This window comes from Saccharicrinis fermentans DSM 9555 = JCM 21142 (assembly GCF_000517085.1).
Lineage (GTDB): Bacteria > Bacteroidota > Bacteroidia > Bacteroidales > Marinilabiliaceae > Saccharicrinis > Saccharicrinis fermentans.
Genome location: NZ_KI912107.1, coordinates 1,219,524 through 1,334,866, shown reverse-complemented (window position 1 = coordinate 1,334,866; position 115,343 = coordinate 1,219,524). Strand labels below are relative to the sequence as shown.

92 protein-coding genes, 3 tRNA genes and 6 pseudogenes (1 of these 101 only partly in view) are annotated in these 115,343 nt (G+C 35.5%); 30 read left to right on the top strand and 71 right to left on the bottom strand.

Annotated elements, in window-relative coordinates:
- Positions 1-461, top strand: partial view of a tetratricopeptide repeat protein gene (locus tag CYTFE_RS0105460; protein ID WP_027470989.1) — the end only. 1,138 nt of this gene lie to the left of the window's left edge; only the last 461 of its 1,599 coding nucleotides appear in the window; its start codon lies off the left edge, out of view; the stop codon is at positions 459-461.
- A gap of 244 nt (positions 462-705) precedes the next feature.
- On the opposite strand, the pseudogene CYTFE_RS30475 reads toward CYTFE_RS0105460, so the two are convergent.
- A pseudogene (locus CYTFE_RS30475) lies at positions 706-1,692 on the bottom strand (ISAon1 family transposase).
- Entirely contained in the window at positions 1,682-2,065 is a 384-nt protein-coding gene (locus CYTFE_RS0105450) for an ISAon1 family transposase N-terminal region protein (protein ID WP_052343433.1), read from the bottom strand. The pseudogene CYTFE_RS30475 and the gene CYTFE_RS0105450 overlap by 11 nt, the downstream one beginning before the upstream one ends.
- Before the next feature lie 940 nt (positions 2,066-3,005).
- Here CYTFE_RS0105450 and CYTFE_RS31400 point away from each other — a divergent pair.
- The 7 genes and pseudogenes from CYTFE_RS31400 to CYTFE_RS28410 all read left to right on the top strand — a co-directional run.
- Positions 3,006-3,227, top strand: a pseudogene (locus tag CYTFE_RS31400) (phage integrase N-terminal SAM-like domain-containing protein); the annotation flags it as partial.
- On the top strand, positions 3,216-3,827 hold the full coding sequence (locus CYTFE_RS25110) for a tyrosine-type recombinase/integrase (RefSeq protein ID WP_262505569.1): 612 nt from the start codon (positions 3,216-3,218) through the stop codon (positions 3,825-3,827). The pseudogene CYTFE_RS31400 and the gene CYTFE_RS25110, both read left to right, overlap by 12 nt.
- On the top strand, positions 3,824-4,987 hold the full coding sequence (locus CYTFE_RS0105440) for an IS91 family transposase (protein WP_027470237.1): 1,164 nt from the start codon (positions 3,824-3,826) through the stop codon (positions 4,985-4,987). The genes CYTFE_RS25110 and CYTFE_RS0105440 overlap by 4 nt, the downstream gene beginning before the upstream one ends.
- A gap of 372 nt (positions 4,988-5,359) precedes the next feature.
- Positions 5,360-6,523, top strand: a complete 1,164-nt coding sequence (locus CYTFE_RS28415; RefSeq protein WP_052522297.1) for a restriction endonuclease — start codon at positions 5,360-5,362, stop codon at positions 6,521-6,523.
- Positions 6,524-6,728: 205 nt separating this feature from the next.
- Complete coding sequence (locus tag CYTFE_RS0105430) at positions 6,729-8,312, top strand: hypothetical protein (protein WP_027470987.1); 1,584 nt, start codon at positions 6,729-6,731, stop codon at positions 8,310-8,312.
- An 848-nt stretch (positions 8,313-9,160) separates the two neighbouring features.
- Positions 9,161-9,643 (top strand): T9SS type A sorting domain-containing protein, encoded by a 483-nt coding sequence (locus CYTFE_RS0105425; RefSeq protein WP_027470986.1) that lies wholly within the window; start codon positions 9,161-9,163, stop codon positions 9,641-9,643.
- Between the two features lie 3 nt (positions 9,644-9,646).
- Complete coding sequence (locus CYTFE_RS28410; protein WP_052343011.1) at positions 9,647-10,582, top strand: Lcl domain-containing protein; 936 nt, start codon at positions 9,647-9,649, stop codon at positions 10,580-10,582.
- Positions 10,583-11,259: 677 nt separating this feature from the next.
- Here CYTFE_RS28410 and brxL read toward each other — a convergent pair.
- The 18 genes from brxL to CYTFE_RS0105320 form a co-directional block, all read right to left on the bottom strand.
- Positions 11,260-13,275, bottom strand: a complete 2,016-nt coding sequence (gene brxL, locus CYTFE_RS0105405) for a BREX system Lon protease-like protein BrxL (protein WP_027470983.1) — start codon at positions 13,273-13,275, stop codon at positions 11,260-11,262.
- A 68-nt stretch (positions 13,276-13,343) separates the two neighbouring features.
- A complete protein-coding gene (pglZ, locus tag CYTFE_RS0105400) occupies positions 13,344-15,839 on the bottom strand; it encodes a BREX-1 system phosphatase PglZ type A (RefSeq protein WP_027470982.1) in 2,496 nt (831 codons plus the stop codon).
- A 23-nt stretch (positions 15,840-15,862) separates the two neighbouring features.
- Positions 15,863-16,987: a hypothetical protein gene (locus tag CYTFE_RS0105395; RefSeq protein WP_027470981.1), complete on the bottom strand. Its 1,125-nt coding sequence runs from the start codon at positions 16,985-16,987 to the stop codon at positions 15,863-15,865.
- A complete protein-coding gene (locus CYTFE_RS25095) occupies positions 16,987-21,582 on the bottom strand; it encodes a DEAD/DEAH box helicase (RefSeq protein ID WP_052343010.1) in 4,596 nt (1,531 codons plus the stop codon). Before CYTFE_RS25095 ends, CYTFE_RS0105395 begins: the two co-directional genes overlap by 1 nt.
- A 2-nt stretch (positions 21,583-21,584) precedes the next feature.
- Positions 21,585-22,604: a DUF1848 domain-containing protein gene (locus CYTFE_RS0105385; RefSeq protein ID WP_027470980.1), complete on the bottom strand. Its 1,020-nt coding sequence runs from the start codon at positions 22,602-22,604 to the stop codon at positions 21,585-21,587.
- Positions 22,601-23,212: an alpha-ketoglutarate-dependent dioxygenase AlkB family protein gene (locus tag CYTFE_RS0105380; RefSeq protein ID WP_044213869.1), complete on the bottom strand. Its 612-nt coding sequence runs from the start codon at positions 23,210-23,212 to the stop codon at positions 22,601-22,603. Before CYTFE_RS0105380 ends, CYTFE_RS0105385 begins: the two co-directional genes overlap by 4 nt.
- Positions 23,213-23,263: 51 nt before the next feature.
- A complete protein-coding gene (gene pglX / locus CYTFE_RS31035; RefSeq protein ID WP_052343009.1) occupies positions 23,264-27,274 on the bottom strand; it encodes a BREX-1 system adenine-specific DNA-methyltransferase PglX in 4,011 nt (1,336 codons plus the stop codon).
- A gap of 12 nt (positions 27,275-27,286) precedes the next feature.
- Complete coding sequence (locus tag CYTFE_RS0105370) at positions 27,287-28,306, bottom strand: hypothetical protein (RefSeq protein WP_027470978.1); 1,020 nt, start codon at positions 28,304-28,306, stop codon at positions 27,287-27,289.
- Positions 28,306-30,414, bottom strand: a complete 2,109-nt coding sequence (locus CYTFE_RS0105365) for an AAA family ATPase (protein ID WP_027470977.1) — start codon at positions 30,412-30,414, stop codon at positions 28,306-28,308. Before CYTFE_RS0105365 ends, CYTFE_RS0105370 begins: the two co-directional genes overlap by 1 nt.
- Before the next feature lie 18 nt (positions 30,415-30,432).
- Positions 30,433-31,479 (bottom strand): hypothetical protein, encoded by a 1,047-nt coding sequence (locus CYTFE_RS0105360; RefSeq protein ID WP_027470976.1) that lies wholly within the window; start codon positions 31,477-31,479, stop codon positions 30,433-30,435.
- Between the two features lie 2 nt (positions 31,480-31,481).
- Entirely contained in the window at positions 31,482-33,524 is a 2,043-nt protein-coding gene (locus CYTFE_RS0105355) for a DUF3696 domain-containing protein (RefSeq protein WP_027470975.1), read from the bottom strand.
- 174 nt (positions 33,525-33,698) lie between these two features.
- Positions 33,699-33,971, bottom strand: coding sequence for a hypothetical protein (locus tag CYTFE_RS0105350; protein WP_027470974.1), 273 nt, complete (start codon positions 33,969-33,971; stop codon positions 33,699-33,701).
- Between the two features lie 8 nt (positions 33,972-33,979).
- Positions 33,980-37,498, bottom strand: a complete 3,519-nt coding sequence (gene brxC / locus CYTFE_RS0105345) for a BREX system P-loop protein BrxC (RefSeq protein WP_027470973.1) — start codon at positions 37,496-37,498, stop codon at positions 33,980-33,982.
- A 2-nt stretch (positions 37,499-37,500) separates the two neighbouring features.
- Complete coding sequence (locus CYTFE_RS0105340) at positions 37,501-38,079, bottom strand: DUF1788 domain-containing protein (RefSeq protein ID WP_044213866.1); 579 nt, start codon at positions 38,077-38,079, stop codon at positions 37,501-37,503.
- Positions 38,079-38,684: a BrxA family protein gene (locus CYTFE_RS0105335; RefSeq protein ID WP_027470971.1), complete on the bottom strand. Its 606-nt coding sequence runs from the start codon at positions 38,682-38,684 to the stop codon at positions 38,079-38,081. The genes CYTFE_RS0105340 and CYTFE_RS0105335 overlap by 1 nt, the downstream gene beginning before the upstream one ends.
- Before the next feature lie 3 nt (positions 38,685-38,687).
- On the bottom strand, positions 38,688-38,861 hold the full coding sequence (locus tag CYTFE_RS29310; protein WP_081735914.1) for a helix-turn-helix transcriptional regulator: 174 nt from the start codon (positions 38,859-38,861) through the stop codon (positions 38,688-38,690).
- Between the two features lie 313 nt (positions 38,862-39,174).
- Positions 39,175-40,182 (bottom strand): helix-turn-helix transcriptional regulator, encoded by a 1,008-nt coding sequence (locus CYTFE_RS0105325; protein ID WP_027470970.1) that lies wholly within the window; start codon positions 40,180-40,182, stop codon positions 39,175-39,177.
- Between the two features lie 369 nt (positions 40,183-40,551).
- Positions 40,552-40,794: a hypothetical protein gene (locus tag CYTFE_RS0105320; protein WP_027470969.1), complete on the bottom strand. Its 243-nt coding sequence runs from the start codon at positions 40,792-40,794 to the stop codon at positions 40,552-40,554.
- Between the two features lie 1,337 nt (positions 40,795-42,131).
- Between CYTFE_RS0105320 and tnpA the strand changes: the two genes are divergently transcribed.
- From tnpA to CYTFE_RS0105280, 6 genes are all read left to right on the top strand, one after another.
- A complete protein-coding gene (gene tnpA, locus CYTFE_RS0105310; RefSeq protein WP_027470968.1) occupies positions 42,132-42,476 on the top strand; it encodes an IS66 family insertion sequence element accessory protein TnpA in 345 nt (114 codons plus the stop codon).
- A gap of 3 nt (positions 42,477-42,479) precedes the next feature.
- Positions 42,480-42,830 carry an IS66 family insertion sequence element accessory protein TnpB gene (gene tnpB, locus CYTFE_RS0105305; protein WP_027470967.1) on the top strand — a complete coding sequence of 117 codons (351 nt, stop codon included), beginning with the start codon at positions 42,480-42,482 and terminating at the stop codon, positions 42,828-42,830.
- Between the two features lie 73 nt (positions 42,831-42,903).
- Positions 42,904-44,478 carry an IS66 family transposase gene (tnpC, locus tag CYTFE_RS0105300; RefSeq protein WP_044262597.1) on the top strand — a complete coding sequence of 525 codons (1,575 nt, stop codon included), beginning with the start codon at positions 42,904-42,906 and terminating at the stop codon, positions 44,476-44,478.
- Between the two features lie 44 nt (positions 44,479-44,522).
- Complete coding sequence (locus tag CYTFE_RS0105295; RefSeq protein ID WP_027470965.1) at positions 44,523-46,616, top strand: ATP-dependent nuclease; 2,094 nt, start codon at positions 44,523-44,525, stop codon at positions 46,614-46,616.
- A complete protein-coding gene (locus CYTFE_RS0105290) occupies positions 46,609-48,381 on the top strand; it encodes a UvrD-helicase domain-containing protein (RefSeq protein ID WP_027470964.1) in 1,773 nt (590 codons plus the stop codon). The genes CYTFE_RS0105295 and CYTFE_RS0105290 overlap by 8 nt, the downstream gene beginning before the upstream one ends.
- 269 nt (positions 48,382-48,650) lie before the next feature.
- Positions 48,651-48,965 (top strand): hypothetical protein, encoded by a 315-nt coding sequence (locus CYTFE_RS0105280; RefSeq protein WP_027470962.1) that lies wholly within the window; start codon positions 48,651-48,653, stop codon positions 48,963-48,965.
- A gap of 226 nt (positions 48,966-49,191) precedes the next feature.
- Here CYTFE_RS0105280 and CYTFE_RS25085 read toward each other — a convergent pair.
- From CYTFE_RS25085 to CYTFE_RS0105250, 4 genes and pseudogenes are all read right to left on the bottom strand, one after another.
- A pseudogene (locus CYTFE_RS25085) lies at positions 49,192-50,393 on the bottom strand (IS256 family transposase).
- 116 nt (positions 50,394-50,509) lie between these two features.
- On the bottom strand, positions 50,510-51,778 hold the full coding sequence (locus CYTFE_RS0105260; RefSeq protein ID WP_027470958.1) for a hypothetical protein: 1,269 nt from the start codon (positions 51,776-51,778) through the stop codon (positions 50,510-50,512).
- 423 nt (positions 51,779-52,201) lie between these two features.
- Positions 52,202-52,372: a hypothetical protein gene (locus CYTFE_RS29840; RefSeq protein WP_154665621.1), complete on the bottom strand. Its 171-nt coding sequence runs from the start codon at positions 52,370-52,372 to the stop codon at positions 52,202-52,204.
- Between the two features lie 51 nt (positions 52,373-52,423).
- The gene (locus CYTFE_RS0105250) at positions 52,424-53,182 is read right to left on the bottom strand and encodes a hypothetical protein (protein WP_027470957.1); all 759 of its coding nucleotides are present in this window, start codon (positions 53,180-53,182) and stop codon (positions 52,424-52,426) included.
- Positions 53,183-53,360: 178 nt separating this feature from the next.
- Here CYTFE_RS0105250 and CYTFE_RS0105245 point away from each other — a divergent pair, with 178 nt between their 5' ends.
- Positions 53,361-53,564 (top strand): hypothetical protein, encoded by a 204-nt coding sequence (locus CYTFE_RS0105245; protein ID WP_235208373.1) that lies wholly within the window; start codon positions 53,361-53,363, stop codon positions 53,562-53,564.
- Between the two features lie 65 nt (positions 53,565-53,629).
- On the opposite strand, the gene CYTFE_RS0105240 is transcribed toward CYTFE_RS0105245, so the two are convergent.
- The 7 genes from CYTFE_RS0105240 to CYTFE_RS25080 form a co-directional block, all read right to left on the bottom strand.
- Positions 53,630-54,091 carry a DUF5675 family protein gene (locus tag CYTFE_RS0105240; RefSeq protein ID WP_027470955.1) on the bottom strand — a complete coding sequence of 154 codons (462 nt, stop codon included), beginning with the start codon at positions 54,089-54,091 and terminating at the stop codon, positions 53,630-53,632.
- 7 nt (positions 54,092-54,098) lie between these two features.
- Positions 54,099-54,659 (bottom strand): hypothetical protein, encoded by a 561-nt coding sequence (locus tag CYTFE_RS0105235; RefSeq protein WP_027470954.1) that lies wholly within the window; start codon positions 54,657-54,659, stop codon positions 54,099-54,101.
- A gap of 12 nt (positions 54,660-54,671) precedes the next feature.
- Complete coding sequence (locus tag CYTFE_RS0105230; RefSeq protein ID WP_027470953.1) at positions 54,672-55,319, bottom strand: P-loop NTPase family protein; 648 nt, start codon at positions 55,317-55,319, stop codon at positions 54,672-54,674.
- A 33-nt stretch (positions 55,320-55,352) separates the two neighbouring features.
- Entirely contained in the window at positions 55,353-56,060 is a 708-nt protein-coding gene (locus CYTFE_RS0105225; protein ID WP_027470952.1) for a hypothetical protein, read from the bottom strand.
- 21 nt (positions 56,061-56,081) lie between these two features.
- Positions 56,082-56,351: a helix-turn-helix domain-containing protein gene (locus CYTFE_RS0105220; protein ID WP_027470951.1), complete on the bottom strand. Its 270-nt coding sequence runs from the start codon at positions 56,349-56,351 to the stop codon at positions 56,082-56,084.
- A gap of 178 nt (positions 56,352-56,529) precedes the next feature.
- Positions 56,530-57,690, bottom strand: coding sequence for a hypothetical protein (locus CYTFE_RS0105215; protein ID WP_044262592.1), 1,161 nt, complete (start codon positions 57,688-57,690; stop codon positions 56,530-56,532).
- A 100-nt stretch (positions 57,691-57,790) separates the two neighbouring features.
- Complete coding sequence (locus CYTFE_RS25080) at positions 57,791-59,059, bottom strand: site-specific integrase (protein WP_044214408.1); 1,269 nt, start codon at positions 59,057-59,059, stop codon at positions 57,791-57,793.
- Between the two features lie 1,464 nt (positions 59,060-60,523).
- On the opposite strand from CYTFE_RS25080, the pseudogene CYTFE_RS31395 reads away from it, so the two are divergent.
- From CYTFE_RS31395 to CYTFE_RS25070, 8 genes and pseudogenes are all read left to right on the top strand, one after another.
- Positions 60,524-60,745: pseudogene (locus tag CYTFE_RS31395) on the top strand (phage integrase N-terminal SAM-like domain-containing protein); the annotation flags it as partial.
- Positions 60,734-61,345, top strand: a complete 612-nt coding sequence (locus tag CYTFE_RS25075; RefSeq protein ID WP_262505569.1) for a tyrosine-type recombinase/integrase — start codon at positions 60,734-60,736, stop codon at positions 61,343-61,345. The pseudogene CYTFE_RS31395 and the gene CYTFE_RS25075, both read left to right, overlap by 12 nt.
- Positions 61,342-62,505, top strand: a complete 1,164-nt coding sequence (locus tag CYTFE_RS0105200) for an IS91 family transposase (protein ID WP_027470237.1) — start codon at positions 61,342-61,344, stop codon at positions 62,503-62,505. Before CYTFE_RS25075 ends, CYTFE_RS0105200 begins: the two co-directional genes overlap by 4 nt.
- 346 nt (positions 62,506-62,851) lie before the next feature.
- Entirely contained in the window at positions 62,852-63,508 is a 657-nt protein-coding gene (locus tag CYTFE_RS0105195) for a Shedu anti-phage system protein SduA domain-containing protein (protein ID WP_027470949.1), read from the top strand.
- On the top strand, positions 63,505-64,185 hold the full coding sequence (locus CYTFE_RS0105190; RefSeq protein ID WP_027470948.1) for a hypothetical protein: 681 nt from the start codon (positions 63,505-63,507) through the stop codon (positions 64,183-64,185). Before CYTFE_RS0105195 ends, CYTFE_RS0105190 begins: the two co-directional genes overlap by 4 nt.
- A gap of 319 nt (positions 64,186-64,504) precedes the next feature.
- Positions 64,505-64,960 carry an Arm DNA-binding domain-containing protein gene (locus CYTFE_RS28405; RefSeq protein ID WP_052343007.1) on the top strand — a complete coding sequence of 152 codons (456 nt, stop codon included), beginning with the start codon at positions 64,505-64,507 and terminating at the stop codon, positions 64,958-64,960.
- Positions 64,845-65,156 carry a phage integrase SAM-like domain-containing protein gene (locus tag CYTFE_RS31800; protein WP_407689925.1) on the top strand — a complete coding sequence of 104 codons (312 nt, stop codon included), beginning with the start codon at positions 64,845-64,847 and terminating at the stop codon, positions 65,154-65,156. The genes CYTFE_RS28405 and CYTFE_RS31800 overlap by 116 nt, the downstream gene beginning before the upstream one ends.
- 128 nt (positions 65,157-65,284) lie before the next feature.
- Positions 65,285-65,746, top strand: coding sequence for a site-specific integrase (locus tag CYTFE_RS25070; RefSeq protein WP_154665620.1), 462 nt, complete (start codon positions 65,285-65,287; stop codon positions 65,744-65,746).
- 139 nt (positions 65,747-65,885) lie between these two features.
- On the opposite strand, the gene CYTFE_RS0105175 is transcribed toward CYTFE_RS25070, so the two are convergent.
- From CYTFE_RS0105175 to CYTFE_RS29825, 13 genes and pseudogenes are all read right to left on the bottom strand, one after another.
- Positions 65,886-66,251 carry a heavy-metal-associated domain-containing protein gene (locus CYTFE_RS0105175; protein WP_027470946.1) on the bottom strand — a complete coding sequence of 122 codons (366 nt, stop codon included), beginning with the start codon at positions 66,249-66,251 and terminating at the stop codon, positions 65,886-65,888.
- A gap of 18 nt (positions 66,252-66,269) precedes the next feature.
- Complete coding sequence (locus CYTFE_RS0105170) at positions 66,270-66,782, bottom strand: hypothetical protein (protein ID WP_027470945.1); 513 nt, start codon at positions 66,780-66,782, stop codon at positions 66,270-66,272.
- Between the two features lie 29 nt (positions 66,783-66,811).
- Entirely contained in the window at positions 66,812-67,342 is a 531-nt protein-coding gene (locus CYTFE_RS0105165; RefSeq protein WP_044262589.1) for a hypothetical protein, read from the bottom strand.
- Between the two features lie 30 nt (positions 67,343-67,372).
- Positions 67,373-69,850, bottom strand: a pseudogene (locus CYTFE_RS25065) (heavy metal translocating P-type ATPase).
- Between the two features lie 84 nt (positions 69,851-69,934).
- On the bottom strand, positions 69,935-71,587 hold the full coding sequence (locus CYTFE_RS0105155; protein ID WP_027470943.1) for an efflux RND transporter periplasmic adaptor subunit: 1,653 nt from the start codon (positions 71,585-71,587) through the stop codon (positions 69,935-69,937).
- Positions 71,588-71,605: 18 nt separating this feature from the next.
- The gene (locus CYTFE_RS0105150; RefSeq protein WP_027470942.1) at positions 71,606-72,856 is read right to left on the bottom strand and encodes a TolC family protein; all 1,251 of its coding nucleotides are present in this window, start codon (positions 72,854-72,856) and stop codon (positions 71,606-71,608) included.
- Positions 72,843-76,667, bottom strand: a complete 3,825-nt coding sequence (locus tag CYTFE_RS0105145) for an efflux RND transporter permease subunit (RefSeq protein WP_027470941.1) — start codon at positions 76,665-76,667, stop codon at positions 72,843-72,845. Before CYTFE_RS0105145 ends, CYTFE_RS0105150 begins: the two co-directional genes overlap by 14 nt.
- Positions 76,668-76,774: 107 nt before the next feature.
- Positions 76,775-77,152 (bottom strand): HYC_CC_PP family protein, encoded by a 378-nt coding sequence (locus CYTFE_RS28400; protein WP_052343005.1) that lies wholly within the window; start codon positions 77,150-77,152, stop codon positions 76,775-76,777.
- Between the two features lie 117 nt (positions 77,153-77,269).
- Entirely contained in the window at positions 77,270-78,067 is a 798-nt protein-coding gene (locus CYTFE_RS0105135) for a cation transporter (protein ID WP_027470940.1), read from the bottom strand.
- 10 nt (positions 78,068-78,077) lie between these two features.
- Positions 78,078-78,679 (bottom strand): annotated as a pseudogene (locus tag CYTFE_RS31030) (cation diffusion facilitator family transporter).
- A 141-nt stretch (positions 78,680-78,820) separates the two neighbouring features.
- Positions 78,821-79,381 (bottom strand): glycoside hydrolase family 108 protein, encoded by a 561-nt coding sequence (locus CYTFE_RS0105125; RefSeq protein WP_027470939.1) that lies wholly within the window; start codon positions 79,379-79,381, stop codon positions 78,821-78,823.
- Positions 79,378-79,788, bottom strand: coding sequence for a hypothetical protein (locus CYTFE_RS0105120; RefSeq protein ID WP_027470938.1), 411 nt, complete (start codon positions 79,786-79,788; stop codon positions 79,378-79,380). Before CYTFE_RS0105120 ends, CYTFE_RS0105125 begins: the two co-directional genes overlap by 4 nt.
- A 1,224-nt stretch (positions 79,789-81,012) precedes the next feature.
- A complete protein-coding gene (locus tag CYTFE_RS29825) occupies positions 81,013-81,204 on the bottom strand; it encodes a hypothetical protein (protein WP_152541868.1) in 192 nt (63 codons plus the stop codon).
- A 432-nt stretch (positions 81,205-81,636) separates the two neighbouring features.
- Between CYTFE_RS29825 and istA the strand changes: the two genes are divergently transcribed.
- Positions 81,637-83,169 (top strand): IS21 family transposase, encoded by a 1,533-nt coding sequence (istA, locus tag CYTFE_RS0105115; protein WP_244880310.1) that lies wholly within the window; start codon positions 81,637-81,639, stop codon positions 83,167-83,169.
- 25 nt (positions 83,170-83,194) lie between these two features.
- Positions 83,195-83,920, top strand: a complete 726-nt coding sequence (gene istB / locus CYTFE_RS0105110) for an IS21-like element helper ATPase IstB (protein ID WP_027470936.1) — start codon at positions 83,195-83,197, stop codon at positions 83,918-83,920.
- On the opposite strand, the gene CYTFE_RS30670 is transcribed toward istB, so the two are convergent.
- The 13 genes from CYTFE_RS30670 to CYTFE_RS0105035 all read right to left on the bottom strand — a co-directional run bounded on the left by CYTFE_RS30670 (position 83,917) and on the right by CYTFE_RS0105035 (position 100,676).
- Positions 83,917-84,084 (bottom strand): hypothetical protein, encoded by a 168-nt coding sequence (locus CYTFE_RS30670; protein WP_211238151.1) that lies wholly within the window; start codon positions 84,082-84,084, stop codon positions 83,917-83,919. The genes istB and CYTFE_RS30670 overlap by 4 nt on opposite strands.
- A gap of 35 nt (positions 84,085-84,119) precedes the next feature.
- Positions 84,120-84,329, bottom strand: a complete 210-nt coding sequence (locus tag CYTFE_RS0105100; RefSeq protein ID WP_027470935.1) for a hypothetical protein — start codon at positions 84,327-84,329, stop codon at positions 84,120-84,122.
- Between the two features lie 57 nt (positions 84,330-84,386).
- A complete protein-coding gene (locus CYTFE_RS29820; protein WP_162150068.1) occupies positions 84,387-84,545 on the bottom strand; it encodes a hypothetical protein in 159 nt (52 codons plus the stop codon).
- A 160-nt stretch (positions 84,546-84,705) separates the two neighbouring features.
- The gene (locus CYTFE_RS0105090; RefSeq protein ID WP_027470934.1) at positions 84,706-87,198 is read right to left on the bottom strand and encodes a KAP family P-loop NTPase fold protein; all 2,493 of its coding nucleotides are present in this window, start codon (positions 87,196-87,198) and stop codon (positions 84,706-84,708) included.
- Positions 87,199-87,271: 73 nt separating this feature from the next.
- The gene (locus CYTFE_RS0105085) at positions 87,272-90,493 is read right to left on the bottom strand and encodes a type I restriction endonuclease subunit R (RefSeq protein WP_027470933.1); all 3,222 of its coding nucleotides are present in this window, start codon (positions 90,491-90,493) and stop codon (positions 87,272-87,274) included.
- 11 nt (positions 90,494-90,504) lie between these two features.
- A complete protein-coding gene (locus tag CYTFE_RS0105080) occupies positions 90,505-93,006 on the bottom strand; it encodes a S8 family peptidase (protein WP_027470932.1) in 2,502 nt (833 codons plus the stop codon).
- A gap of 7 nt (positions 93,007-93,013) precedes the next feature.
- Complete coding sequence (locus CYTFE_RS0105075; RefSeq protein ID WP_027470931.1) at positions 93,014-93,967, bottom strand: AAA family ATPase; 954 nt, start codon at positions 93,965-93,967, stop codon at positions 93,014-93,016.
- Between the two features lie 16 nt (positions 93,968-93,983).
- Positions 93,984-95,573 carry a restriction endonuclease subunit S gene (locus CYTFE_RS30665; protein WP_052343002.1) on the bottom strand — a complete coding sequence of 530 codons (1,590 nt, stop codon included), beginning with the start codon at positions 95,571-95,573 and terminating at the stop codon, positions 93,984-93,986.
- A 269-nt stretch (positions 95,574-95,842) separates the two neighbouring features.
- Positions 95,843-97,408, bottom strand: a complete 1,566-nt coding sequence (locus CYTFE_RS25040; protein ID WP_081735913.1) for an RNA-binding domain-containing protein — start codon at positions 97,406-97,408, stop codon at positions 95,843-95,845.
- Positions 97,409-97,527: 119 nt separating this feature from the next.
- On the bottom strand, positions 97,528-99,072 hold the full coding sequence (locus CYTFE_RS0105050; protein ID WP_027470930.1) for a class I SAM-dependent DNA methyltransferase: 1,545 nt from the start codon (positions 99,070-99,072) through the stop codon (positions 97,528-97,530).
- The gene (locus CYTFE_RS0105045; RefSeq protein ID WP_027470929.1) at positions 99,073-99,360 is read right to left on the bottom strand and encodes a helix-turn-helix domain-containing protein; all 288 of its coding nucleotides are present in this window, start codon (positions 99,358-99,360) and stop codon (positions 99,073-99,075) included.
- Between the two features lie 335 nt (positions 99,361-99,695).
- Positions 99,696-99,866, bottom strand: coding sequence for a hypothetical protein (locus CYTFE_RS29815; protein ID WP_154665618.1), 171 nt, complete (start codon positions 99,864-99,866; stop codon positions 99,696-99,698).
- 51 nt (positions 99,867-99,917) lie between these two features.
- A complete protein-coding gene (locus CYTFE_RS0105035) occupies positions 99,918-100,676 on the bottom strand; it encodes a hypothetical protein (RefSeq protein ID WP_027470928.1) in 759 nt (252 codons plus the stop codon).
- Positions 100,677-100,853: 177 nt separating this feature from the next.
- On the opposite strand from CYTFE_RS0105035, the gene CYTFE_RS0105030 reads away from it, so the two are divergent.
- Positions 100,854-101,057: a hypothetical protein gene (locus CYTFE_RS0105030; RefSeq protein ID WP_235208338.1), complete on the top strand. Its 204-nt coding sequence runs from the start codon at positions 100,854-100,856 to the stop codon at positions 101,055-101,057.
- Positions 101,058-101,123: 66 nt separating this feature from the next.
- Here the strand turns inward: CYTFE_RS0105030 and CYTFE_RS0105025 are convergent, their stop codons facing one another.
- The 14 genes from CYTFE_RS0105025 to CYTFE_RS0104960 all read right to left on the bottom strand — a co-directional run bounded on the left by CYTFE_RS0105025 (position 101,124) and on the right by CYTFE_RS0104960 (position 111,664).
- Positions 101,124-101,585, bottom strand: coding sequence for a DUF5675 family protein (locus CYTFE_RS0105025; protein WP_027470926.1), 462 nt, complete (start codon positions 101,583-101,585; stop codon positions 101,124-101,126).
- 7 nt (positions 101,586-101,592) lie between these two features.
- Positions 101,593-102,153: a hypothetical protein gene (locus CYTFE_RS0105020; protein WP_027470925.1), complete on the bottom strand. Its 561-nt coding sequence runs from the start codon at positions 102,151-102,153 to the stop codon at positions 101,593-101,595.
- A 12-nt stretch (positions 102,154-102,165) separates the two neighbouring features.
- Positions 102,166-102,813: a P-loop NTPase family protein gene (locus tag CYTFE_RS0105015; protein WP_027470924.1), complete on the bottom strand. Its 648-nt coding sequence runs from the start codon at positions 102,811-102,813 to the stop codon at positions 102,166-102,168.
- A gap of 33 nt (positions 102,814-102,846) precedes the next feature.
- A complete protein-coding gene (locus CYTFE_RS0105010; RefSeq protein ID WP_027470923.1) occupies positions 102,847-103,554 on the bottom strand; it encodes a hypothetical protein in 708 nt (235 codons plus the stop codon).
- A gap of 21 nt (positions 103,555-103,575) precedes the next feature.
- Positions 103,576-103,845 (bottom strand): helix-turn-helix domain-containing protein, encoded by a 270-nt coding sequence (locus CYTFE_RS0105005; protein ID WP_027470922.1) that lies wholly within the window; start codon positions 103,843-103,845, stop codon positions 103,576-103,578.
- A 177-nt stretch (positions 103,846-104,022) separates the two neighbouring features.
- A complete protein-coding gene (locus CYTFE_RS0105000) occupies positions 104,023-105,183 on the bottom strand; it encodes a hypothetical protein (protein WP_027470921.1) in 1,161 nt (386 codons plus the stop codon).
- Between the two features lie 97 nt (positions 105,184-105,280).
- Entirely contained in the window at positions 105,281-106,543 is a 1,263-nt protein-coding gene (locus CYTFE_RS25035) for a site-specific integrase (protein ID WP_044213848.1), read from the bottom strand.
- A gap of 297 nt (positions 106,544-106,840) precedes the next feature.
- A tRNA-Pro gene (locus tag CYTFE_RS0104990) sits at positions 106,841-106,915 on the bottom strand.
- A gap of 32 nt (positions 106,916-106,947) precedes the next feature.
- Positions 106,948-107,022: transfer RNA gene (locus CYTFE_RS0104985), tRNA-Pro, on the bottom strand.
- Between the two features lie 31 nt (positions 107,023-107,053).
- Positions 107,054-107,142 (bottom strand) — tRNA-Ser (locus CYTFE_RS0104980).
- A gap of 201 nt (positions 107,143-107,343) precedes the next feature.
- On the bottom strand, positions 107,344-108,330 hold the full coding sequence (gene floA, locus CYTFE_RS0104975) for a flotillin-like protein FloA (protein WP_304611197.1): 987 nt from the start codon (positions 108,328-108,330) through the stop codon (positions 107,344-107,346).
- 4 nt (positions 108,331-108,334) lie between these two features.
- Positions 108,335-108,802 (bottom strand): NfeD family protein, encoded by a 468-nt coding sequence (locus CYTFE_RS0104970; RefSeq protein ID WP_044213847.1) that lies wholly within the window; start codon positions 108,800-108,802, stop codon positions 108,335-108,337.
- A gap of 6 nt (positions 108,803-108,808) precedes the next feature.
- Positions 108,809-109,084 carry an ATP-dependent Clp protease adaptor ClpS gene (locus CYTFE_RS0104965; RefSeq protein ID WP_027470918.1) on the bottom strand — a complete coding sequence of 92 codons (276 nt, stop codon included), beginning with the start codon at positions 109,082-109,084 and terminating at the stop codon, positions 108,809-108,811.
- A 72-nt stretch (positions 109,085-109,156) separates the two neighbouring features.
- Complete coding sequence (locus CYTFE_RS0104960; protein WP_162150067.1) at positions 109,157-111,664, bottom strand: PD40 domain-containing protein; 2,508 nt, start codon at positions 111,662-111,664, stop codon at positions 109,157-109,159.
- A gap of 278 nt (positions 111,665-111,942) precedes the next feature.
- Between CYTFE_RS0104960 and bcp the strand changes: the two genes are divergently transcribed.
- From bcp to CYTFE_RS25030, 4 genes are all read left to right on the top strand, one after another.
- Entirely contained in the window at positions 111,943-112,410 is a 468-nt protein-coding gene (bcp, locus tag CYTFE_RS0104955) for a thioredoxin-dependent thiol peroxidase (protein ID WP_027470916.1), read from the top strand.
- 9 nt (positions 112,411-112,419) lie between these two features.
- Positions 112,420-113,427, top strand: a complete 1,008-nt coding sequence (gene recA, locus CYTFE_RS0104950; protein WP_027470915.1) for a recombinase RecA — start codon at positions 112,420-112,422, stop codon at positions 113,425-113,427.
- 282 nt (positions 113,428-113,709) lie between these two features.
- Entirely contained in the window at positions 113,710-114,606 is an 897-nt protein-coding gene (rarD, locus tag CYTFE_RS0104940) for an EamA family transporter RarD (RefSeq protein ID WP_027470913.1), read from the top strand.
- A 153-nt stretch (positions 114,607-114,759) separates the two neighbouring features.
- Entirely contained in the window at positions 114,760-115,152 is a 393-nt protein-coding gene (locus tag CYTFE_RS25030; RefSeq protein WP_044213842.1) for a VOC family protein, read from the top strand.
- The last annotated feature ends 191 nt before the right edge of the window (positions 115,153-115,343 follow it).

Sequence of the window (115,343 nt, the reverse complement as noted above, 5' to 3'; positions counted from 1 at the left end):
TGAAGCGTATTGCTTACGCGAAAAAAGTGAATGAAGAAAAAAGTGAAGCCATACTTGATATTAAAAATAAAGAACTAACAGCCAATGCACTACAAATTATAGAAAAAGAACAAGCAGTGAAAGAATTACTAGAAACTGTTATGGTAAAATCGCCCGATACTTATAAAAAACTTCAACGCAAGTATAAACAAAGTAATAAGAAAATATGGGACGATTTTCATTTAAGATTTACGCAAACCAACGATAAGTTTTACCAACGCTTGCTGGAGCAATACCCCGATTTAACCCCAACAGATTTAAAACATTGTGCATTAGTTAAACTAAACTTCGACAGTAAAGAAATGTCGCATCTGCTAGGCATTTCAGTTAACAGTGTACATATGGCTCGTTCGCGTATTCGTAAAAAAATGGGGCTAAAACGAGAGGATAGTTTGAGTAATCATTTACGTTTAAAGATATAAATACATACCATTTATATAGGATTTTAAGATTGTAATCTAAAACCATTAAGTCCTAATTTAAATAAATACAATAATCCAAATTTATTAAATTTTAAAATAACCTTGCTCCCTCACTCCCAGCAACTCCAAAGCTGCCATCGAGCCTTTTCCCTACCCGCGTGCAGTATTTGTTTTAACACTAACCTCAAAAGCATTTCATGGATCAGCTTTAAAAGTTGGGTCTGAAGAAATAGTATGTTAAGTATTAAGCATAAATTTTAGTAAGTCTAAAAAGGAAGAACTTAATGTCTGCGACGCCTCTAAACTGTCTTCTAAAATCCTTTATTTTAGCATTGAATGATTCTGCAGCAGCGTTTGTGCTTCAGTTATTAAAAAAGTTAGATATATTATCGTAGTAATTATAAAAGGTGTCAGCAATTGTATTAAATGATTTAAACCCACTTAGCCTGACCTTTTCTACCCAATGTGCCAACTTTAACCACCCTACTTGTTTTGAGCAATCGTGATTGTATGCGTATTTCAACCCAATAGCCAGATAATATGCTTTGTGTATTTCAGGATACCTTTCGAACAATAGTTCCGCTCGTTGCTTTTGAGAAGCAGTCCATTTTTCAGGAGATTTGAATAGAAGATATCTACTACGTGCTAATAATTGTTTGATGGAATCTCCATTGGGAAGTATTTCAGGGGAGTAATCAGTACCATTCTCTCTGGCTGTTTTTATTTCCCAGTTGTCTTGATCTATAGCTTCCCACCTATATTTGATTCGTTCCTGTTGTACCGCATCATAAGCCAACCTTTGTACATGAAACCTGTCTGCAACCCGACTGGCCTTTCTAAAGCAAGACTTTGCTATGGCATTCATTGTTGGCGAAAGGTCTAAGGTTATCTCTTCTACTTGATTTCGTAATTTCTCATTTATATGTTCTTTTATTAGGCTGATGATATTGAAACGTTCTACACCTTTAAAAATCCCAACTATTGAACCTTTTTGCCCCGAAGCAGCCTTGTTGGTAAGTAATGTGTAGAGTTCTCCATTGGACAATGCTGTTTCGTCTATCGATAAAAAACGCCCCATGTTATCGGGAAATATTAAATAATCTTCGGCATGTTCCTTTTGGTCCCATGTGCTGTAGTCACTAAGTTTATGCTTGTATTGTTGTTGAAATGTACTTGCGTTGATACCAAAGAAAATCTTTAAACTTTCTGTGCTAATTGCATTACAGTCCACCAATACCTTTTAAAAAAGAGGCATACTCCGGATCTAACCGTGTGCCCTTTGCTACACTCTCCCAATTTCTACTCCTTTTTTGATATCGACCATCTAATAAAACATCCCATCTTCGACACTTGACACTCAGCGTAACCAAATTACGACGTATGGGACAGTCTTTTATTAACTTGGGCGGCATAAAACCACTTGCCTTATATTCTTTGTCTGAGTATTCTTCCGGAATTTCTTTTTTCTCCTCCAGATATATAGTCAGTTTCTTAGTATAGGCTTGCTGACCACTGGATTCTTGATGTAGGTCAGTTATCACAAAATGGTCTAGAATCCCTTCGGGTAATATCAGTTCTAATAATTGAGTATTGATGTCGTGCACGGTAATCTTTTTTGTTATATTATTCAATGCAAATCTAACATAACAATTTATGAAAACCCAAAATTATGGGGTGATCCATTATTTCCGTTTATATTGAAATAACAAAAAACAAAAAAGCCTGTAAATCATGAAATTTACAGGCCTTTGATACAATCTAACATTTGTTTCGTCGGGGTGGAGAGATTCGAACTCACACCCATAAACTTCTCTCTTACAATACTTTTATTATTTTATCACTTCAACTATTCCCTAATCACTCACCATTCATTTGATATTCATTAGCTGGCTTTGCTGTCCTTTGACAATTATAAAAATACGAAAAAACATTCACTTAGCACATTAAAATAGAGCAAAATAAATGATTACGATACAGTCAATATTAAACGCATAAAAGCTATCCTACCACAGCATTAACTTCATCATTAATTCTGATAAGAAACCGCCTTTTTTGCCATTTCTATTTAACTCAATAAATAGATTAGGTTTATTTCCAACATTAACAGTACCAGTATTTCATAAAACACTTAATATCACATATGTAAGCAACGGTGTTTTTTACCGTTATATTATTTAGTTTAATGGAGTAAATAAAAATAAATTCATAAACTGAATATTATTTGGTCAAATAATTTCTAATTTTAAGCTTCTATTATTGAACCTAAAACTAATTAAATGAATCTTATACATTCCCCATAGATATACTTCCATAAAACTATCTTTTAGCAATAAACTCAAATAACAGAATAGTTAAAAATCCTATATGTATTCGTTAAATAACGATAGTTACAGCAATTAAAGAACTAATATATAACAGGCATAACCGTAATGCGCTTATGCATACGTTGAACGAAAGCTCCTTCGTCGCTAATTAGAAAAGTGGTAACTTAAAGTATTATTCATTAATACTTTATAAGATGAAAAAAAAACATTACGCGCGCAGGTCATTCAAGAAATGCGCTTACGCGGTTACAGTGAGAGAACTGTAGATACTTATGTATCTATGCTCTCGATTTTGGCAAAGTATTACAGGAGGTCTCCGTCAACACTTAGTCATCAGGAAGTAAAAGATTTCTGCTATTATCTTCTTCAAGAAAAAAAGCTTTCGAACAGTACCATCAACCAAATGATTAGTGCCTGGAAAATATTTTGGGTGGATATACTTGGGAACAAGTGGGATGGCATTAAGATAAAGCGTCCAAGAGTAGCGAAGAAACTACCCACGGTTTTGTCTCAGTCAGATGCCTATCGTTTGGTGACAAGTTCATATAATGTCAAACATCGTACATTAATGATGTTGACTTATGCAACGGGCATGCGGTGCGAAGAAGCTCTAAGTTTGTTGCCTGAGCAAATAGATTCGGCACGTTTGGTTGTACGCATAAAAGGCAAGGGTAATAAAAGCCGAGAAGTACCACTTCCAGAGGATATATTAGAACAACTCAGAATTTATTTTAAACAGTATCGTCCTTCGAAGTATCTTTTTGAGGGCTTTAAAAAAGGGAAGAAATATTCCGCAACAAGTTTTCGTAAGATAGTATCACGTGCTGCCTTATCAGTAGGTATAAATAAAGGCGTATCGCCTCATGTGTTACGACATTGTTTTGCTACTCATATGCTTGAAAGAGGTATCAATTTGAAACGGTTGCAGTTACTGATGGGACACAGTTCACTAAAAACAACCTCAGGTTATCTTCATTTGGCTCACCCTTACCTTGGCGAAGTTCCCAATTTGTTAATTCCAATAAAACAGGCACAGCCATGAGTCACACCGAAAATAGTAAACAGAAAATAGAAGTGGCCGATGTTGTGAGGAGCTGTCAAGATGATATTGCTACCAAGTTAAGGTTGAACAAAGAACAACAAAAAGCTATTGAAGCTATAACAAGGTGCCGTACATCAGAAGCAGGCGGTCATATTGCGTATTGTAATAACAGCAGCTGTAGTTACAGTCAACAGTCCTATAACTCTTGTCGCAATAGACATTGCCCCAAGTGTCAGTATTTAAAGCAGCAGCAATGGGTCAATAAGCTCACTAGTCGATTAATGCCCGGACGCTACTTTCATATTGTATTTACCATACCAAGGGAGCTACATCCATTGTTTTACATCAACCAACAAGCATGTTATGACTTACTGTTTCGTTCTGCCTCCCAAGCTTTACAAAATGCAGGACGCAATCCTTCATTTTTAGGTGCTGATGTTGGAGCACTATGTGTACTGCATACCTGGGGGCAAACATTAATGTATCATCCCCATATTCATATGCTGGTTCCCGCTGGCGGCCTGTCTACGGATGGTATGGAATGGGTTGCTTCGCCCAAGAAGTTCTTTGTGCCCGTAAAGGCATTGTCTGGCATGTTTAGAGGTATACTAGTTAAGCAACTCGAAAAACTACTGATCAAGGAAAAACTGAGGTTACCTAAGGAGTTTGAAGGAGCTCAAATGTTGAAATCAGAACTGTACAGTAAACGATGGAATGTATACTGTAAAAAGGCGTTTGGGGGTATCAACAGTGTATTACAATACTTGGGCAGATACACCCATCGGGTAGCTATATCTAATAATAGGCTAACATCTTTATCGGACAAGCAAGTGAGCTTTACCTATAAAGATTACAGACAAAATAGCAAGCAAAAACAAATGACCTTAAATCAACTTGAATTTGTGAGGCGTTTTATACATCACGTCTTACCTAGCGGATTCTTTAAAATCAGATATGTTGGCATACTTGCAACGGTACATATACATGGTAAACGAGAACAGGTAATTGCACTAGTGGGTGAAAATATGTGGTTGTCAAACCTCGAAGGCCTTACCTCATATGAAGTGTTAAGAGCATTAATAGGAAAGGATCCTTGCATATGCCCCAAATGCAATAAAGGCATAATGGTTCGCACAAGGATATTGCACCAACTAGAATGACATTAAGCAGATAAAACGTTCTTTGTTTCATGGATGCAAATAAAACAACCGTTCATGTGGGTGTAACGGGATTGTTATGCCTTAAACCAAACGAAATTAACATGCTGATGAAAGAATGTTGTATAAATAACAGAGAAATATTAGGATCAGAGCGTTTACAAAGAAAAAGAACTAGATGAAATGTGCATAGGTTAGGCCGCCTTCGTTCAACGTAATTTTATCCTTCATGACTAATAAATATTAGCAATCATAATTTTGGATATTTATCAATGTTCAACTTTTTACTTATCTTGGTCGAACAAAGGATAAAATCCTTATAAGTTAGGTGCAAGTGAAATTCAGCCCAGTGCTCTTATACTAATTTAACCAAAAATGATGATTGATTTCAGAGAAATACCACAAGCAAATAAAAGTAATGGAGGACAAGACCGATTTGAACAGTTTGCCTGTGATTTCCTAGAAACTATTGGTTTCAAAATTATTAGACGACCAGATAGAGGTCCTGATGGTAAAAAGGATTTAATTGTTTCTGACACCAGAACTGGTGTTAGTGGAGAAACGACAATAAAATGGCTTGTAAGTTGCAAACATTTTGCTCATTCTGATAATTCAGTAAAAGATACTGATGAGCCAGACATTTATGACAGAGTGTTAAAACATAATTGTCAAGGTTTTTTAGGATTCTACTCAACTTTACCTTCTTCAACACTTTCAGACAAGCTTTATGCACTAAGGGATAGAATCGAAGGTACAACTTATGACTCAACAAGAATTGAGCGAGAATTATTATCATGTAATCAAAAAGAGAGATTACTTGCAAGTTACTTTCCAGATTCAAATGATAAATATCGTCAGAGTATATACATTGATAAGTCAAATCAAAAAGATGAAAATAACAAACTGACTCTCACAATGACAGAAGAGGATGTTTTTCAAATTACAAAAACGGCAATAATTATTTTAGAGATTGAAAAAATAAGAGAGGAGTATTTTGAGGCATCTTGGGATGACAAGAAAAATGTACTAAATAAACTTTATAGATTTCCAGACCATTCAAATGAAAGAATTGCTAGTGCAATATTCGATTTTTTAGAAGATGTCGCACACTTAACATCAGTAAAAATCCCTTCGGATATTGCTGGTTCAATTCATTCATTAGTTCTTACTTTGTTTCCTTCATCCTATAATAATGACACGAAAAAGAGGATTGAAAATGGTAAAAAATGTGTTTACATTGGATATATCTTAGCATATGATGCTTTTATCCACTTAAATAATTTAAAGATTGCAGAATATGGTCTATCAATATTAAAGTTTGTTTATCGTGAAGGTAAAAGAAAAAACATGCAAGAATTAAATGATTATGTTTTAGAACAATACCAAGAATTAGAGCAAACTCTTGACAGACCAGAACGAAATGACTTAGTAAATGCAAAAGAATTAGTTCGTATTTTTAAAGATGATTTAGAAACTAAGGACTTAATTTTTCCTGAGCTACCAAATCATTTATTGCAACTGACTATAAAAAACGACTAGAATTGAAATACAAACAAAATATAAAATTGAAAAATAAAAAAGGTAACACCAGCACCTAACATTTTATAAATGTAACAGTGGGTTCAGTGCTATGCCAGCGGCGGCTTTCCGCTCATTCTCTCGTCCGTATACGGACAGAGAATCACACGCAAATCCACTGCTCCACTTATAATTTACCGTTAGCTCTCATTAAAAAAAACACCCGATGATTATAGAGAATCCTATAACAAGAGAACTTCATAAGAATTGGTTTACTAAAGTTAAAAACAGCTTTAGTATTGATGGAGATGCTGAGTGCTTGTCGCTAATTAGATATCTTGAAGTTTCTCCCAACAAATACTATTCTAAAAAAGCAGAAATAGAATATACTCGTTTTCTATCAAAACTATCGGCATCAGAATCAAAAAAGATACTCGGCGAGAACCGAGGAATTATTGACCAATCAATAAGAGTTATTGAAGAAATCAACAGTCTAAACATTCACAATATTGCAATACCAAAAGACGAGCTAGATATACTAGAGTTTATCGATAAAAATATTCATTACAATTACTTAAGGCTTTTAGAAAATGGATTCTACACCTTAATTCTCTTACCATCGATTTACTCAAGAACTTCGAGAAGCAAATCTATTTCAGGCTTAGACATATTTAATTGTGTAGAAGAATTAGCAAATACTGATTTTGGTTTTATCTCAGAATTTTATAATAATAACATAAGAAACGGTATCGCTCACGGGAAAATTGAAATTATCAATAATGAATTCAAGTATATTGATAAAAAAGGAAATGCGACTTCTATTCCTTTTAAGCAAATTATTAAAATGTTCGATAGATTACTCGATTGCTTAAATGGGTTTGTATTGTCACTAGGGCTTTATTTTCTTTCATCGTCAAAGCCAAACTTATCGTTAAATGATTATATCCCACAAAGTCTTTTATTTGAAGAACTAAAATACCAAATTAACGGACCAGCTTGGGAAGCAATAACATCTTTTGATAGTCGTAATATAAATAACAAAAGACAGCTTAATCTATATATCAAGAATGACTTTCTAGATTATAACAAAGTTCAGTTTAACATATTCAGAACTGCAGTATTAACAGAGAAATTCACCACAGGTTATAATAGAATTTTTATCGGCTTAAAATCGAAAAATTCTAAATCTAAAATTGATGGATTTGCGGGGTTTAATACAGACAAGCTTTGCCAATTACGAAAACACGAAAGCAGTCAGATAGAGGACTACAAAGGAGTTATGGAGGATAATCTACTGTTTTTTATCCCCAAATGGAAACTACCTAAACTATTCTATAAAATAGGAACATATAGAATGATATTAAAAAGTTCATTGGGTAGTTATTTAGAGAGCATACAAAGCCACAAACTATCTAACCGATACAGATATAAGGAAAGTAGTTCTCACTCAAAAGGCAGGTATCTTATTAGTCCTAGAGTTAGTTATTATATAAATGGGAAAGTTGACAACGAAGATATTAAGTCAAATGCACAAAATATAATAAGGTTAGCGAAGAAACACTCAAAATCATCATATAAGAAATTCAGTTTTAAAAGATTCTTAAGAGTACGATATACAAGAGTATTTATTTATACAACAGATGCACGAGTAAGAGAATTTATTAATAGAGGTTTACCACCATCACTTGTTTGTGTAATCAATATGAATCAGACTAAAACGATAAAAGCTCCACTTACTTATGGCAAAGTCGAAAGTTGTAAAAACTATGAGATAATTTGGAATGAAAATTACAATAATAACGAGAGCTAATCGAGTAGATGGCCAGTGAGCTAACAGCCCACTGGTGCACCTCTCACACCACCGTACGTAAGGGTCTCGTATACGGCGGTTCATCTGGTTTACTATAGTTGCTCTTTTCACCATCTATAGCTTTTCAATACTTTAAGAAAGGGCTAGTAAGGCTCGAATCCTTATACCTCCCAGTCAAATTTTTTATCTCCCAAATGCTCGGCCCTTCCTTGCGTTGTGAGACCTCTACATTCCTCTATGTAGCTCGTTACTTGCAAGTACTATGGCGTCTGCTGACTGCTCCGCTCTACCAACCCGTGGTTACGGAGCTCTCCCCTGGTAATTGCTGTATCCTTCCTCCAATGCCTGCCGCATCTACTTTATAAACACTCACCTCCTTGGTGTTTGGACGTCACAATGATATGCTTGCTCATCCGGTTTACAAAGCCTCATATACGGTTTCTGTCCGTCAGTACCAGAGTTTGCCGTTTGGCTTCCTTCACTGCATGGGTCACCCCAAGCCAGCTTGCCACTTGCTAACGGTTCGAAGCGTTACCTCCGCCCGTGATGGGACTTTCACCCTATGGATAAAAATAATGCACCCTAATCCGAGGTTTATTGAAGATAATTTGTATTTTCAAACTTTTTCAACAACTTCGGGTGTGGGTGTACTGCAGCACATGCAGGGCACACACACAAAATATAGGTCATTTGGCGGATAGTGCTAAATTTGAAATAAGTACAATTAATAGAATATATAGCGATTTGATACGATGGTGTCTTGAAATGCCAAACGCCCCATATTCGAAACGACGTTGCCGCTAAAAGACCTCTAGAAGAATCAATAATAATACGAAACCAGTAAAAAAATGAAACATCAAAGCTTAATTTTATGTTTGTTTTTCTTGTTATTTATGAAGTTGACAGGAATGCGAGCTCAGGAAAGTGTAAATGCGGGATGCAACAATATTTCAAGCAGTGATGGTACTATTAGTTATAGTATCGGTCAATTTGCAAACTCGATTCATACAGGTGCTGATGGTGAATTATCAGAAGGAGTGCAACACCCCTATGAAATTACAATAACAACAGAAGTTAAAGAATTTCTTAATATAAAAACTAAGGTATATCCAAACCCTACAAGTGATATTTTAACACTGCAAATTGAAACTAATGATATGGAAAATTACTCCTATAAAATTTTCGATATTAATGGCAGGCAATTACAAAAAAGTAAAATAACTGATGTTCAAACACAAATTAATATGAGCGGATTAGTCTCTGCAACATATTTTATTACAATTTTGCAAAACAATGAAAAAATTAATTCATTTCAAATCATTAAAAAATAAATAATGAAAATACTATTTACAATCGTTATCGCATTATCTATTGCAAGTCATTGCTTTGCTCAAGTTCCGGAAAAATTGAGTTACCAAGCAGTAATTAGGAATTCAAACGATGACTTGGTGGCAAATCAAGAAATAGGAATACAAATTAGCATACTTCAAAGTTCAGCTGACGGCACATCTGTATATGTAGAAACTCAAACTACTACAACTAATTATAATGGTTTACTCTCTATTATAATTGGTGAAGGCAGTGTTGAAAGTGGAGAATTTGAAAGTATTGACTGGTCTAGCGATACATTTTTTCTAAAAACAGAGATTGATATCACAGGAGGAACATCATATACAATAACTGGTTCAAGTCAATTACTTAGTGTACCTTATGCTTTGCATGCAAAAACTGCTGAATCGGTGACATCCTCCTACAATATTGGAGATTTATATGGTGGTGGGGTTATATTTTTAGTTGATAGTACTGGTGAACATGGTCTAATTGTTAGTATGGTAGATTTAAGTACTTCTTATCAATGGAGTAATATTACTGATACAAACATAGGAACAACTAATTCATGGGATGGAGATAGCAATACAACAGCTATAATTAATCAAGAAGGACATTCAAATAGTGCATCTCAACTTTGTAATGACTACACTAATAATGACTATGATACAGGGATATATAGTGACTGGTATTTACCTGGTATCACAGAATTATCTCTTATTGACTACCATCTATATGAAATAAATAAAGCTATCTCAAATGACGGTAATTCTTTGACAACAGAAATTGAGATTGGGCATTATGAAGAAAATAGGAGTATTTATTGGTCATCTACAGAATATGATTCAGGTAAAGCTTACTGTTATATTTTAAGTTCAAAATACAGAGCTCCTTATGGCAAATCAGGTAGTTATAAAGTTAGAGCCATAAGAGCTTTCTAATAGCAAAGTGTTCACTAGTATAAATTACAAGCGGCAACTCGTGCTAATAAGGCATGGCGGTTTGTGCAAAATCGACAGTCGAATCTCGTGCTAACTTTTGCAGCAGTCGGATAAATTGACTCTCGTCAATCTGCCACTACTCATACATTTTACCATTATTGCGATAAGCCAGCGCAAAGCTGAATTTGTTCCAGTTTTGTTGAGTGGTGCAACAATCAGCAAGGCTAAAATTACAAAAGAGCTTTTCTGTTTGCCAGGGCAAGAGCAAGCGGAGATGAAGTTTGGATAAGTAGCTTAGTCTACAATTCATATTGTAAATTGACCCCTCGAAATAATGAATTTACTATGCACAATGACTGCACTAGTCACGCTTAACATTGTAGTATTAATTTATTCATTAACCTTTTAAACACGATTCATTATGCCACATTATTATGTGAACAAAAATGCTCAAGACAATGGAGACCATGAAGTACACAAAGAAGGATGTATTTTCATGCCAGAAAATCACAACAAAATTGACTTAGGTGTTTTCTCTAATTGTAAACCTGCTATTAATGCAGCAAAAAGCCATTATAACCAAGTCGACGGTTGTTTTCATTGTTGTCTTCCATGTCACAAAAGCTAGTTAGTTAAAACTATCCAAGATAAAGGTAGCGGTATAAAAAACGCTACCTTTATTTTTTTACGTATGTTATTTCACATGCTTTGCACAATCGTTGTTCTTGCACATATTCGTTAATATCGTACCAGCCTCCTGTTTTCTGCCAGATATCAAGTCCTCTGCCAAGAATGATTTTCCAATCATTGTTCATTATAATAGAACGATCGTGGATGTTTTCATCAAACTCATAAGAGAACAGTATGCCTAAAGCCTCTAAAGAATAAGCCATCTGTTCAAATGCTTCTTTAGCATTCTCTACATAATCTTCATTATTATTAGTCACCAAATGCAATTTGACTTCAACACCTGGTTCTTTCTTTTCTGTGACAAGTTTAGCAAACTCCATGAAGTTACGTAGCTGATAAGGCAAACGTACGTATGGATCAATGATTTTAATATCTGTTGCACCTATTAGATAAGCACCCAATAGCATATCATAAGAAATACCTTTTTGGTTATCACGTATAATCTTTTGACCACCTTCAAGTTCAAAAGGTACATCCTCAGCCACGTTCTTACCTTCCGATTTTACACTACTTTCATCGCTGATTAACGTTTTTTTAGTCGCAGGCACACCATACTCCAATACTTCTAACGTTTCTATCACCGTTCTTTTTCCATCGCTAATTCTCTCATAGCTAAAATCTACTTCTTCAAAGGTTTCATCCATTTTTTGAAGCTGCTGTTTTACTCTTTTTCTGTTCTCTATCGAAAAATCCAGCAGCTCCTTAGCTTCCTGTTCATTTAATTCTCCATGAGGATAGATGACTTTAAGCAAGCCGGCAAATGTTTTAGCTATAGATGTTTTATCGCGCGTAGTGATAGAATCGGATAGTTTAAAATATTTAGCATACTCATTTGTTTTGTCATCCTTTCTTAATCCCTTTAATATTTCAGCCAGATAATCCACAATAAATCCATAATCCGAGCTAAACATTTCATTACGTAATTTTTGAACCTCCCAACCAGGTACATAAGCATGCATTCTATCTAAAAAAGCAGTATCGTAATAATCTTTAGGTAACGCATCAAACAGGTTACTATGTTTAATCATATGTGGTACAGAATGATCCGTATTACCCACAAATACCATCGAGGCAGAAGCTCCATACACTTGCGTTCCCCTTGAAAAAGATTTATTGGCCATATAATTTTTCATGATATCGACCAGCCCACGATCCGATTTTTTAGTCTTTCCCGCAAATTCATCGTAGGCCACCACATCCCAGTAGCCAACTAAGCCTATTTCTCCGCTACTATTATTAACAAATAATTTAGCTTTGGATACTTCGCCTCCTGAGATAAGGATACCATGTGGTGACATTTCCGAATAGATATGTGATTTCCCGGTTCCTTTTGGCCCTAACTCAATTAAATTATAATTATTCTCTACAAAAGGTACCAAACGGGTGAGTTGTAGTAACTTTGAACGTAAGGTAAATTCTTTAGGGTTCAGTCCTATAGACTGCATAAGCAGATCTATCCATTCTTCTTTACTAAATTTCTTTCGGATATCCTTATATTCATCAATGTCTACATTAGACACTTGTATTGGTTTAATATTTTCAATAATCCAGGGTGACGCATCTTTCTCATCAGACGGATAATAAGCCAAGCTTAGAATACACCACACACCGCTCGACAACAACTTTTTATGCTCTTTAATCACAGAATCTCCAATAGGTATCTTATTTAACCCTAAGTTGGCAAAAGAAGCTTCATACTGATCTTTTCGATCATTTAATTTTACTGCAATTTTATCAATAATTCGATGTGTTCCTTTTTCACGTACCGTTGATTTAATCATTTGCGCCTCATCGCGATGTACAAAATGCTTAGATATGATATTCTTAACAGTCTCAACACCTTGGTAAATAGTTTCTTCATCATCTGTCGCACAATATTGCCCTAATAAATACTCCAATACATAAGTTGGTACTATCGCATTACCCTTTACCAATTTAGTCAGATCTTTTCTTACTACTTTACCACCAAAGTGTTGATTTATTTTTTTATCTAATTCTGTCATTTTGTTAACTATTCTTTTTATGGATGTGCTATTGAGGCCCTATCGGCCACTTATGCAAAAACATACTTTTAAAAACCATCAAAATCATTCGTAAATGAAATATTCAATGTATAAAAATAATTTTTGTATTCTTTCCATTTAGAAGTGCCTTCTACTGGTTCCTCTAAAATCAGTTTCACCCTTTGATTCTTATATTTCCCACTTGCCTTAGTACTTATCTGAAAGTGGTATTTCACCTCACGCATCCGTTCACTACCTTCATCAATATCAAAATTGTATTTAAACTGGTCGCTCAATAACTCCCCATCTTCAGCATAGATAGCTGCACGTAGGCTTCGTGGCAATACTTGTTCTGTCACCAAATCCGATTGAATGAACGATACTGATAATATATTGGTAGTAATCCGATCTGTTGATTTTATAATATCAATATTCACTTTTGAGGTTGTATTTTTCTTTCTTTTAATCACTTTCACTAAGGGAACTACTATCTCCTGCAAAGATATCCCTCCATGTATAAAACGAGAACCTGCTCCTTTAACCCTTAATCGGTTTATAGATTTTGGAAATAGTATATCCACATCCGATGCAATATTCAACTCGGAACCCTTAAACGCTTTTGTTGATGCATCTCCTGATAACGCTTTACCTATTACAAACCTTCTATTTTCCTTCCACACTTCGCCTTTGTGCTTAGATACTGAAAAATCACTCTCTTCCAGTTCACTATGCTGATAAAGAAATCCATGATCTGAGGTAACCATCATGTTGGAGCCATTCATGTTGGCTATTTTCTTCATCATATCCATCAAAAACTGCACCTCATCTTCTACCGCCTCAAAAACCTTTTCTTCACTTGTTTTATCATCACCTACTTTATCAATTCTATTATGATAAATATAAATCAGATCGTATTCCTTTACAAATTCCCGGCCTTCTTTAGCTGAATTCATATTCATAAAATCTTCCGCTTTAACGGCCGTTGCTTTTACCCCCGAATTAGTATTCAACACCTTTGATCTACCTTGAATACCGGTACTACTCATATTATCTACCAATACAACATCTGATTTTTCTTGTAAGGCCAGTTTTTTATGTGGCAACAAAGAAGCCATTCCTAACTGCGTATACGAAGGTAGCGAACTCACCATATAATCTATGGATGATTCATAACGATTTTCAGATTGCAATCGTCTGCTTAACTCAACACCACACTCATATCTAAAAGCATCTGATATAATAACAAAAAGGCGCTTTTTCTTTTTTATAAATGGCTTAACATGAACATCAAAAAACTGCTGTTGACTATGGCTTACTTCGGTAGGCCAGCTCGTTAAGTTGTCCACTATCTTTTGCCAATTATTCGTAAACTGCAATAACCAGTCATTGGCATATACCTTATCAATCTTCTCAAATAACTCTACCAGTATTTTGTTCTGATTTGTTTTCCGATAGTTCCATATAAACTTACGGTAAACAGCATCTATTTTATACAATAATTTTGTATAATGCACAATACCTTCCGATAACGATTCATACTCTGTATCAGCATACTTTCTAATAAGCGCTATTAAAGTAGACGCCTCCGCTAAACATTCATATAAAGCATTGAATTCATGAAACCAAAATTTATTTTCCCGCTGTTTAATTAACTTTGTAACTTTATCATTTGAAATCTCTTCTGCACTAATCAGGCTCACCAATTCATGTATTACCTTAAGATCAGATAAACGGAATAGCTCATCACTGATTACCTCTTCCAAACTAGCTTGATTAAGTTTATTTTCAACATCTATATCAACTTCAATCTTAGCTGACAGCTTACTAAAGCTCTCCCTATATTGAATGGTGTCTCGCCATAGCGACAATAACAAACGTGACTCCTTAGCCAAACCTGATTTTGTCCCCAGGCAAAAGTTATTATTAAAAACTTCTAATAGAAAATCGTAAAGTGAAGGTGTCTCGTTTTGATAATTATATTTAAGCGCTATCTCATGCCAATAAAATCCAGACAGATTAAAACAATCCAGATCTTTATCAAACTTTTCATTGCCATCGGCAAAGGCAGATGCATGCGCATGAATAAAAGTAAGCAGATTAATATGCTCAGTACCAAAAAGAACCGCAAGCAGTTTATACCTAATCTCCTGATGACCATCATCATTACCCAACAATTCCTTGAGTTTTAAGCGACGTTTCTTCGCCTTAAAAAACTCTATATGCTCAGCTACTAATTCCTTAAGATGATATCCTAACCCTATTTCCTGAAGAAACATAGCCTCCTGATCCGTGTGAAACACTTGGTGTGCCAATTCAATATCCAACAGCCAATTTTCCTCATTTAAGGGCTTAGCCCCTGTAAAGTAGAGTAGAAACTTCTTTTCGGGGCATTGTTTTACTACCAGATACTTGACTTCAAATTCATTGCCTTTAACTTGAACTTTTTCAATACCCTCCAAAGCCATCGCATTGAATTGTTCCGTCATATCTTCCTTTTCGTCATACCAAAATACGATACGATGATTCTCAAATTGCTTATATAATGCTTGTTGTATATTGGACATATTAGAATAAACTAATGAAAAACCTATAAATTACTTATTACGGCAATAGCACCTGCTGATAAAAGAATCAAACTCCATGTGATAAAAGAATTTATTCGCTGCTTTTTAAACAAAACCTTATGCAACTGATCCGACTTACTTAACCTATCTGCTATATCTTTTTCTAGGTTCTCTATATTTTTTTGAATAGTAAGGTTATCTGTATGTGTTTCTGCAACTGCCTTATTAAATTCTTCTAATTCATTGGATAAGCTTGTTGTTGATAACTGATCAGCTAGAGTTTGAATTTTTGTACTATAACCACTTATAACTTCAACAATTTGAGACACCTCAACACTTTGTTTTTTAAGCGTTTCAATGGATAGAGAAGTCACTTCATTGATTATAATATTACTTGTATTCGTTATTTCAGCTACTGATTTACTGAATTTTCCCAGTTGTTCAGAAATGCTATTCTCACTCTTTTCTGTTGTAACTCCAACCCTTTCTTCAAATTGGTCTAATTTACTTGTAAAATCACTGACTATGGTATCCATAGTCTTTGCCATTTCAGCCTCTTGATTCTTTATCGTTTCAACAGATAGTAACTGGGTTTCGTTTATAGCATTATTACTTGCTGTTTTTAACGCTGATACTTCCTTTATAAAGCTTTCCAGTTGTTCTGTAAAACTATTTTCACTCTTTTCTATTGTAACTCCAGCCTTATCTTCAAAGTGAACTAGTTTGCTAGTAAAATCATCGACTATAGTATTCATAGTCTTTACTATATCCGCTTCTTGTTTCTTTATTACTCCTGATGATAATGACCGTATTTCAGCTATAGCGGATTCTGTATGACTTTGCAATTTCTGTGTGGCATCTTTAAAATAAACTACCTCCTGAGTAATACTTTTTTCACTTTTATGAATTGATTCATCTATCTTATTTTCAAACTCCTCAAACCCTACTGAAAAATCAGTAATAACCGATGATGTTTCATTCTTTATCACATCAGCAATATTTTTTACATCTTTGGCCAATAGATGGGTAGCCTTTGCTAATTCACTTCCATTCTTAGTAACCTTCTCTACCTGTACTCTTGCTGAATCAATCTTTGTTAAACTCTGCTGTATTTCAACTAATAACTTATTAATATTTTCCTTGCTCATTATTCGGTATAGTTTATTTCAAAGTTTATTAATTTCTCTTTATGTATTTTAAGAGTGAGTTCTATTTTGTGCTCTTCAAACAGAGACAGATTAGTACATACGCCCTCTATAAATCCGTTATATGTATCATAAAATTCCCAAAATGTTTTAATAGAAAGACGTTTCTCAAACTCTATCATCCCATTGAAATAGCTTTCTTTCAATTCTTCATCAAGTAACTTATTGTCATTTGTACCCAAAAAATATAGGCAAAATGCATTTAACAAAGATAGCGATGGATTACTGTCAGTTAAAGAGCGACGTATTAAGCGCACAGCTCCTTGCAAGTGTTTTACATTATCAATTGGAGTACCACTAATACCAATAATCTCATCTTCTATCACACGAAGATATTTATATACTATCTTTATTGATGAATCTTTACCTTCATTAGTATCTGTTGTGATACAATATGGTTCTCCGTTAGCAGCTTCATAACCCTTTTTCGCATATTTAGAATTAAAATAAAAATATAGAAAATCTTTCAAATTTTCGTTTGTGTCTTTCCAATCGTTTGATTCATCAAGCCCACTAATACAGAATGTGCGCATGTCGTTAATCGCACGTTTTCTTTTTTCTGATATTTTCTCATAAACAAAGTCTATTAGAAAAGCTAAACATTTATAAATTTCATCTTTTATCGGTACTTTAGGATCTCCTTTCACCTTAAAATCATTCAACTTTTCAAGTTCAACTTTTGCCCTTTCTGTATTATAGTATCGTAGTAAAAATTTATTTAGTGCTTTTATGTATTCTCCTTCACCCTTTCTTTTAGATACAATCCTATAGCCTTTTTTTTCATAATTTTGTGTAAAATCATCAATTAAACCTATACAGGTCATTCTATATATTGCCTTTGCAATATCCAATTGGGTTCCTTCTTCCTTTGTAACTGGTTTAGCAGGTTCATATTTAATAAACGAAACAATTTCTTCTCCAATTTCAGCATCTACTAGCGGAGATAAAAATCCTTTAACCAGACTTACACCCTCCTCTGCAAACTCAATATCATCCCCTTTAAAAACGGTAATCATATGGTTATTGAGTAACGCATTCATATTTGTTTTCTCAACAATAGGGCCTTTAAAGCTATTCTTATAAAAATGCAATACCGTACTAAAATCGTTATTTTGGTATTCTATAAATTTTTTGTCAATAATAAGTTTATTATCATTTATCAATTGCTCTAATTCACTCTGTAACATCCACTCTCTTGCTTGCATAGGTACTTTAGCTGCATCGCAATGGCTATAATTAGGGCATTCCTCTTCGCATAATTTTTTTGAGAATATAAAAATACCTGTAGCAGTTTTATTAGAACAACTTATTTTTGCAAAATCATTAGCAGGGGTACAAATATCAATATATTCCGGATCTACTTGAATATTATAATGTTCTAATATTACCTCTAAATCACCTTCTTCAAACCATTTCCCACTTATAGCGTTAAATACTTTTTTTATCTTAAAATCATCCCCATCATAAGTCACTATAGGATTAAGGCGCTCTATTTTATAATCAGATATTAAGATAGTAGCTAAGGCCATTTTTCTATCTCTACCTGCTCTACCGGCTTCTTGAACAAAACTTTCTAAAGAGCTTGAGTAATTCATATTCACCGTAAAGCGAACATTAGGCTTATCAATACCCATTCCAAAAGCTTTCGTTGCCACCATTACCGATTGCTTATTATCCCTAAATAGTTCAAGGTTTTCAACACTAGAACCGGTATCGTCACCACCCAAAAATGTTCCTATGGATGCTACTTTTGTAGATAGTATTTGCTTATTTGCTTCTACTGAAATACCGGTATTAGCTTTATGTGGACAAAAAACAATACCTGCCTGATCATAGCACTCCTGCTTTTTGAAAAAATCAGCAGCCATTTCTGTTTTAAGATCTCTATACGCTAGTTCATCTAAATTTTGACGTTTTTTGAAACGTGAATGAATGGTAGCTAACCAATCAGGATTTTGTAATTCATTTACATATTTAGGTACCTCACTAATGTAACTATATAATGCTCTATTTTTCGCTAATTGGATTGCCTTTGATGAAAAAGGACCAAATAAACTGATAGCTCTTGGCAAACCTGGATCTAAGTGTCCGAATTTAAAGAATTTATCTTCTTCAAATTTAACCTTAACCTTTTCTATTTTATATTGTAACTCTAATCTATCACTATTTTCATACCTGACGATGGTATCTGCATCTAGTACGAAGGCTCCTTCTGCTGATAATTCGCGTTCAACATCGGCCAGTACATCAAATGAGGCTGTAGCTGTTAGTCCAAATAATGAGACATGACCATTTTTTGGTTTCACATATTGGTATAAATTTCTTCCTAAATGTAAATATGGGATTCTAAAATCATGTCCCCATTCTGAAACACAATGAACTTCATCAAGCACTCCATAAGCAAAATATACTGATGTTTCGTGCATCCTTTGTAGTCTTTTACGAAACTTATAGATTGCCAATCGTTCTGGAGACATAAATACAAACAACTTTTCAGATTTCTCCATCTGCTTAGCTCTTGCTTCTTTATCTTCCACCGTGGAATTGATATAAGTACAACAATCTATTCCTGCATTGATTAATCCATCATATTGATCCTTCATTAACGAACTTAAAGGATCAACAATCAAAGTTATACCAGGTTGTAAAAGTGCTGCAATTTGGTAAGTTAATGATTTACCTCCCCCCGTTGGTAATAATCCTATGACACATTTTTTTTGTAATGCTCTACTCAATATGGGCAGCTGACCAGGTCGAAAATCTTGTTTGCGGAATAATAATTGTAAAAAGTATTGCAATAAAGATTTTCTTTCTTCAATTTCCTTATACTCCCCCCGTTCATCTTTAGAAACTAAATTTCGGTAATTTATTTCATCACTCGTATAGATTGTCCTTGTACTAGTAATTTCCTTTGCTGACTGAATCTTAAAATAACAATATTTTTTTACCTTAAAATGGCTAAAGCTATCTTCCTTAATACCCTTGTACCCTATTGTGGAGGTTTCTATTACCAAGTCATACTCTACTTTTTTATGGACTGCTTTTTTAACTGCGGAAACATTCGCATCTAAATGTAAAGGTGAATTACTAAACTCTTCGCAGCTAATGATATCCAGTTCTATTTTCGGGAATTTAATATAACTATAATCCTCACTTAAACCACATATATGATCGAATAACATCGCTAAATCTTTAAAAGCTATGGCTGCACAAGGAACATCTTTTTCTTCTACCAAAACCCTCCATTCATCCTGATCTAAACTCAGTCGACCCAACATTAATGCCTCTAAAATAACTTTTTGTAATCGTGCAATGGCTATGGGAGACAATACAAGTTGTAAATTGACAGTATCAACTTTTGTATATTCTGTTTGTTCTTTATTATTATCTTCTTGATATAACCATTGCAGTAGTAGCAGATAATCCAACTCTTTTTGCAAGCTAAAAACTATATCGCCATTAGGTCTGTTCTCTCTCGCGGTTAAACCAAATGCTTGCGCAAACTGTGACTCGATGAAAGGACTTGCTTTCGTGGGTAATCCTCTAGTCACTATATTATTAAGTACAGCCAATATTGGATGTACATCGTCGTATATACTTGCTCCAATATCAAAGGGTGTAGCGGTTTCAAAACAAGTTAGTTTTTCGCATAAATCATTAATATCTTTCTGGTTTTTACCAGCAATTTCTTTACTTAGGTGATTTATTCCATCTAACTGATATGCTGCATGAAATTGTACTTCAGGATAAAACTCAATCGGTATCAGATTACCTTCACCTGTATACTTTAATTGAAAGACCTTTATATTACAAGTACAGGTGTTTGAACCTCCGTAATACAATTGAGTATCTAATTTTTCATAAAGCAATGGAACTTTAAAATAATCATAAAAATGATCAATACGTTTGTTGCTATAATTTAATGGGCCAACACACACTATATAATTATCATCAAGTACTGATTCATCCAACTTTCCGGCTAATAGCTTAAGGTTAATCTGTTTAATATCCAAGATATTGGAAAAGAAGTGAATGACTGGCCTATTACCTTCTGATATAAAGTCATTGATGGTTACATCATCCAGAAACTTGTTGCATTTTACTACCTTACTATTCCCTCCCAGAAAAGTGCCCACATGCAACGCAGCCCGCTCCAATACCATAGAAGATGGTTCAATAAGAGTAATTTTTTGAACATTAATATTTAACTTGTTACGATTTAAATAATCCAACAAAGTCATTGTTGCCAAAGCTTGACCACACCCCCAGTCAACAATATCAAATTCACCATTAAAAATACTATTAGGTATAACTTTTAAAGCCTCATGAATTTTGGCCTCATGCATATTACCGAATGACCGCAAAAACTGGCACATTAGTTCATGGGAATCTAGTAAATCAACCCCATGATTCAACTTACACCATAATTCATCCCTTTCGTCTTTACTTAAATAACTAATGCTATCGATAGCAATCTGTCTAATTTTCTGAAATGTGGGGGCTTTTAGCTCTTGTATTTGTTTTATGTATGCTTCCATGACTAAAGACCTGTGATGGTATCTCTAACAGGATTTTCTTTGTGTGTTTTATAATTCTTTCTTGCCACCTCTATTGAAGTATTTGCATAACAGTATACACATTCATGCGGACATGTATTGTACTGGCCTATATCTTTGCTCTTGATGCAACCACACAATTCTCGTTGCCCTTTGTCTTTGTTATTTTTCTTCTTTTCAATTTTAGGTGTAGGGTCAAAAAGGGTAGCAGGTGTTATGGTGACACCCAGGAACTTCATCAATTCTTCATCATGCTGAAATAGATCTATCATCAAATCATCATCCACACACTTATTGTGTACAATGCCATATTGTTTCAAATCTATTTTTTCAGCACAAGTGCCAATTTCAAAATTCCATTCTTTATTCAGTTCCTGAAGCCCTTTGGCAAACTGGTGCATGGTGGTTTCCGTAAACTCCTGATAAACAATATTCTCTTTTTTTAGGTTAGTAGCTACCTTCTTATAAATCCCTATATCCGCAAAACTAAACACCAGTTTATTGGTGTAGTGCTGCAACTGGTCGCCTATATTTTTAACCCGATCCAATAAGATATCTACAGTAATGGCATCCGTTAATATCATGGGATCAAAACGCCAAATAACCTGTTTTCTCCCTATCTGCTTTGAGAGTTCAATAAATGTATTAATACGACTCTGCACAGGGGGCACATTGCCTTCGTAGCCTTCTAAATCGTAATCGTTTAGTGTGAATTGAAAATAGAAGTTTTTGATGTTCTCGATTAAAAAAGGGAGATATTTCATCATAGGTCGCGGATTCTTGGTCCAAAAAACCACGGCTCTGGTTTTTTCAAAAGACACATATAATGGTACCCCATTAAAAGGATTCTTCCATTTGATATAACCTTTTTTCCAACGTTCTATAAACCAATCGGCATAAAAAGCTGGTATATCCGTACTACGACTGGCAGACACAATAATAGGTGCTTGTGCACTTACGTTTTGGCCTTGGTCGTTTGTTAAATCTAGTTTTATCCAACTCATTTAATCACTCTATATGTTAAATTAATCCGTTCATTCACTGCCTTTTTTGTTTTGGGTACCTGATGCTGCCAATAGTGTTGTAATTCACCACCCATTATTAGCAGGCTGCCATGGCCTAGCTTCAATTCTATTTTCTCCTTGCTCTCTTTATGTCGCAATTGAAACTTGCGTGTGGCTCCAAAATTAACCGAAGCAATGATGGGATTTAAGCCTAGTTCTTTTTCGGAATCGGTATGCCACGATATCGAATCATTACCATTACGATAGCGATTGAGCAATACACTATTAAAAATGGTTTTTGCCTCAACTTCAATTTTTGCCTTTATTTCTAATAACGCTTCATTCCATTGTATTGGAGAAAGAATAATACCAGAGAAAGAGTAAGGCTTATCATTATCGCCATACCAGGCTGTTAAACGTGGAAATGGTATTACTTTTCCATACATACTCATAGATTCTTGTTTCCACTCAACATCATTCAGCAAAGTCTTGAAATGCCTGTTGGCTTCTTCAACATTAAAAAAATCAGGCACAAACAAGTATTCACCATTGGTGATACTTACCCACTGAGCTTGACTATTTCCCTGACTAAATAAATCTAATTGCATCTCTATTCCTATTTAACTATCCACCATCCACTATCCACTACTCACCATCCACTACCCCCTAATCCCTTCCACATCTATCCAATCAAACTTTCTCACTTTATCCTTGGTCTTTTTATCATTTAAGCCTGCTACGGCTTTTATGGCTGTACCAAACTTATTGTAATTAACCAATACGCCATCATCCAAATCAATGGCGATGCGCTCGGTGGCCAGTGGGTAAAGTATATCGCGCTCGTATTCTTGTAACTCGTGCAATACCTTTTCTATTTTCTCCTTTTCCTTGGCGGCTTTGGTTTGTTCGGATGAAGAGCCTGTCTCAATCAGGTGGTTAACATTTTCTATACGGTTATTCAATTTCTCACGGTACTCTTTCAAGTAACCATTAAGTATTTGTGACAAGGTATCGGGTGTGTAGCGATGCATATAAATAAGTACGCTAAACGAACTTTTTGGCGATGAGAATTGCCAGTAGATAGGACGTTTTTTATAGCGCTTGATATGATCGGCATAAAAGTCTTTGATAAAATACTTGCGTATATCTTTACCCAGACACTCCTCTACAAAAGCCAGGTTTTTATCGTAGTTGGCAGCTCCAAAGCTGACTTTCAAAAACTCCTTAAAACGACCTGCAATATCATCGTCAAACCACTCGTCATCTAACACAGGGATAATATTGTCATCATCTGGCATAAAGGTGATTGGTGCTTGGAGGTTAGTGCTTAGTGGGTGGTGGGTGGCTGTTGGTAGTTGTTGCGCAGCTTGGCTATCAGGCTGTTTATTTGTTTGCTCAAACTCTCCAGCTCCGTTAGTATTGGAGTTATTTGGGCTGCTGGTATCATTTCCAAATCGGTGGTCAAAAGTAGTTGAGTCTGGAGCTCCGCCAGCGATCCCTGTGCTATCCTCAGAAAGTGAATAAACTCCTTCGTTCCCCTGGACTGCCCCTCTGCTATGTTGCTGGGTATACTGACTGCCGCTCTTTTGATCTGATTGGTCAGACTGAATAGTTCCTCTTTGGGCATTTGCTTCATCAGAATATACACTTCCTTGACCATTTTCCTGCCCTGTTGCCAAATTCTCAGCTCTTTGAAGTTCTTGATAGTACTCATCTATATCTTTTTTAGGGTTGAATATCCAATTGCCTTCACCATCTTCTATCCACCAATCACCAGCCACTTTGCGGACGTAGTCCTCAAGTGTTTCTCCTTGGTTAGCCAATATTAACCCCTCCTTATCCAGGCTATAGCGCCCAAACATACAGCCTACAGCGTAGGAGATGAATTGTTTGAAGATCTCTTTGGGGTTGAAAGGGAGTTTGGGTAGTTGGTGATTGGTGATTGGCGATTGGGCGCTATCCACTACCCACTGACCACCATCCACTAGCTGCCAACCACTTTTATAACGCTCACTTATGGCTTTCAGCTGCTTCTGATCCAATTCCTCTTTGAGTATGGTAATATCTGCCAAAGGCACATCGGGTGTTAATTCCTCCTGCAAACCATATATCTCAATAAACTGCTTGTTGAGTTCTTCTTCGTTTTTATGTAGCTGGTAAAACTTGTTTTGCCAATATTGCTGGTAAAGGTCGTAGCTTTCTTCTAGATCTTGACCTTTAATACGGATGAGTTCGTTTTGATTATAATACCAACTTCTCTCAATTGAGTAAAATTCTTGAGAGCTTATTTCTATACACTTTCCAACATCATTAGCGATCCTTGTATTTTCCAAATCATTAAACGGAACCCTTGAGACATCTCCCACGTTAAATGTTAAAGTTGGACTAAGTAATTCTAAAAAAGAAACACATATCTTTGAATTTAGAAATCCTAAAAGCTCTTTGCTTTCACTATATATAAATGGTCCACGAGAGTTTGGTATAAATCCTGAATCTTGCATTCGAAAAGCAGGAGTGCCGGAACTTACATCACTGAAAGATATACCTGGTTTACAATAAGAATTGTAATTCCTAATATACCGAGACCAACTTTTTGTTGAAGGATCGTTAGGGTTGTTAACTAGCCAATATTTTAATTCTTCACCATCTTCTGAAAAGTTTAAAACATATTCGTTATTTCCAAACCATTTCTTAAACTTCCCTCCTTTGGTCATTGGAATCCACTTTTTAGAAGAGATTAAATCTTCCCTTGAATTATAATTCAACCCAAATTTATCAGAATCTATTTCCCACCAGAATCTTAAAAAACGATCATTGTTAGCAGTCGATAATCCTGCTTTTGGGGGATGTGACTCTTTTAATTCTGTATGATTTACAAACGCATCAATTTGCAATCCACTTAACCAATAGCCTAATCTATATTCTGGAATTTTTTCAAAGTCTTTTTGATTGGCGGTATAGAACCAGCCACATTGAGGGTTTTTGATGGCTTCGAGGGTACGAGGGGCTTGATTTTGTGCTCCTTTAAAATCACTTAAACGAATATAACTTCCTTTTGCACCATCATTGATGTTTTTATTACGTAATGTAAATGTACAAATGGGTACTGTTGCACCATCGAACCCAGAATATTCAAGTTGAATTAAGTTATTGATGAAATGGTTGTCAATTACCTTTGCTCGTAATTTTTCGTAACTAGAAATAAACATCCACACAAATGGTGTCATATATCCTGTTAAGCCATCTTCATTACAAAGTTCCAGGCAGCGTAAAATAAATGTGGCAAATAAATCCGATTTGGTTTCGGGATAATTGGCTTCAACATATTGCTTTAACGTACCTTCCATTCGAGATGAGCTAATGTAAGGTGGGTTAGTAACTACAACATCGTATTTCTGCCCAAGTAGGGTGTATAGCTTTTTTAACTCTGCTTGTTGCGCACCAAATAATGAATTTTCATCAATTTGCAACTGTTCTACTTCGTTGGGTTCAACCTTAATAAGTGAGCCTAAAGCAGAGGCATTATTGAATTTGTCATCAAACTCAAAATCCTGATAAAAAGTAATATTTGGCTTGATGTTATTTTTTACCACTGAACGCAGGAACCTGCGGTGCTTTTGTCGTCCTTTCATGAAAAGCACAAAAGATGCTAACTGAGCAGCTCTTGGGTCAATATCTACTCCATGCAGATTTTTTGTAATGATGAGTTCAGGTATTTCTGTTGGGTTATAGCCTTGCTCTTCGTACATTTTATAAAACACATCAAAGGCGTAGGACAAAATATGTCCTGAGCCAACGCATGGCTCAAAAAACTTGATGTCTTCAATACTTTTAGCTTTGCGTGTTTGTAGCTGTTCTTTGTAAGCCGGCTTAACATAAAACTCAAGACTATCGGTTACTTTAGTGTCTATATTTATTTCGGACCATAACTGTCCTAAGGTGTTATCCACCATATATTGCACTACCCATTTAGGAGTAAATAACTGAGAAGCTGGTGCTAATTCATTCTTTTCGTATTTCTTTTTTGAGCTGATTAACTCATCATTCAGTTCCGAGATATAAAACTGGTAGAGCCAACCAATGACTTCTACCTCCTGGCAGTCTTCAGTGGTCATGCCTTGGTTAAAATCGTTTACTATAGAGAACTCAGAGATAAGGTCATCGGGCAAGAGTAGCTCGGTATAATCGCTAATGCGCTCAAAGAGGAAAGGGAATATCTTGTGCAGATGGTTACAGGCCCCAATGAGTAGTTCTTTGTAGGCTTCGTTTTGTGCATTGCTGCTGGGTATTTTGCCATCGAGCAGGTCGTACACGTGCTGTGTTTTCACCTGTAGGTCGTCGTGTATGTTGCCTTGTTTGGCTTCGTCGAGCAAGGCAGGTAAGGTATGTCCCGGCTTGGGCGTTACAACGCCTACACCAATAGGCTGGTAGTCGTTGGCATCCATAAAACGCAAAGCCATCAATCGGTTAAACCAGGTATAGGCCACCTTGTCTACCACTTGCTCTTTGGAGGTAGCATTAATAGCTTCCTGTAGTTTTTTAAGCGGTGCAGCTTTCTCGCGTAACTCAGCAGAGTCGGTGTTCAGCACGAGCTCTAATCGGGCACTTACTTGCTGTATAATTTTAATACGGGCTTGTTGTGCAAAACGTTTTAGTATGTTGGTGTTCATGTTTTATAGTTGTTAGTATTTAGGGGTTAGTTGTTGGTTTTTAGCCTTATTTAATAGCAGGTTTTTACATTCTCCAAAAACCATGTCACTGTTCTTTTCTTTTATCTCATCTATTTTGGAGGCTACTTCTGCAAGCAAAATCATAGCTGCGCTCCGCTCGTCTGTATCGGCCATAGAACCAAAACTAATATCAGTGCCATGTGTAATTATCTCACCTCTTGAATTGAAATAATTAAATGAGTCACCCGAACGAATGCATAGATAATTGGTAAAAATACCCCTGTCGTGTTCTTTAACTGCTCGGTTAGCAAGTATCAGCTCAATATCACATTTTAACTGCAAACGCTGTTTAATCTCCACTAAACTATCAAAGGCAACCTGTCCATTGAGTTTATCACGTCCTCCTTCGAAGGTAAAAACGGTAAAACGATACTTCACCTGAGTTGCTTTATCCAGCTCTAGCATAATCTTTTCCAGATTGGAAGGAATTAAGCTGACATCATTTAAAATATAGTTATCTATCAATACTACATCAGTGAAAGGCGTCAGGTAATCGGAGAGCTTTGTCCATGTGTTAAAGCCATTAAGTCCCTGTTCAATACTTTTACGTACAGGATGTTTTAATTTTAAAGGCAAAAGGCTTAATTTCTCCCAGGTGGTTAATAAATCATCTTTAAAAGCAAAAAGGTAGCCATTTTTATCCCTGTACTTTTTTTTATTATTATCACTATCTTCCTCTATACAATAAAAGGTTAAAGGCTCTTCACATTTTACTTTATTTTTATAACAAGTAAATGGCTTATCTTCATACTTTATCTTGGTTTCTCCTCTTCCTGTACTCAACTGAGTTAACATGACATTTTCGGCATCACTCAACTTATTTGTCTGATATACTGTTAGGTCAGTTTTTGATTTAAAAAACTCCCAAAAGCTATTCCATCGTGCATTATCATATTCAGTCCCCAAAGGTATTCGCTCTGGTTGTTTAGCTATAAAAGCTGAAAATATCTTACCGTGTAAAATAGTATGCATTAGTTCTGATTTTGCAGCTTTAATAAATCCATTGTTAAACGTGCATTCTCATCAAAAAATCCTTCTCCAAAATCTTGCTTTAATATCCCATCTGGTCTTATTTCCAATTTCTCCACTTGTTTTTTACCCTGGGGTATTTTATCAGGATGATAAAGGTAAGAGATGGAAACATCATCTGCTTTCACTGAATATTTAGGGCTAGCCACCAGATATTGGAATTTACGAATCAAATATTCTGAGTGAGTTTCTACTACAAAACGAATATGATAATGCTCATGAGCATCGGCCAATAGTTCTGCCAATTTGCTTTGAAAAGCAGGATGTAAATTACTTTCTGGTTCTTCAAGCATCAATATAGCATTCTCCTTTGCCTCTACAATCCTGATCAACAATAACAGTAGCATGTTTACACCAAGTCCATAATCACCCACAGAATACTCTTTGTTATCATTAAGAATATTATAACTTATCCCTACTTCACTATTTTCTATTACAATAGGTTTTATCACCAAAGCTTCTCCTATTTCGAAATGAGCAAGCCATTGGTTTACAAACTTTAAATTAGAATGCTCTGACTTATTATCTCCAAGTATCGTTTTTGCAAAATCATAATAGATACTGTTGTGACTATTTCTATCAGCATAAAAAAACAAACGCTTTAGAGCTGTTTCGTGCATTCCAAAACGTATGGTAGTAATATCATTTTTTAATGATTTACCCAATAGTGCTATGGGTTCTAATACAGCTTCTTGTATCCTGTCGCATATATCCCCTAAATTCTTTATTTCTTCCTTCTGATTGGTAGGGGAGTTGGTGTTTTTGATAGGCGAATGTTCATTATAAACTCTTAAAAAACTCTTCCTATTTGTTTTACTATCATTTTTAAATAATAAACGATAGTCTTCACTTAATAAAATGTTAACAATTGCATTTTTAGTAATCAATGCCCTATTTAAAAGTTCATTCACATTATTGCGTGTAGCATGGTATTTAAAAAACTCAACAAACTCCAATTCTTTTTGAATAAGTAAATAGTCCTCTTTATTACTACCATAAATCAAGCGCTGTGTTATGGATTTCTGCTGGTAAGCCACTAAATATATCAAGGCTAATTCAAAATCCTTATAGCTATTCAAAAACGCCTCTCTGGTAAATATTTCATTCTTAATCAATGTTTCTCGTAGTTTCTTCAATTTAGTATCGGTAAAACTAGCTTCAAAAAAGTTTTCTGTTTTTAATACCACCTGGCTCAATTTACTGGGTATTAAAATCTCATCGTTTAAATCGTAAAAAGCATTACATGCCTGCTTCAATTGTCTATCAAATTGCCATGGCGCATTTAGCTTATTATCCCAAACATAACGAAAGTCTGTAGGTGCAAGATCTCTATTTTTATCTAAAATTGGCTTAACTAACTCATGAGCTCTTTCATCAGAAAAAGAAAAACCCTCTTTCTCTAATTTATCTTTCCACATCTCTTGTTTTTCTGAGTATTCACCAATATCCGACATCTGGTCAATTCTGGCTATATAATACTGTCTAATCTCCTCTTTCTTTTGTTGTAAAAGGGTATTATAAATATATAAAGGCAACTTTTCAGGATCAGTATCTGGATTTATTCGCCATACATACTTATTTTTAAACGCATCTGATTTCACCTCACTGTTAAGCCATTTATTTTCTTCAATATATTGTTCAAATGGTATTTTATCGAACCACATAACTTTTTCGTTATCCTTATATATTTCAGCTTCTTTTAGATGGATATTATTTTCAATAGAAGGCTCATATACCAGCTTATAATCGATAGACTCACCTTTTTCATCACTTACCGAAAATGTGAGTACTAATTGATTATTTGTATTTTGATAATTTAAATTTTTAAAATAATCTTCAATAGTACCCATCACCTCTGAATCAAATTTAAGTTGATCAAATGATGTTATATCGTAGTTTTTAACAACACTCTTTTTCAATAAGAATAGAATCTTCTGTAATGCACTCTTACCACTATTATTAGTACCTGTTAATAGAGTGTATGGTTTTAATTCAAACTCGTGTAAATCCTTAAAAACACGAAAATTCTGAATGCCTATTTTATTAATCATGTTTGCTATTTCTAAGTATTAGTTTAATAGTGGGCAATCGAATTTACCCATATCCTCTGGATACATTTTAAAAACATCCATTTTATTCATATTCTTCATATTATTAACATATACCTTTAAACCATTGAGCTTAACAGGCAGCGTCTTCATCTGTCTGGGTTGGAAATTGAAACGGATACTCACTTCAGAATCTCCAACCTTCCGTTTTGTTTTATTAAAAAGATCAAAACCGATTCCACATTTCACGGTAAAGTAGTTGGTATAGATATGTCTGTCGTGGATCTTAGGTTGTTTACCTGAGTTAAAATATTGATCAAATTTTAGTATCGTGAATTTTATTTTTAGATGCTTATACTTTACAAAATGGCTCTTTAGCAAGCTATGTATTTTAATGGCTCTTTCTTTGTCGGTACCCTTTTCTTTTGTTAATATACTTTCTGCCAATATAGCGATGGAAAGATCGCCTTGATAATCAATAGGTATCAGCTGCTCAAGCATTGGCAAAAGGTTGTCTTTTAGTCGACCCTGTGATTTATCAGATAAAATATATTTATCGGCTATTACTATTGAATTAGTGGGAAAAGCACCAATAAATTTCAAATCACTCCAGCTATTGAATATTTCATCGTCTGCTTCGTCTACAGGTAAAACAATGGTTTTTTCTACATCATTGTATTTAATGTATTCGCTCCACTTTGTTCTTAGGGTTGCAGAAGTTATGACCCGATAGCCATATTTATGTTCCAAATCCATAGCTCTTTGTTCATCGCACTCGATGAAGAGTAGTTTGCAACCTCCATTATTTAAGCAGGATGAGAGGCAATCTTCGTCAAGTAGGTTTTGCAAATACACAATGTCTGCTGGATTTTGTTCCTGAACAATATCATAGATGAATAACTGTCCCTCAGCATCTTCATCAATCTCTTCTTCCGAAGCATAATTGGTAATAAGGGTATACCTATTGGCATGCTTGAGAAAATCATCACAAAATGAGGAAATAATAGCATCGTCAGCATCCACAGCCCAATAATTCTTAATGAAATTTTTATCGATATATACCTCCATAATTAATTTTTTTGGGCGTGTTTTAAACGCATCAGTTCTCTCTTCCAATTTGATGCTTCATCGAAAAATCCTTTACCAAACTCCCCATCTAAACCACCATCTTCTTCAATAATTAATTTCTCCACTTGCTTTTTACCCTGGGGTATTTTATCAGGATGATAAAGGTAAGAGATGGAAACATCATCTGCTCTCACTGGATATTCAGGGCTAGCCACCAAGTACTGGAATTTACGAATAAAGTACTCAGAGTGAGTTTCGATAACTACAGAGCAATTAAATTTTTGTGTAGCATCCGTTACCATTTCAGCTAATTTACTTTGGAAACTAGGATGAAGATTTACTTCTGGTTCTTCAAGAAAAACTGTATTATGCGAGTATTCAACATTCACTCTATTGGTACAAAATGCCAATAAATTACAAACAAATTGATTAATTCCGCGGCCATAATTTATTAAAGGGCGTTCTTTATCATTGACTTTTAAGAAGTAGGTTATTCCTATTTTTTCATCTCCTGCAATAATGGGTTTTATTTCAATCTCATCAGCAATGTCAAATTCTTTTAACCATTTATTGATAAATTTAATTGTGTTTGAACTTTCATAATGAAATTCATCTAAATATTCAGATCCAAATAGTAGAAATGGGTTTTTATCCTTATTTATATCAGGCAGAAAATAATTATTGGAAAATGATAAGTCACTATGAGCGAAAATACTTTTATCAAGCAAGCTGTATAATTGCCTACTAAACTCAAGAGCAATGGATTTATAAATATCAGTTAAATACCTTAGGGTCTTATGAAAACGAAAATCTTCTTCATCTTTGGAGTGCGTAGACTTATTGTCTTTACTCTGATTGTATTTATTTTTACCGACATTGCTAATCTCCTCTTCTTCTTCAGCTCCCAATACTTTACGATAAGTACATTTCCAATCAAGATCTCCTGCTTCTAGCAAAGCTTTAAAAATAGGATTCTTTATATCGCCATCTATGGGGGCTGAAGGTATATTTTTACAAGGGCTCAATAATTCCAAGAAACTTGTAGAAATACCAGGTAACAATTCCTTAAAAAGAATATATAAAACTTCTTTTTCAAAATCCTTATACAAGGATTTAAAATCTTCTACGGTTTTAACATTTTCTTTTAACAATTCCTCATAAAGTATTTTGTACTTATTATTATTTAAAACCTCTAAAGTATTTGCTTTGATTACTAGTGTTAATAAGGTTGTGTTAAATAATAATCCACTAACATCTGTGAAGTCATCGTCTAAAAAGTTAGATCGATTATCAATGGGTTCAAAATAATTTCCATCAGGCGATAAAATAGTGGAAGGACGTTGGTCTTTTATCTTATCATCACCATAGCCTGTAGCTATTTTATGCTTTTCCTCATCAATATTAAAAGCATTAAAAACATAGCCCATTGCTAAATACTTTTCATACAATGCCGTTTCCTTAGTAGTGAGAATTTCATTTTCTGTGAGTTTCTTATCTAAAAGGCACAAACCTTCTTGTTCGTGCATAAGATCTTTATATGCTATTAAAGCCTCGTGAATCCGTGGTATTATATGTTCTATAGATGATTGATTTACCCCCCAGAAACCATTCTCTTCCCTATAATCATATTCATTAATAAAATCAGCTAATAACTGGTCTTGTTTATAAAATGATAATTGAGTTGGTAGTAATGTATCTTGCTCAAAATCATGAATATCTAACTGCAAATCAGCCGTCAAATCCCCAAATATGGTATGGTTAAAACCAAAACTAAACTTGAACCCTTTTGAGATACTTTCATAACTGATATTTGCTTTAAACGAACCGAAAATAAGCTTCTGTTCTGGACTTAAATTAAGATTATTGAAAGAAATTAAACGTTGTTTTTTATCAAATGCAAGTACTTCTTTTAAAAGGCGAAATCCATTTTTAAAAGTACTTTTACCAACTCCATTTGTTCCGGTTAGAATATTTATTTTATCCAAATTAAAGCTTTGAAGATTCTGAAATATTCTAAAATTCTGAATACCTATTTTATTTATCATGTTTGCTATTTTTATTGTAAGGGCTTATGATTTACCAATTAGTTGACTCAACTTTGCAGTAGTAACATTGGAATCTTTTTGTATTTCAAAAAATACCTTAGCTAATGTTTCTCCTAAGTTTTCTCCTAACTGTTGTTGTTTTTTCTCCCAAGTATCTCCCCATTTATTCCGAACCTAAGCCGAACCTAAGCCGAATTCTTTATCGTTTTTATCCGAACCTATTCCGTACTCAGTCTTCTCGAAACTCACTTTGTCAGCAGATAAAGTGAGTTTTACAATGGTAGAGTCAAAAGCCAAATCGTATTCTGGTGCCATCTGGTTATAGTCTTGCCAATTGCTTTCTATCTTATCAAATCCAAAACCGGCATTCTCTGCCATCTTCACCATTCTAAATAACTTAGAATCTATCGTATCCGATAATATAGGTATAAGTTCCTCTTGCGTCATGATAATAACTATAGCGAAATACGTCTGTTATTTTTTATTTCTTTTAACAAGGCCTTTTTATAGGCTTCTATATACTCCTGCACATCCGTTTCTGATCGTAATTCTGTTTTGCTAAAATTTACTTTCACCGCACTCTTTCTGATGTAATGCGGAATCGGGTCGTGTACCACAGGCGCACCATCTTTTTTAGCAGCCTCTTCTTTTATCGGTGTGGATAAACGAATCATTTCGTTGAGCTGTTGCTCCAAAAGTCTATCTTTTACCTTATGCTTGATATCACGTATAATGGCAATATACTTTTGATTATGCAACTTCTGCATTTCATCCTGCAAGGGCCTTACAATTATATTTTGTTTGCCTGATTCTAAGTTTTTATACTCATCCTTGCTTTGTAAAACTTTAATGGTCTTCTCTACTGTTGCAATGGCTGAAGTTTTTTCTTCCTCAATAAGATTTAATACTTTTTTACTTAACTCCTCTTTGGCTGCCTTGGCTTCTCTGATTAAATTGCCAGTATAAGGCTTAGGGTGAGCCAATAAATTTTCAAGAGTTTTAAATTCATTCCCTTCAATATAATCTAAATTAGAGCGATCGCCATTTAATAGCGCATGTATAGCATCGTATATTTGTACCTGATCTCCATTCATAAATCGTTTGATCGGATCCAACAAGTCTTCTTTTGTGTCTAGCAAGTCATCTTCAAAATCACTTATATTTGTAAGGTAATAGCTGTATTCTTTCGTGCTCCAACGATATAACTTTTCATTAAAATCACTTAAGCCACTAATAAAAGGATAACTATTTCTCTTCGCCAATAATTTACCGAGTTCCACCTGCATCTCTTTCAGTCTCTCTTTAAAAGCATTGGCCACATCTTTAGCCTCCGTTAGCGCACAGTTTTCATCAAAAGCATCCGCATACGTCTGTTTCAGTTTTTTCACCATAGCTACATCAAAAGTAGCCTGTGGTTCAAGCAATGTATTGGCATGATAGGCACTATTAAGCAAAGCATTTAATACTCTATCGTCATCTAACAAATTGGTATCTTGCTTTAATTCTAGCTTACCTCGTTTGTATAGTTTTGCGCTTATCGTCCAAATAGCATTGGGATACCAGCCGTATGGTTTGCGCAAAAAATGTGTTTTTAAATCGTTCAGCGATGTCCTGTCCGATTGTTTCTTGCGCCGTTTAATAAGATTTATTATTTCTGATTCAGCTTCAGACATGGACTTATCATCTGCTCCAAAAAGAGCATCTTGCTTGTCTCTGATAACTTGTTTAATGGTGTCTTCACTATATTGCACACTACCCAGCATCCGTAAATTAGAATAAACTATTTTTATCAGATCCTGAAAAGCATTCACTACACGGGTCTTACCTTCAGTATTTTGACCCATCTCATGTTTTTGGCCGTTCATAATAACTGTAGAAGTAGCCATCAGTTTGTTGGCAATCAACAATAAATTGCGACGACGATCCGCATTCTGTTGTCCTTTGTCTTGTAATATTCTTTTTACCTCTGGTCGATTTGTGGTAGACTGACTTTGCTTCACATATTTGTGCGTACGTAAATACATCTTCAGGTCTTTCATAAAAACCGCATCCAATGGTAAAATCATTTTCATGGAAGCACTACCCATGGTTTGTGCTTTTATAATGTCTAATTTATCGTAATCAACATAATTCGGTGTTATGATTTCTATTTCCAATTCTTTTTCTCTACCCAGAATAGAACCATCAATCTTATTAGTGAAATCGTAATCCTGTTTATTGTCCAGAAATTTTATTTTATTGTCACGGATAATCTCATCAAAAAATATCGCTTTTAACAAATCGGTTACTGCTTGCTCATCAATATCCGTACTTTTAATTTCTTCCTCTACATCTTTTTCATCATCAGTTAAAAACTCATATATATCCCCATTACGCTGCACATAACTTTGATTCTCAAGCGTATTGAGTGCCTCTTCGATATTGCGCTCATGTTTTTTAAGGTCAACATTGATATCATCAATCATCAAAACGGATATATTTCGCCGTGTGGTTTTAAAATTAGCGAAGTATTTTACCAGAAATAACGCTTTTAACACCTGCACTGCAAAACGATTATCCAGATTACGCTCAGCCAATATAACTGAACTTTGTATTTCTCCACGCAGTTCGTTACGAACCCCTTCATACATCTTGTCAAAACTAACTAAGGCCCTGTCATCTCTCTCTTCAATACTTTGAATCACTTGCTGAAATACCCCCAGCATCGAACGTTCTCCCACAGAAGCATGTTTTCCCTGAAAAGCATTATGCGTAGATAAGGCTCTGCGACAATGCTGAAAAAGATCGAACTGATAAGGTACAAAAGGGTATTTATGACTGAAATCCGTATCTTCTTTATATCCTTTAAATTGCACACCTGCATCTGAAAACGATAAAAGAGTATCCAAATGGGCCTTCTCTTCTTTATAAGAAGACACCAATCGTTTCTGCGCATTGTCATTTTTCTTTAACAACCTTTTCTCAATCACCTCATCTACGTTAGCTGAAGTTAAAGGTACTTTAAGCTTAAAGCGAGCCTGAATCCTGGAGAAGTCATTCTGTTGACTTTTACTCATATCTCCTACTACTTTCTCCATATCCTCCTGCGAAGTAACCAATATCCACGAGCACCCCTTGGTTCTGGTAGCTAACGTTTCTGCTATAGTTTGCAAGTTTAACATCAACTTGGTATTATCGCTGATATATTGCCCTACCTCATCCACAAAAAAGTTTAATCGGAAACCTTTAGGTTTTGTTTTAATATAATCATGCACGCGCAAGCAAAAGTCTTCTATCGATTGTTTTTGCCTGTCTTCCAGTCCTTCTAATATATTTTCATATTTCGATGCATCCGTATTATTTAGTTCGCCTAATACTTCCGCAATGGCATCTGTCACCAAAGGATCAAAATAGTCTAAGCGAGCTTCCTCCCAAGGGCTTTTATGTTTTTCAGCAAACTTACTTTTAAAAGTCTCAAAATGCCCTTGTTTATCTACCCACATCTCAAATTCTGCTACATGGGTCTGAAAACCATAATATCCCAAGTGATCAAAAAACACTTTATAAAATACCGATAGTATTGCATTCTCATCCGACTTGGCAGTAATCTGTGCCTGCTGGTCTATGTTAAAAAGAATAGATTCTGAGGGAATACGAGTGGCCGCCATCACATCTCCTTTTAACATCTCATCATCTTCAATCTTCTCAGCAAATAATTCGCCACTCTTGTAGCCATTAAAAGACTTATTCTCTAAAACATAGGATAAAATCTTTAATAAGTGCGACTTACCACTACCAAAAAAACCAGATATCCATACACCATTGGCTCCAGCATAATCATTATACGACTGAAAAAAATCTCTTATTTTCTTCGCTATTTCATGGGTAATAACATATTCTGCTACTTCGTCAGAGATATGCGCTCTATCATCAGCTTTAATAACTGTTTCAATATTTCTATTGATATCCTTCTCAAAAAATGACTTTATATTCATGGCTAGGCTTCTATTTTTTCAATATTAAATGCTCGGTAGTAATTATCATCCTTCAATAACCCAAACAAATTTAAGGTATGCCCATTGTAGTCTCCAGGGAAAAAAGCAACCGTCGGGGCTTCTTTGGCTATATTTTGCAGATTATTTAAAACATTATGCGAACGTATAAAAGGAAACACTTTGCCAATACCTGTTAAAAAGTAAACATGAGCATTTGCCTGTTCTATTTTACGTTGAATTAAGGGCATAAGTACTTGATGAATATTTAAAGAAGATTGTAGTGCTCTTAAAAATTTTTCTTTCGATTTTAATTTCTCAACCTTAAACATTCGTTCAACACCTCCTTTGTTTTCCAGTATTTCACATACTAATTCATACAAATTCAGTTCCAATACCGGCACACCTGATGTATCTAGCTTATTTATCAATAACTTTATTGATTCATCCACTAGCAACTCTTTTTTTGCATCATATGCCGAAATAAAAAAAGGAATTTCACCACCTAATGCTTCTTTGTTTAAAAAACTTTTAGATGAAATAACTTTATATAAATGGTCGAATTTTTCTGATATATCTTTCATTAGTATTCTGTCCAACTGTTTATATCCTGATCGGTTAATAAAAACACTTTAAGCCATTCTTTATCATCACTTACAATGGTTCTGCATACTTTATGGTCGAGTATCTGGGCTTGAATGACTTTTGTCTTCACTCCATCAATAAGCCCTGCTTGCTCAAGTATTTTAAAAGTAACCTGCTTAATCTTCCTCTGTGTTGATTCTTTTAAGCTTTCCATTTCACTATGCAACTCTGCTTTTCTACGATAAAAGGAAATATACTCTCCTTCAGTCAACCCATAATCATATACCAAAAGTTTCTCTCTAACCACATCCACCACAAAGTCTCTAATAAAAGAGTGCAGTTTACATATCGCCAAAAAGGCCATGTGGTTTTGAGTTATCAGATCTCCATCAATCAGCAAATCAATCTGTTCATGGGTGAGTTTTGCTATTCTTTTATTGCATTCTCGTAAAATCCTCTTTCCGGTAGCGCCTTTCCCTCTTCCTAATTCCTGCTCCAAATTCAGTTTCTCTCTACCAATTAAATTCTTCGCCACCATCACCATGTCATTTCGCCGCAAAGATGAGGCTGTAAATGAAAAATCGTATTTTATTACATCCTCCATGGTCTAATGCTTCAACTCTTTAATGGGTACATCTAGTAATTGGCTTAATTTCTCCAGGTGCTTATTGCTGGGAAAACTTTTTTCCTTAACCCAATTACTTACAGTCACCTCGCTAACCCCTATCTTTTGAGCTAGCCACTTTTGCTTGATCCCCTTTGCTTTCAACAATTCTTTCATCAGTTACTCTTTAATATAAATTAAAGTTTTACTGACACAAAATTATTATTTAATTCGTATTACTCTTCATCACTTGATTAATATTTTATGATGGGTTCATAATTAATGCTTAAGCAAGCTTATTAATTGATCGTTACTTTGCAATCTCTTGTGAATCACTCTTTCGCCTTAGTCTCTACTAAATATATCTTTTTCTCTGGCCATATAACAAGTTAAATCTAACCTTCTATAAAATTATGCTATTCCATTCTTTTATATTGAGCTGCGAACTTTAATACAAAGTAATTATCTAGGTGTGCAAAGTTCCTGCACACTAACTATAAATATTATTTAAGCTTAATACTCTTTCCCTTATCTTATTTCTGAAATCTTGCGGGGATAACACTTCTACACTTTCTCCAAACGATAGCAATAAGGCTTCTAACTCATAATTTGGTATCACATCAATTTGAATTATGGCACTTTCATCCGTAACCTCTTTTACTTTCTGCGAACCATGCAATGGCTTGGTTTCAATATATTTCCATTGTTTACGATTCACTTTTAGTAAAATCTTCTGTATACTTGTCTCTGGAGTAATAGATACACCGATAACATCATCAAAAAACGCATCAAAATCTATATCCGTATTTTCTCTATAAGCGAGCCTTGAGTTTTCTATTTTATGTATTCTATCCAATGCTACATTGGTGATACAATCAAATAACTCGTTCTTCCCAAACAAAAACCACCTGTTATTATATTGCTTAAGATAATATGGATGTAACTCAAATACAATCTCTTCTTCAACAGAAAACGGTTTATAAACAACTTTTATAACTTGCTTATTTATTATGGCATTGTATAAATCCTCAATATATTCTCGTCCTGTTAAATATTGATTCTCATCAAAACTTAATATATTATCTTCCGTTTTTAAACTAAAACTTTGTTCCAAACGCACTTTTATTTCCTCAACCCAATCAAATTGGGGCAAACCTTTAAATCTTGATAAAGTCATCAGCGATTCCTTTAGCTGCTGCGCCTCCTGTTCATTCAGCGGTTGATTATTAATCGAAAAGTTACAATCTGAATAACGATAATAGCGCTTTCTCCCCTCTGGTAATGCTTCTATCGGTGCATCAAATCCCTTAGAGTCTTTCATGAACTTGATATCATCAAATATTTGGCGGCGTTTAACTCCTGTTGAGTAAGGATCTACATCTAATAAAGCATCAGTGCATGCGTCTATTAAATCCTCAATGTAATATTTGCGCCCAGGATTGCGGAAACAGCGATTTAAAATTTGATATCGGATAGTAGCATTTTTATTTGTAGCCATTAATCAATAAATAAAATATTTTTAAAAATAATAATAACAAAAGTAAAACCATACGCTCTGACCTATCTTTTTTCATTCTGCCTAAAAATCAAATCAATTCTAACTCATAAATTAATCTTCTCCATTGATATTTCCATTCATCAACAACAAAGCATCCATATATCTTCCTTCAGACACAACAAATAAAGGCTTTTATGACTGGCGATCAACTTATAGCGATCACTTCCCCATATACATCGAAATAGGCTTAAAATAAATCCAACGATAATTTACACCCTAAAAACTTTAACGGACAGCAGGTCCTCTGGCATAAAAATCTTAATAGATAGTAATTTAAAACACAGGTAAATCGGTGTTCGTCGTCAGTCGTCAGCAAAAAACACGCCAAGCCTTCACCGTACTTTTTTCACTTAACCCTTCAATCGCTAAAAAAAGAACGGTAAAGCCAAAGGTGCTTCGCAGCTTGTCATGTTTTTTGCCCTCCTCCCTCCTCCTCACGGTAGCTCCTTTTGCTTTTTTAACCCATTCCTTCCGTAAACTCCAGCAATAAGTTAAAAAATCAACCGCTACCCATGTTAGGCTCGCCTGCAAGTCGCTTCGGGCTGCAACCATAAATATTTAATAGCCTCCGGCAGGTAGGCGGTTTTGTGTTGTCCGCTTCGCTCCCAACATATGCTACAAATCGCTATCCTTCCTCAAGCTCCTCTTTGTACCACCCTCGCTCCACTCGCAGTCGGCTCGCAAGATTGGCCAGTGTTCGCAACCCATTCCCCCTGTGAAAAAACGCTAAACAAAAATTGAGGTAATATCCACAAGGTTCATTCATTGCAACCACTGGCCAGCCTTTTCACTCCAGACTCTTCCCCACTCCAATAGTAAAACTCGAAACTACTCTCTCCCAACAATTGATACATTCCTCATCCACCATCCATTGAAAAAAAACACTCCATCCACACAACACTCAAACTAGAAAAACGCTGATCTAAACTTATCACGATGAGGAAAACGCCTTATCACTAACAAACTAACACACCCAGGCAACAAACATCTAATAATAATTATAAAACTTCACCAAAGTGGCAAATCATGAAAAATTTTCACCAAATTTTAAAAGCAAAGATAGGTCGCATTCAGAACCTATCAAGGGTATATAAACGCCTTCGTACCTCAGTCGCCCTTGACAGGTTCTGAATGCTTTTCCATATGAGCTTTTAGAAAATTGGTTCAAAGAAAAAAATAAAACAAATTGAATCCCAAACGACAAGAAAAACGGCCAAAATCCAGCTCACAATCCAACACCCCATACTTCAAACTAATTATACCTTATACGAACAGAAATCAACATTAAAACCATTATTAAATATTGAATTGAAGAGATATAAAGTTGGCAAAACAGTTAATGAATATCTCCTATTTAATTACGAAACTACCAACCAGTAGAAAGTAGCGTTGCCCATAGCAATAGCCCCTGAACCGCCCCTGACGAGAATCTTCTCTAAGCGCACTTGCGGCAATCTTGCCCGACTAGTTCCACATAAAAAATATGAGCCGGACAAAAATATTAATAACAACCCTATACCTTTGACAACATACCTGTAGTTTCATAACCAAAATAATTTCAAATAGTAAATTTATTTGCTAAATCTGATAACATTGAATATATTATAACATTGTCTTTATATCCCATTATTGGAGTAAAAACAACTAAATAACGGCATATAATATAAATAAAAACAATTACTAATATACACCTTAGAGTTCATGCAAAAAAACCGAAATAACATAGTATAAACCCTTGAAAGCCAAACGTACAAATAGCACATTTGCAAGCCCTAACACACAAGCAGATACTACTGCTTGCAAAAGATTTTTTTTGTATATCAGTATCCACCCCACCAAACCCATGTTTCCTGCCATTTCAATGACTGTTATTTTTGCCTCAAAAAATCATGAAATGCAGAAAGTCCTTAAACCGAAGCATGCTTGAGCATGTGGCCCTTCAGCAGGAAAGCGGCCAAACTATTGGAAGTTACGCCAAACAAATTGGTGTAACATGCTCGAAAATGCAATACTGGGTAAGTAAATATAAGGCCCTTGAAAAGACTCAAAAAACAGAAAGCGACACCAGCCTGAAATTTATTGACCTTAACTCATTCGGTCTTCAGAATGCACAGGTTGATTCTTTCATCTCAACAGAATCTTCGGCAACAACGGCAGTTTCATCGCTACAGGATGAGCGATTGCCGCAAATGAGCCTTACTTTTCCGAACGGCATGAGCCTGAAAATTTACTAGCTCATGATTGGGCTGAGTGCAAACTTGCAGTATTATGTGTGCTGCAAGCCTGTTGATATGCGTAATGGCTTTGATGGACTGGCCGGAATCGTGCGCAATATATTGAAGCAGGATCCTGTCAGTGGTTCCGTTTTCATTTTTATAAATCGCACCGGAACACATATAAAGCTGTTATTTTGGGACGGAGATGGTTTTGCCTTGTTTTACAAACGTCTGGAGCGAGGTAGATATTTTTTAGAAGACCAGGATAAAACAACACCATCACGACTCATTACCCGGGAAGAGTTGATGATGATTTTGGAAGGTCTTTCCTTTAAAAATTTGAAACGAAAAAAGCGATTTAAAATCAGCTGATTTTTGTTGTTAAATAACTACAAAATATAGGTTTAAATATTTGTCAGTCAAATATTTAATATTATATTTGTGTATGAAAAAACAGCACATTTCACATAGCCAAAATACTGCTCAACTGGAGGCCAAGATAGCGGCTCTGAAAGCGGATCTTTTGGAGAAAGAAGCTGTTATTTCAGAAAAAGACTCTTCTATACAAAAGCTTACGCAGGATGTAGAACATCTTGCTTTTCAGAATGATCAGATGCGTCGTTTAATATTCGGTTCCAAACGAGAACGCTTCATTCCTCAGGTTCATCCCGATCAACTTACATTGTCTTTCGAAGAGGAGGTTGCTGCTGTTTCCAAAGCTGTTAAAGAAGAGCAGGAAAAGATCCGTGTTGAGTATGAACGCAGGAAAGTCAGAAAAGAACATCCTGGCCGTATGCAACTGCCTGATCACTTGCCTGTTAACGAAATTATTTTAGAGCCGGAGCAAGACACTACAGGCATGATATGTATTGGTAAGGAAGTCACTGAGGAGCTGGATTATACACCTGCCAAGTTGTTTAAGAACCATTACATCCGTTACAAATTTATTACCAAAGAGGACGAGAAAGCCGATCAAAAGCAAGTAATTGCTCCTTTAAACAGACCTCTTCATAAATGCATCGCCAGTGCCAATCTGCTAGGAATGATCTTTACCAATAAATACCTCTACCACTTACCGATTTACCGCACCCGCCAGATGCTCATCCAAATGGGAGTTACCATTCCGGAGTCCACGCTGGAATCATGGATAAAACTTGGAGCCAATTTATTGCGACCTTTATACGTGGTACATCGATTACATGTTTTTAGGGAAATTTATCAGATGATCGATGAATCACCAATAAAAGTGCAGGATCGCAACAAAAAAGGAACGTGTCATCAGGGGTACATGTGGGTTCGGTATGCCCCATTGTCAAAAAGCGTGCTGTTTGAGTACTACAAGAGCCGATCGGCCAATGGCCCCATCGACGACTTGAGTTCGTTCCGTGGATTTGTTCAAACCGACGGTTATAGTGGCTATACCTTTTTGGCAAAAAAAGCAGGACTGACTCATTTATCATGCTGGGCACATGCCAGACGGTATTTTGATGCCGCACTGAAGAACGATCAGGAACGGGCCTCGCATGTGCTAAGCCTCATTCAGCTTCTCTATGCCATTGAGGCTATTGCACGGGAACAAAATCTATCCCATGAGCAACGGCATGCTCTGCGGCTGGAAAAAGCTCTGCCTGTAATTAACGAAATTGGAGCATACATTAACAAGCACAAAGGATCTGTAATACCAAGAAGTCCTCTGGGCAAAGCTTTTGAATATTGCAAAAATCGCTGGACAAGCCTGCAGAACTATCTTACCAACGGAATGCTGGAGATAGACAGCAATCTGGTTGAGAACTCTATTCGCCCTCTGGCTCTGGGACGTAAGAACTATTTGTTTGCCGGATCACATGATGCTGCCAGAAATATCGCAATGTTCTACAGCTTCTTTGGAACTTGCAAGAAACTTGACATTGATCCGCAAAAATGGCTAAAGTACGTCATGGAAAACATCCACATTACACCCGCCGAAAATTTCAAAGAACTTTTGCCGCAATTTATTGATAAAAGTTTGCTTCAGGAATAAGTATTTGCTCGGGCGGATACGTATATCACCAATAAATTGAGTATATGTATATATCAGGAATAAAAATCAATAATTATAGAAACTTCAAAAATTTAAACATTGAATTCAATCATGGATTAAATGTAATTATTGGACATAATAATGCAGGTAAAACTAATCTAATTAAAGCTCTTCAACTAGTATTAGATAGAGATTTAAAAGAAAAGCCTTCAATAGATGATTTTTGTAAAACTAATCTTGATTATGCTAAACCACCCTCAATAGAAATATCCATTTTTATCAAAGAACATAATGATAAGGCAGATGATAAAAATGTTGTTTATGATTGGTTGATTAATGAATCACCTGAATACACAGCTCAATTAACATATATTTTTGAGTTGCCAACAAAAAACCATGAAGAATATAAGAAACAAATTGAAGAGTGCAAAAATGGAAATGGTTTTGACCAAGAGAAATGTTTAAAACTAATAAGTAAGAAATTTCTTCAAAAATATGTTCCTCGAATATATGGCGGTAATCCCTCAAAACAAGAAAAAGCTGATTCTGAAAACCTTGAAAGGTTTGATTTTCAATTTCTGGACGCAATTAGAGATGCTGAAAGACAAATGTTCTTCGGCAATAATACATTACTAAGAGATGTTCTGAATTATTTTCTTGATTATGATCTAACAAATGGGCAAGGTTTTGAGAATCTTTCAGCCGAGAACATCGAATTACTGAAACAACGAGAGCAAGAATTTAATACAAAATCAAAAGAATTACTTAAAATATTAATTGGTCGCATAGATAGAGATAAAATACTTCAATACTCAAATGAAACAGGAGCTGATAAAGGAGGGAAACCGAATTTTGATGCAGAAATCACAGAACAAGAACTACTATTTGCGTTAAGATTAATAGTTGAAAAAAGTGGATTTAAAATACCAATAAAAAACAATGGTTTAGGATATAATAACTTACTTTTTATAGCACTTATTCTAGCAAAAATGCAAATGGAGTCTTCCAGTTATATGGGGGATAATGCTAAAGTTTTTCCTGTTTTAGCAATTGAAGAGCCCGAGGCACATTTACATCCTTCAATGCAATCTAAATTCCTCAAGTTCCTAAATACAAATAACCAAGCTCGACAAATCTTTATAACCTCACATTCCACCCATATTACTTCTGCGATAAATCTTGAAAGCATTATTTGTTTATATGATGATATAATTGGGAATTCTGCTGTTGGCTATCCTGGCAAAGTATTTTCTGAATCGAAAGAAGATAAGGATTCAAAAATATATGTTCAGAGGTTTTTAGATGCTACAAAGTCTAATATGCTTTTTGCTGAAAGACTAGTATTTATAGAAGGATTAGCGGAACAATTATTGATTCCAAGTTTTGCGCAATACTTAGAAATTGAAGACTCTCTAGTAGATAAACATGTTGGTATTATTAGCGTAGATAGTAGGACATTCAAACATTTCCTTAAACTATACGCATATGATGAGACAGACAGTCCTTATGCAATAAATAAAAAGGTAGTATGTATAACCGATGCAGACCCGACAATAAAAAAAAGTAACAAATGGGTTTCTGCTTTTCCTTTTGAATTAGATGATTCAGAAAACAGCAAATCGCTTTCTACTCATGTTACAGAGTTAAAAGAAAAATTCGAGGACAAGTATGCAAATATTTTTGTTTTCCATCCACCAGAAGGGACTGGCAAAACTTTAGAGTATGAATTATGTAAGGAAAATCCTAAGTCTCCACAGTTGATTACAGATGCTTTTCCTAGTCAAAACAGCGCACATACTCCTGATAATTATACTGCAATAATCTCAAGATATGAAGATGATCTGAATGCCATAATAGAAGAATATAAAACAAAACTAAAAATAGATAATTTAGACGAAAATAGAATCCTAAAAAGCATTTCGGAATGTACATGGGGTGATGAAACAGAAAAGAAAAAGGCATTAATTGCTGCCATTTACTACAAAGTTGTATCTAATGCTAAAGGACAACATGCGTTTTATCTTGAACAAAAATTAAGAGACAATTACAAAATCAAAGAAGATGATAAAAGGCTTGATTTTAAAGTCCCTTCTTATATTGAAAACGCATTAACCGAAATTATAAAGAAAGATGCCTGATATTAATTCCTTACCACATATATCAACCTTAAGCGATATTGAGACACACTTCAAAGTCTTTGCAGGCCCTGGTGCAGGTAAGACAAGGTGGCTAATTTCACACTTGGAGCGGGTTTTATGTGAATCTGACAGATTAAACAGAACAGGCAAGATAGCTTGTATTACATATACGAATGTCGCTGCAGAAGAAATACTGAATCGATTAAAGTGTGATAAAAGTCGTTTTGATATATCTACAATTCATAGCTTTTTATATCGCAACATTGTCAAACCATTTTCCTATTTGATTGAAAAAAAGGACGATGGTGAGATATTATTTGATTCAGCAAGTTTGGATGGACATGACGAGCATATTCCGCGTAGAGATATCATTGATTCGTGGGTTAAAAAGATAAGTGAAGGTAGAACCAAATATTGGTACCTGACTTCTAAAGAAAACTACCCTGAACTAGCGAAATGTTTATCAGATGCTGATTGGTTTTTTAATGACACAGGTATTCCGCAATTGAAATTTAGAAACCAATGGACAATTTCTACGGCTAGTAAAATTAGAATGCCATCTACTAAGTTATTGGAATACAAAAGAGTATGTTGGAAAAAAGGAATTCTTTACCATGAAGACGTATTATATTTTTCTTATCTAATTCTGACTCGTTCACCAAGGGTTGCAGAATTTGTTAGAGCAAAGTTTCCATATATTTTTATTGACGAGTTTCAGGATACAACAGAAATACAAACATGGCTTATTGATAAAATTACAGAACAAAACACAATAGTAGGAGTCGTAGGGGATATTGCACAATCAATATATAAGTTTACAGGTGCAAAACGAGCTGATTTTATTGATTTTAAAAGAGATAAAATTTCGGAATATAAATTAAATCACAATCATCGCTCTACAAAACGTATAATTGACTTTCTTAATCAACTTAGATCCGACATCAATCAAGAATACGGTCAGGGACAACCTGATGGAGTTTCTATTAATGTATTGGTTGGGACAATTCAGAATGCAAAAGTTTGGTATGAAAGAAATTTTCCTGATTCACCACTTTATATTCTTACGAGAAAAAACACGACCGTCTCTGAAATAAACAACCAAATTGGTACAGCTAATACAAACCTCTTAAAAGACTTGTATTCGAATGATACAAATCCGCAAAGAGTAAGGTTCGTACACTCTTTATTAATGAGCTTTAAATTTCATAAAAAAGGTGATTTAAAAAATGCTTTAAATGAAATTTATAAGTCTTTACGTAGAGTAAGTGGTACATCCGTTTTAAAATTAAGCCTAAAAAGGCTTGCGATTAGAATAATCGATTCATTACAAATTGATGCAAATAGAAATAAAACGATTGCAGAATTTTATTTAGAATTAAGAACTTATGTATTAGATGAATATGGTTTCAAAATTGGAAGCAATTTAAACCGAGGAAATGCTAAAACATTTTATGAAAATCATAACCTAAATGAAATTCTTCCTTACGTAAAGGTAGACACTAAATCCGACGATAAAGTAAGAACAATTCATAGTGCAAAAGGAACTGAATTCAAAAACACTCTTGTTCATTTCGAAACTACAAATGAATTTAGGAACTATATACTTAATGGTCTGAATCACATTGACGATGCAGAGGATGATTGTCGGATTTATTATGTTGGTTGTAGTAGGGCAAAAGATAGACTGTTTATTAGTATTCCAGACTTTAATCAGGATGATATAAAGAAATTAGAAGAAATTAATGTAAAATATGAAACAGTTTAATGCCACCCCTAAAAGTCAAGTACATTGTCTAGTCACACAAGCTGACACACAACCAAAACCAGTCAAAGAGCTCGCCTTGCCAACGCATGAACTGACCGAGAAGATAAAGCACGAAACGCTATCACGTAATATACGTAAACCGGATGATGTCGCTAATTTAAACTTTTGTACATTTTCTCAAATTCACAACGGTTTAACAGGTTGGAGCTTCGAAATCTCGGCCTCCACATATTGCCATCCGTTTGTGTGCCATACAAAAAAAAGAGACCGTGCATAAAATAAACGAAATAGTATATCATGATTGCCAACGCGCATTTGACACATTTGCAAGCTTCAACACACGAACAAATACTTCAGCTTGCAGCTATTATGAGAAAGCAATTTACGATAAGGAAACTATCTATGCTAAAGTATTGGGATTTCTAAGTACAGGTTTGGATGTCAAGAAATATCATGAAGGAGATGATAGTAAGAAGAGTTTCGTTAATGCCAAAAGTGATGAAGAAATGTTTAATGACTTTTATCATGGGAATGGCTCGTTTCATATTACTATAAATAAAGGTCTCATCAGGCATTCCCAATAAGTACTATAATTCTCATATGGTTATAACGGGAATGTTAGCTGAACTCTGTCCTGTTGTTTTTTTACGATTTCAAATTAACTCATTATTTTTCTTTTAACCAATTTCTAAAAGCTTCATCGGGGAGCTTATGATTTTTGCCAAGGGCGGCTGAGGTACGAAGCCGTTTATATACCCTTGGCAGAACTCATAAGCGGACCTACCTTCGCTTTTATAATTTGGTGTGTGCTCACAGATTGATAACAAACCTCCCCTCAAACATGATACAAAGCTGCTGGGCTGTCAATGCCCAGTTCTGTATGGGTTGAGTCCACTTTTTCGATATGTTTTCGGTGGCCAGATAAATGAATTTCATCAAAGCCATGTCGCTGGAAAACGCACCCTTGGTCTTGGTTACCTTGCGAACCTGCCTGTGGAAGCCTTCAACGGCGTTTGTGGTATAAATCAGCTTCCTAATGGGGGCGTCATATTTAAAGTAAGCGGACAGCTCCTCCCAGTTGTCGTTCCACGAGCGCAGCACCACGGGGTACTTTTTGCCCCACGTTACTTCTAGGTTAATCAGCTCGCTCTCGGCTTGTGACTTGGTTGGGGCTTGGTTGGGGCCTGGTACACTTTTTTCAAGTCCTTCATAAATTCTTTCTGGTCTTTGGAGACCACGTATTTGAGCGAATTCCGAATTTGGTGTATCACGCACTTTTGAATTTCTGTATCGGGGAATATGCTTAATATCGCCTGTGAAAAACCCGTCAGATTATCCGTACAGGCAATCAGGATATCCTTTACTCCGCGGCTCTTTAGGTCTGTCAATACCGACAGCCAGAAGTTAGCGCCCTCGCTTTCGGAAATGTACATCCCTATGAGTTCCTTCCTGCCCGCTTTTGTTGATAGCCAAAATTTTGTATACGGCCGGGCGATACTACCCTTCCCCCGTCCCTTACCTTGTAGTTGCATAGCATCCATCCAAACAATGGGGGTAAACATCGTCTAGGGGTCGGTTCTGCCACTCCTTGACCTGTGGGATCACCCTGTCGGTAATGTTGCTCAAAACGGTGGGGAAACCTCAACGTCGTACATGTCCCGGATATATGATCCGATGTCACGTAGGCTCATACCCTTGCCGTAAAGGCTAATAATCTTGGGGGCAAGGCTGTCTGCCAAAACGGTCTGCCGCTTCTTTACTATTTCGGGCTCAAAATCCCCGTGGCGGTCATAGGGCGGTTCAATGTCCACACTACCGCCTTCGGATCTAACCGTTTTGTTACCCTTGCCGTTGCGCTTATTGCCCTGGGAGCGACGCTCGGAGGTCAAATGCTCGTCCATCTCGGCCTCCAAAGCGCTCTCCAAAAACTCCTTTATAATGGGTGCAAATACTCCACCCTTACCCGTCAGGGATTTACCGCTCTTTAACTGTTCGAGTGCCATATCACGCATAGCGATATACTCGGGGTTCAATTCTTTTTTTTCCATAATCTTCAAAAATATAATTTTTAAATTATGGACAGAGTTGAGTTTACAGTCTCAATATAACCTTCAAGAGACCTTACTTACTATTTCGGTTTCGAGGGTGCTAAAGAGATGGAATATCCAAATTGCAACAAGTTATAGAACTTACTATTAGATAATTCTTTTACATTGTTAAACCTAATGAAATACTTATTACCTGTTTTATTTTCTTTATAATACAATCTTGTTTTAAAATCTAGGAAGCCATCGTAGTGATCCGTAACATCTTCATCAAAAGAGTTATGTCGCATCTGTTTATAATTTAGTTGTAGAGACAAGTCTGCTCCAAAATTTTCGAATTTTAATACCTCTCCGTCAAAACCGAATTTATATGATATCATATTAATGGGGTCAGCTTCATCTTCTCCATGTAATATATTTGTGTAACTGTAATCAAGCCCAGTAATTAAATTTATCTTACCAGTGCTTAGATATAGGGAAATAAGGTCTAAGCTTATTCCAAAACTTACATAAGATTGCTGATCTATTTTTAATTTATCAATACTTGTTGGATCTGAGAGATTTTCTACTGAATAATTTTTGATGCTTTCATCAAACTTTGAATATCTAAATAAAACATCTATATTTTTCAAAAAGAAAATAGGCAAATTGATTGCCTTAAAATTGAATATATCAATTGATGTCTTTGCTTCTGTCTGAATTATACCATTATCCGCTTTATCAATTAGCCCCATAAAATCAGTATATAGATTCAATTCTATCATAGAGTTTAGATCTGAATTGTACAATATCCCTTGCTTATCATTTCCTTGTGACAATATTATCTTTGATGTCCCTCCTGAGAAATATCTTTTACCTATTTCGGGTATCCATTGTAGATTATCCATAATATTTATATACAAATCTATGTTTGAGGGGTTGCGTTTGAATAATCTTAATCTTCTATATTTGTGCCATGAAGACAATAGGAATATATAATTCGTCATATATGATTCTCCTTTTGTTGTAATAGCATTAATCTCAAATATTGCACCGTCTCTTATATATATTTCTATGGTTTTTAACTCATCTTTACATTCTGGATCATCTTTACTTCTGTCTTTTATAATTAAATCATAATTCTTGATAAAGAAATTACCTAACGTATCACTTTTCAAGGAAGTGATGCTGTCATTCTTTAACAATTCGTCAACTTTATTCTGTAGCTTCTCAATTTTATTAATTAATTGCGCAGAAACCGTATCTACTTTATATACAACACCTTGAAAAACACTATCAGTTGAAGCTATAATATTCGCTGATGCTAAAAAAGAATGGAATAAAACTACAAAGAGAATTAATAGGCTTTTCATAACGTAAAATTTAAGCACATAAATAACATTTATAGATGCTAATGTCTGTAATTAAAAAACAAATGTCAATACCTAATCTTTCTAGCATAATTATATTCAGTATCACTAGCGTCCGGTAAAAAGTAACCGGATCGAACATTTTCATGAACTATCAAGTTTTGCCTACTTCTGAGTTACCACATAAAAAAGTAAGACATGGGTAAAATATGCCCGTTGGAGGGGGGCAACATCACCATTATTTCCAATTACTATATAAAATCCAATTATACAAAACCACTTTGTATGACTTGGCTATTCAAAGTAACCAGGCCACATAAAAAAAACAAAATGGCTTATATTCAGCAATAATAAAAATTTATTGTATATCAAAAAAAGGTCTTTACAACAATGTAAAGACCTTTATACCAAACCTAACCATCTATCCTAGCTACCAAACCTCGACTTACCAAACATCCATCTTAACAACAAAGAAACAAAGTAACTTACTACTGTTCCTATAACAGTGTATACTACTGTTTCAACAATATTATGCAAAGTAATACTTTTTAAAATAGCAACCAAACTCCCTCCTATAAAACCAACTTTACTATCCATTTGATCCTATTTTAAACACGATACTTTACAAAATTAACACATATAACCTTTTTATTCTGGCTGATCCACCGCTACTAATGCCAGCGCTCTGCTATCCTGACTATTGATAAGGTATAACTCTTCATTAACTGATTGATAATACATAATACCAACAATCACAAACACAGGACGGGTACTATTCGCCGAAATGGCAGCCGTTTGCTCAACAACAACAGCTTCTGTTGAATCAATAGCAATAGCTTCTGCTTCTACCACATCCACCTCATATTCGCTATTCTCAAAATCAACTGCTGCCAACCCAATAAGTATTTGTGCCTGGTCTGCACCATCAACCTGATTTAACTCTAAACGTGGATTACTAAAATCAATAGCAACACTAGCTTCACCAGAAACTCTATCAAATGTTACAGAATAAGCTGCTTTTACAACATCTTCTAATCCTGTATTCACATTAAACTCAAACCCCCGAATAAGACCTAAATCACCATCCTGAACAGTCCTCTCTCCTCTCGAATGCACAGTATCAGACTGCACCACTTTCAACATTTGGGTAGTTAACCTGCTAGCAACTCTGTTATCTGCAATCGCAGCAATAGGTGCTTTAAATGCAGTGCGCAACAATTTACTTGCCTTACCGGCAACCCCAAACTCAGCTCCATTTTCCCGGGTACGCGCAAATGCTGGATCTGTTTTAATTCGATCTCCATCTACGCCCCCTTTAGTTCGGGCCAAATATTCCCCTCCACTTTTGTAAAAAGAAACATCCCCAATACTTCCTTCTAGTTTCAAAATACTCTTTTGCCTTGCCATAATCAACTAATTTAAACAACACCTTTAATGTAATAGCATTATGTCCTAAATTGCAAATAACAGTGTCCAATTTGTCCCATTTTGGCCGTTTTGACCCTATTTTTTTTATTATCTTAGAGTATCGATTATGCCATTCAAAGGTATGAATACAGTATAGATAAAGCATCGATAAAGCACCATGGACATTAAACTAAAACGGATTTGCATTTATCCTAAAGATATACAAAGGATAACTGGCAAAAGTGAAAAATCCGCCCAACGACTTTTAACAAAAATAAAAAAGGAATTAGGAAAAGAGAAACAACAGTTCATCACAACTAAAGAATTTGCCGAATATTCCGGCATTTCAATTGAAACAATTCAAGAGTATCTGTATGATTAATAATCTCTTTCCCTATTTGTCAGAAACACATTCTCAAACCTCATTCATTTTAATCCTGTTTGTATTCATTCAAACTTTACCTCATCCAAATAATTTATCCAAACCTCATCGCCTTTTCCTATTGCGTTAACAATGATAGGATAAATCCTTTTGTAAGCAATTGTACTACTATTAATTCTCCCTGGCTGATTTACATTTGAATAACTCGATTCTCCCACCAACAAACAACCTGCTGTATCATCATCTGTATTTCCTATATGGATTAAAATATTTGTAAAATTAGGTACATTTGTAATGTGCAGCATACCTTTATGAAACTCCTGAAACTTTTGCTTGTAACGCTTATGGTGAGAGCCTACCGTTCTGAGTATAACCTTATACCTCCCTGCAGGTATCCTGGTTTCTCCATACACTTTCTTCTCACGATGTTCATCTTCAAGAGTATAACAAGCAAATTTTTGATCAATATACAACAACCCCAGAGTACTCTCTACCCCTGAACTATAACGTAAAACTGTTAAATCCATAATAAACTTATATCCTTTGATTAGCAATCGTTTTAGTTTTATCTGCCGAACTTTTACTTGACCCAAAAAAGTACGATAGTACCATACTAAACCCCGCAACCAAAGCGCCAAACAATTGATTTACGGGACCATTATTGGTTACTTTTTGAGCATTATCGCCTAATATCATAATTGAAATCAGACTAAAAAATCCTATTACGACTACAATCGCCAACGACAACATTAACCAATCACGTTGTCCAGTCGCTTGTGCCAACTGCGTCTCTCTTAAACGTGCACTCTGTTTATCTAGTAAATACGCTTTTGATTCTTCAATCTCTAAACGAGTTGATTGTAAAGCTAGTTTTTGAAGTTCTATCTCTTGATTAATTTCAAATTCACGTAACTTATCGATGAGGTCCGGCTTTTGAGTTAACTGCTCTAAAAAACCATCGTCATCATTAACCTTTAAGCTTAATATTGATTTCACCAATTCAAAAGCCGGCTTAGCTGTTCCTCCAGTAAGTACATTTGCCAATAGAGGAAGTCCTTTTTGTAATAAAGCTGATTTTAATAAATTATTCTTCATAACAAATATATTTTATCTACGCTTATCTGGTGCCTCATCCGAAAAAGAAACCACATTCATCATTTCTCTTAAACGACTTCTTACCCTAACTCCATATTGTTTTTCTATCTCAGTAGCATTTAGATTTGTTGTTATATGAGTGATAAGGCTATCAGAAATAAACAAATCATATCTGGATAATAATATTTCAGACAATACATTGCATTCATTGCCAAAATGTTTTAAGTTTTGCTCAGCACCCAAATCATCAAAACAGATGGTCTGTTTTTTCATTATTCCATGATTAAACCTGAGGCTTTTTTTACTATATCTGTCAATTACATCATAACCATCCCTATGAAATTCAAAACTGATATCCCTACATGATTTCATCATATAGCTTTTGCTTTCTGGCAAAATCAGCCTCAATAAATGCATCAAAGAAGTTTTTCCTACCCCAATAGGTCCACAAAGCATTATGCCTTTTCGCGAATCTAAACCTTCCTCAACCATTAGTTCCTCATCCCTAATCATGTAAACAAACAATTTTCGAATAATAGGCATATCCGCACTCTGTAAGCTAAAACACTCACCGTATATCTCCCTGCCCTTCTTTACCATAAAATCAAGGCTCTTTTGATAGTTATAGACGATATAGTTATTCTGGATATTGTAAAACATCACTCTTATTTTAGATTTTCATGTTAAAGAAATTCAAAGAGGTTCATTATAATTTCGCGAGGAAAAATTCCTTTGTTCCTTCGATGCCATTTTGTCCTGTGCATTGGTTCCTTGCTTCTCAAATGAATTTACTTGGTAACGTTGAATATTTAACATCCAATTACGAGCAGCTGCTTTCCAATCTTTCATTTTCGATCTACCCCCTACCATCCAGCCATTGCTTTCGTAGTAATTGAAAAAACGTTGAGCTTCTATTTCCGAATAACCTTTTTGTTCAAAATAGATTTGAATATGCTCAATTGGTGGTTTCTGAAACGCTTTTTTCGACTTATCATTCATATTAGTTTCTTTCATCTCTTTTTGATTTTCTTCATTACTATATATAGAGTATATATATTTTATATGTTTATATAAAGGGTTCACTTTTGATATAGGTGGTGTACAGGTACCTATATCAAAAGTGTACAGGTAAACTTTACTAGCTACCTGCGGATCAAAAGACGGTGTATACTTAATAAAACCACAATCCTCCAGTGTTCTAAGAGCCTTATAGTAAGTATTATTAGACCCAATCTTTGACATAGTTTTTAACTCATCCCGATTTACCCAAATAGGATTATCGAAACGGTTACGGTTCCATATCCTAAACAGAGAAATATAAAGGCTAACGTGGTATGCTTTCAGAAGCTTTTCCCTGTCCATTTTCGCAAACGCATCCAGCAAATGTTGGATGAAGTTCATAACCAATTGTTTGAAAAAGCATTACCCACATTTGTTTTGAGTAATCATATTCTGAATATCATTGTAATCGTAATAGATTGTACCTCCAACTTTTGTATAGGGCAGCATACCACTCACTCGCAGATGTTGAAGTGTACCAGAAGACACATTTAAAAGTTCCTTCACCTCATAGGATTTCAACCATTTCTTATGCTGACTCCCTGAGTTCTGTTTGAGAAGTTTCTCAAGCTCTTCCAGAAGTTCAATTTTGAACTCCCGCAAATCGTCTGTTGTAATAATTTCTGTTGCCATATTTATTGATTAATATTGATATGACACAAAGAAAAATACAAAAGCAATACGAAAACAGTTGTTGGGGGTTGTACAACCCCCAACAACCCCAAAGATTACCAATAAGTTACAAGGATATATTTTTTTTAACCGCAAACTTTTAAGATACTTAAACCATAAAATGTATATCTAAATCATATCATTCTTCGATGGATCTAAAAAGTTTAAGAAACAGTTGTTTTGTAGATTTATATGTAGAAAGTTCAATATTAAAAAAGTTATTATTTAAGCTCTTATATGATATTTGATGATTATGCTTTGATGCAAAAATTTCAGAAACCAATCTAAAGATTTCTTTTTTGTTATCTGCATATATAATACCCACTTCAATGAACTGCCTAAGCACGCATGCTATCTCCGCAACAGATAAATTAGTCTGTATTTTTTGAGGCCTAATATACAGTTGCTCCGGTTCCTTTACCTTCTTAACCTCATCAAATATATGAACATGATAATTAAATGAATTCATTTCCTTATTGATCCAATTAATAATCGATATTTTTAATTTTTTTGATTTACGCGAAAAACCATCTCCTTTTATCACCATAATCTGCGATACTTGTTTTTTATAACATTGTAACTTTTCAAGTACAGCATTTACATTGGTCCCCATGGCTAAATCGCGCTTGATCCATTCAATGATTTGATGATAAACCTCTGTTGAATTAAAATTATACGAAATAATCAGCTTAACCAATTCTTCAAATTTATCACCCATTACATGCTCATTACAAATCTTTGTATTAATCTTAGTAAGTAGTTTATCTATATACCAGATTCTTCTAAACGAACAATTTGTATACCCCAACTCCTTAAAATAATCAACAACCTTCTTTATAGATTCAAGCTTTTCAGCATCAACCTTTAATTTCAATATTTTCTCTACTTTATCTTTAAAACGAACCCTATAGTAATCATAGTAGAGCGCCGGAGCAATCAACTCTTTATCAAAATACTCCGGAAATTGTATATGTAAAAAGTTGATGAAACTAATAAGTGTATTCACAACCCCATAAAAAATATCACCCCAACACCTTGCTGAGAAACAACAGCAATCAGGTCTATCATGCAAATGTTTTAGCATTCTTATCGAACTACTCTGATACAATCGTACCTGCTGACACACAATACCCGGCAAAGCTTTAGATGCAGCCAAAAGCAACAAACCTTGCTTTAAATCAAATAAACTTATGCTATAAACGAATTGCTTTTCGTTCTCAAATTGAAATTTAACACCACAGTTTTTAGGGTTGCCGATATACTCAACAACCCTTTCAAATTGCTCCAATAAATACGGCATTTTTTTTAGTCGATTTGAATGTAAAAAGGTTGATTTGTAGAGAATCCCAACCATAAACATAATAATTCAACGACTAAATACCAACAATACTAATCAAAAATTATCTTTTAACATGCCGTTTCAACCCAGCATTATCCTCTTTATTTTGCAACACTTGCTTCAAATCTTTCATATCAGCACTAATCTTATCTTTCAACACTCTTGCATAAATCATGGTTGTGGATAAATTACTATGGCCTAACACCTTACTAACTGTTTCAATAGGTACTCCATTACTCAAGGTAACAGTTGTAGCAAACGTATGTCGTGCCATATGAAACGTTAAGGTCTTAGTTATTCCACATAAATCAGCAACTTCTTTCAAATAACTATTCAACCTCTGATTCGATAATTTTGGAAAAATAGTTCCATTATTAACAGCTCTTGGATCATCCTTATACTTATTAATAATTTCCCACGCAACTGGCAAAATCGGAATATTAACAACCATATGAGTCTTTTGTCTAATGGTCTGAATCCAATACTCACCATCAATACCTAAAATCAAATTATCACGCTTTAAATTGTGCACATCAATATAAGTCAAACCAGTATAACACGAAAAAACAAATAAATCTTTAACAAACTGCAGTCTTTTAATCTGAAAGCTTTTCTCCCTCAACACCTCTAACTCCCTATCCGTTAAAAATTCGCGATCAACCTTCACGAAAGATAACTTATACTTTTCAAAAGGATCCTTTTCCAGCCAACCTAAACGCACAGCCATACTAGTCACTTTCCGCAACCTTTCCAAATGCTTCATCACCCCATTATTAGATAAAGCCTTATGATGATCTATAGGTTCATACCCCCTCAAATAAGCCTCAAACTCAGTAATAAATTTATAATTAATCTCACCCAAGCGTATATCATCAATTTTCTTACATTCCTTTAGATATTTATGCACATATTTTTGAGTAGTAAAATAATTTTTAAGAGTCCCTGGCATCAATGTATTTTTTTGAGATTCATTATGATAGTCCAATAGCTCTATAAGTGTTTTTCCTGTATCTGTAATACCAATAAAGCAATTCTTAATTACCAAAGGAGATATAAATGCCCCCTTAAGCGATAATTCTCTATAAATACTCGTTAATTTCGATCGAACCTGATCAATGTAAGCATTACCTTGACGAAAGTCTTTATATTTACTATTCAACCTCTCCTTTGAAGAATTCCAGGATTCTTTAGCGACAGATTTAACAACAGAAATCTCAGCTCGTTTTCCGCCTACCGTAATCCTTGCATAAATGTTTAATGTATTCTTTTCGTTTCCCTTTCTGTCTGCCCTTGCAACAAATGATATTGCAAATGTTTGATTACTAGTCATAATGATTATTTTTAATTGAGGTTAATAATTACAAATCCTTTGTTTGGCATCAAAGGACAATACTAAAACCAATCAATATCAATCAAATTCATGACTCACTCCAGGAATAACATCCATGTAAATAACACTATATATGCAACTTACATAATTCCCAGTGAACAGTTTTCATAATAAGCAACTTACTCCCTACCTGTTCACCAGTATTTTCAGATTTAAAAGAGTATAAAACTATTCCTTACCTCTTTATCTAGTTTTTAGATAAAATTCTTTGGTGAACAAATATAACGATAAATTTTACTCCCTATCTATTCACCAAGTCTTTTGAATTATTTCCGTTTATATTGAAATAACAAAAAACAAAAAAGCCTGTAAATCATGAAATTTACAGGCTTTTGATACAAACTAACATTTGTTTCGTCGGGGTGGAGAGACGATTATCTTTACTCATAAACTACAATAAACCAATATTATACACAACAACCCTAACCGAAGTTACACTTAATTTACACTCACCATTTGACTTATTATGTATTGATTTGTTGTCCTTTGACAATCATAAAAATACAAAAAAACATTCACTTAGCACATTAAAACAAAACAAAATAAATGATTACAAACAGTAAATTTTAAACACATAAAAGCGACCCTACCAAAGCATTATCATTACTTCTAATGAGCAAATCTCACTCCACCACATTAACCAATTAGTATTTACATACGTTTAAAGTTATTTTTCAATGGCCACATGGAACTCACCAGTATTAATCATTCCTCTGTGTAAGAATCAAAGATCAGCGAAGCAAAATATTTTATCATGGTTCGTTTCATTTTCCATCCTGGAGTTTTAATTTTTTCTATTCATAACACGATGCTTGCATCAAGCACATGATTTATTTTGTATTTAATTAGTAAACGATATAATAAACCGGCTATTTCAACTTGAAAATTCAGGTTTTAGAAACTCCGCATGACCCTAATCATATTCATCAGAATATTCGGTAACCTAATAGCATACTTGTATTTTTTTAAGATAGAAAGATGAGGATCAACCAAGCCTAAATCGCAGTCAAAGTATGATTACACGTTAGCAATATGAAGCCAGACTAAAAAAGGAAAACGAAAATAAGTCCCCTAAATAAATACCGTTTAATTAAAAATTTTTTAAATTTAGACTTCCATTATTAAACCTAAAACTAATTTAATGAGTGCAATACATTCTCCATAGATATACTTTCATAAAACTACATTCTAGTAACAAACGCAAATAACAGAATATATAAAAACATATATTTAGCGTTAAATCAAATAGTTATCACAATAAAAGAGTAATATATAACAGTCATAAACGTAATGCATTTATGCTTACGTTGAACGAAAGCTCCTTCGTCGCTAATTAGAAAAGTGGTAACTTAAAGTATTATTCATTAATACTTTATAAGATGAAAAAAAACATTACGCGCGCAGGTCATTCAAGAAATGCGCTTACGCGGTTACAGTGAGAGAACTGTAGATACTTATGTATCTATGCTCTCGATTTTGGCAAAGTATTACAGGAGGTCTCCGTCAACACTTAGTCATCAGGAAGTAAAAGATTTCTGCTATTATCTTCTTCAAGAAAAAAAGCTTTCGAACAGTACCATCAACCAAATGATTAGTGCCTGGAAAATATTTTGGGTGGATATACTTGGGAACAAGTGGGATGGCATTAAGATAAAGCGTCCAAGAGTAGCGAAGAAACTACCCACGGTTTTGTCTCAGTCAGATGCCTATCGTTTGGTGACAAGTTCATATAATGTCAAACATCGTACATTAATGATGTTGACTTATGCAACGGGCATGCGGTGCGAAGAAGCTCTAAGTTTGTTGCCTGAGCAAATAGATTCGGCACGTTTGGTTGTACGCATAAAGGGCAAGGGTAATAAAAGCCGAGAAGTACCACTTCCAGAGGATATATTAGAACAACTCAGAATTTATTTTAAACAGTATCGTCCTTCGAAGTATCTTTTTGAGGGCTTTAAAAAAGGGAAGAAATATTCCGCAACAAGTTTTCGTAAGATAGTATCACGTGCTGCCTTATCAGTAGGTATAAATAAAGGCGTATCGCCTCATGTGTTACGACATTGTTTTGCTACTCATATGCTTGAAAGAGGTATCAATTTGAAACGGTTGCAGTTACTGATGGGACACAGTTCACTAAAAACAACCTCAGGTTATCTTCATTTGGCTCACCCTTACCTTGGCGAAGTTCCCAATTTGTTAATTCCAATAAAACAGGCACAGCCATGAGTCACACCGAAAATAGTAAACAGAAAATAGAAGTGGCCGATGTTGTGAGGAGCTGTCAAGATGATATTGCTACCAAGTTAAGGTTGAACAAAGAACAACAAAAAGCTATTGAAGCTATAACAAGGTGCCGTACATCAGAAGCAGGCGGTCATATTGCGTATTGTAATAACAGCAGCTGTAGTTACAGTCAACAGTCCTATAACTCTTGTCGCAATAGACATTGCCCCAAGTGTCAGTATTTAAAGCAGCAGCAATGGGTCAATAAGCTCACTAGTCGATTAATGCCCGGACGCTACTTTCATATTGTATTTACCATACCAAGGGAGCTACATCCATTGTTTTACATCAACCAACAAGCATGTTATGACTTACTGTTTCGTTCTGCCTCCCAAGCTTTACAAAATGCAGGACGCAATCCTTCATTTTTAGGTGCTGATGTTGGAGCACTATGTGTACTGCATACCTGGGGGCAAACATTAATGTATCATCCCCATATTCATATGCTGGTTCCCGCTGGCGGCCTGTCTACGGATGGTATGGAATGGGTTGCTTCGCCCAAGAAGTTCTTTGTGCCCGTAAAGGCATTGTCTGGCATGTTTAGAGGTATACTAGTTAAGCAACTCGAAAAACTACTGATCAAGGAAAAACTGAGGTTACCTAAGGAGTTTGAAGGAGCTCAAATGTTGAAATCAGAACTGTACAGTAAACGATGGAATGTATACTGTAAAAAGGCGTTTGGGGGTATCAACAGTGTATTACAATACTTGGGCAGATACACCCATCGGGTAGCTATATCTAATAATAGGCTAACATCTTTATCGGACAAGCAAGTGAGCTTTACCTATAAAGATTACAGACAAAATAGCAAGCAAAAACAAATGACCTTAAATCAACTTGAATTTGTGAGGCGTTTTATACATCACGTCTTACCTAGCGGATTCTTTAAAATCAGATATGTTGGCATACTTGCAACGGTACATATACATGGTAAACGAGAACAGGTAATTGCACTAGTGGGTGAAAATATGTGGTTGTCAAACCTCGAAGGCCTTACCTCATATGAAGTGTTAAGAGCATTAATAGGAAAGGATCCTTGCATATGCCCCAAATGCAATAAAGGCATAATGGTTCGCACAAGGATATTGCACCAACTAGAATGACATTAAGCAGATAAAACGTTCTTTGTTTCATGGATGCAAATAAAACAACCGTTCATGTGGGTGTAACGGGATTGTTATGCCTTAAACCAAACGAAATTAACATGCTGATGAAAGAATGTTGTATAAATAACAGAGAAATATTAGGATCAGAGCGTTTACAAAGAAAAAGAACTAGATGAAATGTGCATAGGTTAGGCCGCCTTCGTTCAACGTAATTTTATCCTTCATGACTAATAAATATTAGCAATCATAATTTTGGATATTTATCAATGTTCAACTTTTTACTTATCTTGGTCGAACAAAGGATAAAATCCTTATAAGTTATGGGGCATAAAGCAAAACGCGAATGAAACTACCTTTTGAAAAAACTAAAGTTCCCAAACCAAAGGATGAAATTAAACATCCTGAGGATTATCCGTTGAAGGAGTTTTTTACTCATCGAGATTTCTTAAAGGATGGAGCAAAAGAGAGTTTTGTAAAATTGATTGAAGAAAAATCTGATGAAAAACTAATTGATAAGTTTTTAAGTAAAAACCCTGAGATATTTGAAACATTGCTTGACACATCAGGACACCATGGAATTTGGGTAATTCCAAAACAACAAATAAAAACAAGAATTGGAAACGAAAGAGGTTTAATACCTGATTTTATTGTTGGGGGAAAAAGCTCAGATGGATTTCAATGGTGGGTAATCGAATTGAAAGGAGCTAATGAAAAACTTTTAAAAGTAAACGCACAAAATGAAGTTTATTTCACAATTGAGGGAAATAAAGGTATTTCGCAATTGACTGAGTATATTGATTACTGTCGAAAATACCAATCACATTTAAGAGATGCATTTAAGCTTAAGGATTTTAGAGAACCTTCAGGTATTTTGGTAATTGGTAATGAAAATGAATTTGAATCAGATGAAATAAAGCAAAATTTCAAATCTGCGTGGAATAGATTAACAAAACCTAATTTAGAAATTCGAACTTACAATGCAATAATAAGGAAATTATGATTAAAGAGACAATTTCTAATATTGAAAGACTACAAGGATTGATTGTTGCTTATGTTACAAATGGCAGACAAGACGGTCAAACCGATGAATATAAAAAACTTTACATTGATACTTTAATTCTAATTGAGAAGTTAGGTTATTCAAATCCAAACCAATATAGAACACTTGAGGAAATATGGGGATATTGTAAGTTAAAATTCCCAACATATGCAGAGCGTAGAGCTAATGTTAATGAAATGTATAGCGATATTTTAATTGATTTAGAAAGAAAGATAAGATTATTACCTGAACCTAAACAATGGAAAAAAACAAATGATATTCTGGTGGATAAATTGTTGCCAATAAGAATGCAATGGCTAAAGGCTAAAAACTTTTTATTAGCAAACGAACCCGATTTTGAGAATTGTATAAAAGAAGCCACAAATTCAATTGAAAGTGCATTACAAATCATCCTAAATAAACCTGGGGAAACATTGGGTAAGTCAATAAAATCAGCGGAAATAGATACTGATATTCAAAGATTAATTAGCCAAATGTATGGTTTTGTAAGCAATAAAGATTTTGTAAGACATGGAGGAACTGAGCAACAGAATATATCCAAAGAGGATGCAGAGTTTTTTCTTGATTTTGCAGGAATATCTATAAAATATTTTAAGGAAAAGATTTATAATAAATGAATTACACCTCATAACGATATATAAAATAATAGCTGTGATAATAAGTAACGCTAATTTTTTTCTAAATATATCACTTATTTAAAATTAATCAATTAGCTGAATATTAGACTTTTGCTTCGTAATAATTCTTATTACGCCAATTTTGCCAAAATACCCATTTGGGGTAAAAAAAAGTCCTTTTTGAAGTATAAAAATGCGTTGAATTTTGCCCTGTAATATTACTTTCGTGATTAAACCAAGGACAAGTTTTAACTCAATCATTAGAAAATAGAAATGATTGTTAAACTTAAATTGAATTAAAATAGCGACTGCAAAATTAATGTTACGAAGAGGTAAGAATGCGGATAAAACAAATACCATTGTTCTTGGTCTTTCACACAAAGGTAAAAACACAGAAATATCATTGAATAAATCAGTCTATTCTGATTTTTGGGATAAAGATGCCAAGGATAGAGTAAAAAAGGGATGTCCCCAACATGACAACCTTCGTTTAATTAATAACTATCTCAACGATGAATTAAGTAAAGCTTGGAACCGTATTGAATTTTTGAAGAACTCAAGGAAGCTTGACAGCATGAAGGTTTCCGACATTTCGGATTTCATCAAGAACTATGGTAGTATTGAGAGTGACCATAAGAAAGGTGCTGCAATTAAGCAAGATGCAGAACATGGTGAAAGGGTTGATTTCCTGCAATACTTTAGTGATTACATTTCATTCCTACACTCAACACACCTATACCGCAGCTTTAAAGGCTGTAAAACGATACGTTGGTGATGGGAATAAACTTTATTTTGATGAAATTACAACTGCATGGTTAAGCCGATTTAAGAGATGGAGACAGGCAGAAGTTGCACAATCCACCACAAGCTTAACCTTGTCCGTGATTAAAATTGTTTTTAATCAAGCTATTGATGTTGATGAATTAGTTCCTCAGAATAGAATAGCTATCCATTTAGAAAATTTAAGATAGAAAAGATACAGGCTCGTAACCTGAGATTGCCTATTGCTACCATACGAGCTATTCGTGATGTTGAACCGGAAAACGAACTTGAAGCTTTAGCACAAGATTTCTTCATGCTATCATTTTACTTAATTGGAATGAATAACTCCGACATCTATGATATATCCTCAATTATTGAAGGAAGAATCGAATATAACCGGAATAAAACATCCAAACCTTATTCTATCAAAGTTGAACCTGAAGAAGCAAAGGAAATATTTGAACGAAGGAAAGGGCGAGAAAAATTTCTAATATATCAAGAACGTTATAAAGGTTCGGAAACATTGCAACAGGCTATCAATCGAGCTTTAAAACCAATCGGTAAAAAGGTGGGTGTTCCGGAATTAATTATGTATCACGCTCGACATTCATGGGCAGGTTCAGCAGCCAAGAAGCCAATTGGTGCAGGTAAACCCCTTATTGCACAGGCTCTTGGACATGGCACTTCAACCGTAACCGATACCTATTTTGATTATGACAATGAATTGGTTGATGATTTGAATAGGAAAGTGCTTGATTTGCTGAACAAGAAAGGAGATGCAGATAGCTTAAATGACTAATTTATTGACTGATTAACACACTAACTTGAGGAGCCAATGCTCGCAAGGGCGTGCAAGTTCGAGTCTTGTTCTGGGCACTAAAAAAACTCCCGATTACTTTATGTAGTCGGGAGTTTTTGCATTATAAAATTACGTTCGTTTAATGCATATGACCGCTATGGTCTTCTTTCTTTGCAGGTGCTCTATCATATTGACAACATCCCGGAAGTGCATTATAAGTTTCATCTTTGGCTTTGTGCATTTCAGTATCATGTCCTGCTTTTGCAATAGCCATTTGCACTTTATGCACATCAGTTTTTGTACTGTCATGTGATACTACAATCATTTTAGTTTCCTTATTCCAATCTGCTGTTGAAACTCCATCAACTGACTTTGCTGCTTTTTCAATACGACTTTCACACATTCCGCAATTGCCATAAACTTTGAACTTTTCTGTTTTAGCTTGTCCAAAAACTGTTGTTAAGCTCAATAGAGCTATTACCATTGTTAAATAAATCGCTTTCATCTTTTTTGATTTTAATTATTAATTTTTACTTCCATTAAATACTATGTAATAGGCAGAATCACCTTCCATCATTCGAAACATGTACTCAAAAGTATGATTCGTCATATTAAATCCGCCGTAATGCATATCTTCGCTATTGTGGTCATTCGTCATATGATGTTGCCATTCAGACTGATTACTGTGCATATCCATCATGTGATTTCCTCCATTTCCCATGTGACCATATTGCATTTCAAAAGCTTCGCCTGTGTCGCAAACCATTATAGAATCACCGTTTTCAAATGCGTCCATCATAAAAGTGGTGTCCATTAAATCACCATAACAATGAATTTGCAATTGATTATTTACACGAACAACATCAGCTGTACCAATATTACCAGATTTCAATCCTGACTGGTTTGCAAATTCTCCACTATAAGTTCCTACTATTTCTGAAATATAGTCCTTACCAGAATCTGAACCATTCTTGTCACACGCACTAAAGGCAAATGCAACTATTGCTATGCCTAAAAACAATTTTGTTTTTTTCATTATATTCGATTTTAAAGATTTGCAAATAACTATTGAGGAATTGAATAAACTACCGTTTGAGATTTTGTTTTAAATCCCTTACTAAGATGCTTGTAAACTAGAAGTTTTTTCTTTCCATTTGATTCAATGATTTCATAATCATTACTGTGGTCTTCTTTTAATAAAACTTCACCATTTTCATTTATGATATTTAAAGTGAATGTGATGTAGTTATCTTCATCCATTACTGTTTCGGTATTAAAGTATTCACTGTCATATACTACACATGAATACAATATTTCAACAGCTTCATCATTATTAAATGTTTTTGTTGAAACCAGTTTTATTTCATCAAGAAGATGTCCTTTAGGCAAAGGAAGTTTTACAGATTTCCATATTGTATGGTCAAGATTGTAAATGCTTATTATCTCAGCTTTTTTATCGTACCGTAAATATTTAGCTTCACCATTATCAATTTGAAAAGTTTTAAACCTGCCTTCAACAACTTCTTCTTTTACAAGTTGAGAAAACCCAGTTGATACTAACAACATTAATCCGAATATTATTATTAAAGTTTTCATGACTTAAATTTTAATAGTTTATACTGTAAATTATGTTCTTCGTAAGCGCAGGGCGTTTGAGATTACCGAGACGGAACTAAAACTCATGGCTGCTGCTGCAATCATTGGACTAAGTAATATTCCGAAAAAAGGAAATAGCACTCCTGCTGCAACAGGCACTCCAATTGCATTATAGAAAAAAGCAAAAAACAAATTCTGTTTTATGTTGCGCATTACCTTATGACTTAATTCCCTTGCTCTAACTATTCCGTTCAAATCTCCCTTAACCAGAGTTATCTCTGCACTCTGCATCGCAATATCTGTTCCTGTTCCCATTGCAATTCCAACATTAGCTTGTTCAAGAGCCGGAGCATCGTTAATGCCATCACCAGCCATAGCCACAACATGACCTTTATCCTGTAAATCCTTTACAAATTTGTATTTCTCTTCTGGCATACATTCTGCCTGAAAACCATCGAGATTTAGCTCTGATGCTACAGATTTTGCCGTGAACTGATTATCGCCTGTGAGCATGTGAACTTTTATACCCATATTTTGCAGGTCTTTGATAGCACTGGCTGAGGATTCCTTAATTTTGTCAGCTACACTAACAATACCTTCAACCGTATTTTTAAGTACAAGGTACATCACCGTTTGCCCTGCCAACTGCCATTCTTCAACGATTTTCTTGTTTTTATCGTCAAGGCTTACTTCAAAATCTTCCAGTATTCGGTGGTTTCCTAAACCTATTTTTTCATCCTTATAAATAGCTTTTACTCCTTTTCCAGTTACCGATTCAAATTTATCAAGCTGAATGAGTTCAAGTTTATTGGTTTTCGCTCCAGCCACAATAGCATCTGCTAAAGGATGTTCACTATTAGCATCAATCGAGGCAGCTAGTTGTAGTACTTCCTTGTCGCTGAGTTTCCCAAAAGATTTATACGCTTTAAGGCTTGGTTTTCATTCTGTGATAGTGCCTGTTTTGTCAATAATAAGCGTATCCACTTTATTCATTTCCTCAATAGCACGTGCATCTTTCACCAATACTCCTGCATTAGCCATCCGACCTGAACCTACCATTATGGACATGGGAGTAGCGAGTCCAAGCGCACAAGGACAAGCAATAATAAGCACTGCCACGGCATTTACAAAAGCATAAACGTAAGCAGGTTCTGGCCCCCATATTGCCCAAACGGTGAAAGTTATTATTGAAATAGAAATTACTATCTGTACAAAATATTTAGCTACAGTATCAGCAAGTTTCTGAATTGGAGCACGAGAGCGACTGGCTGTATTCACCATTTCTATGATTTGTGCCAGAAGGGTATCTCTTCCTACTTTCTTAGCTTTCAGTTCAAAGGCTGTTTTCCCATTTATTGTTCCACCTGTTACTTTTTCATCTTTTGCTTTTTCCACAGGAATAGGCTCACCTGTTATCATGCTCTCGTCAATAACCGCCTCACCTTTATAAATGATACCATCGACCGGAATCTTTTCACCGGGTTTTACTTTTAAAAGGTCGCCAACTTTAACCTCTTCCAAAGGAATTTCAATTTCTTCGCCATCTCTGATTACCCTTGCAACGGGTGGCACTAGACCTAACAAAGCTTTAATTGCTGAATTAGTTTTGCTGTGTGCTTTTAATTCCATAACCTGACCAAGCAAAACTAAAGTTAGAATGACAGCTGCTGCCTCAAAATACAGATGAACATTTCCTGTAGCATCTTTGAATTGAGATGGAAAGATACCGGGTAGCAATAATCCAACCACACTAAATAAATAAGCAGAACCTACGCCAAATGATATTAAAGTCCACATGTTGGGTGACCATCGGCGTATGGAACTCCATCCTCGTTTGAAGAAACTTCCACTTGAATAGAATATTACTGGTGTTGCCAATGCAAATTGAATCCAGTTCCAAACAGATTTTGGTGCTATACTGTCAAGATTGATAAAAGGAATAACATCTGACATAGCGATTACAAAAACCGGAAAACTTAAAACAAGTGCAATCCAGAATTTCTTAGCCATTTTTTTATAAGCTTTTTCTTCATCACTGCTTTCTTCAACTTTCTCTGGCACTAAATCCATTCCACATTTTGGACAGCTACCCGATTTATCTTGTTTAACTTCGGGGTGCATGGGGCAAGTATATACTTGCTTTGATGAACCAACACTTTCCTCTTTTTTTAGGTGCATTCCACATTCTGGGCAATCACCGGGTTTATCATACGTCTTATCTCCTTCACAATGCATTGGGCAGATATATTTGCCTTGTGTATGTTCATGGTTATGATGCTTGTGAGAATTACTATCTTGTTTATGAACAGGTTCATATTTCTCATCTGTATCGAATTGAAGGGTATAACCAACATCTTTGACCAAAGCTTTTAATTCACGTTCTGTGATATGGCTTGGGTTAAACTGAATTGTCACAATCTTTTTTGATATATCAACCTTTGCATTCGTAATCGCATCGCTTGAAGACAAGGCTTTTTCAACTTTATTTGCACATGATGCACAGTGCATATCAGTTATAAATCCTTGTTTTTTTATATTTTTTGTCATGATTTTTATTTTTTATTAGTTCAATTAAAATCTATTGACCTCTAATTACTCTCTCGTATATTGACAACATTCAGGTAGATTTTTATAAGCGTTATCATTTCCTTTTACCATTTCGGTATCATATCCGGCTGCTGCAATAGTCTTATGTATTTTGTCAAGGCTTACTTTGTCATTATTGAAAGAAACATGCATTTGTTTTGTTTCAACATTCCAATCGGCAACATTAATACCTTCAAGACCTTTTACTGCTTTTTCGATTGTTGCTTTGCACAAGTCGCAATTACCCGAAACTTTAAACATGGCGTGTTCAAGATTTGCTTTTGTTTCAGCACTTGTTGGTTCTGCTTTTTGTGACATATCCATTTTTGAATGGTCTATTTGTTTTTCTGCATTCTTACCCATTTTACTCATGTCATGAGGCGTTGAACCTGCTCCACCTGATGGGTTCATCATGCTTGGTTTACCTTCTAGTTGAGAGGCTGCATCAATTTTAAATACTCCGTTTACGGCAATTTCTTCGCCTTCAGAAAGTCCTTCCTTAACGATATAAAAATCACCTGCCTCTGGTCCAAGTGTGATTTCGCGATATAGAAAGGAATTGTGTTCTCGCTCAGGTACTTTAACATATACAACAGCTCGTTTGCCTGTCCACAAAACAGATGTTTTGGGTATCATTAAATCTTTCTTTCCACCTGATATTTTAGGTTTGATTATGCCATTGGCAAACATTTCGGGCTTTAATTCAAGTTTTGGATTATCCACTTCAACACGCACATTAGCTACTCTTGTTTTTGCATCGAGGAATGGGTCAATGAAGGTTACTTTTCCTGTAAAAGTTTCACCCGGTATGGATTGCACTGTAAATTCCACTTTATTCCCTTCATGCAACCACGGTAAATCGCTTTCATAAGCATCAAACATTAACCATACCTTTTTAAGGTTAATTACTTGAAACAAAGCATTACCTTCTTTAATATAATCACCTACAGAGACATGTCGCATAGTAACGGTACCAGAGATTGGAGAAAGAACATCAAAGTAGTTTTGTGGCTCTCCTTTTGTTTCGATACCATCAATTTGAGCATCCGTTAAATCCCAAAGCTTAAGTTTATTTCTTGAAGCTCGGTAAAATGAAGGATTAGATTCTTTGTATTCTATAGATTCAAGGAGTTCTTTTTGAGCTGTTACCAATTCAGGAGAATAAATGGTTGCCAATTTTTCCCCTTTTACAACATTCTGTCCTGTAAAGTTGGTGTATAATTTTTCAATTCGCCCACCAAATCTAGCTGTTAGCTCGGAAATATTTCGTTCGTCAGGTTTAACTTTACCCAATAAATAGACTTCCTTATTTGAATATTCCTTTTTTACAATTAATGTTTGAATCTGGGCTAGTTTCATTGCAGATTCACTCATTTGGATTTCATTTGGGTCAATCCCAACCTCGTTGTTCGTATTTGTCTCCAAAGGGATTAAATCCATTGCGCAAATAGGACACTGTCCGGGTTTGTCCTGCTTAATTTGAGGATGCATTGAACATGTCCAAATTGTAGCTGCTTCCGCCTGTTCAACATGATTGTGTGAAGCTTCTGTTGTTTTTTCGGAACTATGAAAAAATACCCAACCAAGTACAAGTCCTATAATCAGAACGATAGAATAATTTCTAACGCTTTTTTTATCTATATCTATTTTTGTTTTCATCGTTTTCTGTATTAAATGTTATTTACCCATCAAATAATGTATAAATGCAATTGAAGCATTCAAGTCAGCTCTCGCTTTTTCAAGTTCAAGACTGTGCATTAAAACCTTTCGTTCCATGCGTAATATTTCCTCAAAATTTTTACCATCAGTGGCGTATTCTGATTCTAATATTCGTAGTGATTTTTTCGCAAGCCCTAATTGCTTATTATGCAAATTAATTTGACGTTTAGCATCTTGATAATCGGCATTTGCTTTTTCATAAATGCTTTCAAGAACGTTTATCTTATCAACCTTTTCATTTAGAGTTGCTTCCTGCATAAATACAGCCTCCTTGACCATTGAGGTATATTTCTTTCGATAAAGAGGGATGCTTATTCCTACCACCGGAAACATAATAGCATCTCTTCCTGATTCACCCGGCGCAAGCATTGTATTCGATGATTCTCCAATAAAAGTGTAGTCGATTCCAACAGAGAAATTTGGTTTCCCCATTTTTTTTGCGACTACTTGCTGATATTCGTAAGAAGCTTCTTGAAATTCGAGGTTTAGCACCTGATGATTATTTAGTTTAATACTATCAAGAATGGCTGCTCGGTCGAATGTTAAATCAACTGATTCAAGTACATCTGGGATATATATATCATCTGATGCTCCGACATTTATAAAATTGTTAAAAGCAACTTTCTGAATTTGAAGTTTATCAATTAGTTGTAACAATTGATTTTCAATATCCAGTATTTCCATCTCAACCCTTAATTCATCAACTGCCGAAGCTTTACCTGATTCTATTTTTACAAGAGCCAATTTTTGAAATGTATGCAAGATTTCAATGTTATCTCTTGCAATAGCAATTGCTCTACTTGTAAAATAAAGGTTATACCAAGTTGATTTAATATCATAAAAGAGTTTTGATTTAGCTTCCTCAAATAATTGAAATTTAGCTTTTGCCATTTCGGTTGCAACATCCTCTTTGGCATTAAGTGTTCCGAACCAAGGGAACATTTGCGCTACACTTATTTTGGCTTGTTGCGCACCAACACGGGTTTCAACAGGCTGAATAAAGTATCCAAAAGCCATCGTAGGGTCGGGCAAAGCTCCAACTTGTGGGACTTTCTCTAACGCTGCTAAATATTCATTAAACTTGGCTTTTAATCCCGGATTGTTTTTAGCTCCAGTTATCAAATAGCTATCAATTTCACTTTGAGCCTGAATAGATAAGCTCAAAAAGAAAATGAATAATAATGTTATATATATCTTATATGTTTTCATAATCTCCTTCTTGAGTGGTTTGTGAACTGTTTTTAATTTTTCGCTCTTGCCACATACTGTATAGGACTGGAACCATAAACATCGTTAATACCTCAATGGTCATACCCCCAAATAAGGGAATTGCCATTGGTATCATTATGTCTGAACCTTTTCCTGTAGATGTTAGAACAGGGAGTAGTGCAATAATTGTAGTAGCTGTGGTCATTATTGCAGGGCGCACCCTTTTTGAACCAGCTTCGAGAATTAAAGCTCTTACTTCCGACACAGTACTAGGCTTATCCTTTTCCATTAGTTGTTGGATATAAGTGCTTATCAACACCCCATCATCGGTGGCAACGCCAAATAGCGCAATAAAACCTACCCACACAGCTACACTCAAATTAATAGTGTTGACCTGAAATAGATTCCGTAATTCAATGCCTCCTATGTTAGCATCCAAAAACCACGGTTGACCATAAAGCCAAAGCATGATAAACCCACCCGATAAAGCGACAATAATGCCTGAGAATATTAAAGCTGTAGATGTAACAGATTTAAATTGAAAATAAAGGATAAGGAAAATAATCATTAATGAAATGGGAACAACCACTAAAAGTCGTTTCGTTGCTCGGATTTGATTCTCGTAATTTCCGGTAAACACGTAGCTAACTCCTAATGGTAACTCAAACTCACCCTTTTCAATCTGGTCATCCAAATATGCAATTGCATTTTCGACTACGTCAACCTCTGCATATTCAGGTAATTTGTCGAAAATTACATAGCCCACCAAAAAGGTGTTTTCACTCTTTATTAATTGAGGGCCACGAACATAGTTGATGCTTACTAATTCGTCCAAAGGCACTTGAACACCTGACGGAGTTGGAATCAGAATGTTTTTCAATTCGTCTGGATTATCCCTAAACTCCCTTGCATAGCGCATACGTACAGGAAAACGTTCTCTACCTTCAACGGTAGAGGTCAATTTCATTCCTCCAATAACTCCGCTTAAAACATTCTGTAATTTTAGAATACTTAACCCATATCGAGAAATGTCATCCCTGTTTATTTCCAATTCGATATAAGGCTTTCCGACAACTCTATCAGCAAAAACTGATTGTACAGAAACACCTTCTACATGTTTTAGATATGATTCAATTTGATACCCCACCTTTTCGATGGTTTCTAAATCGGGGCCAAAAACTTTAATCCCCATAGGCGCTCTCATTCCTGTTTGCAACATAACCAATCGAGTGGCAATCGGTTGAAGTTTAGGGGCAGAAGTCAATCCGGGTATTTTAGCCTTATTTATAATTTCGTTCCAAATATCATCAGGCGAATTAATCTCTTTACGCCATTGACGGAAATACTCTCCATTTTTAGCTTCGATAAGCTTATCCTTTTCGATTAATCGAAAGGCATCGTTTTTCGGATTATAGGTACTGCCATCCTTTAATTCAAAGGCATCATCATCATTCACCTTAAATCGCATCCGATGTCCTTTTTCATTGAGCATGTACTCCGACTTGTAATTGATGATATTCTCGAACATGGAGGTTGGTGCAGGGTCTAATGCAGAACTTACACGCCCCCATTTACCCACTACGCTCTCCACTTCTGGGATGGAATTGAGTTGTTTATCCAACAACTGAATCACTTCAACATTCTCAGCAACGCCTGAGTGTGGCATGGTAGTGGGCATCAACAAGAACGAGCCTTCATCCAATGATGGCATAAATTCCTTGCCAATACCGGGAATGGTTTCGCTTATGCTCTGATAAGCCGAGCTATTTTTAATAAAGTTGGGCATAAACCCAAACATTTTATCAAAACCTTGCCAAGTAGTAATTCCAAAAAGTATGATTAAAATTGGAGTGATTAAAAACTTCCATTTGTTAGCTAATGCCCATTTCAGAATTTTGTCGTAAAAGACAATAACCAACGACAATGCGCCAAGTACAGTACCAACAATAGCGATTACAAAGAAGAAGTTTGCAAATTGACTGTTTTGAGCACCCAAAGGCATCCAAGCCTTTGTTAGAAAGAAAACTACAACAACAATGGTTATGCCTATATTAATATAGTTTATCCATTCCTTTTTCTCCTTCTTCCATTTATCATGGAAAAACCCATTTGCACCGTAGGCTGTCAATGCCAATGCAATATAATATCCACTGGCAATTGAGATAATGATACCTGCAACAGCAATAATTCCACTTAGTAGTTTTTTGTATTTTTCCTTATCAAATTTTATGGAAAATACGATGTGAGCCAGTGTTGGAATAATAATTAAACCTATCACTAAAGCGGCAAGCATGGTAAAGGTTTTTGTATATGCCAATGGTTTAAAAAGCTTACCCTCGGCTGCTTCCATTGCAAAAACAGGCAAGAAACTAATGATGGTAGTTGCTAAAGCGGTAATAACCGCACCTGCCACTTCGGTAGTTGCTGTGTAAATAACAGTAACTAGCTTTTTGCCTCTTGCTCCGATATTATCCGGCAGTTCTGCATGTCGAATAATATTTTCGGTAAAAACTATCCCGACATCTACCATAACCCCAATGGCAATAGCGATTCCCGAAAGGGCTACAATGTTGGCATCTACACCAAATTGGCGCATGGTAATAAAAGTGATTAATACACCAATGGGCAATAAGCTTGAAATTAAAAAGGATGCTCGAAGATTAAGCACCAATACAATAACTACCAAAATACTAATCAGTAATTCTAAACTAATGGCTTCTTCCAGTGTTCCCAAGGTTTCCTTAATCAGTCCTGTGCGGTCGTAGAAGGGGACTATGGTAACTTTGGAGACTGTTCCATCATCCAATATTTTTGAAGGTAATCCGGCTTCTATCTCAGCAATTTTTGCTTTTACATTATCAATGGTGTGTAAAGGATTTGCACCGTATCTTGCAACAACCACACCTCCCACAGCTTCTGCACCACCTTTATCTAAACCGCCTCTTCGTGTTGCTGGCCCAAAGTGAACCTTAGCCACATCTTTAAGACGGATAGGAACATTTTCACGAACTGCAACTACGCTTTTTTCGAGGTCTTCAATGGTTTTAATATATCCAATTGCTCTGATAAGGTATTCTGCACGATTATACTCTAGGGTTCTCGCCCCAATGTCGAGATTACTATTTTTAACGGCAGACATTATTTCAGCCACATCCACGCCATGAGCTTTCATTGCATTAGGGTCAATATCAACTTGATATTCCTTTACGTAGCCACCTATTGAAGCAACTTCTGATACACCTTTTGCAGATGTTAAGGAATACTTTACGTAGAAATCTTGTATGGTACGAAGTTCGTGGGGATCCCAACCTCCTGATGGATTTCCATGTTTGTCTCTACCTTCAAGTGTGTACCAATAAATTTGACCTAACGCTGTAGCATCTGGCCCTAATGATGGGGTAACACCATCGGGTAATGTACCTGCCGGAAGCGAGTTTAGTTTCTCCAAAATTCGGGTACGACTCCAATAGAATTCTACATCATCATCAAAAATGATATAGATACTTGAAACCCCAAAAATGGAATTACTCCTAATCGTTTTAACACCGGGTATCCCTAAAAGAGAAGTCGTTAAAGGATAAGAAACTTGGTCTTCCATATCCTGTGGGGAGCGACCAGCCCATTCGGTGTAAACTATTTGTTGATTTTCGCCAATATCAGGAATGGCATCAACAGGAACAGGGTCGGATGGCAGAATACCTGTTTCCCATCCAAAGGGAGAATTTACTATTCCCCACGATATGAAAACAGTCAATACCAGTAAGGTTACTAATCTGTTATCAAGAAAGAATTTGATTATTCTATTCAACATATTTCATAAATTTGGTAAACATTTAATTAATAAAAGTTACGGTAATAAAATTACACGACAACTCAATTCAACTTTTAAAGTGAATTTAAAATCAATTAATTAAATGTCTAACAAAGATATGTTTGCAGTAAAGAAAGGCGAGTTTGTATTTTAGGGGGTGGTGAAGTGTCAATGAATTCTTTAATGACATTAATTTCCTCTGGAAATAATTCTAAATTAATGGCTAAAAGAATCGGAAATAGAATGTCTATAGATACAATTTTAGTTGTTTCAAATTGTACTGCATTTACATAGTCATCCTTTACTTCAAAATGGAGTGATTTGTTTTCACAGCAACCACCAGTGCCATCACAGCATGATTTAGCTTCTTTATTGATTGATGTTGAAACATATTCACCTCCACAATAATGCATAGAAATAGTTATTCCTGTGGTCGAAACCAGAAGAAACAGAGCTACAACGATATTTGTTATTTTTCTAAGCATTATTATAATCTATATAAACAAAGTAACGGATTTATATTCAAAATGTTTTACAAAAACATGGAAAAGATTTAGAATATCTTTGGATTACTGGTTATTTAACAACAAATTAACAACTTTTCATTTTCCTAAATTCAAAATTCTCACAGCCCCTCTTACAACAATCAGAAATACAATTGAACCAATAATTAAATCAGGATATTTGGATTGCGTGAGTAATACCAAAACCCCTGCAAGAATTACTCCTCCATTTATTATTACATCATTGGAAGTGAAAATCATACTTGCTTTCATGTGCGCTTCATTGCTTTTTGACTTTTGAAGTAAGACCAAACAAGCCGCATTTGCAATAAGGGCAAAAATAGAAACTCCAATCATAATTCGGTAATCTGGCATTTCTTCAGAACCTATGAACCTTCTTACAACTTCTATAATACCCAAAAGAGCAAGCGATAATTGAAAATATCCACTCCAAAGTGCTACTTTCTTTTTTCGTAATACTGTAGAACCAACTGCCCAAAGGCTTAATCCATAAACAAATGAATCGGCTAACATATCCAAAGAATCTGCAACCAAACCCATTGATTTGGAAATAACACCAGTTGACATTTCGATTATAAAGAAAACGAAATTGATAATAAGCACAGACCAAAGTAGTTTTGACTGCACATTGGAATCTTCTAATACTAATTCGCTTTCCTCAATAGTTTCGGAATTAGACAATTTCGCTCCAAAGTTTAACGCTTCCAATCGAGAAAGTATTTCATCATCATTTTCAGAATGAAAGATGGTAAGGTTTCGATTTTCAATATCAAACTCTAGTTTCTTGATTACCACCAATCCATCCAACTTCATGCGTATCATGTTTTCTTCGGATGGACAATCCATTTTTGATATGTGGTATAATGATTTATACATAAATTCATATTTAATGATGATGCCCGTGACCGTGGCTATGTCCTTTATGCTCGGTTTTAATGTCCAATAATGCAGAACCCGAATCCCTCAATAAGCCTACAGACCATTTTATAATAACCAGCGAACTTAGAATTGCAGCAATGGTATCAATAAATGGAATGTCCCAAATCATAGCAGCAATTAGCCCTAAAATTGCAGAAACACTTGTTAAAGCATCGGCAATTACGTGTAAATATGCTGCTTTAATATTATGGTCTGAATGTTCATCTTTATGATGAAGCAAAAATGCACTTGCAATATTTACAACCAATCCAATTATAGCAACAAAAATTGCTTCTTTATAAACAATTTCGGCAGGGTTAAAGAACCGTTCAATAGCCTCTACCATGATAACAATGCGAATATCAGTAGCATTAACCCACTACTATATCCAGATAGTGAAAGTATTTTACTTGAGTTTCCATTAAACTTTTTACTTTTTGAAACCCTTCGTACAATCACATAAGCTAACCAACTTAATCCTATCGCCAATACATGTGACCCCATGTGAATACCATCAGCCAACAAAGCCATTGAATTGGTAGTAATCCCATAAATGATTTCCACTACCATTGTAATGGCTGTTAATAAAACTACCCAAAGTGTTTTCTTCTCGTGTTGATGATGTTCCATTTTTTTTTAGTCTATTTGAAAGTAACAAAGTTAAACTAGGTATGTTGAACTTCAATCCCTAATTCTTGGGATTTATTTTTATCATTCTCTAAACTTAATTCCATCAATCCTCTTCAACCATCCCTTTAAAAACTTATAATTCTCACCTCGTTTAGCAATGGAATAGTAATACCTAATTCGAGCCATTTTAATGGCATCAAATAGGGATTGAGCATTGCAATGGTTGATAGCTGAAATCGTATTTTTTCCAATTACTCCATCCATTTTTAAGTTAGTATGAAACGACTGATTCAACACACGCTGAACACCACGGCTTCCCCAATGTCCACTATTAACGCACCAATCAAAGATAATTTCTTGTAGTGAGCCATTATTGATGCTCTCGATATTGTATTTATCGTAGAATGCTTTTTTGTAGAAGTCTTTTACCAATTGGGTCAGTTCTGGAATATCTATTTTGAAATTCCGCTTGATTGTGCCGTGCATCTCTTTAAAAGCATCTATGTACGCCCAACCTTCCCATTTTGGATGCAGGTTTCGGGCTACACCCATATAGGTTTCTCCACCACGGTCGCCAGTAACATTGGCATAATATCCTTCATGCTTTATTACACCAATAAAGAGTTCATCAAATGTCTTCATCCTTTACGTTTTGATTTAAGGTTTATGTCATTAACACCGCTGATTGCACCTCCAAAAAGGAAGTCTATAATGGTGCTTAGTTTGGTTGAAATTCCACCGTTAATGCTACTTATAAAGGCTATTTGCCAATCTTGTAGTTGAATGGCTTGGAACACAAAATAAATCAGCATTAAAGTGGTAAGTGCAATCCATGCAAGTAGGAAGAAAAGGGCAAAGACCTTTTGTAGCCAACTGTCTTTTGAGTACATCTCTCGTGCAGAATCACGGTCGGTAACTGCCATTTTAAATAGCTCCATTTTTCCCTGAAGCTTTTCCTCTTGGGTGGTAAATATTTCATCAATGAGTTTCGTGCCTTCTTTCAGAGTTTCTGCTACTCCGGCATTTGCTAGTTTTCCAAATAGTTTCATCAGTATTACCTCTCTACAAATTTTAAAATAGTGTCGAGCTTGTCGTTAAGCTGCTTAATGGTTTGGTGGAATAGTTCTTTGCTCACATATATTTCTTTGGAGCTATCTCTTAAATCGGAGATGCGTTTGTGCAAAACAGTAAACTTGCTTTCAGATGAAGCTAATTCTTTGGTTATAAGGTGTTCGTCCTCAGTCGTCCGCAAAACACACGCCAAGCCTTTACCGTACTTTTTTCACTTAACCTTCAATCGCTAAAAAAAGAACGGTAAAGCCAAAGGTGCTTCGCAGCTTGTCATGCTTTTTGCGCTCCTCCCTCCTCCTCACGGTAGCTCCTTTTGCTTTTTTAACCCATTCCTTCCGTAAACTCCAGCAATAAGTTAAAAAATCAACCGCTACCCATGTTAGGCTCGCCTGCAGGTCGCTTCGGGCTGCAACCAGTAATATTCAATAGCCTCCGGCAGGTAGGCGGTTTTGTGTTGTCCGCTTCGCTCCCAACATATGCTACAAACCGCTATCCTTCCTCAAGCTACTATTTGTACCACCCTCGCTCCACTCGCAGTCGGCTCGCAAGATTGGCCAGTGGTCGCAACCCATTCCCCCTGTGAAAAAACACTAAACAAAAGATTGAAATAATGTCCCACAGGCTCCATTCATTGCAACCACTGGCCAGCCTCTCCTCTCCAGACACTTCCTCACTCCAATAATAAAACTAGAAACTACTCACACCCAACAATTCATACATTCCTCATCCACCTCCCATTAAAAAAAACAAACCATCCTCATCTACACAGCACCCAAACTAAATAAACACAAATCTAAACTCATCACGATGAGGAAAATACCTTAACACTAACAAACTAACACTCCCTGGAAACAAACATCTAATAATAATTACAAAACTTCACCCAAAGACGAATCATGAAAGATTATCACCAAATTTCAAAAGCAAAGATAGGTCGCTTTCAGAACCTGTCAAGGGTATATAAACGGCTTCGTGCCTCAGCCGCCCTTGACAGAACCCGAAAGCTTTTCCATATGAGCTTTTAGAAAATTGGTTCAAAAAAAAATAAAACAATTTGAATCCCTAACAACAAGAAAAACCGACCAAAATTATACTGACAATCCACAAAACATCCAGTGGTGCCGGATATAGAAAGTATTTAAGTTTATCGTGTAAATGAAACATCAGACTTAATCAAATAAGTGAACAATTGTTTTTAATACTTACGTGTTTATATTCTCCCTTAATAGCACCTTAACCCCATTGGGAAATACGAATTCAATGGGTGCATCATTATTTAAAGTAGGCTTACTCTTTATGATAGGTAGACTCGTTTGGTTATCCTTCGTTAACGGATTAGAATTAAATTCTAGTGAAACGAAGCTATCTGGCTCATGCGCTAATACCTCTTCCAATTTTGTTTCGCCAGTAATAAAAAATTGAAGGAGCCAAATCTTGGTTGGTACAGATAGATAAAACGGAGCTTACCCACCCAAAAAACGGTTTTTCTTCAGGCTCAAAAATTGCCTAAAAAGCGTCAAAAAAACGGAGCATTGCCGTTCAAAAACGCAAAAAAAAGGAAAAAATGGCTCAGAAAACGGAGCATTGCCACCCAGTCAATTGACAAGTAGTGAAAAACGGGTCAAAAACGGAGCATTGCCACCCATTTTGAGCATATAAAAGCTTGAAGTACAACACAAAACGGAGTATTGCCACCCACGTGGACCATTTTCAAAAACGGAGCATTGCCGTTCACTTATTTTTTGCTAGTTTTTTCTGTTCACATCCACATAGAAAAAACTAAAGTCATGGCAGGAAAAGAAAAAGATATGAGTAAAGTAAAACAAATGCTCAGGCTACATCATAACGGTGTTTCAAACCGCCAGATAGCCAAAGACCTTTCAGTAAATAAGGAAACTGTTAATCGCTATGTAAAGCTCGCAAAATTAGATGAGTTGTCCATAACGGATTTGCTAAAACTGGATGATCCTGTTTTGCAACATCGTATGAACGGAGGCAGTCCTTCTTATCCGGAAGGGGAGCGGTTCGATGACTTTAAGAAGAAGCTGTCCTACTTTGAGGACGAAATGAAACGTCCCCATGTAACCCTTAAATTACTTTGGGAAGAGTACATTGCGGAGCATCCTAAAGGTTATGGGCTAACTCAGTTTCGCTATCATTACCGCCAACATACGAAGGCTAAACGTCCGGTATCTTCTTCGTTGTTGAAAGATTTGTACACGCCGGGCGAAAAACTAATGATTGATTATGCAGGAGATCGATTAGAGTACGTCGATAGAGAAACTGGAGAGATAGTTAAGGTGCAAGTTTTTGTCGCCTGTATGCCGGCAACAGACTACGGTTTTGCAATTGCAGTTCGCTCTCAAAGAAGTGAAGATTTTATACATGCCCTGGCTATGTGCTTGGGTTCGCTTGGGGGTGTGCCAAAGATAGTTGTAAGTGACAATTTAAAGGCGGCAGTGGTAAAGACCGATCCTCACGAACCGAAAATCAACCGCATCTTAGAAGACATGGCCAATCATTACGGCTTTGTGGTTATCCCCGCAAGGTCCGGGAAACCAAAGGACAAAAGTTTGGTTGAAAATCAGGTTAAGATTGTTTATAACCGGGTTTATGCCCAACTTCGCAACCAAAAGTTCTACTCACTGGAAGAGCTGAACAAGGCCATTGGGACGAAGATGCAGGCACATAACCGTAAGCGTATGCAGCAACATCCTTACACGCGCGAAGAGCAGTTTATAGCAACAGAAAAACCAGAGCTTCGCCCTCTTCCGAAAGAACGGTTTGAGGTTCGCTTTTATGCAAGTCTAAAAGTCAATCCCAACGGTTTCGTTTACCTAGGACGTGACAAGCACCATTACTCAACACCACATGTGTACATCGGTCAGCAAACCAGTGTTATTTACACACGCAGCCTTGTCAAGATTTACATCAACGGTGAATGCGTGGCCATGCACAAGAGATCCTATAATCAGGGTAGGTATACTTACGAGAAGGAGCACCTGGCTTCCAACACTCAGGCCTATCGGGATCGTTCGCCCCAATACTATGTCAGACGTGCACAAAATGCATCGCAGGAACTTGGAGAAGTGGTCGAGTACATGTTTGCAACAGCAACGGTTCCAGTTGAAACATTTTACAAAGGCTGTGAGGGCTTGCTGAAACTACAGAGAGATACAGATCCTCATTTGTTTAAAAAGGCATGCGACACGGCACTACTGTATCAAAAATACCGCTATGGTTTTATTGAGCGCTTAATCAGGACTGAATGCCGGGGCGTGGAAGATGTGCAATGCCGGGACTTGTTCAACACCTTCCCTTCCCATGACAATGTAAGAGGGAAAGAGGAATATAATTAATTATTACCCCTAAAATATTTTCATTATGAATGAAGTTACAGATCAATTTAAAAGTTTACGAATGCCGGGCATGGCCCAATGCTGGGCTTCGCTGCTTGAAACGCGAAAACTGGACGGCCTTTCGTTTTATGAGGGCGTGCAATTGTTATTACAGGCGGAAAAGGATCAGCGCAGAACAAACCGTAACGCACGTTTAATATCGGCTGCACGCTTCCGCTATCAGGTAACCATCGAAGAACTAAGCTTTGATGCGGCCAGAGGACTGGAGCGTGGTAAAGTTATGCAAATGGCTACTTGTGAATATATCAAACAGGGGGCACCGATCATCATCACCGGACCTACAGGTACAGGTAAGAGCTGGCTGGGAACCGCACTAGGGCACCACGCTTGTTTAATGGGCTATAAGGTGGCCTACTTTAATATCATGAAGCTTTTTGAAACCATGACTCTTCACAGGGTTGAAGCATCCTTACCGAAGTTCTTTGACAAGATGGCTCGAATGGACCTGCTCATCATTGATGATTTTGCTGTAAGAAAAATGGATGGCCAACAGTTACTGGATTTTATGGAGCTTATTGAAGACCGACACGCAAGAAAGTCCACTATTATCATGAGCCAGTTAAAGGTTGCTGACTGGTATGATGTAATGTTGTCGAACACTACGGCTGCCGATGCCATTATGGATAGAATCGTGCATACTGCATACCGCTTCGATCTCAAAGGAGATACAAGGCGTAAACAACAGAATTAATAATTTTTTGTAAATTCATGGCTGATTAAAAAAAAGTGAACGGGTATGGCCGTTTTCACTGGGTGGGCATAGACCGTTTTTTCCATACAGAAATCTTTTATGTTCAAACCTGATTCCTGATAATGCTTATACAAACGCTTAAATGCTGTTAATGTCATTCTCATTTTTTGCCTTCAAAGAAACGGCTCTAGCATAAAGTTTACAATACGTGAAAGGCCGAAAACTTACGCTCTGTATTGGAAAGTGCTGTGAGATTAATTCCTTTACCCATTAGGTTCAGGTATGGCACTTGAAAAAGGATTTCAGGCTCTTGCGTAAGGTCTGCTCCAATAGTAAGACCTTTAATATCGGAGGTGGAATAAGCGACTGCCGAACCTTTGTAATTTGCAACTACCTGGTTAACGGCCAATGTGATGGGTGCTTTGGTGGGATTGTAGCAACAAAGCTTTACGGCAAATTGAACTTCCTATAAATTCATCTTGTGGATGCGGAATCCCAAGAGGGCAAAATTCATTTTTGCCCCAGCTAGAAGCTTTTTGCCTTTCTTAATAAGGTAGAAACCTCCACCAACGGCTGCAACTGCTGCTAATGTGCCTAGTATTTTCTTTGTGCTTGCTCCTTCCATAATAGAAACAAACATATAGTAGGTGGTAGGTGGGGAATTGGCTGTATTTGGCTAGAGTAATGTAGATGTGGTTAGAATTGGCTATTTTTTGAATATTGAGATTTTAAAAAAATAGTTGTCGCATTTATTTTACTTGAAATAAAGTTTAAGATTAATATTATCAGGTTAAATTACTAAAATTCTGCTTTGGGTACTTCTCAAATCTTATAACCTGATATTTATTCGTACTATATTTTCTCATGAACTCTTCTAGAAGACTAAAGTCATTTTTGCTTCTTCGAACTAAGAAACAAATAATGTCATATGCCCCTTTTTTGTATGCAAAATAATCCCTATACTTCATATTTGGATCACCAAAAATCTGTTCCGTAAATGGATCCCCATCCCTACTTATTCCATCATCAGGTACTACCTTTGGCCTAATGTAATGTTCTAAATATTGCTTTGGAAATGTTAAAATATAATCTTTCATTACTCGATTAGCTTCACCTAAGAACATTACATGGTCATTAGTTTTATTTATATAGTCTAAACAACCATAGTACAATGCGTTAATTTTATTAAAAACTTCTTTTGTATTTTCCTCTTCACATGTAATTTCTTTGATACTCGCTTTAAGTTTCTTCAATATCTGCCTTTGCAATTCTTTCTTTGAAAAGAGAATACGGTAATCAGGATCTCTATCATAACCTACAATTAAAGAATAATATATAGTTCCTAAACAATTGTGGTCTATTATACTTTTAAGCTGCTCTTCCCAAAAAATCTTTAATGCAATTAAATTATTGACAAAAAACCTATTTGCAACACTTTGACATTCATTATAGATTAATAAATCAAAATAAGGTTTGTAATTATATCCACTTGCTTTTGCAATAGTTAAAGTCCATAATTGTATGTAATTTTTATACTCTTGAACATCCCTAAGCTCATCTATTGTTTCAATTTGTAAATAACTATAGATTTTACTTAAATACCCTTTAATATACCATTCAGCAAATTCTTCTTTAAGCTTTTTATTGCTATAATTCTTATATTTTAAAAATGTTGCTCTTGGCATTTTCTTATAGTAATCAGGAGAAAAATACCTTTCAAAATTTTTAGCAAGAGATAAACTGCTTGATTCATCATTATGGAATAAACTAAATGAATTGGTTTCTTGTTTAGGCAACAAAACACTTAGCAATTTGTCGACTTCTCCAGGTATCTCAATCTTCTTTTCTTCTATTAAATTTGAATCAAAAACATGAACACCATCAGACATAACTTTTACAATTTTTTTTGATTTTAAAATCTCATACAAAGAAAAGTGCTTCGTTCGAATACAGTATAAATTAACTAAATCGTAAAAATCTACGTCTGCCCACACTTTTGGAAAAGCATAAGAGAAACTATCAACCATTCGTTTTACATCTCTCATGTTGGTTATTAACCTTATAAACCAATTCCATTTAGATCTATTTTGAATCAACTCACCTTTCTTCTCTTCAATTAATCTATACTCATCACTACCTTCCTTAAATCTTTTCATTAAAGATTCTATAAAAAAAATAACTCTACTAAATTCATCATATTGTGCAAGTACATATTCCGATTGAAATATTTTCGCCAAATATTCCTCAGGCTTATAACCGTTTATCTTAGAGATTGAATTTATTAAATAATTTCTATCATATGCTCCGATATATGTAACAGAAGTAAAGTCTGCAGTATTCCTAATAAGCTTAAAAACCTCAATAACTTCGTTGCTATCTAATCGATCTATATCATCTATAAAAACAACTATTTTTTTGTTTATTCGCTTAAGGGCTTCATTTACAAACTTTTCTTTTTGTTGCTCTAAAGTAATAACCGAACTCAACTGCCTTGTTAGTTTAGTAACTACATTCTTTTCTGTATTTAAAAGTATATCCAAGTATTTGTTTAATTCAGGGTATACTTCTCCACTAAAGGGCTTAAGACATATTTTTAGAGTCCTAAAATAATCCTTAGATATTTGCTCTGGTGATTTACTTTGCCAAGGGTTAAATCTCACCGTAACAACATTATCAAGGTTTTTAAGCTCATCAAGTACCATATTGACAAATGAGGTCTTACCTTCACCCCAGGCACCAACAATTCCAACATTATAATACCCAATATGATGTATATCTCTTGCTAAGCTTTGGGCTTGGGGTTTTCTGTTTAGGGTGTCAAATTCACCACTTATTAATGGAATATCTCTACTTTCATTAAATTCATCAGCAGTAACTAAAAGTAACCTATATTCTCTGTATCCTTGCAGAGCGAGAAAGTAAAATCCTACAACTAATATAATATCTAGTAAAAAAACATTGTTACAAAAGTCAAAGTGATTAAATACATATGCATCAGAGTAAAAGCTATAATAACCATATACTAATGCTAAGTATATGACAAATCGTGCTAACGAACCGTTTACAACATAGCCTTTATATAATTTTACAATTAATCTAATAATGCATACTGCTGCACAAAGAATTACAAAATACTCTAAGATGAAATTTGTATTTAAATATATATCCCAAAATTTTACTATGGTTTTGTTTAAAACCACTTGTATTACTTTATCGAAATTAATTACAATTACAGTGAGAACTATTAATTCACACAAACGCTTTATATATCTATTCATTAATATCAATTCAATGCAGTTAAAAATCAATCAATTAAATTGTATGAACTAAATGTTTTCTATTGTTGTACTATTACTCACTCCAAAACTCCGCCAACATCTCTGCCTGACTCAATACCGTCTCAGTAGCCAATTTTTGTAAATCGGGTGGATAACCATATTGTCTAAGAGTACGCTTTACAATTACTTTCAGCTTCTTTTTTACGGATTCCTTAACTGTCCAGTCTATTGTTGCATTGGCTTTAACACGTTCAACAAGTACCCTTGCAAGTTTTAGAAGAACTTCATCACCAAGCATATCCTTGGCACTTTCGTTTGATGCCACGGCATCATAAAAGGCAAGCTCATCTTTTGATAAGCCCATTTTTTCGCCACGCTTGTCGGCTTCTTTTATTTCTTTAGCCAGTTCAATCATTTCCTGAATGATTTCGGCAGCGGTGATTAAGTTGTTTTGGTAGCGTTTAATGGATGATTCTAACATTTCCATTAGGGTACGGCTCTGAACGATATTATGCTTGGCTCTAACCTTAATTTCATCATTGAGTAGTTTTTTGAGGACTTCCAGCGCCAAATTCTTATGCTTCATGTCTTTCATTTCCTCAAGAAAATCATCATCCAATACAGATAATTCCGGCTTTTTAATTCCTGCTGCATCAAAAATATCAACTACCTGTTCTGAAACAATCGCTTCATCAACCACTTGTTTGATGGCTGTTTCTATCTCGTAATCGGTTTTGCCACCAGAAGCTGTACCCATATCCAATTTTTGAATGCGAGCTTTTACTGCTTGAAAGAATGCAATCTCATCTTTAGCATCCATGGCTTCATCATGCGGTAGCGCAATAGAGAATGCTTTAGAGAGGGCTGTCACTTCTCTTACATATCGGTTTTTACCATCTTCCAAACTAAGCACATGTTCAACCGCAGAAATTATTAACTCTAACTTCTCTTTTATTGAAGCATCAAAATAATTCTCATAAGCAAAGCCATCACCGTAAGGCACTTTAGGTTCTGCTGCCATGGCATAATCAGCATGTTGTACGATAGGATTTTCTGAAAACATTTGAGAAACAACTTCTAGCTTTTCCAACATCAACTGAACCGCCTTTTCCTGTGCTTCTGCCGGGTCGCCTTTACCACCGCTATCGGAATAAAAGGATAGTGCCTTTTTTAAATCAGAGGCGATACCAAAATAATCGACTACCAAACCGCCCGGTTTATCTTTATATACACGGTTAACCCTAGCTATGGCTTGCATCAGATTATGACCTTTCATTGGTTTGTCTATGTATAAAGTGTGCATACTTGGTGCATCAAATCCTGTCAGCCACATATCCCGAACAATTACCAATTTCATCGGGTCTGAGGTATCTTTCATTCGGTCGGCTAATGCTCTGCGTTGGTCTTTTAATGTATGATGTTTCATTAGCTCTGGACCATCGGATGAAGAAGCAGTCATCACTACTTTTAGCACACCTTTATCCAAATCATCATCATGCCAATGTGGGCGTATTTTAATAATTTCTTTATACAAGTCAGCAGCGATTTGTCGGCTCATGGTAACAATCATTGCTTTACCTTCAATACCGCTATTGGTACGTTCCTCGTAGTGAAAAACAATATCTTCTGCTACTTTTTTTAGTCGAGCCTCACTACCAATAATGGCTTCAACCTTTGTCCACTTGGCTTTAGCTTTTTGGGTTTCCGTTAATTCATCTTTTGCCAGTTCTTCATCAAGCTCCTCGATAAGCTGTTTTCCTTCTTCCGAAAGATTGATTTTCACCAAACGGCTTTCGTAGTAAATAGGAACAGTAGCACCATCCTCCACGGCTTGGGCTATGTCATAAATATCTACATAGTTACCAAAAACAGCCGGGGTATTTGCATCGGTTGATTCCACCGGAGTTCCTGTAAAACCTAAATAGGTTGCATTGGGCAAAGCATCACGCATATATTTGGCAAAGCCGTAAACCAAACGTTGGCCTATCACATTGCCGTTATCATCTTTTACATCAATAGTTTTTGGCTTAAATCCATATTGCGTGCGGTGGGCTTCATCGGCAACCACTACAATATTAGTACGGTCAGAAAGTTGCTCATATACATTTGAGCCATCTTCGGGTTGGAATTTTTGAATAGTAGCAAATACAATTCCTCCGGATGCTACTTTAAGTAATTCTTTTAAGTGTTCTCTGCTTTCTGCCTGTATCGGAACTTGGCGCAACAATTGCTTCGATGAACCAAAAGTATCAAACAGTTGGTCGTCTAAATCGTTACGGTCAGTTATTACTAATATGGTCGGATTGTTAAGCTGTAGAACCAACTTACCGCTAAAAAACACCATTGAGAGTGACTTACCACTACCTTGTGTATGCCATACTACACCACCTTTTCGGTCGCCATTATCAGCCGATGCTTTTTTTACAGATTCAATGGCTTTATTTACGGCATAGTATTGATGATAGGCTGCTACCTTTTTTATTGTGGTAATAGATACTTGTTGAGACGTTTCATGAAACGTCTTTACTTCTTCAAAAACAATGAAGTGGCGTATGTAATCTAATAAGGTTTCAGGATTGGTTAAACCTTTTATTAGTACTTCCAATTGACTGGTAAGCGTAGATGCTTCCTGAATGCCATCACTTGTTTTCCAAGCTAAATAACGAGAATAGCCTGCCGATAATGAACCTGCTTTTGCATCAGCACCATCAGACAGCACACAAAAAGTGTTGAATGTAAACAGACTTGGTATAGTATCTTTATAGGTTTGAATCTGCTTAAATGCTGAATGTAAAGTTGCATTTTCATCAACAGCATTTTTTAATTCAAATATGACCAGGGGTAAGCCGTTCACAAACAGAATCAAGTCAGGGCGTTTGTTGCTATTATTCTCAATGATGGTAAATTGATTTACCACCAGGAAATCGTTTTGCTTTGGATTACTAAAATTGACCAACTGAACCCGGTCGCCACGCTGCACACCATCTTTGCGATACTCCACAGGAACACCCTCGGTGAGCAACTTATGAAATTCTTGGTTGTTCACCATTAACTCGGGCGAAGTAATCCGTTCAATTACTTTTAAAGCTTCTTGTTGGGCTTCGTAAGGGATGTGCGCATTATTTCGGACAATGGCTTCAGCCAAACGACCTTTTAAAATGACATCACTAAAAGAATTTCGTTCCGGTTCCTCACCATCAGGTGCAATAACAGCACCATGAATATAGTTCCAACCAAGGTTCTCCAGTTCCTCAATTGCCCATAGCTCTATATCGTTTTCAGTTATTTTGGTCATTTCTTAATAAATTAAATCTCAACAGTAATAGGAGTAGCAATTTTGTTAGTTATTGCTGTATAAAGTTCAACATCCTCTGTCGGAGTTTCGAGAGAAACTAGCAGCGAATATCTGGCTTTAGAATTATATCTTTTTAGATTGTGCCTTTCACGCCACCATCCAATTACAGGATAGACCGCAATGATATTACAATCCGCAATATCTGCTGCATTGCCTTCCCATATATCTGAATGAATTGAACCAATACTTCTATTATCCTTTCCTATTACCCAACGAGTATCGGAACCGTGTGATTCATTTTCATAATCTTCATCCCGTACTGCTTTATTTATTCTTTGTTTAAATTCGTCTTCTGTTTCACCTTCTTTATTAACATCAAACCGCAATCCGAAAGATTGATACCTATATTTATCTTTCCAACCGATCCGTCCCGGACCTGGTTCTATAAAATACGATAATGTGATTTTAAGCTTTACCGGAGTATCTCCAAGTGCCAACAACTCGTCTTTTGGCCAAGGAAAATCAAAAAGGTGCATATTATTTGTTTGATATTTAGAGTTTTCTTTGATAAATGGTTGTATTGTTTCTTGTGCTATGAGTGTCAATCCATTTTCGTAACTATTTAATGCTTTATCAATATTAGGTACTCCATATCCACAAATTCTCAATAATTCTAATACGCTTTTCTTTCTGCTCAAATCAATATTGAACTGAGAAATTAACTCATCTGTCCAACTTGCTGAATGTACTATAACACCTCTAATTGATTCAGCCCATAGACTAGGATACTTTTGGGCAACTTTTGCAGCTAACCAAGAAGCTTTTGCAGATGCACTACTTGTTGCATTAAAAGTTTCAAATTGTTTTAGTTGAAAGTTTTTAGATGTGGTCAGTATTTCTAAATCTTGATGTTGCCAAAAATCTTCAAACTCACCATTATTGTCTTTTCTTAATATATTACCTCCTTCAAATACAACCTCCGGTTTAATAGGCCATTTGTTCTGCCAATTATATGATGAAGAATTATAAGGCGATATTTCTTTTGCAGAGGCAATAGGATAATAGTCTTCTACATCATCATCTACAAATATTTTTTCAGTGTATGCTCCAATAGATAAAGCATTCCACGATTGAGCAGGATTTTGAATACTTTCAAGTTTATTGGCATCTGGATATTCTTTCCAAGTATCATCATTCCTAATATTTCCTCCAGAAATTATGAATAATCTTTTTTTATTAGACTCTCCAAAAGAAATTGCGTCAATCATACCTGACCAAGCTGATGGTTTACCTCTATCGACACCGTCTTTTGAGGTAACTGCCATACAGAAAAGTAAATTGTGATTAGAATTTTGAGTTTCTGCTCTATAAACAGCCTGTTCAGTATAATGCCCCCAATTTTCGGGTTCGTTTTCTCCAGTACGTGGTAGTATTTTTACAGAACAAAGCTTGTGTGTTAAAATTATTTGTTCATTTGATTCCAACGCTTCCTGTAAGTCTCCATACCCTACAATACCGCACATCATTGTACCATGCCCTTTGTTGCCTGCAATTTGGCACACATCATCAGTGCCCCAGTCTGGAGATAGAGTGAGACAATCATTGTCTTCAAGTATTGGTGATATAAGTTGATGTCCGTTATTTACACCTGAATCTAATACACATACTTTTACATTTGAATCTTCAATTTCTAGTCTTGAGAGTAAATTTTCAACCCATTCGATTTGACCAACATTGCTTTCTTCTGACCAAAAACCTGTTGCCTCCTGACCAAAGCGAAATTCTGCTAATTGGTCTGATGAATTGATTAATTCTTTAAGGATATCATTATTAGCATTAATTAAAAAAACGGCTCGTTCAGGAAAGTGTAACGCCTTTCCTTTGTATCCAATATTTTTATCTTGTATTAGTTGGTAAAATTTAGATATTTGTGTGTCATAATCACTATCTTCTTCAATCCTTAACCAAACCTCACACCATCTTGGGATTTGATTTGGGATAAGTTCTTTTTTATCAGTCCATAGAGATTCTATTATTGCTAATTCAACATCTTCGATACTATTAACCAAGTCTTTGTTTTTTGGTTTTCCTAATTTAGTATCTTCTAATGCGTAATCATTGATTTTTTTTAGAAACTTGCTTTGTTTACTTTCTGGAATATAAACTGTAGCTTTACATACCGAAGAACCTTGCTCAACTTCCTCTGTCCTAATATTTAGTAGCCTAATATTTTGTCGCATATCCTCAATACTCTTAGTAATAAGGTCTGCATTTTTTCCACTTCTAAATTCAAGATACATACCACTTCTTGTCGACAAAGATACCGCTTGACGATTGTCTTTCAGGCTTTGTTGAGAATTCCATATATCATCAAATTTCGCTAATAATTTTTGTGAATGAGTTTGCCGATCTCTTTCAGGAATTACTGTATTTCCTCTACCTGTTTGGGTTGTCGTATATTTTAGCGTTTCATGTCTGTTTTCTATGAAGATATGCTCTTGAGGTTCGTTCATGGTTTAGCTATTTTATGTAGGCTTGTTTCCTTTCTTCAATTGTTTTTACAAGCATTGTTTTTGTAATTTTTTTCTTATCACTTAAAATGCAAGATTTTATAGTATCCATACATGCCAAGGATATTTCTGCATGGCTTAAACCATGACATTTTTTTATTATTGTTTCCAGTTGAATATCATCTTTATACGAACCTAATTTATTATTTAGAAGAAGTAAAACTTCATCATCATTAGGTAAATGGTAATGAATAACATCATCAAAACGTCTAAATAATGCTTGGTCTAACAGTTTTAAATTGTTTGTAGCTGCGACAATAAGGCTTTCTGATTTATCTTGTTCAATGAACTGTAAAAAGGAATTTAGGACACGCCTCATTTCTCCTACATCATTCTCCGCATTTCTATTAGTTCCAATTGCATCAAACTCATCAAATAGATATACCGCCTTGTTTTCAGAAATAATTTCAAATACTTGCCTTAATTTAGCACTTGTTTCTCCCATGAATTTCGTAACCATTTTATCCATTAGAACAATATTTAACGGCAGGTTCAATTCATTTGAAATAATAGATGCAGTCATTGTTTTTCCTGTACCTGGAGGGCCAGTTAAGAGTAGTTTTCTTCTATTTGTTAAATTATGCTTTCTTAAAGTATTTAACTTTACATATTCAGTTACTATACGTTGAATTCTTTCAGACATATTATCCGAAACTATTAAATCTGAAATACGTTCAATTGGTTCTACCTCAATAACCAATTCTTGTAAATCTCTATTTAAAGGCTTTAGCTTCGGTTTTTGTGTTTTAGCACTATCTATAATTTTCTTGATGTCATCTGCAAGCTTTGTATGACCCAACTTAGCTTCATGTGCAGCTATCTGCAATGCAATAGTGATGAAGCGTTCGTTTTGCCCATCAAAGTGCATCTTAATTAAGTTTTTTATTTGGTCTGCCTTTGCCATATTAATTGTTCCTTTCTTATTTCGTAACTCTCAACTCTCCACTCATTAGCTTAGGCAACAAGGTATCTCGTAACTGAGTAAGGGTTTGAATTTCGTTTGTATTGTTTCTTATTTTATTAAAATATGAATCTATCAAAGAATCGAATGATTTTATAATTTCAGTGGTTGCAACAGGTAATAATTGCTCTTTTAAAATATCCGTTTTTAAATTTGTAAAAACACTTCCACTTCCCTGCTGTACAATATGCTTTTTCAGGTGCAGAAATAATAAATACATATAATTCTGAGTAATTACTGATATCTTTGGAAAATAGAGCCATCCATCATGAATACATGCATCAAGCTCAAGAAATTTAGGTAGACCTGGTGTTGCACTATTGGATAAAATCAAACTTCCTTTTTTTAAATACACAGTCTTTGACAAGCCTTCTTCCTTAATAAATTCTTTTGTACTCATAAGGAATGGAGAAGATGTGGCAGTTGCATCAGATATTTTTACCCATGGTAATCCTTCTTTAACTAAGAAATCTTGAATTGGTCTAGGTGAACCACCTCTTTTTACTGTAACTAACTCTTGTAACTCATTGCATTTCCACCCCTCCGGAATTTCACCCAATTCACTTTCCACCATTTTGCCTGCCATTCTGAGTTGGCACTTAGGGGCAGGTAAATCACCTTTAGCTATATCCCATTGGTGCTGAAGCCATGTTCTACAATAACCTGTTTTTAACTCTTCTTCGCGTTTGCGAGCTTCATCTTGTGTATCAAATTGTTCCCAATGAATGACTTTAACAGGTCTATGAGTTTTAGTATGGTTAGCGCCTTCTCCAATGTAATGCACATAAAACCTATGATACAAATCATTTGTCATGCCTTTATAGAATGACCCATCTTCACACAAAAGCACATAAACAAACCAACTTTTATCATCTGGAGAAGGCAAATTACCCACTCGCGAATAAGTACAAACCTTAGCCATATCTACAAGGTTTACCTGCCCGTGAGGACGATAGTCCGAGGGAAGGCAGGGAAACTCAAACTCTACAAACCAACGTTTAAAAAGGGTTTGGGCCAGTTCTTCTAAGTCTTGGTTTTGTTGGCGGAGAAGAGTGATTTTATTTTGAATGTTAAACAATAATATTGCAGAAAGGTCTTGCAATTCCTTATCTACATCATTTACTTCAATATTACCTACGCTAATCCTAGGAAGTTCTAATTGACCTGTTGAACCCTCTGCTAACTTTTCAATGAACCTTTGTTTTGAAAATAAATTGAAACCAAGAAATACTGGGTTGATTAGTGAACTGTTCGGACGTACAATTGTAACATGTGAATCAACAGTATACTTATTGTCTTCTCCAAAATATTGCGAGACCCTACCTAAAGTACCATCGCCTGTAGAGTTTATAAGAATATCGAATTTCTTTAACATTTTATCCTCAGAAACTTTCTTCTTTGTCAAGTCCGTATTTCTAACAAGGCTAAAATCAATAACTCCATTTCTAATACACCTTTGATTTATTACTCCAAAACCGTCAGCACTCTCGGTATATTTAGGTGTGATTCCTCTTGAAATGTAATTTGCTAATTCAATTAATTCACTCATAACTCAATCCCAATTTTAGTCTGCCATCCCTTCGGGGCAGTTAAATCATTTGTAATTTTACCTGTTGTCATCTGCCTAAAGTTTTATTCCAATTTTACCTAACTGCTCTTTAATTTCTTGGTCAAGCTCTTGTGCTTGGTTCATTTGTTCGCTCATACCTTATCCTCCATTCTTGAAAAGTAAAAGGTTATAGGTAAAAGGTAAAAGGTAAAAGTTTTTTTTACCGCCTTGTTTTAATAATACCATATCGTTTCTCATACTTTTTCCTGTTACTTTTTATCTTTTACCTTAATTAGCGCATAAAATGCAACTCCTCGTTTGGTGAGTTTGTACTTTTGTTTTGAGCTGTTGGGTTTTTCAGGGATAGTCCATTCTATTAGTTGGTCATCTAGTAACTTAGCAATTACCACTTTTAATTGTCCTGAAATGCTTTTATGCCCTAGCGCATCAGCCAAACCTTGTTTTGAAAGGTTATTTTCTGCCAGCCTTAGAACTAAGGCTGCGTATAAAGACTCAGGCTGCAACTCAGGCTGTCGGTCTTTAAATTCTTGCTGTAACTCTTGCTGTTCTTTCTCAATACCCTGTTTTAATAGGGCTTTCAGCTCTTGCTGCAACTCGGGCTGTGCCGATTTAGACTCAGGCTGCAACTCGGGCTTTCCCGACGGTTTCCTGACGTTTCCCGACATTTTTTCGTCCGTAATCGTCCGTGGACGATAAAATTCAATATCAAAGAAATCGTTTTCTTCTGCGATTTTAGGCGTTTTTAATTCATGCTCTTCACAGGCAGAGATAATACGATTAATTCCGCTGCCCCATTGTTCAATTAAACCAAGCTCTTTAAATATATTCGACACCACACGGTTTCGAGCTTCGCTTCGTCCATTAAATATATCTTCCAACGAAATATTATTAGGGATACACCCCGGAGACACAATGTTTACAATGTCATCGTAAACACCCACTTTAATATCTCTGCCTCCATGCACATAATCACGGTGAATAATGGCATTTACAAGTGCTTCACGCAAGGCTATTTCAGGTATTTCGTAGATGTCTTTGCGGTACAGACCTTTTATTTCAGCACCCAAGTTAATGTGGTTCAGTACAAAGTGCTGTGTATTATCTAAAATAGAGAACACATCACCACCATATTCTTTTTTATCAATAAAAACAGACATGGTTGTGCCTTTGAACCTTGCACATTTTACGGTGCAGTGCATAAATTTTCCTAAAATAATCATCAAAGCATTGGTAGGATATACCTTGCCATTTTCAGACTTTATGAGTTTTAAGTTTTCAAGCTTCTCGTTGTTTAATGGCTTACCAATGCTTTCGAATTTGTTAAGCAAAGGCGAAACATCTAATTGCGAATATTCAAGCTCGTAACATATTTCTTCATCAAAACTGATGTGTCGTTTTTGGCGTTCAAGTTCGGAAATGGTTTCTTGGTCGGCTATTCGGTTGGTTGCTCCTAAACGGATATATGTACCATCGACTTTTCCTTGGTTCTTAAAAAAGTAGGGTTTCAGATTTCCACGTACCACCTCAATAACTAATACCAGTTTGCCTTCGATATTTATGCTGTATATTTCGGGCATAATACCCGGAGAGCAATTATCGGCAATAATGGAGGCTATTTTATCCTGCATTTGAAACAGTTCGGCATCGTCAATTCCAACAATTTCTCGTTTATCGTTAACACCAATAATGAGCTTTCCTCCACTCGTATTTGAAAAGGCAATTACTGTTTTTGCAATATTCTCGTTTTTTGGCAAAGCCTCTTTTAGCTCCAATATTTTGCTTTCTCCTTTGGCTATCAGTTCTGATATTTTCATAATTTACTTTAAAGAGGTAAAAGGTATTAAGTATTAGGTAAAAGGTACAAGCTAAAAGGTACAAGGTCTTTGATGTATGGAACCTGTTACCTCTTACCTTATTTCGTTTTACTTTTTAGCTAAATTTTGATGCCGATTTTACTTAACTGCTCTGCAATCTCTTTATCCAAAACTTGGGCTTGGTTCATTTGCTCACGTAATCGGGAAGTAAGTGTATCAACTTTTTCCTGAAACGGAATACCATCATCTTCTTCGTCAGGGATTCCCACATAACGCCCAGGTGTTAATACAAACTTGTGTTTTTGTATATCTTCAATGGTCGCCGATTTGCAAAATCCCTTTACATCTTCATATTCGTCACTTTGGTTTAGCCATTTGTGATAAGTATCTGCAATCTTCTTTACATCTTTTTCTTCATCTAATACCCTGTTTTTACGGTTAATCATGTAACCCAATTCAGAAGCATCAATAAATAAAGTTTCGCCATTGCGTTGCTTTTTACCTCTACGCAAAAACCATAAACAAGCAGGGATACCAGTATTAAAGAACAAAGCTTTAGGTAGCATTACAATACATTCTACTAGGTCGTTTTCTACTAACTTTTGGCGTATAGCACCTTCACCACCTGTATTGGAACTTAATGAGCCGTTAGCCAAAACAAACCCAGCATGTCCGCCATCGGGCTTTAAGTGATATAAGAAGTGTTGCACCCATGCAAAGTTAGCATTGCCTGCTGGTGGTACTCCAAATTGCCAACGAGCATCATCATGTAACAATTCACCACTCCAATCACTTACGTTAAAAGGAGGATTAGCAATGATATAATCGGCTTTTAAATCTTTATGCGCATTATTCAGGAATGAACCTTCTGTATTCCACTTAATATTAGAACCATCAATACCACGTATGGCAAGGTTCATACGGCATAAGCGGTAAGTGGTCTGGTTACTTTCCTGTCCATATACCGAAATATCATCCAAACGTCCTTGGTGGCTATCAATAAACTTTTCACTTTGTACAAACATTCCACCGGAACCACAACAAGGGTCATAAACACGTCCTTTGTATGGTTCTAACATTTCCACCAAAAGTTTTACAATACTCTCCGGAGTATAGAACTGTCCACCTTTCTGACCTTCTGCCAAAGCAAACTGACCTAAAAAGTATTCATATACACGTCCAAGCACATCCTGGCTTTTTGCTTTTTCATCGCCCAGTGCTACTGTACCAATGGTATCAATTAAACCGCCCAATGTTTGTGGGTCAAGGTTAGAACGTCCAAAGGTTTTAGGAAGAATCCCTTTCAGTGTAGCATTATCCGCTTCAATCAAATCCATGGCATCGTCAATCAGCTTACCAATGTTTGGCATCTTTGCTTGCGATTGAATAAAAGCCCACCTTGCTTTCTCTGGAACGAAGAATACATTTTCAGCACCATACTCATCTTTGTCCTCAGGGTCAGCACCTGCATATTCGCCCTCTCCGACTACAAGCTTGGCATAATGCTCCTCGAAAGCATCAGAAATATATTTCAAAAAGATTAAGCCCAATACAACATGTTTGTATTCGGCTGCATCAATATTTTTACGCAATTTATCTGCGGTAGTCCACAACTTCTTTTCGAGCGTTTCTTCCACTCCGTTTCCGTTCTTCTTCTTTGCCATTTATTCTTGTATAATATCTTGTTCTACTAATTTTAATGCTTCAAGCCCCAGAGGTTCATTTCGTACCACATCTTTTATCTTATCAGCTAACCATAGAATTACCAGTTCATTTTCTTGAACTTTTAATACTGATGCTAATTGTTTGATGTGTTCACGTTGCGCTCTCCGTTCACCTCTTTCAAGCTTACTCATTAAGGCAGTATCAACCTCTAAAATGGCTGCAATCTGCCTTAATAATAGTCCTTGTTCTTCTCTTAATTCCCTTAACTTTTTGCCAAGTATATTCATTCACAAATTTTTGTCTTGTCACTTTATGTCAAATATATAAAAAAAACTTCAACAAACCAGTTGGTTGCCAGTTGAAATTTTATGTTATTCTCAATTTATGATTATCTAAAGTAGCTAACTTTATTGAAGGGTATTATTTAAGCTTATCAAGCAAGTCAACGATATTACTAAACAATCCTTTCTTTAACGGGGAATCTGCTGTTTGTATTTTCTGCCGTAAGTAATCCTGTGGCACTTGTTTTTTAAATTTAAACCATTATCAAACATTTCAAATACCCAAAAAAAAGGCCTTTACAACAATGTAAAGACCTTTATACCAAACCTAACAATCTATCCTAGCTACCAAACCTCGACTTACCAAACATCCATCGTAAAAACAAAGAAACAAAGTAACTTACTACTGTTCCTATAACAGTATACACTACTGTTTCAACAATATTATGCAAAGTAATACTTTTCACAATAGCAACCAAACTCCCTCCTATAAACCCAACTTTACTATCCATTTGATCCTATTTTAAACACGATACTTTACAAAATTAACTCTCATAACCAAATTATTCAGGTTGGTCTACCGCTACTAACGCAAGTGCCCTGCTATCCTGGCTATTGATAAGATATAACTCATCATTAACCGATTGATAATACATAACTCCAACAATCACAAATACAGGACGAGTACTATTAGCCGAAACACTAGCCGTTTGTTGAACCAAAACTGCTTCTGTTGACGCCATACTAACAGCATCTGCCTCTAACACATCCACCTCATACTCATTATTCTCAAAATCAACTGCTGCCACCCCAATAAGTATTTGTGCCTGGTCAGCACCCTCAACCTGATTCAACTCTAAACTTGGATTACTAAAATCTATAGTAACACTAGCTTCTCCAGAAACCCTATCAAACGCTACAGAATAAGCAGCTTTCACAACATCTTCCAATCCTGTATTCACATTAAACTCAAAACCTTGAATAAGACTTAAGTTACCATCCTGAACAGTCCTCTCTCCTCTCGAATGCACAGTATCAGACTGCACCACTTTCAACATTTGGGTAGTTAACCTACTAGCAACCCTGTTATCTGCAATCGCTGCAACAGGAGCTTTAAATGCAGTACGCAACAATTTACTTGCCTTACCAGCAACCCCAAACTCAGCTCCATTTTCACGGGTACGTGCAAATGCTGGATCCGTTTTAATTCGATCACCATCTACGCCCCCTTTTGTTCGGGCCAAATATTCCCCTCCACTTTTGTAAAAAGAAACATCCCCAATACTTCCTTCTAGTTTCAAAATACTCTTTTGCCTTGCCATAATCAACAAATTTAAACAACACCTTTAATGTAATAGCATTATCACCTTATTTGCAAATTACAGTGTCCAATTTGTCCCTTTTTGACCGTTTTGACCCTAAATTTTCATTATCTTAGAGTATAGATTAAACCATACAAAAGTATGAATACAGTATAGATAAAGCATCGATAATGCATCATGGACATTAAACTAAAACGGATTTGCATTTATCCTAAAGATATTCAAAGAATAACCGGGAAAAGTGAAAAATCCGCTCAACGACTCTTAACAAAAATGAAAAAGGAATTAGGAAAAGAGAAACATCAATTCATCACGGTTAAAGAATTTGCCCAATACTCTGGCATTTCAATTGAAATCATTCAAGAATATCTCTATGATTAAATGATCCCTTTTCCTTATTTATCACTCCCCATTCTCAAATCTCATTCATTTTAGTCCAGTTTATATTCATTCAAAATTTACCTCATCCAAATAGCTTATCCAAACCTCATCGCCTTTTTCTAATGCACTAACAATGATGGGATAAATTCTTTTATAAGCCACTGTACTACTATTAATTCTCCCTGGTTGATTTACATTTGAATAACTCGATTCTCCCACTAGCAGACAACCAGCTGTATCATCATCTGTATTTCCTATATGAATCAGGATATCTGTAAAATTAGGTACGTTGGTAATGTGTAGCATACCTTTGTGAAACTCTGGGAACTTTTGCTTGTAACGCTCATGATGAGAGCCTACTGTTCTGAGTACAACCCGATACCTACCTGCAGGTATCCTGGTTTCTCCATACACTTTCTTCTCCCGATGTTCATCTTCAAGGGTATAACAAGCAAATTTTCGATCCATATACAACAAGCCCAGGGTACTGTCTGCCCCTGAACTATAACGTAAAACTGTTAAATCCATAATAAACTTATATCCTTTGATTAGCAATCGTTTTATTTTTATCTGCCGAACTTTTACTCGATCCAAAAAAGTACGATAGTACCATACTAAACCCTGCAACCAAAGCTCCAAACAATTGATTGACGGGTCCATTATTGGTCACTTTTTGAGCATTATCGCCTAATATCATGATAGAAATCAGGCTAAAAAATCCTATTACGACAACAATCGCCAACGACAACATTAACCAATCACGTTGTCCCGTCGCCTGTGCCAACTGCGTTTCTCTTAAACGTGCACTCTGCTTATCTAGTAAATACGCTTTTGATTCTTCAATCTCTAAGCGAGTTGATTGTAAAGCTAATTTTTGAAGCTCTAACTCTTGATTAAGCTCAAATTCTCTGAGTTTCTCGATGAGGTCAGGCTTTTGAGTTAACTCCTCTAAAAAACCATCGTCATCATTAACCTTTAAACCCAATATCGATTTCACCACTTCAAAAGCCGGCTTGGCTGTTCCTCCAGTAAGTACATTAGCCAATAGAGGAAGTCCTTTTTGTAATAAAGTTGATTTTAATAAATTTTTCTTCATAACAAATCTATTTTATCTACGCTTATCTGGTGCCTCATCCGGAAAAGAAACCACATTCATCATTTCTCTTAAACGGCTTCTTACCCTAACTCCATATTGCTTTTCTATCTCAGTAGCATTTAGGTTTGTAGTTATATGGGTCATCAGATGATCGGAAATAAACAAATCATATCTCGATAATAATATTTCAGACAACACATTGCATTCATTGCCAAAATGTTTTAAGTTTTGCTCCGCTCCCAAGTCATCAAAACAGATGGTCTGTTTTTTCTTTATTCCATGATTAAACTTGAGACTTTTTTTACTATATCTGTCAATTACATCATAACCATCTCTATGAAATTCAAAACTGATATCTCTACATGATTTTATCATATAGCTTTTGCTTTCTGGCAAAATCAACCTCAATAAATGCATCAAAGAAGTTTTTCCTACCCCAATAGGTCCACATAGCATTATGCCTTTTCGCGAATCTAAACCTTCCTCAGCCATTAGATTTTTATCCCGAATCATGTAAACAAACAATTTTCGAATAATAGGCATATCCTCATGCGCTAAACAAAAACAATCACCATATATCTCCCTACCCTTCTTTACTATAAAATCGAGGCTCTTTTGATAGTTATAGACGATACAGTTATCGTGGATATGGTAAAACATCACGCTTATTTTTAATTTCCATATTTAAAAAATTCAAAGAGGTTCATTGTAATTCCGCGCAGAAAAATTCCTTTGTTCCTTCGATGCTATTTTGGCCTGTCCATTGGTTCCTTTCTTCTCAAATGAATTTTCTCGATAACGCTGAATATTGAGCATCCAATTACGAGCAGCTGCTTTCCAATCTTTCATTTCCGATCTACCTCCTACCATCCAGCCATTGCTTTCGTAATAATTAAAAAATCGTTGCGCTTCAATTTCCGAATAACCTTTTTGTTCAAAATAGATTTGAATATGCTCAATTGGTGGTTTCTGAAACGCTTTTTTAGGCTTATCATTCATATTAGTTTCTTTCATCTCATTTTGATTTTCTTCATTACTATATATAGAGTATATATGTTTTATATGTTTATATAAAGGGTTCACTTTTGATATAGGTGGTGTACAGGTACCTATATCAAAAGTGTACAGGTAAACTTTACTAGCTACCTGCGGATCAAAAGAGGGAGTATACTTAATAAAACCACAATCCTCCAATGTTTTAAGAGCCTTGTAGTAAGTATTATTAGACCCAATCTTTGACATAGTTTTTAACTCATCTCGATTTACCCAAATGGGATTATCGAAACGGTTGCGGTTCCATATCCTAAACAGTGAAATATAAAGGCTTACATGATATGCTTTCAGAAGCTTTTCCCTGTCCATTTTCGCAAACGCATCCAGCAAATGTTGGATGAAGTTCATAACCTATTGTTTGAAAAAGCATTACCCACATTTGTTTTGAGTAATCATATTCTGAATATCTTGGTAATCGTAATAGATGGTACCTCCAACTTTCGTATAGGGCAGCATACCACTCACTCGCAAATGTTGAAGTGTACCAGAAGACACATTTAAAAGTTCCTTCACCTCATAGGATTTCAACCATTTCTTTTGCTGACTCCCTGAGTTCTGTTTGAGAAGCTTCTCAAATTCTTCCAGAAGTTCAATTTTAAACTCCCGCAAATCGTCTGTTGTAATAATTTCTGTTGCCATATTTATTGATTAATATTGATATGACACAAAGAAAAATACAAAAGCAATACAAAAACAGTTGTTGGGGGTTGTACAACCCCCAACAACCCCATAGATTATCAACAAGTTACAAGGATATTTTTTTTTAACCACAAACTTTTAAGATACCTAAACCATAAAATGTATATCCAAATCATATCATTCTTCGATGGACCTGAAAAGTTTAAGAAACAGCTGTTTGGTTGATTTATATGTGGAAAGTTCAATATTAAAAAAGTTATTATTTAAGCTCTTATATGATATTTGATGATTATGCTTTGATGCAAAAATCTCAGAAACCAATCTAAAGATTTCTTTTTTGTTATCTGCGTATATAATACCCACTTCAATGAACTGCCTAAGCACACATGCTATCTCAGCAACAGATAAATTAGTCTGTATTTTTTGAGGCCTAATATAGGGTTGCTCCGGTTCCTTTACCTTCTTAACCTCATCAAATATATGAACCTGATAAGTAAATGAATTCATTTCCTTATTGATCCAATTAATAATCGATATTTTTAATTTTTTTGATTTACGCGAAAAACCATCGCCTTTTATCACCATAATCTGCGATACTTGCTTTTTATAACATTGTAACTTTTCAAACACAGCATTCACATTGGTCTCCATGGCTAAATCGCGCTTGATCCATTCAATGATTTGATGATAAACCTCTGTTGAATTAAAATTATACGAAATAATCAGCTTAACTAATTCTTCAAATTTATCACCCATTACATGCTCATTACAAATCTTTGTATTGATCTTAGAAAGTAGTTTATCAATATACCAGATTCTTCTAAACGAACAATTTGTATACCCCAACTCCTTAAAATAATCAACAACCTTCTTTATAGATTCAAGCTTTTCAGCATCAACCTTTAATTTCAATATCTTCTCTACTTTATCTTTAAAACGAACCCTATAGTAATCATAGTAGAGCGCCGGAGCAATCAACTCTTTATCAAAATACTCCGGAAATTGCATATGCAAAAAGTTGATGAAACTAATAAGTGTATTCACAACCCCATAAAAAATATCACCCCAACACCTTGATGAGTAACAACAACAATCAGGTCTATCATGCAAACGCTTTAGCATTCTTATCGAACTACTCTGATACAATCGTACCTGCTGACACACAATACCCGGCAAGGCTTTAGATGCAGCCAAAAGCAACAAACCTTGCTTTAAATCAAATAAACTTATGCTATAAACGAGTTGCTTTTCGTTCTCAAATTGAAATTTAACACCACAGTTTTTAGGGTTGCCGATATACTCAACAACCCTTTCAAATTGTTCCAATAAGTACGGCATTTTTCAGTCTGTTTGAATATAAAATGGTTGATTTGTAGAGATCCCAACCATAAACATAATAATTCAACGACTAAATGCCAACAATACTGATCAAAAATTATCTATTAACATGCCTGTTCAACCCCGTATTATCCTCTTTATTTTGCAACACCTGCTTCAAATCTTTCATATCAGCACTTATCTTATCCTTCAACACCCTCGCATAAATCATGGTTGTCGATAAATTACTATGCCCTAACACCTTACTAACCGTTTCAATAGGCACTCCATTACTCAAGGTAACAGTTGTAGCAAACGTATGTCGAGCCATATGAAACGTTAAAGTCTTAGATATTCCACACAAATCAGCAACCTCTTTCAAATAACTATTCAACCTCTGATTCGATAATCTTGGAAAAACAGTCCCATTATTAACAGCTCTTGGATCATCCATATACTTATTAATAATTCCCCACGCAACGGGTAAAATCGGAATATTAACAACCATATGAGTCTTTTGTCTAATGGTCTGGATCCAATACTCGCCATCAATACCTAAAATCAAATTATCGCGCTTTAAATTATGCACATCGATATAAGACAAACCAGTATAACACGAAAAAACAAATAAATCTTTCACAAACTGCAGCCTTTTAATCCGAAACCTTTTCTCCCTCAATATCTCAAGCTCCCTATCAGTTAAAAACTCGCGATCAACCTTCACGAAAGATAACTTATACTTTTCAAAAGGATCCTTTTCCAGCCAACCTAAACGTACAGCCATACTAGTCACTTTCCGCAACCTTTCCAAATGCTTCATCACCCCATTATTTGATAAAGCCTTATGATGATCTATCGGTTTATAACTTCTCAAATAAGCCTCAAACTCAGTTATAAATTGATAATTTAGATCTCTAAGATAGATATCATCCACCCTCTTAATTTCATTTAGATAAGTTATCAGATACTTCTCTGTCGTAAAATAATTTTTTAGTGTTCCAGGACTCAAAATATTAGACTGTGACTCATTATGATATTGCATAAGATATAAAAGAGTTTTACCCTCCTCTTTACTTCCTAAAAACATATTTTTCAGAATCTCTGCTGTAATTAGCTTTTCTTCATATCTCAACTTTTCATAGATACTATAAATCTTAGTCTTTGCTGAAACTATAGCTCTATTAATACGCAGATAATCTTTCCCGCTCGACTTTACTAAATCACTCTTACGATCCCAAGAAGTTACACTTACACGATGGTTAAAAGAAAAGTCCACTCTCTTAGCATTATAAGATATCCGAAGGTACAATACCCCTATGCTAGGATCATTCTTAGTCGCTCTTATAAAGAACTTTACAAAAAGTAGTTGATTGCCTGACATGACATATAAATTAATTGTGGTTAATAAATCATTTTCATCAGGTTACACCTGAAGTCATTTTTTCACAATCAATATCAATCAAAATCAATGGAAGTTACACTTGGCTTAAAAACGAGTTAAAAACAGAATAAATTATCAACATCTACAAGTGTAACTTAAAAGTATAAAAAACTTAGGTTACACTCAAGTTACACCTCAAATATGTATTATATTAGTTTAAACTAATTTACTAAAAAACAAAAAAGCTTGTAAACCATACAGTTTACAAGCTTTTGATACAAACTAATATTTGTTTCGTCGGGGTGGAGAGATTCGAACTCCCGACCCCCTGGTCCCAAACCAGGTGCGCTAACCGGACTGCGCTACACCCCGAAACAATTACACAATATCATCAAAAAAATCTGTCGGGGTGGAGAGATTCGAACTCCCGACCCCCTGGTCCCAAACCAGGTGCGCTAACCGGACTGCGCTACACCCCGTTGATGTTTTCTTTGATATTACAATAAAAAGCGGAGAGAGGGGGATTCGAACCCCCGGTACAGGGTTACCCGTACGCCAGTTTAGCAAACTGGTGGTTTCAGCCACTCACCCACCTCTCCAATACTACTCAGAGCCTCACTTTTCAAGCTCAGTATGCAACACTTATTTCGTTATTGCGAGTGCAAATGTAGGAAAATGTTTTAATGCTGCAATACATTTTATAAAAAAAAATAGGCAATTTTTCCGCCCTGTCTTGTTCAGTTTTTGTAACAAATTGTATTACAAAAACAAAGGGGCTAACGAAGCCCCTTTGTTTTTTTTTATTTTTTATTCGGTTTGTCCGAAGGTGATTTAGAAATGGCGTCTCTCATGGAAGTATCTGCTTCCACATTTTTCATTTTTAGATAATCCATCACTCCCAAATTACCTTTTCTAAAGGCATCTGCCATGGCCAATGGAACCTCTGCTTCAGCTTCGATCACCTTGGCTCTAGCTTCTTGTGCTTTGGCTTTCATTTCCTGTTCTAATGCCACAGCCATTGCTCTTCGTTCTTCAGCTTTCGCCTGAGCAATATTTTTATCAGCATCAGCCTGGTCTATTTGAAGCACCGCACCAATATTTTTACCTATGTCCACATCCGCAATATCAATAGAAAGAATTTCGAATGCAGTACCTGCATCCAATCCTTTTTCCAAAACTACTTTAGAAATAGAATCCGGGTTTTCCAGTACACCTTTGTGCGACATGGATGATCCAATAGATGACACAATACCTTCACCAACACGGGCAAGAACCGTTTCTTCACCGGCACCCCCCACCAATTGTTTAATACTGGCACGCACAGTTACCCTCGCCTTTGCGATCAACTGAATACCATCCTTTGCAACGGCTGCAACTGGAGGTGTGTCAATCACCTTTGGGTTAACCGACATTTGAACCGCCTCAAACACATCACGTCCGGCCAAATCAATAGCCGTTGCCATTTGAAATGTAAGGTCTATATTTGCCTTTGCAGCAGATACCAATGCATGTACTACACTGGTCACGTGCCCCCCCGCTAAATAGTGGGCCTCCAGTTCATCACGCTTAATGCTATTTATCCCAGCTTTATTGGCTTCAATCAAGGCACGTACAATCACCGAAGGTGGCACTTTACGAACCCGCATCAATACCAACTGAATTAGGGAAATACGCACTCCTGAAACCAAGGCTGAAAACCAAAGTAAGACAGGCACATAATACAGAAATAAAAAAAACAGTACAATAATGACTGCTAACAGGCCAAAAAATCCTAAGCCTTCCATCATAATATCAACTTTTAGGTTTAACGATTATATAAGTTTTAAAAACTTTCTGAACTTCAAGAATTGTATTCTCATCCACAAAATGACCCGGACATCTTGCTTCAATAATAATATTATTTACACTAGCTTTTCCTACTGGATTTAATCGGGTAATGGACACCGCTTCGTCGCCTACACAAATATCCTTATCCTCTTTCACCTCCACCTGACCATCAACAGACGCTTTGAGCATTAATTTATTCCATGTACCAGAACGAAGTGACCAAACGATGGCGAGCACCATAATTAGCATGGTTGCAACTAAGGTAGCATTTCCACCCGTAGTCCCAAACTCATTGTAAGCCATAAAAATTCCAGCACCAATAAATAATGTACCTCCAATGCCAGCAAAGGTAATGCCAGGCAACACAAAAAACTCCAGAACCAATAAGAAGAGCCCCAATAAAATAAGCAGTATAATTACTATGGTAGTCATAAACAGTTAATGAATAGATACGATCAGATTTTTATTTAACAACTTATTTTTCAATGGGACTAAATCAGCAACTTCTCCCACCGCAATTTCACACTGACCTTTGAAATGGGTTAAAAAAGCACATTGCTCGGCTTGGATAGTATCATGGTCACAAACCTCACATAATGTTTTAATTACGTAATCGAAAGAATTCACACTATCATTGTGTAAAATGAGCATTTTTTGTTTTCCAGTACTTTTGTCCAGCTCATCTTTTTTCCATTTTTTACTAAAAGCTACCATCTGCTATAAATTTATGTTACAAAATAGCACTTTTTAATTAAAAAGCCATCTTAATTAAAATTATTCGGTATATTATTTTTGTGGCATTGAACTTTGCTTACCTCCTTTAAAGTAAACAACAAATGCGCCTGTAAAGCCGGCATCAATAATTTCCGGTATCACTTTTTGCGCTTCTTCATACGAATCATAACTTCCTGAAAAATACTTTGTCAAACCTCTCCCTACCAACTCTACTTTAGACACCTCCGGTATTTTATCCAATGCTTCTTGCTTAGGAGGATTTCTAAAAACACCAATCTGAATTTTAAAAACCTCCTCTTCGGTGGCTTTCACTACCTTTTCAGGAACCACATCTACCTCTGGGGCTAGCGCTGGTTCTTTATCTTTCTTCTCAGAAACCTCTCCCCTATGAATTTCGCTATATGATTTTTGTATGACCCCCCGAGGCTCTTTCTTAATCTCATCCACCCTTTCATTGTCTGTATCACTATATAAGTACAATGCCTGTTCCTGTTTCTCAACACCAGCTTTTTTTATGGTACCAGCCCTTTCGTACGACTCAAAATTTAGTCCTTCGGGGCCATTTAAAATACCTTTTGCCTCTCTAAAATACGCATTTCCCTGTTGCGACAACACCAAAATATTTTTACTGTTTGCATCATTTAAATTGCGCGATATATCTTTTAATTTGAGATAATAAATAGGGTATTTTTTATCCAGAGCCTTATGATAAATACGATTAGAAAGAATCTTCAATTCCTTGGACTCTTTCATCATCTGAGCTGTTTTTCCGACCTCGTCATCTCCTAAACTATCTTCCTTTTTCAATATATTTCCCAGCTTCATGGGTTCAGAGTCCTGTACTTGTGTTGAATGCTCCAAAAGACATGCTGATTCTAAATTTAAAATATTAGCCCAAACATACAGCGAATCAGCATAACGCAAGCTAGCTATGTCATTTTCTGAAAACAAGCTTTTATACATATCTGCCCGCTTCGCATAATGCCTCTCAAATTCATCACTAATATGAAAGCTATATTTTTCAGGAACAAAAACACCATCAAAGTTCAATGTAGTAGACTCATCACTCCTACCTCCCAATCCTTCATAATTTCCTTGTTTTATTCTATCTTGAATCTCATTTAATTCTTTTTGTCTCGACAATAAGTACTTTTCTTGAATTTGATCATCTAGCTTGTATACCCTATTCTCCAAATTCAAAATCTCATTCACAATTTTATTCCTATCCGACTCATTGCTCACTCGTTCAAAATCAGCCCTTCTACTTTTCATTAAAAAAGCCAAACTATCTCTTTGTTGATCCATCATATATCCAGCTTTGAACAAAGAAAGAGCTTCAGGATTTAAAAAATTATCGAAATCAACATATTGAAGCGTATCATTGATATCAAAACGGAACAAGCCTTGCTTTTTCGACTCATCTCTCTCCCCTTTGTTAGTTCTTGATCGCCGCCCATTGCCATACTCATCAGACTGATCACTATCTAATTTTAGGCGAGCCGATTCAATTATTTGAATAGGATCATCTACCATGTTTCGCACCTGGCTTCCATCCCATTTTACTTTATAAACCATAACAGTATCTCCTGTGGTTTCTCGATTCGAAGAAAACCAAGCCACTTCATTAAACTCGTCCGAAACAAACAAAAAGTCATCCTCGGGTGAATTAAAAGGAACGCCCATATTAATGGGATCCAAAAACCCCTGCATTTCATTATCGTAATAAACCTTATAAATATCAAAACCTCCAAAACCACCGGGTCTATCCGAGGCAAAATAAAATGTTAATCCGTCGGAAGCCATAAAGGGATAAGCGTCATTATAAGCGGAACTAACAGGCTCTCCTACAATTTCACTATCTCCCCATCCATCCAATAATTTCTGAATTTTATAAATACTCATAGTATCTTCCGAACTTTGAGCCATGGAAAAGTAGACCACATCACCACGTTCTGTTTCAAAAAGAATATGGTTCGGATTAACTCCTGATTCGAAGAAATCACCATTTTTATAAAATCGCCCCACATCCTTAGCAGGAGAATACATCTCCAAAATGTCTTCTCTTGGCACTGATGACCTATCCAATACGCTTAACTCATAAATCTTTGTTGAAATCCTTCTACTATCTCTGCATTGTTCCAGATAATAGTTAGCCTTCTCATTCTTCTCACTATCCGACGACTTACTTTTTAAAAACTTTTCATAATTATGTATGGCTTCCTCAAAACGAAAAGACAACTGATGCGCCCTACCTAAGTAATAACTAACTTTATTACTTACCCTTTTAATTTGGGCAAAATTCAACATTTTTACAGCCTGAGATAAGTCCCCCTTGTTATTTAATAAGCAGATACCCATATAATAATTATATGCTGCATCTTTAGGATATTTTTTCAGTAAATGAGCATATACTAATTGTGCATTTTTAAAATCTTCATTCTTAATATATTCCAAGCCTTTTTTTGGTGTATATACAGACTCTTGCGCCAGTACTGAAGAAAAATTTCCCATTACAACGACCAATAGCCAAAATAAAAATGTGCTTAAATATTTAATCATAACTTCTCTTAAAACTTTTGAAAAACAAATCATCGTCAAAATTATAAATATAAGATCAAATACCTAACAGGGACAAAGGTATTTCATAAAATTACATATGTCTGCACACAATCGTTATTCCGCCATCTCCAATGACATTCCTTCTAAAAATCAATTATTATTTTTAAGACAATCTGCATATATTTATTCTTTCTTAACGACTTGTTGATAACTCTTTTGAACCATACCGTTTATTAATAGTTTTTAAGGAATATATTTGTAATCTTAAATTCAAAAGCATGGATATTTTAAAGGAAGGGGATAAAGCTCCCGCTTTTACCGGAATAAACCAAGACAATCAATTAATTTCATTAAGTGATTTTGCGGGCAAAAAAGTAATTCTCTATTTTTACCCCAAAGACAACACACCAGGTTGTACAGCTGAGTCCTGTAATTTAAATGATAACTATGGTGAACTTAGTCAAAAAGGATTTGAAGTAATTGGTATAAGTCCTGACAGTACAGCCTCACATTTAAAATTTATAGCCAAGCACAATTTGCAATTTAACCTTATTGCAGATACTCAAAAAGAAATACTGGAGTTATATAATGCATGGGGCTTAAAAAAACTATACGGAAAAGAATACATGGGTGTTCTAAGAACTACTTTTATAATCAATGAAGAAGGCATTATTGAAAAGATCATAAAAAAGGTAAAGACAAAAGATCATACCCAACAAATATACAAAGAACTGGAATTAATTTAAAAGATAAATATGGCAGATAAACAAGAAGTTAACAAGGAAAAATTAAAAGCACTGCAACTTACCATGGACAAAATAGATAAAGCCTATGGTAAAGGAACAATCATGAAAATGGGTGAAAATGCCATTGTTGATATTCCTGTTATATCAACAGGTTCATTGTCGTTGGACATGGCTATGGGTGTTGGTGGTTTTCCCAAAGGGAGAGTAATCGAAATATACGGTCCCGAATCATCTGGTAAAACAACATTGGCCATACATGCCATTGCCGAAGCTCAAAAAGCAGGAGGTATTGCAGCCTTTATTGATGCAGAACATGCCTTCGATCGTTTCTACGCAGAAAAATTAGGCGTTGATATAGAAAACTTGTTGATTTCTCAGCCAGATAACGGTGAACAGGCCTTGGAAATTGCCGATCAACTTATTCGTTCTTCTGCAATAGATATCATTGTAGTAGACTCGGTAGCAGCCCTAACACCTAAAGCTGAAATTGAAGGAGAAATGGGAGACTCACGAATGGGACTTCAGGCAAGACTAATGTCACAAGCTTTAAGAAAACTGACATCAACCATTAACAAAACCAATACTTGTTGCATATTCATTAACCAGTTAAGAGAAAAAATTGGGGTTATGTTCGGCAACCCTGAGACAACAACCGGTGGAAATGCACTTAAGTTTTATGCTTCCATAAGGATTGATATCCGCAGGGCCTCCCAAATTAAAGACGGAGAAGATGTGATTGGTAACCACACAAGGGTAAAAGTGGTGAAAAACAAGGTAGCTCCTCCATTTAGAAAAGCAGAATTCGACATCATGTATGGTGAGGGTATTTCTAAAGTTGGTGAAGTTCTTGACCTGGGTGTTGATCTGGAAATCATTAAAAAAAGTGGCTCGTGGTTTAGTTATGGCGAAACTAAATTAGGACAAGGAAGAGAAGCTGTGAAGGGAGTTATCAAAGATAATCCGGAACTAATGGACGAACTGGAACAAAAGATTATAGAGGCCAGTAGTAAAAAATAATTAGTCTTTGCAAGAAAACTCCAAATACTGCGTTATTCTCATTTTTGAAACAGTCATTTACAATCAGTAAACTCCTTGGTTTCAAAAATATCGAAAGCCTTGTCTTTGAAGCTTTCTTATCAAAGACAGAAAAAACAGTAGTTTTCTTGCAGCCACTAATTAAGATAGCATAGACGTCATCTGTTGTCATCCAACTTATATTTAAATATAAGTCTTGATACAAATGCATATTAACTCTTTAATAATAGACGGGCCGGGTTAAAACCCGGCTTTTTTTTTACCATGAAAAAAGAACATCAAAGCATCAAAGGTTATTTATATGTACTTCAAGCGTTTTTAATGTGGGGAGTACTGGCCATATATTGGAAATTACTCAAGAACATTGGAGAATGGGAACTTTTATCGCATAGAGTAATCTGGTCCTTTATTATACTAACCATTTATTTAACTGTTACAAATAACAACCAGTTTAATAGCATATGGAAAAACAAGAGAAATCGTTATTCTCTTTTAACGACTTCTCTCCTAATTGGTATCAATTGGGGAGTATTTATTTATGCAGTCAATACCGATAAAATTGTTCAAGCGGGACTGGGGTATTACATGACCCCTCTGGTAAATATGTTCTTAGGAATTACTGTTTTAAAAGAAAGACTAACGAAAATGAAAACGTTGGCTTTAATCATGGTTTCCGGCTCTATTTTGTTTCTCACTTTAAAAGTTGGAGAGTTTCCTTACATCTCACTTCTTCTGGCATTTTCTTTTGGATTTTATGGTTTGATCAAAAAAACAACCAAAGTAGATACCCTGCCATCCCTGGCCTTTGAAACCACTATCCTTTTACCTTTCGCCATTACATATCAAGCATACCTTTGGTTAACAAATACTATTTCATCATCTATTTTTGAGTTCCCTTCAACTCTTCTACTCATAGGCACCGGCATCATTACCATCATGCCCTTATACTGGTTTACAAAAGGAGCAAAAATAGTAAATCTAACCACCGTTGGATTTTTTCAATACCTGGCACCCACCATCATGTTACTCATTGGCATCTTTATATATCATGAGCCTTTCAAACTAAGCCATGTCGTATCTTTTGCTATTATCTGGCTAGCCATTGCCATCTATGTTTATTCCCTAATTTTGGAAAAAAAAAGACATAAAATGAACCTATAATTTTTTAACACCTCATAACTTATATATTCGTCCATAATTCATGGGGCTATAGTAAATAAATATTATTCTTATAAATATATTTCTACTGTTTTTTCTTTTATTATTTGGTAAAAACTGATAAATTGCCAGTGACATTTTACCAAACTGTTACCCATGATTAATTACAACAACAAAACATTTGTTACGATAAGTAATTCAAGCAGTGGAGACACCACTGAAGAAACCATATATTTTTACAAACAAAGCGGAAATAGAGTTAGCGCCACCTACAAAGGAGGTTATATTAAACTCGGTTTTGTGGAGGCCAGTGCGGATAAATGGGGTAATCTACAAATGCAATACTACCATACCAACATAAAAAATGAATTAATTACAGGCATTTGCGTTTCTACCCCCGAAATAATGTCCAATGGAAAAATTAGAATTATCGAAGATTGGCAATGGACCTGCAAGCACTTCCCCAATGGAAGATCTATTCTAGAGGAGGTGGACCTTAGTGAAAATGATATGCAGTTGTTTTACAATAAAAATCACATAAGTTTATAGCTTCTTTTACTTGGTCACACTTAAATTCGGTATAACAACACAACAGACAAATATCTCAATATCCATCATAAATATAACAATCAGTCTGAACAGAAACATGATCCACTTTCTTTCGACAGATAGATATGAATGCATCCCCTAGGAAATTCTCTGAAGCTGAATATTTGGAACTTTCTAAAACAGGTTTTAAA

Coding starts and splice junctions, on each gene's coding strand:
- CYTFE_RS0105440 (WP_027470237.1), top strand. CDS start 3,824: ATGAGTCACACCGAAAATAGTAAACAGAAAATAGAAGTGGCCGATGTT.
- CYTFE_RS28415 (WP_052522297.1), top strand. CDS start 5,360: ATGATGATTGATTTCAGAGAAATACCACAAGCAAATAAAAGTAATGGA.
- CYTFE_RS0105430 (WP_027470987.1), top strand. CDS start 6,729: ATGATTATAGAGAATCCTATAACAAGAGAACTTCATAAGAATTGGTTT.
- CYTFE_RS0105425 (WP_027470986.1), top strand. CDS start 9,161: ATGAAACATCAAAGCTTAATTTTATGTTTGTTTTTCTTGTTATTTATG.
- CYTFE_RS28410 (WP_052343011.1), top strand. CDS start 9,647: ATGAAAATACTATTTACAATCGTTATCGCATTATCTATTGCAAGTCAT.
- brxL (WP_027470983.1), bottom strand. CDS start 13,275: ATGACAGAATTAGATAAAAAAATAAATCAACACTTTGGTGGTAAAGTA.
- pglZ (WP_027470982.1), bottom strand. CDS start 15,839: ATGTCCAATATACAACAAGCATTATATAAGCAATTTGAGAATCATCGT.
- CYTFE_RS0105395 (WP_027470981.1), bottom strand. CDS start 16,987: ATGAGCAAGGAAAATATTAATAAGTTATTAGTTGAAATACAGCAGAGT.
- CYTFE_RS25095 (WP_052343010.1), bottom strand. CDS start 21,582: ATGGAAGCATACATAAAACAAATACAAGAGCTAAAAGCCCCCACATTT.
- CYTFE_RS0105385 (WP_027470980.1), bottom strand. CDS start 22,604: ATGAGTTGGATAAAACTAGATTTAACAAACGACCAAGGCCAAAACGTA.
- CYTFE_RS0105380 (WP_044213869.1), bottom strand. CDS start 23,212: ATGCAATTAGATTTATTTAGTCAGGGAAATAGTCAAGCTCAGTGGGTA.
- pglX (WP_052343009.1), bottom strand. CDS start 27,274: ATGAACACCAACATACTAAAACGTTTTGCACAACAAGCCCGTATTAAA.
- CYTFE_RS0105370 (WP_027470978.1), bottom strand. CDS start 28,306: ATGCATACTATTTTACACGGTAAGATATTTTCAGCTTTTATAGCTAAA.
- CYTFE_RS0105365 (WP_027470977.1), bottom strand. CDS start 30,414: ATGATTAATAAAATAGGCATTCAGAATTTTCGTGTTTTTAAGGATTTA.
- CYTFE_RS0105360 (WP_027470976.1), bottom strand. CDS start 31,479: ATGGAGGTATATATCGATAAAAATTTCATTAAGAATTATTGGGCTGTG.
- CYTFE_RS0105355 (WP_027470975.1), bottom strand. CDS start 33,524: ATGATAAATAAAATAGGTATTCAGAATTTTAGAATATTTCAGAATCTT.
- CYTFE_RS0105350 (WP_027470974.1), bottom strand. CDS start 33,971: ATGACGCAAGAGGAACTTATACCTATATTATCGGATACGATAGATTCT.
- brxC (WP_027470973.1), bottom strand. CDS start 37,498: ATGAATATAAAGTCATTTTTTGAGAAGGATATCAATAGAAATATTGAA.
- CYTFE_RS0105340 (WP_044213866.1), bottom strand. CDS start 38,079: ATGAAAGATATATCAGAAAAATTCGACCATTTATATAAAGTTATTTCA.
- CYTFE_RS0105335 (WP_027470971.1), bottom strand. CDS start 38,684: ATGGAGGATGTAATAAAATACGATTTTTCATTTACAGCCTCATCTTTG.
- CYTFE_RS29310 (WP_081735914.1), bottom strand. CDS start 38,861: ATGAAAGAATTGTTGAAAGCAAAGGGGATCAAGCAAAAGTGGCTAGCT.
- CYTFE_RS0105325 (WP_027470970.1), bottom strand. CDS start 40,182: ATGGCTACAAATAAAAATGCTACTATCCGATATCAAATTTTAAATCGC.
- CYTFE_RS0105320 (WP_027470969.1), bottom strand. CDS start 40,794: ATGGTTGCAGCCCGAAGCGACTTGCAGGCGAGCCTAACATGGGTAGCG.
- tnpA (WP_027470968.1), top strand. CDS start 42,132: ATGAAATGCAGAAAGTCCTTAAACCGAAGCATGCTTGAGCATGTGGCC.
- tnpB (WP_027470967.1), top strand. CDS start 42,480: ATGATTGGGCTGAGTGCAAACTTGCAGTATTATGTGTGCTGCAAGCCT.
- tnpC (WP_044262597.1), top strand. CDS start 42,904: ATGAAAAAACAGCACATTTCACATAGCCAAAATACTGCTCAACTGGAG.
- CYTFE_RS0105295 (WP_027470965.1), top strand. CDS start 44,523: ATGTATATATCAGGAATAAAAATCAATAATTATAGAAACTTCAAAAAT.
- CYTFE_RS0105290 (WP_027470964.1), top strand. CDS start 46,609: ATGCCTGATATTAATTCCTTACCACATATATCAACCTTAAGCGATATT.
- CYTFE_RS0105260 (WP_027470958.1), bottom strand. CDS start 51,778: ATGAAAAGCCTATTAATTCTCTTTGTAGTTTTATTCCATTCTTTTTTA.
- CYTFE_RS29840 (WP_154665621.1), bottom strand. CDS start 52,372: ATGGATAGTAAAGTTGGTTTTATAGGAGGGAGTTTGGTTGCTATTTTA.
- CYTFE_RS0105250 (WP_027470957.1), bottom strand. CDS start 53,182: ATGGCAAGGCAAAAGAGTATTTTGAAACTAGAAGGAAGTATTGGGGAT.
- CYTFE_RS0105245 (WP_235208373.1), top strand. CDS start 53,361: ATGGACATTAAACTAAAACGGATTTGCATTTATCCTAAAGATATACAA.
- CYTFE_RS0105240 (WP_027470955.1), bottom strand. CDS start 54,091: ATGGATTTAACAGTTTTACGTTATAGTTCAGGGGTAGAGAGTACTCTG.
- CYTFE_RS0105235 (WP_027470954.1), bottom strand. CDS start 54,659: ATGAAGAATAATTTATTAAAATCAGCTTTATTACAAAAAGGACTTCCT.
- CYTFE_RS0105230 (WP_027470953.1), bottom strand. CDS start 55,319: ATGTTTTACAATATCCAGAATAACTATATCGTCTATAACTATCAAAAG.
- CYTFE_RS0105225 (WP_027470952.1), bottom strand. CDS start 56,060: ATGAACTTCATCCAACATTTGCTGGATGCGTTTGCGAAAATGGACAGG.
- CYTFE_RS0105220 (WP_027470951.1), bottom strand. CDS start 56,351: ATGGCAACAGAAATTATTACAACAGACGATTTGCGGGAGTTCAAAATT.
- CYTFE_RS0105215 (WP_044262592.1), bottom strand. CDS start 57,690: ATGCCGTATTTATTGGAGCAATTTGAAAGGGTTGTTGAGTATATCGGC.
- CYTFE_RS25080 (WP_044214408.1), bottom strand. CDS start 59,059: ATGACTAGTAATCAAACATTTGCAATATCATTTGTTGCAAGGGCAGAC.
- CYTFE_RS0105200 (WP_027470237.1), top strand. CDS start 61,342: ATGAGTCACACCGAAAATAGTAAACAGAAAATAGAAGTGGCCGATGTT.
- CYTFE_RS0105195 (WP_027470949.1), top strand. CDS start 62,852: ATGAAACTACCTTTTGAAAAAACTAAAGTTCCCAAACCAAAGGATGAA.
- CYTFE_RS0105190 (WP_027470948.1), top strand. CDS start 63,505: ATGATTAAAGAGACAATTTCTAATATTGAAAGACTACAAGGATTGATT.
- CYTFE_RS28405 (WP_052343007.1), top strand. CDS start 64,505: ATGTTACGAAGAGGTAAGAATGCGGATAAAACAAATACCATTGTTCTT.
- CYTFE_RS31800 (WP_407689925.1), top strand. CDS start 64,845: ATGCAGAACATGGTGAAAGGGTTGATTTCCTGCAATACTTTAGTGATT.
- CYTFE_RS25070 (WP_154665620.1), top strand. CDS start 65,285: ATGAATAACTCCGACATCTATGATATATCCTCAATTATTGAAGGAAGA.
- CYTFE_RS0105175 (WP_027470946.1), bottom strand. CDS start 66,251: ATGAAAGCGATTTATTTAACAATGGTAATAGCTCTATTGAGCTTAACA.
- CYTFE_RS0105170 (WP_027470945.1), bottom strand. CDS start 66,782: ATGAAAAAAACAAAATTGTTTTTAGGCATAGCAATAGTTGCATTTGCC.
- CYTFE_RS0105165 (WP_044262589.1), bottom strand. CDS start 67,342: ATGAAAACTTTAATAATAATATTCGGATTAATGTTGTTAGTATCAACT.
- CYTFE_RS0105155 (WP_027470943.1), bottom strand. CDS start 71,587: ATGAAAACAAAAATAGATATAGATAAAAAAAGCGTTAGAAATTATTCT.
- CYTFE_RS0105150 (WP_027470942.1), bottom strand. CDS start 72,856: ATGAAAACATATAAGATATATATAACATTATTATTCATTTTCTTTTTG.
- CYTFE_RS0105145 (WP_027470941.1), bottom strand. CDS start 76,667: ATGTTGAATAGAATAATCAAATTCTTTCTTGATAACAGATTAGTAACC.
- CYTFE_RS28400 (WP_052343005.1), bottom strand. CDS start 77,152: ATGCTTAGAAAAATAACAAATATCGTTGTAGCTCTGTTTCTTCTGGTT.
- CYTFE_RS0105135 (WP_027470940.1), bottom strand. CDS start 78,067: ATGTATAAATCATTATACCACATATCAAAAATGGATTGTCCATCCGAA.
- CYTFE_RS0105125 (WP_027470939.1), bottom strand. CDS start 79,381: ATGAAGACATTTGATGAACTCTTTATTGGTGTAATAAAGCATGAAGGA.
- CYTFE_RS0105120 (WP_027470938.1), bottom strand. CDS start 79,788: ATGAAACTATTTGGAAAACTAGCAAATGCCGGAGTAGCAGAAACTCTG.
- istA (WP_244880310.1), top strand. CDS start 81,637: ATGCTCAGGCTACATCATAACGGTGTTTCAAACCGCCAGATAGCCAAA.
- istB (WP_027470936.1), top strand. CDS start 83,195: ATGAATGAAGTTACAGATCAATTTAAAAGTTTACGAATGCCGGGCATG.
- CYTFE_RS30670 (WP_211238151.1), bottom strand. CDS start 84,084: ATGAGAATGACATTAACAGCATTTAAGCGTTTGTATAAGCATTATCAG.
- CYTFE_RS29820 (WP_162150068.1), bottom strand. CDS start 84,545: ATGGAAGGAGCAAGCACAAAGAAAATACTAGGCACATTAGCAGCAGTT.
- CYTFE_RS0105090 (WP_027470934.1), bottom strand. CDS start 87,198: ATGAATAGATATATAAAGCGTTTGTGTGAATTAATAGTTCTCACTGTA.
- CYTFE_RS0105085 (WP_027470933.1), bottom strand. CDS start 90,493: ATGACCAAAATAACTGAAAACGATATAGAGCTATGGGCAATTGAGGAA.
- CYTFE_RS0105080 (WP_027470932.1), bottom strand. CDS start 93,006: ATGAACGAACCTCAAGAGCATATCTTCATAGAAAACAGACATGAAACG.
- CYTFE_RS0105075 (WP_027470931.1), bottom strand. CDS start 93,967: ATGGCAAAGGCAGACCAAATAAAAAACTTAATTAAGATGCACTTTGAT.
- CYTFE_RS30665 (WP_052343002.1), bottom strand. CDS start 95,573: ATGAGTGAATTAATTGAATTAGCAAATTACATTTCAAGAGGAATCACA.
- CYTFE_RS25040 (WP_081735913.1), bottom strand. CDS start 97,408: ATGAAAATATCAGAACTGATAGCCAAAGGAGAAAGCAAAATATTGGAG.
- CYTFE_RS0105050 (WP_027470930.1), bottom strand. CDS start 99,072: ATGGCAAAGAAGAAGAACGGAAACGGAGTGGAAGAAACGCTCGAAAAG.
- CYTFE_RS0105045 (WP_027470929.1), bottom strand. CDS start 99,360: ATGAATATACTTGGCAAAAAGTTAAGGGAATTAAGAGAAGAACAAGGA.
- CYTFE_RS29815 (WP_154665618.1), bottom strand. CDS start 99,866: ATGGATAGTAAAGTTGGGTTTATAGGAGGGAGTTTGGTTGCTATTGTG.
- CYTFE_RS0105035 (WP_027470928.1), bottom strand. CDS start 100,676: ATGGCAAGGCAAAAGAGTATTTTGAAACTAGAAGGAAGTATTGGGGAT.
- CYTFE_RS0105030 (WP_235208338.1), top strand. CDS start 100,854: ATGGACATTAAACTAAAACGGATTTGCATTTATCCTAAAGATATTCAA.
- CYTFE_RS0105025 (WP_027470926.1), bottom strand. CDS start 101,585: ATGGATTTAACAGTTTTACGTTATAGTTCAGGGGCAGACAGTACCCTG.
- CYTFE_RS0105020 (WP_027470925.1), bottom strand. CDS start 102,153: ATGAAGAAAAATTTATTAAAATCAACTTTATTACAAAAAGGACTTCCT.
- CYTFE_RS0105015 (WP_027470924.1), bottom strand. CDS start 102,813: ATGTTTTACCATATCCACGATAACTGTATCGTCTATAACTATCAAAAG.
- CYTFE_RS0105010 (WP_027470923.1), bottom strand. CDS start 103,554: ATGAACTTCATCCAACATTTGCTGGATGCGTTTGCGAAAATGGACAGG.
- CYTFE_RS0105005 (WP_027470922.1), bottom strand. CDS start 103,845: ATGGCAACAGAAATTATTACAACAGACGATTTGCGGGAGTTTAAAATT.
- CYTFE_RS0105000 (WP_027470921.1), bottom strand. CDS start 105,183: ATGCCGTACTTATTGGAACAATTTGAAAGGGTTGTTGAGTATATCGGC.
- CYTFE_RS25035 (WP_044213848.1), bottom strand. CDS start 106,543: ATGTCAGGCAATCAACTACTTTTTGTAAAGTTCTTTATAAGAGCGACT.
- floA (WP_304611197.1), bottom strand. CDS start 108,330: ATGATGGAAGGCTTAGGATTTTTTGGCCTGTTAGCAGTCATTATTGTA.
- CYTFE_RS0104970 (WP_044213847.1), bottom strand. CDS start 108,802: ATGACTACCATAGTAATTATACTGCTTATTTTATTGGGGCTCTTCTTA.
- CYTFE_RS0104965 (WP_027470918.1), bottom strand. CDS start 109,084: ATGGTAGCTTTTAGTAAAAAATGGAAAAAAGATGAGCTGGACAAAAGT.
- CYTFE_RS0104960 (WP_162150067.1), bottom strand. CDS start 111,664: ATGATTAAATATTTAAGCACATTTTTATTTTGGCTATTGGTCGTTGTA.
- bcp (WP_027470916.1), top strand. CDS start 111,943: ATGGATATTTTAAAGGAAGGGGATAAAGCTCCCGCTTTTACCGGAATA.
- recA (WP_027470915.1), top strand. CDS start 112,420: ATGGCAGATAAACAAGAAGTTAACAAGGAAAAATTAAAAGCACTGCAA.
- rarD (WP_027470913.1), top strand. CDS start 113,710: ATGAAAAAAGAACATCAAAGCATCAAAGGTTATTTATATGTACTTCAA.
- CYTFE_RS25030 (WP_044213842.1), top strand. CDS start 114,760: ATGATTAATTACAACAACAAAACATTTGTTACGATAAGTAATTCAAGC.